This window comes from Labrenzia sp. R5_0, assembly GCF_017743835.1.
Lineage (GTDB): Bacteria > Pseudomonadota > Alphaproteobacteria > Rhizobiales > Stappiaceae > Roseibium > Roseibium algicola.
Genome location: NZ_JAGHRK010000002.1, coordinates 568367 through 683709 on the forward strand (window position 1 = coordinate 568367; position 115343 = coordinate 683709).

General features: G+C 59.5%; 104 protein-coding genes and 2 other RNA genes (2 of these 106 running past the window's edge). 43 read left to right on the plus strand and 63 right to left on the minus strand.

Going from position 1 to position 115343, the window contains the following annotated elements; genetic code table 11:
• The 5 genes from gatA to mdoH all read left to right on the plus strand — a co-directional run.
• On the plus strand, positions 1–921 hold the 3' portion of the coding sequence (gene gatA / locus J7447_RS11495) for an Asp-tRNA(Asn)/Glu-tRNA(Gln) amidotransferase subunit GatA (RefSeq protein WP_209169649.1). The gene continues 564 nt to the left of window position 1, outside the view; the window shows 921 of its 1485 coding nt (coding positions 565–1485); the start codon falls outside the window, past its left edge; its stop codon occupies positions 919–921.
• A 445-nt stretch (positions 922–1366) separates the two neighbouring features.
• Complete coding sequence (locus J7447_RS11500; protein WP_209169650.1) at positions 1367–2476, plus strand: NAD(P)/FAD-dependent oxidoreductase; 1110 nt, start codon at positions 1367–1369, stop codon at positions 2474–2476.
• A gap of 199 nt (positions 2477–2675) precedes the next feature.
• Complete coding sequence (locus J7447_RS11505) at positions 2676–4268, plus strand: glucan biosynthesis protein (RefSeq protein ID WP_229004439.1); 1593 nt, start codon at positions 2676–2678, stop codon at positions 4266–4268.
• On the plus strand, positions 4265–4633 hold the full coding sequence (locus J7447_RS11510) for a hypothetical protein (protein WP_023000565.1): 369 nt from the start codon (positions 4265–4267) through the stop codon (positions 4631–4633). The genes J7447_RS11505 and J7447_RS11510 overlap by 4 nt, the downstream gene beginning before the upstream one ends.
• Position 4634: 1 nt before the next feature.
• Complete coding sequence (mdoH, locus tag J7447_RS11515; protein WP_023000564.1) at positions 4635–6389, plus strand: glucans biosynthesis glucosyltransferase MdoH; 1755 nt, start codon at positions 4635–4637, stop codon at positions 6387–6389.
• 109 nt (positions 6390–6498) lie between these two features.
• Here the strand turns inward: mdoH and J7447_RS11520 are convergent, their stop codons facing one another.
• The 4 genes from J7447_RS11520 to J7447_RS11535 all read right to left on the minus strand — a co-directional run bounded on the left by J7447_RS11520 (position 6499) and on the right by J7447_RS11535 (position 10003).
• The gene (locus tag J7447_RS11520; protein ID WP_023000563.1) at positions 6499–6849 is read right to left on the minus strand and encodes a ribbon-helix-helix domain-containing protein; all 351 of its coding nucleotides are present in this window, start codon (positions 6847–6849) and stop codon (positions 6499–6501) included.
• A gap of 237 nt (positions 6850–7086) precedes the next feature.
• A complete protein-coding gene (locus J7447_RS11525) occupies positions 7087–7680 on the minus strand; it encodes a DJ-1/PfpI family protein (protein ID WP_209169651.1) in 594 nt (197 codons plus the stop codon).
• A 425-nt stretch (positions 7681–8105) separates the two neighbouring features.
• Positions 8106–8876 (minus strand): class II aldolase/adducin family protein, encoded by a 771-nt coding sequence (locus tag J7447_RS11530; RefSeq protein WP_209169652.1) that lies wholly within the window; start codon positions 8874–8876, stop codon positions 8106–8108.
• Positions 8873–10003: a TauD/TfdA family dioxygenase gene (locus J7447_RS11535; RefSeq protein ID WP_209169653.1), complete on the minus strand. Its 1131-nt coding sequence runs from the start codon at positions 10001–10003 to the stop codon at positions 8873–8875. Before J7447_RS11535 ends, J7447_RS11530 begins: the two co-directional genes overlap by 4 nt.
• A 167-nt stretch (positions 10004–10170) precedes the next feature.
• Here J7447_RS11535 and J7447_RS11540 point away from each other — a divergent pair, with 167 nt between their 5' ends.
• Positions 10171–11070: a LysR substrate-binding domain-containing protein gene (locus J7447_RS11540; RefSeq protein ID WP_209169654.1), complete on the plus strand. Its 900-nt coding sequence runs from the start codon at positions 10171–10173 to the stop codon at positions 11068–11070.
• Positions 11071–11080: 10 nt separating this feature from the next.
• Here the strand turns inward: J7447_RS11540 and J7447_RS11545 are convergent, their stop codons facing one another.
• Both J7447_RS11545 and J7447_RS11550 read right to left on the minus strand, forming a co-directional pair.
• Complete coding sequence (locus J7447_RS11545; protein WP_209169655.1) at positions 11081–12208, minus strand: transporter substrate-binding domain-containing protein; 1128 nt, start codon at positions 12206–12208, stop codon at positions 11081–11083.
• 142 nt (positions 12209–12350) lie between these two features.
• A complete protein-coding gene (locus tag J7447_RS11550; RefSeq protein ID WP_209169656.1) occupies positions 12351–12791 on the minus strand; it encodes a L,D-transpeptidase in 441 nt (146 codons plus the stop codon).
• Positions 12792–13061: 270 nt separating this feature from the next.
• On the opposite strand from J7447_RS11550, the gene J7447_RS11555 reads away from it, so the two are divergent.
• The 3 genes from J7447_RS11555 to J7447_RS11565 all read left to right on the plus strand — a co-directional run bounded on the left by J7447_RS11555 (position 13062) and on the right by J7447_RS11565 (position 16337).
• On the plus strand, positions 13062–13712 hold the full coding sequence (locus J7447_RS11555) for a TetR/AcrR family transcriptional regulator (protein WP_023000556.1): 651 nt from the start codon (positions 13062–13064) through the stop codon (positions 13710–13712).
• 98 nt (positions 13713–13810) lie between these two features.
• Positions 13811–14830, plus strand: a complete 1020-nt coding sequence (gene ilvC, locus J7447_RS11560; protein ID WP_006935853.1) for a ketol-acid reductoisomerase — start codon at positions 13811–13813, stop codon at positions 14828–14830.
• 319 nt (positions 14831–15149) lie between these two features.
• Positions 15150–16337, plus strand: coding sequence for a GGDEF domain-containing protein (locus J7447_RS11565; protein ID WP_209169657.1), 1188 nt, complete (start codon positions 15150–15152; stop codon positions 16335–16337).
• On the opposite strand, the gene J7447_RS11570 is transcribed toward J7447_RS11565, so the two are convergent.
• Genes J7447_RS11570 through J7447_RS11585 form a run of 4 tightly spaced genes read right to left on the minus strand, consistent with a single transcriptional unit; the run spans position 16328 to position 19432 of the window.
• On the minus strand, positions 16328–17215 hold the full coding sequence (locus J7447_RS11570; RefSeq protein ID WP_055655402.1) for a D-alanyl-D-alanine carboxypeptidase family protein: 888 nt from the start codon (positions 17213–17215) through the stop codon (positions 16328–16330). The two genes, J7447_RS11565 and J7447_RS11570, sit on opposite strands and share 10 nt — an antisense overlap.
• Positions 17216–17251: 36 nt before the next feature.
• A complete protein-coding gene (locus tag J7447_RS11575) occupies positions 17252–18013 on the minus strand; it encodes an ABC transporter permease (RefSeq protein ID WP_023000553.1) in 762 nt (253 codons plus the stop codon).
• Complete coding sequence (locus tag J7447_RS11580; RefSeq protein ID WP_209169658.1) at positions 18010–18501, minus strand: GNAT family N-acetyltransferase; 492 nt, start codon at positions 18499–18501, stop codon at positions 18010–18012. Before J7447_RS11580 ends, J7447_RS11575 begins: the two co-directional genes overlap by 4 nt.
• Positions 18502–18508: 7 nt before the next feature.
• On the minus strand, positions 18509–19432 hold the full coding sequence (locus J7447_RS11585; protein WP_023000551.1) for an ABC transporter ATP-binding protein: 924 nt from the start codon (positions 19430–19432) through the stop codon (positions 18509–18511).
• A 244-nt stretch (positions 19433–19676) separates the two neighbouring features.
• Between J7447_RS11585 and J7447_RS11590 the strand changes: the two genes are divergently transcribed.
• The 3 genes from J7447_RS11590 (at position 19677) to J7447_RS11600 (ending at position 22950) form a co-directional block, all read left to right on the plus strand.
• Positions 19677–20579, plus strand: coding sequence for a pirin family protein (locus J7447_RS11590; RefSeq protein ID WP_209169659.1), 903 nt, complete (start codon positions 19677–19679; stop codon positions 20577–20579).
• Between the two features lie 80 nt (positions 20580–20659).
• Positions 20660–21811: a GNAT family N-acetyltransferase gene (locus tag J7447_RS11595; RefSeq protein WP_209169660.1), complete on the plus strand. Its 1152-nt coding sequence runs from the start codon at positions 20660–20662 to the stop codon at positions 21809–21811.
• A 227-nt stretch (positions 21812–22038) separates the two neighbouring features.
• Positions 22039–22950, plus strand: a complete 912-nt coding sequence (locus tag J7447_RS11600) for a PhzF family phenazine biosynthesis protein (protein ID WP_023000548.1) — start codon at positions 22039–22041, stop codon at positions 22948–22950.
• Positions 22951–22974: 24 nt separating this feature from the next.
• Here J7447_RS11600 and J7447_RS11605 read toward each other — a convergent pair whose 3' ends face one another.
• Positions 22975–23871 carry an AraC family transcriptional regulator gene (locus J7447_RS11605; RefSeq protein WP_209169661.1) on the minus strand — a complete coding sequence of 299 codons (897 nt, stop codon included), beginning with the start codon at positions 23869–23871 and terminating at the stop codon, positions 22975–22977.
• A gap of 175 nt (positions 23872–24046) precedes the next feature.
• Here J7447_RS11605 and J7447_RS11610 point away from each other — a divergent pair, with 175 nt between their 5' ends.
• The gene (locus J7447_RS11610; RefSeq protein WP_209169662.1) at positions 24047–24811 is read left to right on the plus strand and encodes an SDR family oxidoreductase; all 765 of its coding nucleotides are present in this window, start codon (positions 24047–24049) and stop codon (positions 24809–24811) included.
• A 57-nt stretch (positions 24812–24868) separates the two neighbouring features.
• Here the strand turns inward: J7447_RS11610 and J7447_RS11615 are convergent, their stop codons facing one another.
• The gene (locus tag J7447_RS11615; RefSeq protein WP_209169663.1) at positions 24869–25519 is read right to left on the minus strand and encodes a glutathione S-transferase family protein; all 651 of its coding nucleotides are present in this window, start codon (positions 25517–25519) and stop codon (positions 24869–24871) included.
• Between the two features lie 167 nt (positions 25520–25686).
• Between J7447_RS11615 and J7447_RS11620 the strand changes: the two genes are divergently transcribed.
• From J7447_RS11620 to J7447_RS11650, 7 genes are all read left to right on the plus strand, one after another.
• Positions 25687–26022, plus strand: coding sequence for a metalloregulator ArsR/SmtB family transcription factor (locus J7447_RS11620; protein WP_023000544.1), 336 nt, complete (start codon positions 25687–25689; stop codon positions 26020–26022).
• Entirely contained in the window at positions 26019–26519 is a 501-nt protein-coding gene (locus J7447_RS11625) for an SRPBCC domain-containing protein (RefSeq protein WP_209169664.1), read from the plus strand. Before J7447_RS11620 ends, J7447_RS11625 begins: the two co-directional genes overlap by 4 nt.
• A 490-nt stretch (positions 26520–27009) precedes the next feature.
• A complete protein-coding gene (locus tag J7447_RS11630) occupies positions 27010–27513 on the plus strand; it encodes a molybdopterin-dependent oxidoreductase (RefSeq protein WP_206907146.1) in 504 nt (167 codons plus the stop codon).
• A complete protein-coding gene (locus J7447_RS11635) occupies positions 27510–29831 on the plus strand; it encodes an ATP-binding protein (RefSeq protein WP_209169665.1) in 2322 nt (773 codons plus the stop codon). The genes J7447_RS11630 and J7447_RS11635 overlap by 4 nt, the downstream gene beginning before the upstream one ends.
• Positions 29828–30916: an HD domain-containing phosphohydrolase gene (locus J7447_RS11640; protein ID WP_209169666.1), complete on the plus strand. Its 1089-nt coding sequence runs from the start codon at positions 29828–29830 to the stop codon at positions 30914–30916. The genes J7447_RS11635 and J7447_RS11640 overlap by 4 nt, the downstream gene beginning before the upstream one ends.
• A 566-nt stretch (positions 30917–31482) precedes the next feature.
• Positions 31483–33039: a 2-isopropylmalate synthase gene (locus J7447_RS11645; protein WP_023000539.1), complete on the plus strand. Its 1557-nt coding sequence runs from the start codon at positions 31483–31485 to the stop codon at positions 33037–33039.
• A 136-nt stretch (positions 33040–33175) separates the two neighbouring features.
• Complete coding sequence (locus tag J7447_RS11650; RefSeq protein ID WP_209009290.1) at positions 33176–33721, plus strand: adenylate kinase; 546 nt, start codon at positions 33176–33178, stop codon at positions 33719–33721.
• Positions 33722–33806: 85 nt separating this feature from the next.
• Here J7447_RS11650 and J7447_RS11655 read toward each other — a convergent pair whose 3' ends face one another.
• Positions 33807–34223, minus strand: a complete 417-nt coding sequence (locus J7447_RS11655; RefSeq protein ID WP_209169667.1) for a 4-oxalocrotonate tautomerase — start codon at positions 34221–34223, stop codon at positions 33807–33809.
• Positions 34224–34342: 119 nt separating this feature from the next.
• Here J7447_RS11655 and J7447_RS11660 point away from each other — a divergent pair, with 119 nt between their 5' ends.
• Positions 34343–34921: a TetR/AcrR family transcriptional regulator gene (locus tag J7447_RS11660; RefSeq protein WP_209169668.1), complete on the plus strand. Its 579-nt coding sequence runs from the start codon at positions 34343–34345 to the stop codon at positions 34919–34921.
• A gap of 24 nt (positions 34922–34945) precedes the next feature.
• Here J7447_RS11660 and J7447_RS11665 read toward each other — a convergent pair whose 3' ends face one another.
• The 3 genes from J7447_RS11665 to miaA all read right to left on the minus strand — a co-directional run bounded on the left by J7447_RS11665 (position 34946) and on the right by miaA (position 37275).
• Entirely contained in the window at positions 34946–35491 is a 546-nt protein-coding gene (locus J7447_RS11665; protein WP_209169669.1) for a GNAT family N-acetyltransferase, read from the minus strand.
• Between the two features lie 80 nt (positions 35492–35571).
• Complete coding sequence (locus J7447_RS11670) at positions 35572–36111, minus strand: GNAT family N-acetyltransferase (protein ID WP_023000534.1); 540 nt, start codon at positions 36109–36111, stop codon at positions 35572–35574.
• Between the two features lie 210 nt (positions 36112–36321).
• Positions 36322–37275, minus strand: a complete 954-nt coding sequence (gene miaA / locus J7447_RS11675; protein WP_209170141.1) for a tRNA (adenosine(37)-N6)-dimethylallyltransferase MiaA — start codon at positions 37273–37275, stop codon at positions 36322–36324.
• Here miaA and serB point away from each other — a divergent pair.
• Positions 37274–38164 (plus strand): phosphoserine phosphatase SerB, encoded by an 891-nt coding sequence (serB, locus tag J7447_RS11680; RefSeq protein WP_209169670.1) that lies wholly within the window; start codon positions 37274–37276, stop codon positions 38162–38164. The genes miaA and serB overlap by 2 nt on opposite strands.
• 462 nt (positions 38165–38626) lie before the next feature.
• Here the strand turns inward: serB and J7447_RS11685 are convergent, their stop codons facing one another.
• The 6 genes from J7447_RS11685 to J7447_RS11710 form a co-directional block, all read right to left on the minus strand.
• Positions 38627–40114 (minus strand): DegQ family serine endoprotease, encoded by a 1488-nt coding sequence (locus J7447_RS11685; protein WP_031269138.1) that lies wholly within the window; start codon positions 40112–40114, stop codon positions 38627–38629.
• A 131-nt stretch (positions 40115–40245) separates the two neighbouring features.
• Positions 40246–40431, minus strand: a complete 186-nt coding sequence (locus tag J7447_RS11690; protein ID WP_023000530.1) for a DUF2065 domain-containing protein — start codon at positions 40429–40431, stop codon at positions 40246–40248.
• Positions 40428–41363: a protease modulator HflC gene (locus J7447_RS11695; RefSeq protein ID WP_023000529.1), complete on the minus strand. Its 936-nt coding sequence runs from the start codon at positions 41361–41363 to the stop codon at positions 40428–40430. The genes J7447_RS11690 and J7447_RS11695 overlap by 4 nt, the downstream gene beginning before the upstream one ends.
• Positions 41364–41365: 2 nt before the next feature.
• Positions 41366–42559 carry an FtsH protease activity modulator HflK gene (gene hflK / locus J7447_RS11700; protein WP_023000528.1) on the minus strand — a complete coding sequence of 398 codons (1194 nt, stop codon included), beginning with the start codon at positions 42557–42559 and terminating at the stop codon, positions 41366–41368.
• Positions 42560–42791: 232 nt separating this feature from the next.
• Positions 42792–43265 carry a GNAT family N-acetyltransferase gene (locus tag J7447_RS11705; RefSeq protein ID WP_023000527.1) on the minus strand — a complete coding sequence of 158 codons (474 nt, stop codon included), beginning with the start codon at positions 43263–43265 and terminating at the stop codon, positions 42792–42794.
• Between the two features lie 21 nt (positions 43266–43286).
• Positions 43287–43805 (minus strand): dihydrofolate reductase, encoded by a 519-nt coding sequence (locus tag J7447_RS11710; RefSeq protein ID WP_209169671.1) that lies wholly within the window; start codon positions 43803–43805, stop codon positions 43287–43289.
• 150 nt (positions 43806–43955) lie between these two features.
• On the opposite strand from J7447_RS11710, the gene J7447_RS11715 reads away from it, so the two are divergent.
• From J7447_RS11715 to J7447_RS11725, 3 genes are all read left to right on the plus strand, one after another.
• Positions 43956–44330, plus strand: a complete 375-nt coding sequence (locus J7447_RS11715) for a TfoX/Sxy family protein (protein WP_209169672.1) — start codon at positions 43956–43958, stop codon at positions 44328–44330.
• On the plus strand, positions 44327–45010 hold the full coding sequence (locus J7447_RS11720) for a DUF2461 domain-containing protein (protein ID WP_209169673.1): 684 nt from the start codon (positions 44327–44329) through the stop codon (positions 45008–45010). Before J7447_RS11715 ends, J7447_RS11720 begins: the two co-directional genes overlap by 4 nt.
• A 107-nt stretch (positions 45011–45117) precedes the next feature.
• Positions 45118–46476 carry a GH1 family beta-glucosidase gene (locus J7447_RS11725; protein WP_209169674.1) on the plus strand — a complete coding sequence of 453 codons (1359 nt, stop codon included), beginning with the start codon at positions 45118–45120 and terminating at the stop codon, positions 46474–46476.
• A gap of 221 nt (positions 46477–46697) precedes the next feature.
• Here J7447_RS11725 and J7447_RS11730 read toward each other — a convergent pair whose 3' ends face one another.
• Complete coding sequence (locus tag J7447_RS11730) at positions 46698–47768, minus strand: serine hydrolase (protein ID WP_209169675.1); 1071 nt, start codon at positions 47766–47768, stop codon at positions 46698–46700.
• Between the two features lie 213 nt (positions 47769–47981).
• Here J7447_RS11730 and J7447_RS11735 point away from each other — a divergent pair, with 213 nt between their 5' ends.
• Positions 47982–49316, plus strand: coding sequence for a multicopper oxidase family protein (locus J7447_RS11735; RefSeq protein WP_209169676.1), 1335 nt, complete (start codon positions 47982–47984; stop codon positions 49314–49316).
• A 12-nt stretch (positions 49317–49328) separates the two neighbouring features.
• On the opposite strand, the gene J7447_RS11740 is transcribed toward J7447_RS11735, so the two are convergent.
• Complete coding sequence (locus tag J7447_RS11740; RefSeq protein ID WP_023000520.1) at positions 49329–50123, minus strand: thymidylate synthase; 795 nt, start codon at positions 50121–50123, stop codon at positions 49329–49331.
• Between the two features lie 156 nt (positions 50124–50279).
• Here J7447_RS11740 and ssrA point away from each other — a divergent pair.
• The 4 genes from ssrA to J7447_RS11760 all read left to right on the plus strand — a co-directional run bounded on the left by ssrA (position 50280) and on the right by J7447_RS11760 (position 51935).
• Positions 50280–50649: a transfer-messenger RNA gene (gene ssrA / locus J7447_RS11745) on the plus strand.
• A gap of 174 nt (positions 50650–50823) precedes the next feature.
• Positions 50824–51399: an SspB family protein gene (locus J7447_RS11750; RefSeq protein WP_023000519.1), complete on the plus strand. Its 576-nt coding sequence runs from the start codon at positions 50824–50826 to the stop codon at positions 51397–51399.
• A gap of 17 nt (positions 51400–51416) precedes the next feature.
• Positions 51417–51695 (plus strand): DUF4169 family protein, encoded by a 279-nt coding sequence (locus J7447_RS11755; RefSeq protein ID WP_209169677.1) that lies wholly within the window; start codon positions 51417–51419, stop codon positions 51693–51695.
• A gap of 6 nt (positions 51696–51701) precedes the next feature.
• Positions 51702–51935, plus strand: a complete 234-nt coding sequence (locus tag J7447_RS11760; RefSeq protein WP_023000517.1) for a ribbon-helix-helix domain-containing protein — start codon at positions 51702–51704, stop codon at positions 51933–51935.
• Positions 51936–52277: 342 nt separating this feature from the next.
• On the opposite strand, the gene J7447_RS11765 is transcribed toward J7447_RS11760, so the two are convergent.
• On the minus strand, positions 52278–56126 hold the full coding sequence (locus tag J7447_RS11765; protein ID WP_209169678.1) for an AsmA-like C-terminal region-containing protein: 3849 nt from the start codon (positions 56124–56126) through the stop codon (positions 52278–52280).
• A gap of 181 nt (positions 56127–56307) precedes the next feature.
• On the minus strand, positions 56308–57732 hold the full coding sequence (locus J7447_RS11770) for an FAD-linked oxidase C-terminal domain-containing protein (RefSeq protein ID WP_075284640.1): 1425 nt from the start codon (positions 57730–57732) through the stop codon (positions 56308–56310).
• A gap of 169 nt (positions 57733–57901) precedes the next feature.
• Here J7447_RS11770 and J7447_RS11775 point away from each other — a divergent pair, with 169 nt between their 5' ends.
• A complete protein-coding gene (locus J7447_RS11775) occupies positions 57902–58354 on the plus strand; it encodes a thioesterase family protein (protein WP_139314309.1) in 453 nt (150 codons plus the stop codon).
• Between the two features lie 75 nt (positions 58355–58429).
• Here the strand turns inward: J7447_RS11775 and J7447_RS11780 are convergent, their stop codons facing one another.
• On the minus strand, positions 58430–60244 hold the full coding sequence (locus tag J7447_RS11780; RefSeq protein WP_209169679.1) for a chloride channel protein: 1815 nt from the start codon (positions 60242–60244) through the stop codon (positions 58430–58432).
• Positions 60245–60494: 250 nt separating this feature from the next.
• Here J7447_RS11780 and J7447_RS11785 point away from each other — a divergent pair, with 250 nt between their 5' ends.
• Entirely contained in the window at positions 60495–62159 is a 1665-nt protein-coding gene (locus tag J7447_RS11785) for a chloride channel protein (protein WP_209169680.1), read from the plus strand.
• Positions 62160–62201: 42 nt separating this feature from the next.
• Here J7447_RS11785 and J7447_RS11790 read toward each other — a convergent pair whose 3' ends face one another.
• Positions 62202–63236, minus strand: a complete 1035-nt coding sequence (locus tag J7447_RS11790) for a phytanoyl-CoA dioxygenase family protein (RefSeq protein ID WP_023000511.1) — start codon at positions 63234–63236, stop codon at positions 62202–62204.
• 70 nt (positions 63237–63306) lie between these two features.
• Positions 63307–65121 (minus strand): aminopeptidase P family protein, encoded by a 1815-nt coding sequence (locus J7447_RS11795; protein WP_209169681.1) that lies wholly within the window; start codon positions 65119–65121, stop codon positions 63307–63309.
• 248 nt (positions 65122–65369) lie between these two features.
• Here J7447_RS11795 and J7447_RS11800 point away from each other — a divergent pair, with 248 nt between their 5' ends.
• The gene (locus J7447_RS11800; RefSeq protein ID WP_051990144.1) at positions 65370–65573 is read left to right on the plus strand and encodes a hypothetical protein; all 204 of its coding nucleotides are present in this window, start codon (positions 65370–65372) and stop codon (positions 65571–65573) included.
• Positions 65574–65787: 214 nt separating this feature from the next.
• Here the strand turns inward: J7447_RS11800 and J7447_RS11805 are convergent, their stop codons facing one another.
• A complete protein-coding gene (locus J7447_RS11805; RefSeq protein ID WP_023000508.1) occupies positions 65788–66678 on the minus strand; it encodes a 50S ribosomal protein L11 methyltransferase in 891 nt (296 codons plus the stop codon).
• A 139-nt stretch (positions 66679–66817) separates the two neighbouring features.
• On the opposite strand from J7447_RS11805, the gene J7447_RS11810 reads away from it, so the two are divergent.
• On the plus strand, positions 66818–67384 hold the full coding sequence (locus J7447_RS11810) for a tetratricopeptide repeat protein (protein WP_209169682.1): 567 nt from the start codon (positions 66818–66820) through the stop codon (positions 67382–67384).
• Positions 67385–67519: 135 nt separating this feature from the next.
• Here J7447_RS11810 and J7447_RS11815 read toward each other — a convergent pair whose 3' ends face one another.
• The 3 genes from J7447_RS11815 to ligA form a co-directional block, all read right to left on the minus strand.
• The gene (locus tag J7447_RS11815) at positions 67520–69958 is read right to left on the minus strand and encodes a UvrD-helicase domain-containing protein (RefSeq protein WP_209169683.1); all 2439 of its coding nucleotides are present in this window, start codon (positions 69956–69958) and stop codon (positions 67520–67522) included.
• 390 nt (positions 69959–70348) lie between these two features.
• The gene (locus tag J7447_RS11820) at positions 70349–70645 is read right to left on the minus strand and encodes a GIY-YIG nuclease family protein (RefSeq protein WP_209169684.1); all 297 of its coding nucleotides are present in this window, start codon (positions 70643–70645) and stop codon (positions 70349–70351) included.
• Between the two features lie 323 nt (positions 70646–70968).
• Positions 70969–73122 (minus strand): NAD-dependent DNA ligase LigA, encoded by a 2154-nt coding sequence (ligA, locus tag J7447_RS11825; protein WP_209169685.1) that lies wholly within the window; start codon positions 73120–73122, stop codon positions 70969–70971.
• A 148-nt stretch (positions 73123–73270) separates the two neighbouring features.
• Between ligA and J7447_RS11830 the strand changes: the two genes are divergently transcribed.
• Positions 73271–73504, plus strand: coding sequence for a hypothetical protein (locus J7447_RS11830; protein WP_023000503.1), 234 nt, complete (start codon positions 73271–73273; stop codon positions 73502–73504).
• Between the two features lie 87 nt (positions 73505–73591).
• Here J7447_RS11830 and recN read toward each other — a convergent pair whose 3' ends face one another.
• From recN to J7447_RS11930, 20 genes are all read right to left on the minus strand, one after another.
• On the minus strand, positions 73592–75259 hold the full coding sequence (gene recN, locus J7447_RS11835; RefSeq protein WP_209169686.1) for a DNA repair protein RecN: 1668 nt from the start codon (positions 75257–75259) through the stop codon (positions 73592–73594).
• A gap of 122 nt (positions 75260–75381) precedes the next feature.
• Positions 75382–76230 (minus strand): outer membrane protein assembly factor BamD, encoded by an 849-nt coding sequence (locus tag J7447_RS11840; RefSeq protein ID WP_051990129.1) that lies wholly within the window; start codon positions 76228–76230, stop codon positions 75382–75384.
• Positions 76231–76458: 228 nt separating this feature from the next.
• A complete protein-coding gene (gene lpxC, locus J7447_RS11845; RefSeq protein ID WP_023000500.1) occupies positions 76459–77403 on the minus strand; it encodes a UDP-3-O-acyl-N-acetylglucosamine deacetylase in 945 nt (314 codons plus the stop codon).
• Between the two features lie 257 nt (positions 77404–77660).
• Entirely contained in the window at positions 77661–79439 is a 1779-nt protein-coding gene (ftsZ, locus tag J7447_RS11850; protein WP_062491483.1) for a cell division protein FtsZ, read from the minus strand.
• Positions 79440–79554: 115 nt separating this feature from the next.
• Complete coding sequence (gene ftsA, locus J7447_RS11855; RefSeq protein WP_023000498.1) at positions 79555–80877, minus strand: cell division protein FtsA; 1323 nt, start codon at positions 80875–80877, stop codon at positions 79555–79557.
• A complete protein-coding gene (locus tag J7447_RS11860; RefSeq protein WP_023000497.1) occupies positions 80874–81752 on the minus strand; it encodes a cell division protein FtsQ/DivIB in 879 nt (292 codons plus the stop codon). The genes ftsA and J7447_RS11860 overlap by 4 nt, the downstream gene beginning before the upstream one ends.
• A gap of 23 nt (positions 81753–81775) precedes the next feature.
• Positions 81776–82702: a D-alanine--D-alanine ligase gene (locus J7447_RS11865; RefSeq protein ID WP_209169687.1), complete on the minus strand. Its 927-nt coding sequence runs from the start codon at positions 82700–82702 to the stop codon at positions 81776–81778.
• Positions 82702–83673 carry a UDP-N-acetylmuramate dehydrogenase gene (murB, locus tag J7447_RS11870; RefSeq protein WP_209169688.1) on the minus strand — a complete coding sequence of 324 codons (972 nt, stop codon included), beginning with the start codon at positions 83671–83673 and terminating at the stop codon, positions 82702–82704. Before murB ends, J7447_RS11865 begins: the two co-directional genes overlap by 1 nt.
• A 12-nt stretch (positions 83674–83685) precedes the next feature.
• Positions 83686–85086, minus strand: a complete 1401-nt coding sequence (gene murC, locus J7447_RS11875) for a UDP-N-acetylmuramate--L-alanine ligase (RefSeq protein ID WP_023000494.1) — start codon at positions 85084–85086, stop codon at positions 83686–83688.
• Positions 85083–86189 (minus strand): undecaprenyldiphospho-muramoylpentapeptide beta-N-acetylglucosaminyltransferase, encoded by a 1107-nt coding sequence (gene murG, locus J7447_RS11880; RefSeq protein ID WP_209169689.1) that lies wholly within the window; start codon positions 86187–86189, stop codon positions 85083–85085. The genes murC and murG overlap by 4 nt, the downstream gene beginning before the upstream one ends.
• 17 nt (positions 86190–86206) lie before the next feature.
• A complete protein-coding gene (gene ftsW, locus J7447_RS11885; protein WP_023000492.1) occupies positions 86207–87364 on the minus strand; it encodes a putative lipid II flippase FtsW in 1158 nt (385 codons plus the stop codon).
• A 1-nt stretch (position 87365) separates the two neighbouring features.
• Positions 87366–88766 (minus strand): UDP-N-acetylmuramoyl-L-alanine--D-glutamate ligase, encoded by a 1401-nt coding sequence (gene murD / locus J7447_RS11890; RefSeq protein WP_209169690.1) that lies wholly within the window; start codon positions 88764–88766, stop codon positions 87366–87368.
• Between the two features lie 4 nt (positions 88767–88770).
• On the minus strand, positions 88771–89856 hold the full coding sequence (mraY, locus tag J7447_RS11895) for a phospho-N-acetylmuramoyl-pentapeptide-transferase (protein WP_023000490.1): 1086 nt from the start codon (positions 89854–89856) through the stop codon (positions 88771–88773).
• A 10-nt stretch (positions 89857–89866) separates the two neighbouring features.
• Positions 89867–91297, minus strand: coding sequence for a UDP-N-acetylmuramoylalanyl-D-glutamyl-2,6-diaminopimelate--D-alanyl-D-alanine ligase (locus J7447_RS11900; RefSeq protein WP_209169691.1), 1431 nt, complete (start codon positions 91295–91297; stop codon positions 89867–89869).
• Entirely contained in the window at positions 91294–92763 is a 1470-nt protein-coding gene (locus tag J7447_RS11905; RefSeq protein ID WP_023000488.1) for a UDP-N-acetylmuramoyl-L-alanyl-D-glutamate--2,6-diaminopimelate ligase, read from the minus strand. Before J7447_RS11905 ends, J7447_RS11900 begins: the two co-directional genes overlap by 4 nt.
• Positions 92764–92864: 101 nt before the next feature.
• Entirely contained in the window at positions 92865–94577 is a 1713-nt protein-coding gene (locus J7447_RS11910) for a penicillin-binding protein 2 (protein WP_023014553.1), read from the minus strand.
• 10 nt (positions 94578–94587) lie between these two features.
• Positions 94588–94941 carry a hypothetical protein gene (locus tag J7447_RS11915; protein ID WP_023000486.1) on the minus strand — a complete coding sequence of 118 codons (354 nt, stop codon included), beginning with the start codon at positions 94939–94941 and terminating at the stop codon, positions 94588–94590.
• Between the two features lies 1 nt (position 94942).
• Positions 94943–95983: a 16S rRNA (cytosine(1402)-N(4))-methyltransferase RsmH gene (rsmH, locus tag J7447_RS11920; protein ID WP_023000485.1), complete on the minus strand. Its 1041-nt coding sequence runs from the start codon at positions 95981–95983 to the stop codon at positions 94943–94945.
• Entirely contained in the window at positions 95980–96447 is a 468-nt protein-coding gene (locus J7447_RS11925) for a cell division protein MraZ (protein WP_023000484.1), read from the minus strand. Before J7447_RS11925 ends, rsmH begins: the two co-directional genes overlap by 4 nt.
• A gap of 414 nt (positions 96448–96861) precedes the next feature.
• The gene (locus J7447_RS11930) at positions 96862–97914 is read right to left on the minus strand and encodes an AraC family transcriptional regulator (RefSeq protein WP_209169692.1); all 1053 of its coding nucleotides are present in this window, start codon (positions 97912–97914) and stop codon (positions 96862–96864) included.
• A gap of 125 nt (positions 97915–98039) precedes the next feature.
• Between J7447_RS11930 and J7447_RS11935 the strand changes: the two genes are divergently transcribed.
• Positions 98040–98486: a cupin domain-containing protein gene (locus J7447_RS11935; RefSeq protein ID WP_031269111.1), complete on the plus strand. Its 447-nt coding sequence runs from the start codon at positions 98040–98042 to the stop codon at positions 98484–98486.
• 94 nt (positions 98487–98580) lie between these two features.
• Positions 98581–100068, plus strand: coding sequence for an NAD(P)/FAD-dependent oxidoreductase (locus J7447_RS11940; protein ID WP_209169693.1), 1488 nt, complete (start codon positions 98581–98583; stop codon positions 100066–100068).
• Positions 100069–100080: 12 nt separating this feature from the next.
• Here the strand turns inward: J7447_RS11940 and rnpB are convergent.
• An RNA gene (rnpB, locus tag J7447_RS11945) (RNase P RNA component class A) lies at positions 100081–100503 on the minus strand.
• A 428-nt stretch (positions 100504–100931) separates the two neighbouring features.
• Between rnpB and J7447_RS11950 the strand changes: the two genes are divergently transcribed.
• The 4 genes from J7447_RS11950 (at position 100932) to J7447_RS11965 (ending at position 104666) form a co-directional block, all read left to right on the plus strand.
• Positions 100932–101534: a hypothetical protein gene (locus tag J7447_RS11950; protein ID WP_035908842.1), complete on the plus strand. Its 603-nt coding sequence runs from the start codon at positions 100932–100934 to the stop codon at positions 101532–101534.
• A 12-nt stretch (positions 101535–101546) separates the two neighbouring features.
• Positions 101547–103232, plus strand: a complete 1686-nt coding sequence (locus tag J7447_RS11955) for a methyl-accepting chemotaxis protein (RefSeq protein WP_209169694.1) — start codon at positions 101547–101549, stop codon at positions 103230–103232.
• Between the two features lie 130 nt (positions 103233–103362).
• A complete protein-coding gene (locus tag J7447_RS11960) occupies positions 103363–104016 on the plus strand; it encodes a 3-oxoacid CoA-transferase subunit A (RefSeq protein ID WP_062488116.1) in 654 nt (217 codons plus the stop codon).
• Positions 104016–104666 (plus strand): 3-oxoacid CoA-transferase subunit B, encoded by a 651-nt coding sequence (locus J7447_RS11965; protein ID WP_023000476.1) that lies wholly within the window; start codon positions 104016–104018, stop codon positions 104664–104666. The genes J7447_RS11960 and J7447_RS11965 overlap by 1 nt, the downstream gene beginning before the upstream one ends.
• 11 nt (positions 104667–104677) lie before the next feature.
• On the opposite strand, the gene J7447_RS11970 is transcribed toward J7447_RS11965, so the two are convergent.
• A complete protein-coding gene (locus tag J7447_RS11970; RefSeq protein ID WP_209169695.1) occupies positions 104678–106150 on the minus strand; it encodes a PLP-dependent aminotransferase family protein in 1473 nt (490 codons plus the stop codon).
• 84 nt (positions 106151–106234) lie between these two features.
• Between J7447_RS11970 and J7447_RS11975 the strand changes: the two genes are divergently transcribed.
• Positions 106235–106909 (plus strand): pyridoxamine 5'-phosphate oxidase family protein, encoded by a 675-nt coding sequence (locus tag J7447_RS11975; protein WP_209169696.1) that lies wholly within the window; start codon positions 106235–106237, stop codon positions 106907–106909.
• 89 nt (positions 106910–106998) lie between these two features.
• On the opposite strand, the gene J7447_RS11980 is transcribed toward J7447_RS11975, so the two are convergent.
• The 3 genes from J7447_RS11980 to J7447_RS11990 form a co-directional block, all read right to left on the minus strand.
• Positions 106999–107598: a lytic transglycosylase domain-containing protein gene (locus tag J7447_RS11980; RefSeq protein WP_023000473.1), complete on the minus strand. Its 600-nt coding sequence runs from the start codon at positions 107596–107598 to the stop codon at positions 106999–107001.
• A gap of 413 nt (positions 107599–108011) precedes the next feature.
• Positions 108012–108776, minus strand: coding sequence for an N-acetylmuramoyl-L-alanine amidase (locus tag J7447_RS11985; protein ID WP_209169697.1), 765 nt, complete (start codon positions 108774–108776; stop codon positions 108012–108014).
• Positions 108773–109465 carry a DnaJ family molecular chaperone gene (locus tag J7447_RS11990; protein ID WP_023000471.1) on the minus strand — a complete coding sequence of 231 codons (693 nt, stop codon included), beginning with the start codon at positions 109463–109465 and terminating at the stop codon, positions 108773–108775. Before J7447_RS11990 ends, J7447_RS11985 begins: the two co-directional genes overlap by 4 nt.
• A 365-nt stretch (positions 109466–109830) precedes the next feature.
• Between J7447_RS11990 and J7447_RS11995 the strand changes: the two genes are divergently transcribed.
• Complete coding sequence (locus J7447_RS11995; RefSeq protein ID WP_209169698.1) at positions 109831–112035, plus strand: bifunctional diguanylate cyclase/phosphodiesterase; 2205 nt, start codon at positions 109831–109833, stop codon at positions 112033–112035.
• Positions 112036–112053: 18 nt separating this feature from the next.
• Here the strand turns inward: J7447_RS11995 and arsH are convergent, their stop codons facing one another.
• The 5 genes from arsH to J7447_RS12020 form a co-directional block, all read right to left on the minus strand.
• Positions 112054–112794: an arsenical resistance protein ArsH gene (gene arsH, locus J7447_RS12000; RefSeq protein WP_187306537.1), complete on the minus strand. Its 741-nt coding sequence runs from the start codon at positions 112792–112794 to the stop codon at positions 112054–112056.
• Positions 112787–113200, minus strand: a complete 414-nt coding sequence (arsC, locus tag J7447_RS12005; RefSeq protein WP_055655490.1) for an arsenate reductase (glutaredoxin) — start codon at positions 113198–113200, stop codon at positions 112787–112789. The genes arsH and arsC overlap by 8 nt, the downstream gene beginning before the upstream one ends.
• 16 nt (positions 113201–113216) lie before the next feature.
• Complete coding sequence (locus J7447_RS12010; RefSeq protein WP_023000467.1) at positions 113217–113555, minus strand: metalloregulator ArsR/SmtB family transcription factor; 339 nt, start codon at positions 113553–113555, stop codon at positions 113217–113219.
• A 67-nt stretch (positions 113556–113622) separates the two neighbouring features.
• A complete protein-coding gene (locus J7447_RS12015) occupies positions 113623–114177 on the minus strand; it encodes a winged helix DNA-binding protein (RefSeq protein ID WP_209169699.1) in 555 nt (184 codons plus the stop codon).
• 106 nt (positions 114178–114283) lie between these two features.
• Positions 114284–115343, minus strand: partial view of a TRAP transporter large permease subunit gene (locus tag J7447_RS12020; RefSeq protein ID WP_209169700.1) — the 3' portion only. Its footprint extends 245 nt past the window's final position; 1060 of the gene's 1305 nt are visible here — the last part of the coding sequence; its start codon lies off the right edge, out of view — the gene reads right to left on this strand; it ends in the stop codon at positions 114284–114286.

The following is a 115343-nucleotide window of genomic DNA, read 5'->3' on the forward strand; positions in this document are numbered from 1 at the left end:
GCGTTCACTGGCACTGTCGGCATCAAGCCGACCTATGGCCGTTGTTCCCGCTGGGGCGTTGTTGCCTTTGCTTCCTCGCTCGACCAGGCCGGCCCGATTGCTCACACCGTTCGTGACAGCGCGATCATGCTGAAATCCATGGCCTCCGTCGACGCCAAGGACACCACCTCGGTCGATCTGCCTGTGCCGGACTATGAAGCGGCCATCGGCAAATCCGTGAAGGGCCTCAAGATCGGCATTCCGGCAGAATATCGTCTGGACGGCATGCCTGCCGACATCGAAGCGCTCTGGCAGAAGGGTATCGACTGGCTGAAGGACGCCGGTGCGGAAATCGTCGACATTGCGATGCCGCACACCAAATACGCCCTGCCGGCCTACTACATCGTGGCACCGGCGGAAGCTTCCTCGAACCTCGCCCGTTACGACGGTGTGCGCTACGGCCTTCGCGTTCCGGGCAAGGACATCGTCGAGATGTACGAGAACACCCGTGCAGCGGGCTTCGGGGAAGAGGTCAAGCGCCGTATCCTGATCGGCACCTATGTGCTGTCCGCCGGTTACTACGATGCCTACTATCTGAAGGCCCAGAAGGTTCGCACCCTCATCAAGCGCGACTTCGACCTGGCCTGGGAAAACGGCGTCGACGCGATCCTGACCCCGGCAACTCCGTCCGCCGCCTTCGGCGTTGCCGACCAGGATCTTCATTCCGACCCGGTGAAAATGTACCTCAACGACATCTTCACCGTGACCGTCAACATGGCCGGTCTTCCAGGCATTTCCGTCCCGGCTGGCCTCGACAACAATGGCCTGCCGCTCGGTCTTCAGCTGATCGGCAAACCCTTTGAGGAAAGCACCCTGTTCCAGGTCGGTCAGGTCATCGAAGATGCCGCCGGCTCGTTCTCACCGGAAGCCTGGTGGAACTGATCCCGTTTGTTGATATGCGCCCCGGACCTTTCATCGGCCCGGGGCTGCACACCCGATTTTCTCCGGTCCGTCACAGCCTGACCATAACATTGCCGTCGCTTTGAGCCGGCAGTCCGCGCCAGAGCATGTTCCTGGCGTGAACTGGGTTGGAGCAAACGTCGCTCCATCGTCACGACATGGCTCAAACGTGGCATTGAAGCCGCGCCCTTTCATCGTTATTCGCTGATGCTTGCGGCTCCTCATACGAACCGGATGGATTGCCGGGTCGAGCCCGGCAACAACGGAGCGTGGATTATGGGTTTCAATCCAAGGCAGAGCGAAGTTCGTTGATTTGACTTCCAGGCCTTTGTTGCCATCCGCAATTCCAGCATCGACGTCTGGAGCAAGCCGTGGCATGACGGGCTGACAAGGAAAAGAACGCGCGACCAGGATTGCCGGCAACACCATGCATGACATTGAAACCCTCGTTATCGGTGCCGGTGCCGTTGGACTTGCGATTGCACGTGAGCTGGCGCTGACCGGCCGCGAGGTCATGGTGCTGGAACAGCATGGCCTGATCGGATCGGAAACCAGCGCCCGCAATTCGGAAGTCATCCACGCGGGCATCTACTATCCCACGGGCAGCCTGAAGGCTCGGTTTTGTGTGGAGGGCAAAGAACGGCTTTACCGGTTTTGTGCCGAGAATGGCGTCGGTTTCGAGCAGATTGGCAAACTGATCGTTGCGTCCAATAACGATCAGTTGGAGCAACTGCAGTCAATCCGTCGCAAAGCGGCGGAAAACGGCGTTTCAGATCTCGTATTCCTGGACCAGGACAGCCTGAACGAAGCCGAACCGGAGCTTGCCTGCACCGGCGCACTGCATTCCCCCTCCACAGGCATCGTCGACAGTCACGGTTTCATGCTGGCTCTCCAGGGAGAGCTCGAGGCTAACGGCGGTCAGGTTGTGCTGAACACGAGAGTTGCGCGCCTCGAGCGCCTGGCTGATGGCGGTTACCGGGTGCATGCGGAAACGGAGGGAACGGAAACCTATGCCCTCACCTGCAAGGAGTTGATCCTGTCCGCAGGCCACGGCGCACCTGCCCTGGCTGCCGGGCTTGAGGGTGCCAATCCACCGGCCGCCTACCTCGCAAAAGGCAGTTATTTCAAGCTTCAGGGCAAGGCCCCTTTTTCCAAGCTCATCTACCCCGTGCCGGAACCCGGCGGGCTCGGTGTTCACCTGACACTCGACCTGCAGCACCAGGCACGCTTCGGTCCGGATGTCGAATGGGTGGAGGTTGCCGACTACAAGGTGGATCCCGCCCGGGGCGACAGGTTCTATGCCGCCATCCGCAGCTACTGGCCCGGCCTGCCGGACGATGCACTCCTGCCCGACTACTCCGGCATCCGGCCCAAGATCGCCGGTCCGGGTGAACCCGCGGCCGATTTCCGAATTGACGGGCCGTCAGATCATGGCCTTGCGGGCCTGGTCACGCTCTACGGAATCGAATCCCCCGGCCTCACATCGGCCATGGCAATCGGAAGTTACGTCACCCAGCTGGTTACAATCGGCCTCTGAGCGGAACTTTTTTCAAAAAAATATGAAACCAACCTGCTGTTTGGACGTTTGAAAGTCGAACGAACAAGCGTACGATGTTGCATTGCACAGGAATGCCATTTTTTGGACCGGTTTTCTCCATAAAATTGCTGCAGTGCGCGTGCTCATTCAAAAGTGAACCAAAAAGAACACTTTAATTTCAACAAGGTGGCCAATCGTCGTGATCAATCGGCGCACGTTTTTATCGGCAACGGCCCTGGCGGCCGGTGCTCTGGCAGGCGCGGACATCCGCACTGCACTCGCAGCAGAGAATACCGCACCTGCACAAACAGGCGGAGCCTTTGCGGCAGGCGAAGAGTTTAACTTTTCCGCGCTCGTCGAGCGCATGAAGGAAAAGGCCGGGAACGCATTTGCGCCCGATGTACCGGCTCTTCCCGAAATCCTCGCCAATCTCGATTATGACCAGCATCGTGCAATCCGGTTCAATCCCGAAAAGTCCGTCTGGAAGGACACCGGCAGCAACTATCAGCTTCAGGCGTTCCACCCGGGCTGGCTCTACAAGGAGCCGGTGGAACTTTATGAGATCGTCGACGGCAATATCAGCGAACTGCACTTCACCGGCGCGGATTTTGAATATCGCGAGCCGCTGGATCCGGAAAAATTCAAGGATGTGGATCTGCCGGGCATCGCCGGCTTCCGCCTGCACCATCCGCTGAACACTCCGGAATATTTCGACGAGTTGGTGGTGTTCCTGGGGGCAAGCTATTTCCGCGCGCTCGGCAAGGGCAACGTCTACGGCCTGTCCGCACGCGGACTTGCGATCGATACGGCCATCGCCGGACCGGAAGAGTTTCCGCGTTTTACGAAGTTCTATCTGGAGCGGCCGACGGACGGCGCTGCCGAAATGCGGCTCTATGCCGAACTGGAGAGCGAGCGCGTTGCCGGTGCCTACCAGTTCACGATCAAGCCGGGCATCAACACGGTTGTGGAAGTGGATGCGCACATTTTCCTGCGCGACGATGTCGAGCGCCTCGGAATTGCGCCACTGACTTCGATGTATCTGTTCGGCGAGAACGACCGCACCAACTTCGACGACTATCGCCCGGAAGTTCATGACAATGACGGTCTCTTGATCCTGCGCCAGAATGGCCAGCGTCTGTGGCGGCCGGCCCGCAATCCGGAAAAGCTTGCCCTGTCCTTCTTCAACGAGGAGAACCCGGCAGGCTTTGGCCTGTTGCAGCGGGACCGGAATTTCGATCATTACCAGGACACGGAAGCCAAGTATCAGCGCCGCCCGTCTCTATGGATCGAGCCGATCAACGACTGGGGCAACGGCCAGGTCATGCTGGCGGAAATCCCGGCTGAAAAAGAGATCTACGACAACCTCGTTGCTTGCTGGGTGCCGGAAAACGGCACCAAGGCAGGCTCCGAACATCGCTTTGCCTATCGGATGATCTGGGGCCGGGAACCGGAACCGGGAACCGAGCTGGCACAGGTAATCGCGACCAGCACAGGGCATGGTGGCGCGGCTGCCTCGGATCCGGACCCGAAACTGCGCAAGTTCGTCGTGGAATTTGCCGGCGGAAATCTGGGTGACATGGGTGCGGAAGCTCCTCTGACACCGAGACTGACCCTGCAGAACGGCAAGGTGGAGCATCAGTTCGTCCAGCGGCTGGAAAGCGGCAGCTGGCGTGCCGTGCTCGATATCGCACGGGACGACGAGGAAATACCGGTCGAGTTCATTCTCGCCCTGCAACTCGACGGCACCGATGTAACGGAAACCTGGATGTATCAGTGGAGTGGGAACAGATGACATCGCATGTGAGTATCGATCAGACGACCAGTCCGACCCTTTTTGCCGACAGTAAGCTGCTTGAAGAAATCAGGACTGTCCTGAAGCGGCCCGACCTTGGCGACGACGTCCTCTTGTCCGTTCTGTCCGGTTCCGCCGCCACGCGCCGTGGTATCGACCATTTTAGCGGCACGCCGCAAGACCGGGCTGCCTTCATCAGGACATTGCCCGTGCCTGCACCCCGTCACGGGCTGGAAATGCCCCATCACGACCTCAACCCGCCACTGGCCGTGCGCTTTGCCCCGCTGGTCGCCCTGTGGCAACGGGCTGTGCAGCCGCTTGCTCCGCAGTTGAAGCGCGTTCCGGTTCCAGCCAAGGACCGCTGACATGAAGAAGGCCAGCTCCGAAGCCTGGTCGACGGCCTTCCGGCGGCTGGCCATGGCAGTGATCGCCCTGTGCCTGACCACGGGCGCTTCGTACATGTTTGCCATTGTTGTCCAGTCGGACGGATTCGACTGGCTGGACATCGTCCGCATCGCGCTGATGGCGGTAGCAAGCTTCTGGCTGGCCTGGGGCGGATGTATCGCTCTCTTCGGCATCCTGTTTCCGCCTGAGGAAAGGGCAACGGCAGAAGCTCTGCCCGAAGGTCGCACCGCCGTTCTGCTGCCGATCTACAACGAAGCAACTGGTCCGGTGTTCGCCCGCCTGGAAGCCATCATGAAATCGGTTGCCGCCCTGCCCGCGGCGGACCGGTTCGATTTCTTCGTCCTGTCCGACACCACCAAGGCGGATGTCGGCGAAGAAGAACAGCGTGCCTATGAGCGACTGCTTGTTCGCCAGAACGCCGGTGGCCGCCTGTTCTATCGGCGGCGCGAACAGAACATTGGCCGCAAGGCAGGCAACATTGCCGACTTCCTGACCACATCTGGCGGTGCCTACGACTACATGCTGGTGCTTGATGCCGACAGCCTGATGGATGGCAAGACCATCCTGGAAATGGTCCGGCGCATGGAAGCTGATCCGCGCCTGGGGCTGCTGCAGTCGCTGCCGCAGATCATCGGGCTTTCCACCCTGTTCGGACGCCTCCTGCAGTTCGCGACCGGTCTCTACGGGCCTTACTTCGCGCGCGGCCTAGCCGCCGTTCAGGGCGAGGAAGGCACCTTCTGGGGACACAATGCGCTGATCCGCACCCGCGCATTTGCAGCTGCCTGCGGCATGGCTCCGCTTACCGGCAAACCGCCCTTTGGTGGCCATATCCTCAGCCATGATACCGTTGAAGCTGCGCTCCTGGCGCGCGACGGCTGGAAGGTCCGTCTCGACCCGGACCTGACGGGCTCCTACGAGGAAGCCCCCGCCAACATGGTCGACTACGCCAAGCGTGACCGGCGCTGGTGTCAGGGCAACCTGCAGCACAGCCGCATTCTGGCGGCCCCACGCTTCCGCTTCTGGAGCCGGATTTCGATCCTGCAAGGTGTCTTTGCCTACCTGGCCTCGCCGATCTGGTGCATCTTCCTGCTGGCAAGCCTTGCGGCTCCGCTGGTCGCTCCGCCCCCGGTCTACTTCGACGGTCATTCGCCATTCCCGGTCTTTCCGCATCCGGAAACGACCACGGCGCTCGCCCTGCTGTTCGGTCTGGTGGCTTTGTTGATCCTGCCCAAGCTGCTGCTTGTTGCCCGGGCGCTCTTTGGCGGCAACTCGGCGGACTTCGGCGGCCCGGTGCGGCTTCTGATCAGCTTTCTTCTTGAAATCCTGCTGACCTCGATCCTTGCGCCGATCCACATGATGTTTCACTGCCGCTCGGTGTTTCAGGTGCTGACGGGTGCTGACAGCGGCTGGCCGACAGCCGATCGAGACGACGGTTCGCTGCCGATCACCGCGGCGTTTTCCGCCACCTGGTGGATGAGCATTGCAGGCGCCGGCGCAATCGCCTTCTCGCACACCTATGCGCCGGAGATGTTCTACTGGCTGCTGCCTGTTGCCCTGCCACTGGTTGTCGCTCCGCTCCTGGTCTGGATGACGGCATCTGTGCTGCTGGGCAAGGTCACGAAGAAACTGGGGCTCTTCCAGGTCCCGACCGAGGCAGGCCCGGTTGCGGTCGCCGAAGACATGCGTCTGGCGCTTTCGCAAGAAGCGGCTGCCTGACAAGGCGCTGTGTCACCAACACATGAAAAGCCATCCCTGGTCATCCCGGCAGCGTGGTGCTCGGCCGGGATGACCAACGAAAGCTCCTGAACTCATTTCAGCGCATGTCTCAGTGAATACGGCCGGTTTCGGCTTCCAGAATACCGTCCGCATCCAGGCCCGCGATAGGCAGGCGCTTGTCGGTCGGCACATCGCCAGACAGCTGCAAGGCCAGGTACCGGCCGCAGCAAACGCGCAGGAAGCTTGTGAAATTTCCGAGATCATGACCCGCGTCGATGCTCTCGTGGTGAAGCTTGGTGATCAGTTGCACCACATTCATGCCGTCCCGTCCGGCGATCTCGTCCAGAACCTTCCAGAAGAAGGTTTCCAGCCGCACCGATGTCACCATGCCGTCAATGCGCAGCGACTTTGTCGTGCTTTCCCAAAGCGTGGAATCTGCCTCGATGAAGAGCTTGCACATGATGTTTCCTTCGTGACGGACTGGCGAGCTGAAATCGCGGAGCTGTCTCGGTATATCAACGCCCGTTATTTGTACTCAGCCTAGTCCGCTTCCCGCGTGCGGGAAAGAGGTCAGGTAGCGTGTAAGTGGCCGGCCCGGGACTTGTCGCGCCCCCTTCGGGGCACCACTCTTGCGTTTTCTCGGACAAGGCAAACGGAGTTGATGGTGCGGGCAATTTGTTGGCCCGCACCGTTTGCCTCAGGCAGCCAGGGAACCCTCGGCCGCACCACTCAGAACCCCATGGAACTGCGACAGCCATGCCGGATGCGCCGGCCATGCAGGAGCGGTAACAAGGTTGCCGTCGGTCACGGCGCCGTCGATTGCGATCTCGGCATAGGTGGCGCCTGCAAGCTCCACTTCCGGACGGCAGGCCGGATAAGCCGAAACGGTGCGGCCCTCGATCACCTTGGCAGCAGCCAGGATCTGCGCGCCGTGACAGATTGCGGCAACGGGCTTGGCCGCGTCCATGAAATGCTTCACGGCATCGATGACAGCCGCATCAAGACGCAGATATTCCGGAGCCCGTCCACCCGGGATTACCAGGGCATCGTAACCGGCAACGTCGACATCGGCGAAGGTCGCGTTCAGCGTGAAGTTATGGCCGCGCTTTTCCGAATAGGTCTGGTCGCCTTCGAAATCGTGGATACAGGTGGCGACCGTTTCGCCGGCCTTCTTGCCGGGGCATACCGCATCGACCGTGTAACCCATGGCAAGCAACGTCTGAAACGGCACCATGGTCTCATAATCTTCGGTGAAATCACCCGTGATCATCAGGATCTTCTTCGCGCTCATGCTCTGTCCTCCAGCTTGGCAAATTGCGATGGAGAAAGGCTAGCAGTCCGCGGGTTTGAACGGGTATTAGGTCGCTACTACAGGTGAGATTTCTGCAGTTTTGACGGTTTATTGCGGGAACATTTGCCCGCCTTTCATTCCAGACAGGTGAGGCGGAAGCCGAACGCTGATCCGAACGCAGACATGTTTTTCGGCAAAGCCGCTCCTGCTCAAAATTGAAAGATGATCAATGATCAGAAGCTCGCTGAAGCTCGCACTGACATCTGATTTCCAGCTCACGCGATGCCGCTATGTGCGTTGCGAAAAGGCCCCGGATCTGCGCTGCGTTTGTCCGGGGCGACACCAAGAAGGATTGCCATGCTTTGCCCAAATGCATTTCGCCTCACCGCATTGGAGAGGCGAAAGCAAGTCGGCATCGACGGATCTCAGTCGCGGTAATCCGGCTCGCTCCGGTCAAGATCACGCTTCCAATAGTCGAAATGGGCATAGCCCATACCGACATAGGGCTCCCATTCGGCAGCCGTCTTGGCGGCCAGGTTATCCGACATGATGGCCAGCGGCTGACCGGTGCCATAGGCTTTCAATAGCGTTTCGGCGGCCCGTTCGAAGAAATAGAGATGCTCGAAGGCTTCAGCGACAGTGACGGCGGAAATCGACACCCCGTGATTGCCCATTACAAGAACCGGTTTGTCGCCGAGTGTTTCGGCAATCCGCCTGCCCTCCTCCGCCTCGTCAGCCATGCCGCCGAAGCCGAGATCAACCGCAACCTTGCCGAAGAAACGGGCGGTGTTCAGGTCGATCGGTTTCATCGACGGATCCTGCAGCGTCGCCAGCGCGGTCGCATTGGGCGGGTGACAGTGGAACAGCACCCGCGCCTTGGGGTTTTCCCGGTGAACCGTGCCGTGAATGCACCAGGCGGATGGGTCCGGGGCATTTTCGCCCGCCATCACCGTTTCATCATTGGCATCGAGCAGCAACAGGTCGCTGGCCCTGATTTCCCCGAAATGTCGCCATTTGGGGTTCATCAGGAATTTCGAACCATCTTCGGAAACCGCGGCGCTGAAATGATTGCCGACGGATTCGCTCCAGCCGAATTTTACCGCCAGACGAAAGGCAGCTGCGAGGTCTTCCCGCAGGGCCTGTTCGCTTTGCCGGTCCGGGTCAGCCCCGAAGCGTACATCCGTAACGACACTCATTTGAAACGTCCTTCCCCGGACAGGATCCGGTAGGTGGAGCGCAGCTCGCCCCTGTCGGTATAGCAGCCACGCAGGTGCCGATTGCCGCTGGTTGCCGAATAGGCAGCCCGACCGTGCACGATGCGGTGATTGTCGAAGACAATACATTCGCCCGCATTCAGACGGAACCGCATCAGGTATTTGTCGTCCCGCATCATCCGTCCGAAGCGGCAGAAGGCCGGGTAGTAACGGTCGAGTTCATGCTGCGGCATATCGAAGATATCGGCATGGTGCTGGCTGATCGTGACACCCGAAATATTGCCGTGCTCATCCAGCTCGATCACCCGCTGGCGAGACCGCATGTCGAACGTGTCATGCTCGCAGAAATAAGGCACATCCACGGTGATCAGAAGTTCGAAGTCTTCCGGATAGGCCTTGCGGAAGTCTTCGGCGACAGCCAGTCCGTCCACAAAGACGCTGTTGCCGCCCTCGACCGAATTGGCCCGGCAATGCAGGAACTGCACGCCCGGCGCAAGATCTTCGTCCGGCAAATCCGTGTGAAGCGGCAGGGCCTTGGCAGTGAAGGCAAGGTTGGTCGGCTTGATGTGGGTTTTTACTTCAAACGTCAGGCCGAAGTAGCTCGGACGCACATAGCCGATCAGGCCGGCCGTGTCGGTGAGCGCTTCATCCGTATCCGGCAAGCCGGTCAAAAGCGCGACACCATCCGTCAGCATCGCCTTGGCCCAGTCGCGCCGACGCGCGGTGTCGTTGGTAACCTCGTCATAGGAAAAACGGGCCATCTTCGGATAGTGGTCAGCGTACCAGGGCACTCTTTGAACGTTGGCGATATCGGGGCGCTTTTCGCCATTGGAATAGGCATTGAGCAGGGACAGCGGCAGTCGGGAGACGTCGTTTGTGCCGGCCCAGGCGATTTCCAGATCGCCCCCCACGATGGCGGCGGAGGCTGCTTTTGGCGCTTCGTCCAGGGCAAAGATGTCGTTGACGCGTTCGCGGGTTTCCGGGTCGAAGGAACTCGGGCAATTGTCGCGCAGCCAGTAGTAATTGAAATAGGCGGTTTGCCCGTTGCTCAGCGGCACATCGAGGCCATTTTCCTGCAGCAACACACCTGCATCACCAGTTCCAAGCATCAGATCCGTCCTTAAGTTTAGCTCATCAGCCTTGCAGACACTTCGCACAAGTCACTGCAAAGCTCTGCGTTCCAGTTACTTTCTGTGAAGTTGCTCTTGCACTGGCGATTTGGAAAGGCGATAAAATCGAAACTTAACTTAAGCATTCACTTAACTTGGACAGACAAATGCTCCGCTTCCCCCCGCTCAGGCTGCTCACCGTCTTCGAGACGGTTCAACGCGCGGGAGGCACCAAGGCGGCGGCGGGCGAATTGAATGTATCCATGTCGGCGATCAGCCAGTCCCTGCGACAGTTGGAAGAGCACGTCGGCACCGCCCTGATTGATCGCAGCACAAGGCCGGCCGGCCTCACCGCCGCTGGCGAGATCCTGCTGAAAGCGGTGATCGAAAACCGCGAACGGCTGAGCGAAGCCCTGAACGACATCCAGACACTTGCCGATCCCGCCAGCGCCTCTGTCACTGTTGCCTGCACCGTCGGCTTCGCCACCTACTGGCTCATGCCCCGGCTTGAGGCGTTTTATCTGGACCATCCGGAAATCCCGGTGAACGTTCACACCACGCAGCAGGAGGTCCCCCGGCTTGGCCAGGGGACCGATATCGCCATGCGCTATGGCGACGGCCGCTGGGACGACGGCACGGTCGAACAAATGTTCCGCGAGCTGGTTGAGCCCGTGTGCGCCCCTTCCCTTGCCGAGCGTATCCGCGCCGATGGCGGCAGCCTGGCTTCGGCCTTCCTGATCCATGTGGACACCAGCGATCGCCGCTGGATTTCCTGGCAGGAGTATCTTGCCCGCACGGGGCAGAAGGCTGCTGGTTCGGCCAAGGGCCTCCGGTTTTCCAACTATGTCCAGGCCACCCAGGCGGCCTTGTCGGGCCACGGGGTCATGCTCGGCTGGCGCTCGATCACCGGTGACCACGTGCAAAACGGCCTGCTGGTCCCTGCCGGCCTGCCGCCGCTGCAGCCAAACAACGCCTATCATGCCGTGCTGTCGCACCGCAGCCGGAACCGGGAAACGGCCGCCATTGTCGTTGACTGGTTGAGGGCTGCCGCGCGGCCACAGCTCTAGGGAAACACTACTAGCGCTCGTCGCCGAAGTAGCGCACGCGCAGTTGCTCGATCATGTCCGTCTCATGCGCCGTCAGCAATTCCAGCGTCAACGGCCGTGTCCACGGACTGCCGTGCGCAAGGGCAAAGCCGTATTTGTCCGGTTCGAAGATCGGGCCGATCACCTCGACATTCGCCCGCGGGTGACTGTGAGCGTAATACTCAAGGACAGGCGCATCGCCCACAACGGCATCAATCTCATCATTGCGCAGAGCAGCGACTGCACCTTCGATGTCGTCAAAAGACCGGTGTGACCAACCGGATGCTTCTGCGAACTCCTCGGCCACACTGCCGGCAAAGACGCCGATACTCTTGCCCGGCAGATCGGCAACACTGTTGATCTGGTTGGTGAGTGAAAGGGTTGTCATGACGCTGGTCACCGACGAGGTCACATAGGCCATCACCGCAATGCCGCAGACCAGCCAGAGCGCCTGCCAGATGCGGCCTGGCCAACCAAACAGGTTCTTGCGCGAAGGCGCCTTGCCGGATGTCACCACGGACATGACCGCATAAAAACTCTCCGACACGCCTTCCGGCCAGCCCCGGGGAAAGTTCTTGTCGAAACGCCGGTCGAACAGCGTCATCAGAGCCGTTGCAAACACGATCACAAGCGCCAGCCAGCCATAGGCTCTCAGGTAACCGGATTCCTGCAGGCCCGTTATCACCTCGCTGAAACTCGCTCCCTGACTGTCAGGCACGAGAATGCGCAGGCCCGCATCGAACCAGGGCTGGGTAAAGTCGATCCTGTCGGCGCGCTTGCGGGTGATCGTCAGGTTGGTGACGGCAATACCGATGGATTTGTCCGCCGCTGCATCCACCAGCTCCCGGATGGTCGGGAAGAGCCGATATTCGTAGAGAATTCCGTTTTTCTGCGCCAGTGCTTCCCAAAGGTCCACCGCCATGCCGGAATAGACACCCGGCTCTTCCTCCATGACAAAAGGGGGGCTGATGTAGAGGCCGACGCTGACCGGCGAGCCCGGCAGCGGTGGATTGTCGTCCCCCTCCGCCGTCTGCCCCAATGCCGGCAGCGCGAGAAAAATCGACAGGCAGAGCACAAGGGCAGCTGACAGGCATCGACAGAAATTCGAGCAGGCGGTCACGACGGCCTCCGCTTGGCAGAAGGGGAATCACCCAGAAGGTTCCTGAAGGGTAAGCCGCCACGCCAAAACCATGCAACCTGTGCCCCCACAGGCTGCTCATGAATACGGCCGGTGGTAGCAACGGATGAATTGCTCCCTCAACTCACCGCGTGATCACGATTCTCGTGTCGGCGCGGCCGACCTTTCGCACTAGATTGAAAAGCTGAGCGGCATTCTTGGGATGGAGCCGGATGCATCCGTGCGAGGCAGGACGGCCCAGCCGCTTGAGGTCGTTGGTGCCGTGTATGGCGTATCCGCCGAGAAAGAAGACCGAATAGGGCATGGGTGCCCAGTTGTACTTGCGCGAGTGCCAGTCGCGTTCCAGCCGGGTCGGGCGCCAGCTTCCCGTTGGTGTGCGATATCCCTTGCGCGCCGTTGAAACCGGCCATTTGTTTCGCAAACGCCCGTCGACGTACAAATAAAGCCGCTGTTCGGAAAGATCGATCTTTGCGGTTACCCGAGGTGCAGCGCTTGCACTGGTGGCAACCAAGACAAGAAAGGCCAGCAACAACGGCCCGGAAATGAGTTTTTTGATGGTCAACATCTCAAAGACACCCAAGAAAAAACAAGACAACAAAATTGAATACCAAAATCTAATCCGCACTTTCTTCGAGACGCAAGCCAAACTTGAAGTAAGCGTAAACGTCTACTCCGATCACGCTTTGAAGCGCACGTTCCAGAGTGCTTGCCCAGATGCGCACGTTCGCCAAATAGGTGCAAAATTACCCTTGACCTGCCCAGCCGCCGGTGCCATAACCACACCCGAACCGTACCGTACGGTTCCCTACTGACAATCAACGATCCGACCTGAGACATGACAGCGACCGCTTACGATATTGCCACCTCCCGCCCGGATGCAGCGCCCGAATTTTCGCCGCGCCAGCAGGTGGTGTTGCAACATGCGCTGACGCTGCTGGTCGAAGGTGGAGAGAAGGCGCTGACGACGGCAGGCTTAGCCCGCACGGCAAGCTGCTCGAAGGAAAGCCTCTACAAGTGGTTCGGCGACCGTGACGGCCTGCTGGCTGCGGTTGTCGCCTTCCAGGCCAGCCAGGTTCAGTTTCCTTCCGAGGCTGGCGCCACTGCCGATGCGGCGACGTTCCGGGCACATGTGACGGCCTTTGTCGAAGCCCTGCTGGGTGTCCTGTTTTCAGAAACCTCGCTGGCGTTGAACCGGCTGTCGATCGGCCAGTCCAACACCAATTCGAACCGCCTCGGCCAGCTTCTGCTGGTGCGCGGCAAACACATGATTTCCGCCCGCGCGCGCGCCATGCTGGACAGCGGCCGCCGCCACGGGCTTCTGAAATTCGACGAATCCGAAGACGCCTACCAGGTGCTTTACGGCCTTGCCATTCGGGACGTCCATATCCGCCTCCTTCTGGGTGAGACCGCTGGTCCTGCCGAGAAGGATCTGAAATCGCAGGCCGAAGCGGCCGTCGATCGCTTTTACCGTCTGTTCGGGGCCTGATCGCCGCGAACCTTCGGAACCACTGGGAAACACCAGAACCAATCAAGACCGGAAAACCGGCCTTCAAACGACAGAATGCAGACGGGAGAAAGGAACCCATGCGCGTTTATTACGATCGTGATGCTGATCTTAACCTGATCAAGTCCAAAAAAGTCGCCATCATCGGCTACGGCTCGCAGGGCCGCGCCCATGCCATGAACCTCAAGGACAGCGGCTGCACGGAAATCGCCGTTGCCCTGCGCGAGGGCTCCACGACCGCTCTGAAGGCAGAAGCTGACGGCTTCAAGGTCATGAACGTGGCTGACGCCGCTGCCTGGGCCGACCTGATGATGATGGCAACCCCGGACGAACTGCAGGCCGACATCTACAAGGACCACATCGCAGCCAACATCCGTGACGGCGCTGCAATCGCCTTCGCACATGGCCTCAACGTTCACTTCGGCCTGATCGAAGCAAAGTCGACCGTTGACGTTCTGATGGTTGCTCCGAAGGGCCCGGGCCACACCGTGCGCGGCGAATACATGAAGGGTGGCGGCGTGCCGTGCCTGATCGCTGTTCACCAGGACGCTTCCGGCAATGCCCATGATCTCGGCCTGTCCTACGCCTGTGGCGTTGGCGGCGGCCGTTCGGGCATCATCGAAACCACCTTCAAGGAAGAGTGCGAAACCGACCTCTTCGGCGAACAGGCTGTTCTGTGCGGCGGTCTCGTCGAACTGATCCGCGCCGGTTTCGAAACCCTGGTTGAAGCCGGTTACGCTCCGGAAATGGCCTACTTCGAGTGCCTGCACGAAGTGAAGCTGATCGTCGACCTGATCTACGAAGGCGGCATCGCCAACATGAACTACTCCATCTCCAACACTGCAGAGTGGGGTGAGTACGTGACTGGTCCGCGCATCGTGACGCCGGAAACCAAGGCGGAAATGAAGCGCGTCCTGACAGACATCCAGACCGGCAAGTTCACGTCCGATTGGATGCAGGAATACCGTGCAGGCGCTGCCAAGTTCAAGGCAACCCGCCGCCTGAACGACGCACACCAGATCGAGGAAGTTGGCGAAAAGCTCCGCGGCATGATGCCGTGGATCAAGTCCAACGCGCTCGTCGACAAGACCAAGAACTAACAAGGTTCGCCCCATTGACCCGAAACGAGACCCCGCTGGCAACAGCGGGGTTTCTTTTTACCGGTTCCTGCTGGTCGTCAAATAGATATCCGGGCGCAGGCGTTATAAATAAGCGGCCCTCGACCACCCACGCCCTGCCGCCCCAAAGATGCCGCATTGCCTCCGCAAATTTCACAGGTATCGTAAACGGGACCAAAGCGTTGAATTCCCTATTTGATAAAAGTTTTTTTATCGCGGCTAACCGGATTGCAAGACCCTATCCCGTAACGTAATCACTATCCTTTGTGAGATTGAGGGACCGGTTCCGGAGACTGCCTTGATGGATCTATCGACACTCTTTTCGGCAAATGTGCTTCTGCTGTCGATTTTTGCCATCTGCTTCCTGGCCATTTCCCTGCAGACCAGTCCGCGTGCTCACTGGTTGAGCTGGGCCGCTGCAAATACCCTGTTGGCGTCGTCTCTGGTCTGCTTTGCGCTCAGCAGCATGCTGCCGACCCTGGTCGCCTATCTGCTCCCCAACACCCTGTTGCTGCTCGGTTTTGGCTGTCACTGGCACGCGGCACGCCTTCTGGCGGATATGCCGAGCAAGCTCAGCAATGTTGTCGCGCCCGCCTTTGCCTACGGCATCGTCGCAGGCTGCGCGTATCTGCTTTCCAACTACGCCCTTGCGTACATGGCCTCCAACGTGGTGTTCACGCTGCTGTCCGTGGCAACCATAACCGTCTACGCTTCAAGGCCCTTCCGGGGTCTGATTTCCAATATCGGCCTCATCCTGGCGTTCTTCTTTCTGGCTGCCGAAGGTGTGCTGCGCACAGTGCACGGACTTGTTTCCGGCGGCCCGCAAGGGCCCGGCATGATCGACGACCTGATTGTCGATATTCACCTGATGTGCGCGCTCGTCTTCGTCAGTCTGACCGGCGCTTTCTCCCTTGCGCTGTCGTTCGAGCTCGTGGCGAACCGGAACCGGGAAGCGGCACGGCGCGATCCCCTGACCGGCGCCTTCAACCGCAGGGAGTTTCAGACACGTCTGGAAAGCCTCCTGCAGGAAACGCAGAAGGACGACTTCGGCCTGGTCCACTTCGACCTCGATCACTTCAAGCAGGTGAACGACAGGTTCGGACACGTTGCAGGCGACGAAGCGCTTGTGAAGGTCTGTTCGGAAGTGAAGGCGCATCTGCGCCAGAACGACTGCTTTGCCCGCCTCGGCGGCGAGGAATTCGCGGTGCTTCTGCCGTCCATCTCGCGCGAGAACGCCTTCCGGGTTGCCGATCGCCTGCGCGAGCGCATTTCCGACCTGCGGTTCGAATTCGCACCGCAGGACTTCAACCTGACGGCGTCGGCAGGTGTCTATCACGGCGACGGCAGCCAGCTGCCGTCAGCCGAATTGCTCAAGACAGTCGATGAGAGCCTCTACCTGTCCAAACGGACCGGACGCAATCGGGTGTCAGTTGTCGAGAAGGTTTCCGGTGCAATACCAGCCGAACCTTTGCGGGCCGCTCAGGAATAGGCTTCGATCAGCCGCGTCACTTCCTTGTCCCGCGCTGCCTCGCTCGCCCCACCCATGACGACGACGATCAGTCGCTTGCCGCCCCGGTTGGCGGTCGCGACCAGATTGTAGCCGGACATGCGGATATAGCCCGTCTTCAGGCCATCCACACCGGCAACCTTGCCGACCAGGTTGTTGGTGGCCCGGAAGGTGCGGCCGTTGTAGTCGAACGACTTGGCCCGGTAATAGCTGCCGTATTGCGGGAACCGCCGCTTCAGGGCGAGACCAAGCACTGCCATGTCACGCGCCGACGAAACCTGCGCGGGATCGGGCAGGCCCGTGGCATTGACGAAACGGGTACGCGACAGGCCAAGAGCCCGCGCCTGGGACGTCATCTGCCGGGCGAAGGCCGCTTCGCTTCCGGCCAGATTTTCGGCAACGGCGATGGCGACGTCATTGGCCGACTTGACCGCAAGCGCCCTTGCCGCCTGCTCGACCGTGATGGTCGACCCTGCCTTGATGCCGATCTTTGCCGGCGGCTGCGATGCTGCCTTGGCCGAAACACTCAAGGGGGTGGAAAGCGTGTAACGCCCTTGCGAAACCGCATCAAAGAGCAGGTAGAGCGTCATCATCTTGCTCAGCGAAGCGGGATACCGCGCTGCATCCGCATCGACCGCATAAAGCTCTTCGCCGGTCGACGCATTCAGCACCAGCGCGGAGAACCCGCGCTCGACCGCCGTTTCCGGCGCATAGGCAACGGCAGGAAGAGGCGCCGTCTGAACGGCAGGCGCTGCACTTGTAACGGGCGTCGGGGCTGGCCCCTGCCCCGTCTGACAGGCGGCCAGAAACCCGGCCAGAACGAAGATCGAAGCCTTCTTCAAAAGGACAGACGCACGCATTCCCGCTCTCTTAAACTCGCGTTTCGGCCGGATACCTCAAGCCTTCAGGCGGTATCCGGTCTTGAAAATCCAATGTATGACGGCCAGTGAACCGCCGAGGAAGATCATCGTTGCCAGCAGCGACAGCCAAAGGCTGACGTCCGCCTGACCATAGAAGCTCCAGCGGAACCCGGAAATCAGGTAGACCACCGGGTTGATCAGCGTGATCTTCTGCCAGATATCCGGCAACATGTTGATGGAATAGAAGCTGCCGCCCAGAAAAGCCAGAGGCGTGACAATCAACAGCGGTACAAACTGCAGTTTTTCGAAATTGTCGGCCCAGATGCCTATGATGAAGCCGAGCAGGGCGAATGTAACGGCCGTCAAGAGGAAGAACGCGGCCATCCAGACCGGGTGCTGGATTTCCAGCGGAACGAAGAAACTCGCCGTGATCAGGATGATCAATCCGACCAGGATCGACTTCGTAGCCGCCGCCCCGACATAGGCAACGGTGATTTCCAGGAACGACACGGGCGCCGACAGCACCTCGAAGATCGTGCCCGTAAACCGCGGGAAATAGATGCCAAAAGAGGCGTTGGAGAGGCTCTGTGTCATCAGGGACAGCATGATCAGCCCGGGCACGATGAAGGCGCCGTAGCTGACACCGTCCACCTCGGAGATCCGAGAGCCGATGGCTGCCCCGAAGACAACGAAATAAAGCACCGTGGAAATCACCGGCGAGATGATGCTCTGCATGATCGTGCGGCGGGTGCGGGCCATTTCGGCCAGGTAGATGACTTTGATCGCTTCGAAATTCATGTGCCCTGCTGCCCCGAAATCAGAATGAGTTCCATTCGGGGCAACGTGCGCCCCGGGATCGAGCCGGATGGAGACCGGCCAATGGTCTTGAAGCCCATGCGGGCATAGAAAGGTTCTGCAAAAGGATCCGCGTCGAGACCGATCCTCACCAGACCAAGGCTCCGCGCTCTTTCATAAAGCGCATCGAACAGCGCCCGGCCGACGCGGCGTCCCTGCCAGGCAGGGTCGACAAAACAGCTCTCCAGTTCCCCTGTTTCGCCGTCGTCTTCCATGGACAGCCGGATACAGCCGACCGGCTCACCGCCTGCGTCCTGCGCCAGCCAGAAATCGTGCTCCTCGATCCAGCTTTCGCGAACCTTGAGTTCTTCGGCGCACATGGCCATGAAAGCATCGTCATAGCCGTTCGACTGCTTGGAGCGCATGCACAGGTCCGTCAGTGCCGTGCAGTCGTCCAGTGTCGCCTTGCGAATGGTGAAACCGGTGTCCATCGCCGCCTCATCCCTGACTGACCAGACCGACGAAGATATCCTCGAGCGACGACTGATCCGTCTGCAGATCGTGAAAACGCACGCCGGCCTGGGAGAGATCGGTCAGAAGCGATGTGATGCCAGTCCGGTCAGCCTGGGTATCGTAGGTATAGACCAGGCTGCGGCCGTCATCCTCGAGCTTCAGATCGTAGCGGGCAAGACTGCCGGGGATCTCGACGAGCGGCTCCGTCAAGCTGAGCGACAGCAACTTGCGCCCGAGCTTGCGCATGAGCTCTGCCTTCTCTTCCACGAGAATGATCTCACCCTTGTTGATCACCCCGACACGATCGGCCATTTCCTCGGCCTCCTCGATATAGTGGGTGGTCAGGATGATGGTGACGCCCTTCTGCTTCAGCTCCCCAACGATGCGCCACATGTCGTGCCTGAGTTCCACATCCACGCCGGCTGTCGGCTCGTCCAGGAACAGGATCTTCGGTTCATGCGCCAGCGCCTTGGCGACCAGCAGGCGGCGCTTCATGCCCCCGGACAGGGCCATGATGGGGTTGTTGCGCTTTTCCCAGAGCGTCAGGTCCTTGAGAATGCTCTCGATCCGTGCCGGATCGGGTTTCATGCCGAACAGGCCGCGGCTGAAGGCGACCGTATCACCGACCATTTCGAAGGGAGCCGTGGGCATCTCCTGAGGCACCAGACCGATCATCTGCCGGGCAGCGCGGTACTCGCTCAAGGCGTCATGGCCGCACACGTGAATACTGCCGGAGGTCGGCCGCACCAGGCCGCAAATCGTGCTGATCAATGTCGTCTTGCCGGCGCCATTCGGCCCGAGCAACGCAAACACCTCTCCTTGCTGGATATCCAGAGACACGGATTTGAGAGCCTGGAAGCCACCGTCATAGGTTTTTTCCAGGTCGCGTACGGAAAGTATCGGGGCCATCGTTTCAACCGGTTCGGAATTGGGGATTTGACCAGACGGCCAAACTGGCGTGCACACTTGCATGTGGGCGGACCGTCCGCAAGATGCAACCCTTTGGCCGTAAGCCACCGTCCGGTCGGAGCCTATCCGATGGCGGGATCACTGTTTCGTCTTTCGAAACACTGCGTCTGCAGAGCCAAGACTAGGTTTTGCCCTGCGAGCCGCTATCTTTCCCTCAAAGTCAATCCGCATCAGGAACCAAGTCATGTCCATCCGCCCCGTAACCCACATCGGCAGCACACAATCAACCATGGAAGGCGCCGGCGTCCGGCTGGAGCGAGCTTTCGGATTTCAGGACCCGGAAATGCTGGATCCGTTCCTGCTGCTGGACGATTTCCGCAACGAACGTCCCGAGGACTATCTGAAGGGCTTTCCCTGGCATCCCCATCGCGGCATCGAAACCATTACCTACGTGCTGGCCGGCACCGTTGAACACGGCGACAGCCTGGGCAACAGCGGCAACCTGGGTGCGGGCGACGTCCAGTGGATGACAGCCGGGCGCGGGATCATGCATCAGGAGATGCCAAAGGGCGACGCCAATGGCCGCATGCACGGTTTCCAGCTCTGGGCCAACCTGCCGTCCTCGCTGAAGATGACCGCTCCGCGCTACCAGGATGTCGCCTCAAAAGAGATCCCGGTTGTGACCGATGACGACGGCACTTCCGCACGGATCATCTGTGGCGAGTTCTGGGGCAAGCGCGGCCCGGTCGACGGCATCGCCGCCGATCCGCAGTATCTCGACATCCATGTGCCGGCTGGTCACAAGAAACGCTTCAAGGTCGACACCTACAAGCAGACCTTTGCCTACATTTTCGATGGCTCCGGCACGTTCGAAGGAGCATCCGACCCGTTCGGGGTTCTGACGGAAAAGGAATTCGGTGGCGAGGAACTGAAGATCCGTGACGAGACCGGCAACCGTTCTCTGGTGATCTTCGGCTCCGGCGACGAGATCGTCGTTCACGCAGGCGAGGAAGGCATCCGTTTCCTTCTGGTTTCCGGCGCACCGATCAAGGAACCCGTGGCCTGGCACGGCCCCATCGTGATGAACACCCGTCAGGAGCTGATCCAGGCGGTAACCGAACTGCAGAACGGCACATTTATCCGGTAGGGCTGAAAAGAACCTGCTGCCTTGTAACTTTCACAAAGTCTGGCTAGGGCTGTCCGGGATACAATCGATCTGGACAGCCCATGCCATTGAAACTCCGCCCGGCCACAAAGGCCGACGCCCCAGCCCTCACCGATATCCTCCATCGCGCCAAGGCCTCCTGGGGCTATCCGGAGGAAAAAATGGCAGAGTTTCGCGACTACTGGCGAATTTCCGAGGCCACCATCCAGTCCCTGACGCTCACCGTTGCAGAGCGGGACGGTCAGCCCATAGCCTTTTCCGGGCTCTCTCCCCAAAGCGAAGATACCCTGCTTGTCGATTTTCTGTTCGTTGCCCCTGAAGCCCAGCGTCAGGGCATTGGCGACCTTCTGCTGAAGCGCGCGGAGGATCATGCTCACCGGCAGGGATTGAGCCGGCTTTATCTGGAAAGCGACGCCAACGCGGGCCCCTTTTACGAAAAACGCGGGTTTCGGACGATGGCGACGCGACCAAGCGAGATGTCGCCCGGCAAGGAAATCCCCCTGATGGAAAAACCGCTGGCACCTGCGGTCTACCGGGTGGAAGCGCTGAACATCGAGGTTTCGGACGAACCCTGGGCTTTTGAAACGAAGCATGCAGACGCGATCGATGCGTATTTCGAGGAAGCCAGGAAGCGCATTCCCATGCTTTGGAATGGCCGAACCATGAAGTTGACCGGGTTCGAGTTCAAGGATGGCACCTTTAACGGCACCTGCGCGGAATGTTCCTTTGCCGCTTTCCTGGCGTGGCGCGACTGGGGTGCGCCCGATGCAAGCTCGTTCAATCTCTTCGGCTCCGCCATCCTGAGGTCCGCCGAGGGCGCATTGCTTTATGGTGTCATGTCCCGAAAGACCGCAACAGCGGGCATGATCTACCCTCCCGGTGGCAATCTCGACCCGACCGACCTGACCGAAGATGGCAAGGTCGACGTTGTCGGGGCGATCTACCGGGAACTTGAAGAGGAAACAGGCCTCAAACGAGACGACGTCAAGCCTGCCGGGCTGCTGGTGACATTCGACGGCTGGCGAATTTCCATCGGCCAGCTGATGGATGTCCCCCGCCCCGCGGAAGAGTTGCGCACGGAGATCCTGCGTTTTTCAGAGGCGTCAGAAGAACAGGAGCTTGCCGATATGCGCATTATTCGCACGCGCGCGGACCTTGAGGACAGCGCCATCGTGCCTTACGCCCGTTCGCTCGGCAAATATCTGCTGCCATGAAGAGCACTCGGCGAGACGGCCGGGAACGGCAATATTTTGTTCACCAAGAATGCGCACTAAGCACTGGCAGGACTTGCCTGAAAATGCAAAAGTCCGCTCACCTTTGAAGCCGGCACCGTGGTTTGCACGGGCCGTCCGATGCGGACAGGTTGGTTGTTTTACAACGTTTGAGCCCCTCGCCTGACTTCGTTTGAAGGTCGGCAGGCGGCGACAGGGAGAAGAGAAGTATGAGCCGCCGCTACGCGATCCTGGATGTCTTCACGAACACGAGCCTTGCCGGGAACCCCCTGGCGGTGGTTCTGGACTCCGAGGGGCTGAGCGACGAGCAGATGCAGAAGATCGCCGGTGAGTTCAATCTTTCCGAAACGGTCTTCGTCTTCCCGCCGGAAAAGCCCGGGCATTCCGCCACCATGCGGATCTTCACACCCAAGATGGAATTGCCGTTCGCCGGGCACCCGACCGTCGGTACGGCCATCCTTCTGGCAACGGAACGCTTCGGCGATATTTCGGGCGAGCAGGATGCCGTTGTTGTTCTGAAGCAGCAGATCGGCACCGTGCGCTGCGCGGTTATCCTGCGCGAGCACGCAGCCGCCTTTGCCGAGTTCGACGTTCCCAGCCTGCCCGAGCCCGCCGGACCGACCCACAACGTCGAGCTGATCGCAGCCGCGCTCAACCTGGAGCCGAGTGACATCGGGTTCGAGAACCACGGCCCCTCCCGCTTCCGCGTAGGCCCTCCCTTCACCTTCGTGCCGGTGCGCGATCTGGATGCCTTGGCGCGCGCCAAACCGGTGCCGGCCATGTGGAACGCGGGCTTCGGCAAGAACGGCAATACGGACGCTTATGTCTATTGCCGCGAAACCCGCTCCCACGACAGCGCTTTCCACGCCCGCCTGTTTGCGCCCGACATGGGTATTCCAGAAGATCCCGCGACAGGTTCTGCCGCGGCGGCATTCGCAGGTGTGGTCGACTATTACGACGACCTTCCCAACGGCACCCACCATATCCGCATCGAACAGGGTTTCGAGATGGGACGCCCGTCCCTGATCGACCTGGAAATCGACATCGAGGGCGGCAAGATGCATGCGGTCAGGATCGGCGGTCAGGCGACGCTTGTCGCTCGGGGCGAACTGTTCCTCTAATCAAATCAGACGCTGCCCGGACGGTCAGAAGGCCGCCTGGGCAGGTTCGTTCGCCTTGTCGGCGCGCGGCGGCAGACCGAAATGCCGGGCGTACTCTCGGCTGAACTGGGTCGCGCTTTCGTAACCCACCTGGAACGCCGCGCGCGAGACGGACAGTTTTTCCGCCTGCAGCAGCCGGCGCGCCTCCATCAGCCGCAACTGCTTTTGAAACTGCAGCGGACTGGTGCCGGTAATATCCTTGAAGTGCGCATGGAAGGCTGACACGCTCATGCCTGCCTCGCCGGCAAGATCGTCCACCCGCAAGGACGCCGCAATGTCCCGGCGTATGCCGGCAATGACCTTGGCGATGCGGGCCGCGTGACTGTCCTGCTCTGAAATCTGACGCAGGATAGCGCCATGTTCGGCGGTCAGCAGCCAGTAGTGGATCTCTCGCAAGATCAACGGCAGCAACACCTTGCCGGCCTCCGGCATCTCCGCAAGCTCGAACAGGCGCCGTATCGCATCGACGATCGCCGCATCTGCCCTGCCGCTTGCAACGGCGCGTGCAGCCATAGATGTTTTACCCGGCCGATCCAGCTCCGGAGCAAGTTCGCGGATCAGTGCCATGTCCAGTGGAATGGCGAGCGCGACATAGGGCTCGGCCTGGCTCGCACGCACGACCCGTGCCTGCGCGGGCAGATCCAGCCCGACAATCAGTGACTGCATGGCACCGAACCGGACGGTGTTCGATCCGAGATATGTCTGCTTCTCCCCTTGGAGAACCAGGCAAAAAATCGGTTGGTAGACGATCGGATAGATCAGGGTTGGCCGGCGTTGACGCACCAGCGTCATGCCACCAGCACCAACAGGAAAAGGATCGCCACCTGCGCCATGATCATCAGCAAATGCAACAACTTTCCGGATAAGCTCGTCTGCCTGCATGGTTCCCTCCGTCAAGAACCCAGCGATACGCCCGCCGGTTGGTGATGGCAAGCATGCAGGTTGCCTGATTTGTAGGATCAGGCAAGTCTTCTGGAGAAACCGGCACACAATACGTCTCGCTACGGACTATCTCATGGTCATCGACATCACGCCCCACAACACTGGAGCCAATAACATGACCACCTCCCCCAAGATCGCCCTTATCACCGGCGGCAGTCGCGGCCTTGGCCGCAACACTGTTCTTCATCTTGCCAAGAACGGTGTCGACACGGTCCTGACATACAGGACCAGCAAGGAAGAAGCCGCACAGGTCGTTGCCGAAGTGGAAGCGCTGGGTGCCAGGGCTGTTGCCCTGCAGCTTGATACTGCAGACACGTCCGGCTTCCCCGCATTCACGGACGCATTGAAAACCGTGCTACAGCAGACCTGGCAGCGTGACAGTTTCGATTTCCTGGTCAACAACGCCGGCACGGGCATTCACAAGCCCTTCGCCGAGACGACTGAGACCGATTTCGACCAGTTGATGAATGTTCACGTGAAGGGAGTCTTTTTCCTGACGCAGCAACTGCTGCCGCTGATCGCAGATGGCGGCCGCATTCTGAACGTATCGTCCGGCCTTGCCCGGTTCTCCCTGCCCGGCTACGCGGCATACGCGACCATGAAAGGCGCGATTGAAGTTCTGACCCGCTATCTGGCCAAGGAACTGGGATCTCGACACATCGCCGTCAACACGCTGGCGCCTGGTGCCATCGAAACGGATTTCGGTGGCGGTGCCGTGCGTGACAATCCGGAAATCAACAAGGTGGTCGCCTCCATGACAGCCATGGGCCGTGCCGGCCTTCCGGATGACATCGGCGGAGCCATCACCGCGCTTTTGAGCGGCAATACCGGCTGGATGACCGGCCAGCGCATTGAAGTCTCGGGCGGTCAGAACCTCTGACACCCCAAGTCAGCAGTGTGCCGCGGCGGCCGGATCCCGGCCGCCGCTTGCATTGGCCTATTCGGCAGCTTCCATCAGGCGTGCAGGTGCCGTCATGGCCCAGCTCGGCACTGCTTCCAGCCGCTGATACCAGGCAATGATGTTGGCATGGCCTTCCAGCGGCATACGCGACTGCGGGTTCAACGCCAACGCCGACAAGGCACCGACCGCAAAATCGGTTACGGTCACCGTGTCCCCAAGCATGTAGTCCCGCCCTTCCAGGTGGGCGTCGAGAACTGCAGCGAAGCGATGGAAGTTTTCGCTTGCCGCTTCAATCCTGGCTTCGTCCGGTTCACCCAGACCGAAAAGCGGCTTGACCATCGTTTCCCAGGCAATATCCCTTGCGGCCTGGTTGTAATGCTGCACCTCCCAGGACATCCAGCGCAGGATCTCAAAGCGCAATTTGGCGTCCGTCGGGCAAAACGCTTCGGCTCCTGCCCGGTCACTCAGGTAGATCATGGTCGGGTTGGCTTCCCACAGGTTCATGTCACCCACCACGAGCGTCGGAACCTTCAAGTTGGGATTGGCGGCCTTCAGGTCGTCCCGGTGATGCTCACCCGCCATCATGTTCAACCTGTGGACCTCGACTTCATCGAACAGTCCAAGATGATGCAGCACCGCCTCGACACGGCGGCAGTTGGGCGAAATATCTGCTGTGAACAGTTTCATGTCCGTCTCTCCACATTCGTAAGTCCGGTCATCAGCCCCAGGTTCGGCCGGAAACCTGTGCTGCACGACCATGGGAAAATTGAGCCGGTGTCGCGCGTCACTCATTTACTCAACCACTTAGTTGACTATAATGAAGTCAGATGATAGTCAACCAAAAGGTTCACTTTATGAATGCAGCTGAAATGCCTCAACTCGATGCCACCTTCGCCGCCCTCAGCGACGGCACGCGCCGTGCGATCGTAGCCAGGCTTGCCGACGGCGAGACATCGCTTTCGGACCTCGCCGAACCGTTCGACATGTCGTTGACAGCGGTTTCCAAACACCTGCGGGTGCTCTCGGATGCCGGGCTGGTGGATATCGAAAAACGCGGGCGTACCCGCCATTGCCGGCTGCGCGGTGCACCAATCAAGGAAGCCGTGGACTGGCTGAGCAAATATGAAGCGTTCTGGATCGACCGTTTCGATGCTCTTGCCCGTCACCTCGCCAAGGACAGCGAAAAATGACCGTACAACAGCAACCCCAAGCGTTCCTGAAATCCAATCCCGGCCAGGAGCCGGTGCTCGTGGAAGGCCTGTTCCGGGCCGACCCGAGGCGGGTCTTCCGCGCCTTTACCGAACCCGATGAGGTTCGATGCTGGTTCGTACCCAAGTCCGGTGCGCTGGTTTCGGCGGAGATCGATCTTCAGGTTGGTGGGCGCTGGTGTTTCGTCATTGAGAAAACCGCGGAAAAGCAGATCCACTTTGAAGGCGAATATCTGGCCATCGAAGCGCCGAACCGTCTTGAGTTTTCCTGGCGCCATGTTCAGGAATATGCCGACGGCACACGGGAAGCGACAGACACTTCAAGAGTATCCGTTACCTTTACCGAAGTCGGCAAGGCGACGGAGGTCAAGTTACGTCACGAGGCCATCAAGACCGAAGATGCACGCCGCGGTGTCGGCGGCGGCTGGAACGGCTGCTTTGGCCGACTGGCTGATCTCGTCGCCCCCAGGAACGGATAAGAGGCAGGACACCAACGCTAGCCCCGGCGCCGGCCGTTGCCGGTTGCCGGCTGCCTGCTTCTCCGAAGCACATGGACTGCTGTTTGGCCAACGGCAGCGTTTCGGCGCAATCCTGCTGAAGCGCCGCGCAGATCGTCGCTTCTGGAGCGCCATTTCCTCGCTTCCGAATGAGGATCAAACGCTTAAACGCGCATTGCCATTGAATAGTAATAAATCACAATACTCTACCTGCTTGCAGCGAGCCATCACTGTGTCATTTACTCGTGCTCGAATTAAATAGATTCATCACATCGCAACCTTTTAAAATATTGATTTAAAACACATAAATGACAAAAATATTTACTTTACTTGATGAAGTTAACCAGATGTTTGCCCATTTAATTTGCATTTGATTAAAGGCTCTTGGCGTATCCAAGTTCCGCAGAGGAACTAATGAAAACAAGTTTACTGTCAAAAATTACAGTAACGCGCAAGTAAACAGGGAAACGCCATGAAAACCTTACTGAGCCTCCTGGCTGGGGCACTGATGATCAGCTCTGCCGTTCAGGCTGCCAACCTTCCGGCACCAACAGGTGATGTCGTCCTCGTTGTGACCGGAAACATCAAGAACACCAACAAAGGTGACAGCGCTGAATTTGACATGGAGATGCTGGAAGGCCTTACAGAAATCTCCAAGACGCTCGAGACACCCTGGACTGAAGGCACCACTGCCTTTTCCGGCCCTCAGCTGCGCGCAGTGCTGGAGGAAGTTGGCGCACGCGGTTCCAAACTGATCGTCAAGGCTCTCAACGACTACAGTGCAGAAGTGCCGGTAGAAGATGCCGAGGACTTCGACACGATGCTGGCGACCAAAATGAACGGCGACTACATGTCCGTTCGCGACAAGGGCCCCCTGTTCCTGGTCTACCCTTTCGACACGAACCCGGAACTCTTCAACGAGAAATACTTTTCCCGTTCGGTCTGGCAAATCCGTGAAGTTGAAGTGGTAGAGTGAAAAATCAGCTCGAAATAGGCGGCAAGGCCGTTGAACAGGCTGCAAGGGCGACGAAATCCGTTCTCGTCGTCCAGATCTTTCTTGTCTGTACGGTCCTTGCCATCTTTTCAATGCTGGTCAAACGCGAAGGCCAGTTGCATGACGCTATCCGTGAAGACGCAATCTGGGCTGTCTATCAGCTCGACCGCGAAACACGTGCCGTCTACGAGCTGATACAACACGTCAAATATCGTATCGGCGAGGCAGGTGTCGAAGCGGCGCAGGAAGCCGTAGCACCGCGAGATCTCGTAACGCGTTACGACATCCTCTATTCGCGTCTCTCGGTCCTCGCCAACTCCAAATACAACGTCTTCTTCGAGCAAAGTCCGAACTTCAGATCCAGGATCACGACCATTCAGACCAAGATCCTGGCCATCGAACCTGTCTTCAACGAAATCGCAGCGAAAAAGAATTACGTCGACATCGACTTTGCGCCTGTCGAAGAAACGCTCGAAAAAATTCGTAGCGCCACGAACGAATTTCTTGTCCGCACGAACGCGACGATTTCAGAAGCACGCGCCGAAGCCCGCAACGACGTCTTCCATGTACAGATGCTGGCCTTCCTCTTCATGTTCGCGATTGTCGTCGCCGCACTCTTTCTCGCCCTGCATATGCTTCTGCAGGTCCGCATCGTGAAACAGACGCGAGAAGGGATGACCAGGGCCGCAGCCGAATTCGAAAAGGCCTATGAAGCAGCAGAAGCCGGCAACAAGGCCAAGTCGGAGTTTCTGGCCACGATCGGACACGAAATCCGCACCCCGCTGAACGGCATTCTCGGCATGGCCGAACTTCTGGCACAAAAGCAGCTTCCGGAAGAAGAAACCGGTTACGTCCGCACCATCACGAGTTCCGGCAATACGCTGCTGGAGATGATCAACGAGATCCTCGATTTTGCGAAGATCGAATACGGATCCCTTGAGACCGAACAGATTGTCTTCCGGCTCGACGAACTGGTGCAAGAGGCGGCAGCTGTCGTGGAAGGCAAGGCGCTCGAGCAGAATGACGAGCTCAAGCTAAACATCGACCCGACACTTGAAAAAGCTTTCATCAAGAGCGACCCCACCCGGCTGAAGCGCGTCCTGCTCAACCTGCTGTCCAATGCCGTGAAATTCACCGAAAACGGCTCAATCCACGTCGATGTGGTTGCCGGAAAAGTTGTCGCCGAGACCCTGGAACTGAAGATCAGCGTCAAGGATTCCGGTATCGGCATTGCCGAAGAGGCACAAAAGCAGCTCTTTACCGCATTCCACCAGGTCGATTCCTCGATCAGCCGGCGCTTTGGCGGCACGGGCCTCGGCCTTGCCATCTGCAAACAGATCGTCGAGGCGATGGGTGGATCGATAGGTGTGTTCAGTATTCCTGGCGAAGGCGCGACCTTCAGCTTCACCTTGCCGGTTCAACTGGCACATGCCCCTGCTGCGAATCTCACCGGTTTGGATAGCGGTTCGACCCCAACTGCATTGATCCCCCGTCTGCGTATCCTGCTCGTGGAAGACAACGTCATAAACCAGCGTGTCGCAACGAAGTTGCTGGAGAGACTGGGTCAGGAAGTTATCGTTGCCAGCGACGGCAGAGAGGCGATCAAACATGTGCAGGACGCCACTTTCGATCTCGTACTGATGGACGTGCAGATGCCTGATCTCGACGGGATCGCGGCAACACGGCTGATACGGAACATCGGCGCTCCATTCGACAAGCTGCCCATCGTTGCAATGACGGCAAATGCTTCCGACCGGCACCGCCAGGACTGCCTGGACGCGGGCATGAATGCCTTCGAGTCCAAGCCCGTCACCTTCCAGAGGCTTGCGACCATCCTGCGTGAATATGGTCCTTCGGACACTTCAGCAGAAGGCACCACCGACCTGCCGACATCCCCAGGTTCTCCGGAACCGACGGAACCAGTGCATGCGGCTCAATCCGACGCAGCGACACCAAACGCCAACGTGGTTCGCCTTGCCGGAGAAGAGAAAGGGGATGCCAGACGAGCTGAACTGCGGGAGGAACTTGGCGAGGAGGTCTTCCATTCTCTGGTGAATGCCTTCTTTGAAAATGCCGACACTCTCGTTGTGCAAGTCACCGAGGCAGCAAGCTCGGGTGATGGGGAAAGCTACGACCGGCTGCTGCACACACTGAAAGGTGCGGCGGACAATCTCGGATTTACGACCCTCTCAAAAACTGCGGACGCACTTCGCACCAGCATCGAAACCTCCAACCAGGTGACACTCCTGACGGTGGAGCTGGAAAAAGCAAAAAACAAATACCGGAAGATTGCGATATGACCGACACACCGCTTGCCGACACCGATTTCCGCATCCTGCTGGTCGAAGACGATCCCACCAACCGCATGATCATGGAACGGCTTGTGGAGCGCATCCCCGGATGCCACGCAGTCAGCTTTTCCCATCCCATCGACCTGATCGCGGCGCTCGACATGGTCGAATTCGATGTGGCGATCGTCGACTATCAATTGCCGGGCCTCAACGGCATCGAGCTCATCAAGGAAATTCATCAGCACCCCGCCCATACTGACAAGCCGATGGTGATCGTCACGGCAGACAAGGACCGGGACACGCGCATCGAGGCCCTGACCTCCGGTGCTGTCGATTTTCTGAACAAGCCGCTCGAGGTGGTGGAATTCAAGGCCCGTGTCCGGAACCTGACCAAGCTGGCCGAAGCGCAGCGCAAACTCGCCACCCGGGCGGAATGGCTGAAAGAGGAAGTCGACAGGGCAACGACCGAACTCAGGAAGCGCGGCGAGGAAATCGTTCACCGGCTGATCCTTGCTTCCGAATACAAGGACCTCGACACGGCCATGCATACCCTTCGCATGGCGAACTTCTGCGAGTTGATTGCCGAAGAACTCGGCATGAGCATGGAGTTCCGGCGAGACCTCAAGATGGCCGCACCGATGCACGACATCGGCAAGGTTGGCATTCCGGACCGTATCATGCTGAAACGCGGCCCCCTCACCCCGGAAGAACGCGAAGAAATCAACCGGCACACGGAAATCGGCGCCGGCATCCTCAAGGGTTCCAGCTGCCGGCTGCTGCAGGTCGCGACCCAGATTGCCGCGACACACCACGAACGCTGGGACGGCAGCGGTTACCCCAATGGTCTGCGTGGAGAAGAAATACCTCTTGTCGGCCGGATAGCGGCCGTTGCCGACGTCTTCGACGCGCTGACGACGGAACGCCCCTACAAGTCCGCGTGGACCAACGAACGGGCCTTCAGCTTTCTGGAAGAAAAATCAGGCAGCGACTTCGACCCGGAGTGCATTGCCGCCTTCCTGAGCAAGAAGAAGGAAGTGGAGGAGATCCAGGCCAGATTTGCCGACGAGCCCATTCCCCTGGCCAAAAACGGCTAAGGCGGTCAGTCCGCAAGACGTCTACCACAGACGCCGGCAATCGCCCTGGCTTCCGTGCGATAAACGCGGCGTAACAGGGCCGGCTTTGGGCACAATGCCTTTGCCTCCTCCCTTTGCAGCGGCTCAGATCTTGTTTGCGCAAGCTATCGCCGATCCCTGAAACGCCAGGCCAAGGGGGCTCCAAATGTACAAGCTTCGGAAAAGCTGGTTGCATCATGGTTCATCCTGACTTATGAACAGTCCCCATTAACCGTCAGGTCACGCTTTTGCGCCACGCTTGGCGGACCAGTTGAAAAGACGACCAAAGGCCAAGACAGACCCATGATCGCGGTTCGCGACATTTCTGGATCTTCTCGCAACGCGCTGGCTCAGCGCGGCGGCCTCATTCTACTTGGCGATCTCCTCCTTCTTAGATGCCCCTGAGCGTCGGCTGCTTCGCTTGTCTTTAGGCGGAACGGGCACTTAGGGGAGAGTTTTCAAAAAACCGCATCACGACCATCGGATCGCGCCACGCCTTTCCTTACCCGAGCGACCTAAGGCCCGATCCAAGCCAGGGACGAAACGACATGACTGCCACTTCCGAGAAGGACCAGGTCCGGATCTTCGACACCACATTGCGCGACGGCGAACAATCGCCCGGCGCCTCCATGACGTTGGAAGAAAAGCTGCAGATCGCGGAAATTCTCGATGACATGGGTGTCGACATCATCGAAGCCGGTTTCCCGATTGCCTCGAACGGCGATTTTGAAGCCGTCAGCGAAATTGCCAAGCGCTCGAAAAACTCGGTCATTGCCGGTCTGGCCCGCGCCATCCACGCTGATATCGACCGCTGCGGCGAAGCCGTGAAACACGCCGGCAAGGGCCGCATCCACACCTTCGTTTCCACTTCGCCGATCCATCTGAAATTCCAGATGAACAAGACCGAAGAACAGGTGCTGGAAATCATCACCGACACGGTGACACGGTCGCGCAACCTGATCGACGATGTCGAATGGTCCGCAATGGACGCAACGCGCACGCCGATCGAATACCTGTGCCGCTGCGTGGAAGCCGCAATCAAGTGCGGTGCCACCACCATCAACCTGCCGGATACGGTCGGCTACGCCACCCCGGACGAATACAAGTCCATGTTCGAGCAGATCCGTGAGCGCGTGCCGAATGCCGACCAGGCGATCTTCTCGGTCCACTGCCACAACGACCTGGGCCTGGCCGTTGCCAACTCGCTGGCCGGTGTCGCCGGCGGTGCCCGCCAGATCGAATGCACCATCAACGGCCTGGGCGAACGCGCCGGCAATGCTGCCCTGGAAGAGATCGTCATGGCGATCCGCACCCGCAGCGACGTCCTGCCCTACATGACCCAGATCGACCCGAAATTCATGGTTCGCGCTTCCAAGATGGTGGCGGGCGCCTCCGGGTTCGCGGTTCAGTACAACAAGGCCATCGTCGGCAAGAACGCCTTTGCCCACGAGAGCGGCATCCACCAGGACGGCATGCTGAAAAACGCCGAAACCTATGAAATCATGCGCCCGGAAGACGTTGGCGTGAAAGCCACCTCGCTGGTCATGGGCAAGCATTCCGGCCGCCACGCCTTCCGCGACAAGCTGAAAGAACTGGGCTTCGAATTGGGCGACAATGCCCTGCAGGATGCTTTCCGCCGTTTCAAGGACCTCGCCGACCGCAAGAAACACGTCTACGACGAGGACATCGAAGCCCTGGTCGAGGACGAAATCAGCATCCTGGGCGAAAGCACCAAGGTGATTGCGCTGACGGTAATTGCCGGTACGGGTGGCCCGCAGAAGGCGATCCTGACCATGGACGTCAACGGCCAGCACGTCACCAAGGAAGCCACGGGCGACGGTCCTGTCGACGCCACGTTCAACGCCATCAAGGCAATCGTGCCGCATGAAGCCAAACTGTCCCTGTACCAGGTGCATGCGGTGACCGAAGGCACCGATGCACAGGCCGAAGTGTCCGTACGCCTGGAAGCCGGCGGCCGCATTGCCACGGGCAAGGGAGCGGACACCGACACACTGGTTGCTTCCGCCCGCGCCTATGTTTCGGCCATGAACAAGCTGGCCCTGCGCCAGCAGACCGGCAACCCGGGCGCGCTTGCTGCCGTCTAACGCCGGAACCACCAAAAGCTCCGGATCAAGGTGACTGTTGTGTCGCCCGATTTCGGACCTGACACGAAAAGCCTCCTGCACCACCGATTTTCCGGTAAGGTTCAGGAGGCTTTGTTTTGTCGGGGAGGACAAACGGGTGGAAAGCCTTGGCACAGACGGAGAGATGAAGCGCGTGGTGATCGCCGGATGCCCGGGGGCCGGCAAGTCCCGTGCGGCCCGAACCTTGAGCGACCTGACCGGCCTGCCCGTCATTCATCTGGACAGTCATTACTGGCAACCGGGTTGGCAGCGCCCTTCCCCCGAAGTCTGGCGCGCCACCATGAAAGAGCTGATCGCTCGCCCGCGCTGGATCATGGACGGCAACTACGGCAGCACCCTGGACCTTCGCCTGAAAGCAGCTGATACGCTCATCTATCTCGATTTTAAGACGTTTCTCTGTGCGACGAGAGTGCTGAAGCGCTCCATTCTCGGCCGCGGTGGCACCCGCAGCGGCGAATTGCCGGATGGCTGCCTGGAGCGCTTCGACTGGCCGTTTTTCAAGTTCGTTCTGAACTACAGGCGGACGCGGCGGGAACGTGATCTGGAAAGCATCAGGGTGTTCTCCGGAGTGAGCCATGTCTTCATCCGTCCACGCCAGTTGAAGCGATTTCTCGGCTCACTCGAGAGCGGACCGGTTTCCTGAATTCTCCCGTTACCTGCCGGCAAAAAGCCCCTGGAGCCGCCAAAAGGGCCGCAGAAGCGGCCCCTTTTCAATCCGTGTTGTGACGTCAACCCTGCGAAATCCGTTCGGAAAGCTGGCTGTTGGTCATGGCTTCGCCGTCCAGGTTCCAGGTCCCATCCACAGTGTGCACCACGTTTGAATAGATGCGGTCCCGTGGCAAACGACCTTCTGCCGCCGCGGCGATGATGTCTGTTGCTTCCTTGAAGAACCCGACCTGAACGTCCCGCGCAGCCAGGGCAAAACTTGGCGTCTTGCATTCCAGCCAGGCCCCTTCCACCGGCTCGCCGCCGGACAGCGCCCCGTTCTTCGGCAGTGCCTGTATCTGCATGGTCACGTTGGGGGTCATGACCTTGTTGCCGCCAAGCCCGTGCCATTTCAGGAAGGCTTCGGTGATTTTCCTGCCTGCTTTCAAACCGGCATCTTCGCTCATCACGCCCTGGGTGTAACTGAGTGCAAGTGGCATTTCCGTTCCTCTCAATTAAATATAACGTTCGTTATATTTTCTGACGCACTCTATTTATGTAACGATCGTTATGAAGTCAACAAAATATATAACGATCGTTCTTTAATCGAGAGAACCGCATGGCAAAACAACAACTTCGCAAGGCAGAAACCCAAAAAGCCTTGCTCAGCGCATCAAGCAGGGCCTTCCGAAGCGAAGGATATTCCGGGGTTGGTGTCGACGCGATCGCAAAGGCGGCGGGTGCTACTTCGGGTGCATTCTACGCGCACCTGGGATCAAAGGACGGGGCCTTTCACGCCGCGCTGGAACAGGGACTGGACGAAGTAACCACCACCATTCCTGACTACCGGGAACGTTTCGGCGACAAATGGGTCGAGGCATTTGCACGGTATTATCTCGGCACGGCGCATCGGCAGGACCGCGCCTGCGGCTGTGCGATGACCGCACTGTCGCCCGATGTCGCACGGGCCAAGCCTGAGACGCGCAAACTCTATGATGACAAGATGCAGGAAATAGCGTCACTCGTTGCCGAGGGGCTCAAGAAAGGCACCCCGTCTGAACGGCGGAACCGCGCCTGGGTTTTTCTCAGTCTCCTGATAGGAGGACTGACCACGGCACGGGCCATGTCGGATGAGACCCTTGCCGAAACCGTGACAGCGGCCGCCCTGCCCGCCGCCTTGCAGGCTGCCGGCGTTTGATGGCGACCAATCGCACTCAAGCGATCAGCCGCCCGTGCCAGGCTCCAGAGACTGAAGATATTGCCGGCGCGTGATCCGGTAGAACCGGCAATGCAATCCGTGCTTTCGTATTTCCCGCCAGAAACGCAGTCCTGCCTTCTGCATCACCCGCTGCGAAGCCTTATGCTCCGCAACTGCATAGGCAAGCATGTGATCGTTCTGTGTCGTGTCGAAGAACCAGCCGACAAGAGCCCGCGCGATCTCGCTCGCATAGCCCTTCCCCCAGGCTGACCGTTTCAGGCTGTAGCCAAGTTCATAACCTTCCGGGTTCCTTTCGAACGAGAACCCCGCCCGGCCGATAAAGGCTCCCTCAGCCGTCTCCAGTTTCCATTTGGACATCCCGGTGCCCCGGTGATCGCCGACGTAATTCGCGAGCCGCCGGCGCACTTCCTCCGGATCCATGATCGCCGGTCCCGGAGACAGATAGCGATTGACCTCCGGATCTGAATGAAGGTCCTGCAACAATGGGAAGTCATCTTCGGAAAAAGGCAACAGGCGCAGCCTGCCTGTTGTCAGAATGGGTGTGTTCAAATGGGTCACTCTCAAAAAAAGGGACCGTGGCAGACACGGTCCCGACGCATTTCTCGAGGTCCCGTAAGCCCCGAAAATGCCTAAGCACTCATGAGATAGGATTGCATGGACGGGCTCAGGAGCTGAAACACGTCCGCCTGCATGCCTTCAATCACTTTGCTCTCGCGGTGATAGAAACCGTTGCCCTTGACCACTTCTCGCATGGTCCGGTTGTCGGTGCGCACGACAGCGACCAGATGGGAAAAATAGGTGTTTTCGAAGAACCAGTCTGACAAGGCGGCACAAAGGCGCTTGGGCAGATCCGGGTCCTGATCCAGCACGTCGAGACGCAGGCAATAGTTCAGACTGATCTCGGAAGTTTCGCTGACAGGCGTAAACCCGGCCCAGCCGAGAAATGCCCCGTCGGAAGACACCGCCTTCCACTTGGCAAACCCGAGGTCGTCCTGGTTCTGCTGAGCAGACCGCACCAGTTCTTCCGCATCAACGACGGTGCAATTGGTGGAATATTCTGTACATCGGTTGCCGTAAGGATCGGAGTGAAGATCTTTGACGAGATGAATATCGGTTGGCTTGAAAGGGACGAGCCGCACTGAACCGCATTCGAGTATGATCGTCTGCACCGTGACCTCCCAGTCTAGGATTTCTTCAGGCCTTACAAGCGGCGGCGAATCCCGCCACCGAACGCATGTTAGCCATGTAACCCTGAATTGTGCCATTGCCATGGCAGACAAAAGTATAAGATCAATTTTGACAAAAATATATTCGCAATACCAAAGAGTTACGCTCAAACCACTGCTGCACCGCACACATCAGAAGTTGACGCTGAGCCGTCAAACCGTTCGGAGAAAGGCCTCCATCTCAATTAGGTTTGAAGGATCAACCCGTTGCCAATCCGACATCTGGTTGCGAAACCAGGTTTCCTGACGCTTTGCGTATTGACGCGTTGCAACAGTCAGCCTGTGGATGGTTTCTGCATAATCGGCTTTTCCGGCAAGATAGGCGCCAAGTTCCGGCACGCCGATTGCCCTCATCGCTGGCAACTTATCCGATAGGCCTTGTTCAAGCAGGGCCCGCACTTCATTGAAGCCCTCTTCGCAAACCATCAACCTGGCCCGTTGCTCGATACGTTCATGCAGCCAGGGCCGCGGCGGTGCCAGAACGATCCGGTGACACGCCTGCGGCTTGAGAAGAGGCGATGACTGGGCGTGCTGTTGCCACGCCTTCAGGGGGCGGCCGGTTGCCAGCAAAACCTCCAGTGCACGGGCAAGACGTTGCGGATCAACCAGCGCCTCGGCAGACTCAGGATCCCCCTCGGCAATCAGGTGCTGCCTCAAGCCTTCCACACCTTGCGTGTCGGCAATGGATCTCGCCCTGGCACGGATCTCTTCCGGAATGCCAGGCATTTCCGCAAAGCCTTCCGTCAGCCCCTTGAAGTAGAGGCCGGTGCCACCGACGAGGATAGGCATCTGGCCGTTTCCCCAGGCATCTTGCAGTTCCCGTTCCGCCAGGCGCAGCCAGTCGCCGGTCGAAAAGGCAGTCGATGCAGGCAACACGCCGTATAGCCTGTGAGGTGCTTCAGCTTCCTCCGCCACGCTGGGGCGTGCGCTCACCAGTCGCAAGTCTTCGTAAAGCTGCATGGAATCTGCATTCACGATGACACCATTCAGCCTTTTGGCCAGTGTCAACGCCAAAGCGGACTTGCCGCTGGCTGTCGGCCCGGCTATCAGGATGGCGCGCCTGGCAGTTGCGGGCGTGCCGTCATCGTCGTCCAGGGAACCGTCCATGTCTTTTGTTGCCACTTTGGTGTCCACTCCTGCTGCGCCTGCAGTCGACGAGGATCTGGTTCGGCAGGCATCCGACGCACTCGGCGTTACCGGAACCTCGACACGTCTTTCTGCAGGTGTCGCAGCGGATATCCGCTTTGAGGGTCTGGATGCAAGTGCCGCGGACGGTATCTTGCGCGAAGTGATTGGTCGTGCCCCCGTCGACGTCTTTGTGCAGAAGGAAGCCGGCCGCCGCAAGCAACTGCTGATCGCCGACATGGATTCCACCATGATCCGCCAGGAATGCATCGACGAACTGGCGGCTGAACTTGGCCTCAAGGATCGCATATCGGAAATTACCGAGCGGGCGATGCGCGGCGAGATCGATTTTGAACCGGCCCTGCGCGAACGTGTTGGCCTTCTCGCCGGATTGCCGGTGTCGGCCATCGAAACGGTGCTCAGCAAGCGGATCCAGCTGATGCCGGGCGGCCGTACGCTGGTCCAGACGATGAAGGCGAACGGCGCCTACTGCGCCCTTGTTTCCGGTGGCTTCACCCATTTCACATCTGCAGTCGCGACGCTGATCGGTTTTGACGAGAACCAGGCCAACACCCTGCTGGAAGTGGACGGAAAACTGTCAGGCAAGGTCGGAGAACCGATTCTCGGACGCGAAGCCAAGCGCACCCGCCTGGAATATCTCGTCGCGGAGCGAGGCCTGGAATTCGCAGATACGCTTGCGGTCGGAGATGGCGCAAACGACCTTGCCATGATCGAACGCGCAGGAGCCGGTGTCGCTTACAGGGCCAAACCGGCAGTCGCCGCCGCCGCCGACTTCCGCATCGACCACGGCGACCTCACAGCCCTGCTCTACCTGCAAGGCTACGCGGAAAGCGATTTCGTTCTGAGTTAAGGCGCGGGCCTGCGGCAATCCTGATTTGAGCGGTTTCGAATCCTCGCATCGCGCGGGCGGTCCTTCTTGTGTTTCAAGGAATGAACCTTTCGACGGAGTATGCAGCACATCCTTCGAGACAGGCCTCCGGCCTTCCTCAGGATGAGGGAGAGTGTGTGGGGATGCCGAACACAAAACTCTTCGAAGTGGTTAGGCCACACACTGTCAATTCGCCCCACGGCACATCCAACTCGCCAAGGCCATCAACATCCTCCAAGCCCCCAACTCCGCCCCACCACCAACCTCATCCTGAGGAAGCGCGGAGTGCTGTCTCCAAGGATCGGCCCCTTGCTCCAAAGCATCCCCCTTCCCGTTCCAGACAGACCGTCAGCCGTCTTCAGGAAGAGCGTGCAGGAGACTGAAAGCAGAAAAAAGGGCGCCATTCGGCGCCCTTCTGCATTCAGCTTCCGAAGTCCGGAAAGATTACTCGTCTTCGATCCGCACCGGAACGAAGCGGACATCACCCGTCGGATTGGCCAGCAGAAGCAGGGCCGAGCGGCGGTTGTCCTTTTTCAGCTTGTCGATCTCGGCCATGACGTCTTCCGGTGTCTCGACCGTTTCCTGAGCGACTTCCTTGATAACATCGCCGGCCATCACGCGCTTTTCCTCGGCAGATGTGCCTGGCTTCACTTCCGTGACCACAACACCGCTGACGTCTTCATCGATGGAAAACTGCTTGCGCAAGGCGTCGTCCAGAACGGCAAGCGACATGCCGAGCACTTCGCTCTTTTCGACCGGCTTTTCCGCAGGCTCTTCTTCCTCGGTTGCGCTGGCTTCGGTCACCTCGGTTTCAACGAGCTGCTCGAGGATCACGCTGATGGCGACTTCCTCGCCCTTGCGCAGAACCGTGACTTCGACTTCCTTGCCGATTTCGGTTTCCGCCACCATGCGCGGAAGTTCGCGCATCGTGTCGACATCCTTGCCGTCGAACTTGATGATCACGTCACCCGGTTCGATTTTCGCCTTGGCCGCCGGACCATCGTCGGTCACACCGGCAACCAGCGCGCCCATGGCCTTGTCCATTGCCAGGCTGTCGGCAATCTCGTCCGTGACTTCCTGAATGCGAACACCCAGCCAGCCGCGGCGGGTTTCGCCGAACTTGCGCAGCTGATCGATCACGTTCATGGCGGTGTTGGCCGGGATCGCAAAGCCGATGCCGATGGAGCCGCCGGACGGCGAGATGATGGCCGTGTTGATGCCGATCACGTTGCCTTCCATGTCGAACAGCGGTCCGCCCGAGTTACCCCGGTTGATGGAGGCATCCGTCTGGATGAAGTTGTCGTAGGGACCGGAGTTGATGTCGCGGTTTCGTGCCGACACGATACCGACGGTCACCGTGCCGCCCAGACCAAACGGGTTGCCGATCGCCATCACCCAGTCGCCGACGCGAATGGCGTCGCTATCGCCGAAACTGACGGCCTTCAGCGGCGTGGTCGGCTCCACCTGCAGCACTGCGAGATCGGTTTTCTCGTCGGTGCCAAGGAGCGTCGCCTTCAGCTTGGTGCCGTCGTTGAAGTTGGCGGTGATTTCGTCCGCCCCTTCGATAACGTGATTGTTGGTGATAATGATGCCGGCTTCCCCGTCAATGACGAAGCCCGAACCCAGCGACTGAACCCGCCGCGGCTGGTCGTCGTCCCGGTTCTGCCGGTTGAAGAATTCTTCAAAAAACTCCTGGAAGGGCGAACCTTCCGGAACCTGCGGCATCGGCACCGAACGGCGGCCCTGCACGGTTTGAGCGGTGGAAATATTCACCACTGCATCCGCGAGACCTTCCGCCAGATCCGCGACGGACACAGGTCCTTGTGCGTATGCTGCCTGGATAGGCTGAAAAGCTGCCATTCCACCGATTACGATGCCCGCCGCGACTGCGGCGATCCTGGTCATCCGACGGCGAATACTTAGTGGAGCCATAGGGCTTTCTCCTCATCCCAGCCGGTTGGACTGCAGTCAGAATGCTGACAGTCGATGGGTTTGTTCCGGTCCTTGGTTCAGAATATAGAACGGGCGGGAAGATTTTGCGCCTCCCGCCCGAAAACTTTTCGTTATCCGCGAATGATCCACACAAGAAATACGCCGATAACCGCCACGATCAGGCCAGTTGCCCGCAAGGTCTGGTCCGGTGTCTCCAGCGCGCTGCGCATGATGGACTTCATGCCACCGGGCACAAGCGCGTAGAGAACACCTTCAAGCACCAGGACCAGGCCGAGCGCCGTTACCAGTTCGCTCATTGTGCAGCGAGCGACGGATTCCGGTCGGATACGCCCTGGCTACCGTTTCCATCGGCACCCGGAGCCGGCAAGATACCGGTCGGGTCCTTGAAGAAGCGGAAGAAGCTTGAATCAGGCGACAGCACCAGGCTGGTATCGCCGGACCGCAATCCCGCCTCATAGGCCTGCATGGACCGGTAGAAGGCGAAGAATTCCGGATCGGCACCGAATGCCTCGGCAAAGATCCTGTTTCTTTCAGCGTCACCAGTACCACGCATGATTTCCGAGTCACGGCGTGCTTCAGCAACAAGAACGGTCGCGTCGCGATCCGCACGGGACCGGATCCTGCGAGCTGCTTCTTCACCCTGTGCACGGATTTCCGTGGCTTCCTGCTGACGCTCGGTCTGCATACGGGCATAGATTGCCTGCGAGTTGGCGTCCGGCAGATCCGCACGGCGGATCTTCACGTCGATCACCTCGATGCCGAGCTGTTCGGCATTGGCATCGATATCGCGGCGAATGTTTTCCATCACGCCGGTACGGTCGTCGCGAACAAGAGCCACGAAGCTGGTACGGCCAACTTCCGAACGCAGCGAGGACTGCAGGAACGTCGACAGGCGCCGGTTGGCGGTCTGGATATTCTGGACACGCTGATAGAACAGCACCGGATTGGAGATCTGGTACCGCGCGAAGGCATCCACGATCAGACGCTTCTTGTCCGAGGTGATCGGCTCAAGCGGCGGCATGTTCAGGTTCAGGATGCGCTTGTCGAAGTAGACGACGTTCTGAACGAACGGGATCTTGAAGTAGAGACCCGGTTCCTTCTTCGGCTGTTCGACGATCTTACCGAACTGCAGGACAAGTGCCTGCTGGGTCGGATTGACGATGAAGACCGAGAGATAGGCGACGACCGCTGCGATCAGCAGGACGATTGCAAGAATACCACTACGCATGATCAGTTGCCTCCCGCGCGCTGTGCAGGGGCGGTCTGACGCCCGTTCAGGTCATTCAGCGGCAGGTACGGCAACACGCCGGAGCCTGTCGAGTCGCTGTCGATGATGATCTTGTTGTTCGAGCCCAAAACTTTTTCCAGGGTTTCGAGATACAGACGCTCACGGGTCACGTCCGGTGCTTTCCTGTATTCTTCGTAGATCTTGGTGAAACGCTGGGACTGACCGGTTGCCTCGGCAATGGTCTGGTCCTTGTAGGCGTTTGCCGCTTCCAGAACGCGTGCTGCTTCACCGCGCGCTTCCGGAACCACCCGGTTGGCGTAGGCCTTGGCCTCGTTGCTGATGCGCTCTTCGTCGGCGCGTGCGGCCTGCACGTCGCGGAAGGCGTCGATAACCTGCGCAGGCGGGTCAACGCGCTGCATCTGGACTTCGCCGATCTCGATACCCGACTGATAGCTGTCGAGTGTCTTCTGCATCAGGCTGGCAACGTCGTTCTGGATGGAAACACGATTTTCCGTCAGGATGGAGTCGATCTTCGATCCGCCGACAACCTCACGCATTGCGCTTTCGGCCACGGCTTTCACGGTCGCTTCCGGATCCTGGATATTGAACAGGAAGTCGGCAATACCCTCGTTGGTATTCCGGATACGCCACAGGACCTTGAAACCGACGTCGACGATGTTTTCGTCACCGGTCAGCATCAGGCTTTCTTCCTGAACGTCGCGTGCGCGCACAACGCCGGAGCTGCTGACGTTTTCTTCGGTGCCAACAGTGGTTTCGCGCTGCAGTTCGACTTTCGGGGTGTAAACTTCACCGATCGGATAAGGCCAGTTGTAGTTGAGGCCAGGAGGGGTCTGATCCTCGACCTTGCCGAGTACCAACTCGACACCGACCTCGCCTTCATCGACAACATAGAAGCCGAAAGCCAGCCAGACGATAAGCGCCACGCCGACCACGATCCCGCCGCCGATGAAACCCAGGCCGCCGCCGCCACCGCCCGGAAGGACGTTGCGCATGCGGTCTTGGGTACGTTTCAGGAGCTCTTCAAGATCGGGTGGGTTTCCGCCTCCACGGTTGGAGCCTCCACCCCACGGGCCGTTGCCGTTACCGCCGCCGCCACCGCCGCTGCCCCAAGGGCCGCCGTTGTTTCCGCCACCTTTCCAGGGGCCACCGCCACCTGACTGATTGCTCCAAGGCATCAAAACTTCCTTCTTTGTCGTCCGGCACGTTATCCCGGACAGGGATTTTCACCCGTTCTGACTCACCGTTGGTTATAGGGAGGTTACCGTATGCTTTCAACGGAAAGCCCCACGTAAAAACCTCCCAAAACCCGCGTGTTCCCGTGCCGCAGGTGGTGGTAAACGGAGAGACTGTCAAGACCGACGGAACATTTGGCCGCACCCCGCCGGAATTTGCCCCGAAAAGACGGGCTCAGTTCACGTTGGCGGAACGGATCATGTCGACATGCAGAATACCGTCCTCGATGTATTCTTCAGACACCGTCGCAAAGCCCAGGGAGCCGTAGAAAGCCTCCAGGTAAGCCTGTGCGGAAACGTGGATCTCGCACCCCGGAACCAGGGCCTCCGCCTTGTCGATGCCGGCCTGCATCATGAGACGCCCGAGCCCGCTCCCCCTGCCTGCCTTGGCAATAACCACCCTGCCGATGCGGGCACGGCCCTGCTGTGGTTCTGTGAACAGGCGGATTGCGCCCAGAAGCGCTCCGGCCTCCTCGTCTTTGATGAGGTAATGCAGCGCCGTCTGGTCCTTGCCGTCGATGTCGGCGTAAAAAGATGCCTGCTCCAGAATGAATATATCCTGGCGCAGTTTGAGCACTCCATAGAGGTCGTTGAGGCTTAGCTCATCGAAAGTGGCCCATCTGGCCGTCAGATTGGCGGGTAAACTCATGACAACGGATCCGATAGGTATTCAAGCCTTGCGGCGGTAGGAGACGAAGGTGAAATCTGCGCTGTCGCGTTCGGTGCGCTGGCCCGGCGCGCGACCGACTTCCTGCCACACCGCCGGATCGATGTCCGGAAAGCGGGTGTCTCCCGCCGGCTGCGCGTCCACTTCAGTGATCTCGAGACGGTCGGCTTTGCCGATCGCCTGGGCGTAAAGCTGCCCCCCGCCGATGCACATGACCTGGTCGACGCCAAGATCCGCTGCCAGTTCCGCTCCCCGTCGCAGCGCCTCTTCAAGGGACGTCGCAGCTTCCGCACCTTCCGGTACATATTGCGGATCCCTGGAAACAATCACATGCGGACGTCCCGGCAAGGGCTTGCCGCCGAACGACAGAAACGTCTTGCGCCCCATGATCACCGGCTTTCCAAGCGTCAGCCGCTTGAAATACTTCAGATCCGACGGCAACCGCCAGGGCATGTCGTTATCGGACCCGATAATCCCGTTTCGTGCCACCGCGGCAATCAAGACAAGTTCCGGCAAAGCCATCTCCGAATCCGGTTTTCAATTCCTCAAACGCCTCCTAGCATGGAAACGCGAGCCAGGAAAAATCGCAGACATTTTTCTTGCCAGGCTGTCGGATAAGCGCCCCTTGGCACGTCCTTGAAACTGGACCGCAACGACCAGGAGACTTTCGGAATGTCCGACCTGATGGAAACCGTCTTGATCGAACGCACCCGCGCGTTGATCCCGGATGAAAATGTCGAGCAAAAGCGCATGTTCGGCTCCACCTGCTTCATGGTCGACGGCAACATGCTGGTCTGCGCTTCCAAACACGGGCTGATGGCACGTGTGGGAACCGAACAGCAGGAAAAGGCGATGGCAAGGCCCTTCGCCTCGGTCTGCAAGATGGGGGGCCGGCCCACGCCCGGCTTTATCCGGGTCGAGCCGGAAGGGATCGAAAGCGACGAAGACCTGAAGAGCTGGATCGATATGGCCAGATCCTATGTCGGCGCACTGCCGCCCAAGACTGCCAGGCCCAAGAAGCCGAAAAACGGAAAGACGGCAAAATGAACGGCTCGGGTTTTCAGCCAGAAACCTTCCGTTTTCTGGAAGAGCTTGCCGCCAACAACACCAGGGATTGGTTTGAAGCGCACAAGGCCGATTACCAGCGCTTCGTCAGGGATCCGGCCGACGAGCTTCGCGGCAGGCTTGCCGAAACGCTCTCGCGGCTTTGCGGACACGACCTCACCTCGAAGCAATTTCGCATCAACAGGGACCTGCGCTTTTCCAGGGACAAGACACCCTACAACACCCACATCCGCATGGCCTTCTGGCCGCAGGACACCGCTTTCCAGGGCAAGGACGCGCAACCGCCCAGCTTCTTCCTGTCCGTGGAAGCCGATCATGTGCGCACCGGCGCAGGGTGCATGCGGTTTTCAAAACCGGTGCTCGGATCGTTTCTCCAGACACTCGAGACGGACAACGGCGAGGACATTGGAGATCTGATCGCCCATATGACGGCTGCCGGGTTTGAAATGTCCGCCCCAGATCTTGCCAAGGTTCCTCGCGGCTTTCCCGCGGACCACCCGCGCAGTGGTCTCGCCCAGCACAAGGGCCTCGCCGTTTGGCGAGACGTCAGCGACATCGGGTCGCTTCAGGGGGCAAACGGCCACGAAGCGATTGCAAGGGTTATTGAACCTGCACTCCCCTTCTGGCGCTGGCTGATGACGCTTCACGCGCACCGGACCTGACACATTGGCTGCGGAGAATACCCAGAACGCAAGACGAAATCACTTGATCCAAAGCGCTTTGGAAACTATGACCATCGCATTCGCGTTTCCACTCCAGATGAGTTCCCATGGCACTTCCCAAAGACCTTGCGCTCCGTTTTCCCGGCGATTTTCTGTTCGGTGTTGCAACCGCGGCCTATCAGATCGAGGGCGCAACCAGCGAAGATGGCCGCAAACCCAGCATCTGGGATGCCTTTTCGAAGATGCCCGGTCGCGTTTACCAGAGGCATTCCGGAGATATGGCTTGCGACCACTATCATCTTTGGGAAAGCGATCTGGATCTGATCAAGTCACTCGGCGTCGACGCCTACCGATTTTCCATCGCCTGGCCGCGCATTCTTCCCGATGGCCGAGGCCCGGTGAACGAGAAGGGTCTCGACTTCTACGACCGGCTGATCGATGGCATGGTTGCCCGCGGTCTGAAGGTCAATCCGACGCTGTACCACTGGGATCTGCCGCTGACCCTGGCGGGCGATGGCGGCTGGACCGCCCGCAGCACGGCAGAAGCGTTTGCGGACTATGCGGAGATTGTCGTCAAAAGGCTCGGCGACCGGATGGACGCACTGGCGACCATCAACGAGCCCTGGTGCATCTGTCATCTCAGCCATCTCTACGGCATCCATGCTCCAGGAGAAAAAAGCATCGAGGCGTTCGCAGCCAGTGTGCACACGCTGAACCTGGCACATGGCCTGGGCGTTCAGGCTGCCCGGGCCGTAAAGCCAGACTTGCCGATGGGCATCGTCATCAACGCCCATTCCGTCTATCCGGTCATCGACACGCCACAGGACAGGCAAGCGGCAGACCGGGCCTTCCAGTTCAACAACGGCATTTTCTTCGAACCGATGTTCGAGGGCAGTTATCCGGCGGATGTGCTCAGCGCCTTTGGCGACCACATGGACATTCGCGACGGTGACCTTGAAACCATTCACCAGCCTCTCGACTGGTGGGGGCTGAACTACTACACGCCGCTACGCGTGAAAGCAGACATCAATGCCAGCGCGGTCTATCCGATGGCCGAGACGGTTCCCCCAACTCCGGGGCCGGAGCTGACCGATATCGGCTGGGAAGTCTATGAAAAGGGCCTGTCGGATCTCCTGAAGGATCTCGACACCCGTTACCCGCTTCCGGACTGCTACATCACTGAAAACGGTGCCTGTTACAATGACGAGCCGCAGGACGGTGTCGTCAACGACCAGCGCCGGATCGACTATCTGGAAAAACATTTCGGTGCCATTGCCGATGCACGCGAGTCAGGTGTTCCGGTGAAGGGCTATTTCCTCTGGAGCCTGATGGACAATTTCGAGTGGGCCGAAGGCTACAAGATGCGCTTCGGCATTGTTCACGTGGATTATGGCACCCAGGTCCGTACGCTGAAGAACAGTGCCCTGTGGTACCGGGACTTCTTGGAAGCGCATCGGCAGCGGTGAAAACGCTTCGAGCTTTCGCCCTGCATTGCGGATCAGTGGAACCAGCACGCACGCTTAACTTAACCTAGCCTCCTCTCCCCTCCTCCTGAGGAGCGAGCCTGCTCGCGTCTCGAAGGATGGGCGGCATATACAGCGTGTGGGGCCCATCCTTCGAGACAGCGCTGCGCGCTTCCTCAGGATGAGGATGTATTGGTGTCAGGATCAGGCGTTCAAAGGCGAGGCTACGCTTCCCGTAAATTCGCCAGAATGATCTCGCTCCAGACCCGGGTCGGAGGGATCCAGGCGGACCAGTCGTTGTAATTGCCGGAATAGATGACGGCCGCAACATCGGCCTTGGGGCACAGCCAGAGCCGCTGGCCACCATTGCCAAAGCCGGCAAACCAGGGTGTCGGGCCGCCAAGAGCCGGAACAGGAACCTGGCCGCAAAACCAGAAATAGCCGTATCCCGGTCCTTCGCTGGTTTCAATGATTGGCTGCAGTGAAGCCCGGATCCAGGCTTCGGGAACAATCTCCCGGCCCTGCCAGATACCGTTGTCAAGAACGAGACGTCCGATCTTGAGCAGGTCCGGCGCAGCCAACCTCAGCCCGGATGCCGGCGAATAGGCCCCATCCCGGCCGATTGACCAATCGAACTGATTTATGCCAAGTGGCGAAAACAGGCGTTCCCTTGCATAATCGGCCAGCTTCTGCCCCGTTCCCCGTTGCAGGATTTCGCCCACCAGCGCGGTGGCTCCGCCGCTGTAGATCCATCGGGTGCCGGGGTCTCCAACCAGCGGCCGCTCCAGAATGTAACGGTACCTGTCCGGGGCCATTTCCATGGCGATTTCGCTGTTTTCCGGATCGGTATAGGGGCGGGTCTCGTCCCACTCCATGCCGAGCGACATGGTCAAGGCGTGCTCCACGGTCCGTTCCATGCGTTTCGGATCCACAGCAAGGTCGGCATGTTCGGGAAAAAGCTCCAGGACCGGCGTATCGAGCGTCGGCACCTCGCCCCGCTCCAGTGCGATGCCATAGAGCAAGCTGACGATGGATTTGGTGATAGAACGCAGGTCGTGCAGGGTATCGGGGCCGAAGGTTACCTCACCGATCGGACGGCCCCAGTTTTCGTCCTCTCCCTTGCCATAACTTTCCAGAACCGTCTCACCGCCGCGTTCTGCAATCACGACATGAAGATGCGGCAACAGACCTGCCTCGGCACCGGCGCAGAGCTTGCGGCCAAGGGACGTATCGAACCCGCGACGCTCGGCAGCAGCCGCGTGAGGTGAGAGCGAAAGACCGTCGGTTAACTTCATGGAGAGCTCCCTTGCGTGAAACCTGAAGGAAGTGTCGGCAGTTTCATCGCCAAATGCGAGCGTTATTTGAAAGGTTTATTGCCGTGCGAGGAGCTTGACCTTCCACCAACTGGAACCACCATAGTGATAGGGAGAAGCAACTTGCGTCAGGAAGGTGGGAGAGTGGATCGGCGTTCGTTCTTGAAAGTATCGGTGGCAGGAGGTCTTGCTGCCTTGTCACCAGCCTTTGCTCTGGCAAAAACCGAAGAAGGTTTCTTCGACCTTGCGGCGGTCAAGGGACAGGCCCGACTTTATGGCAAGGATGGCGGCCTCTCGGATCTCTGGCTCTACAACGACCGGCTGCCCGGTCCGCAGATACGGGTCAAGCGCGGCGAACGCGTCAGAGTGCGCTTCACCAACAACCTCGACGAACCCACCTCGGTCCATTGGCACGGCATCCGCATCGACAATGCCATGGATGGTGTTGCCGGCCTCACTCAGCCCCCCGTCGCCCCCGGTGAAAGCTTCGACTACGACTTTGTCGTGCCGGACGCAGGCACCTTCTGGTACCACGCCCACAACATGAGCTGGAACCAGGTGCCGCGCGGCCTCGCGGGCGCACTGATAGTCGAGGACGACGAGCAGTCCTTCGACCCCGATTGCGACATCACGCTGATCCTCAACGATTGGCGTCTGGACGAAAACGGTATCCTGGAAACCGCAAGCTTCGGTGCCATGCACGACTTTGCCCATGCCGGACGTCTGGGCAACTGGCTCACCATCAACGGTGCTTCGATGCCCGACATTGCGTTGAAGAAGGACCGCTGGCACCGGCTGCGCCTTATCAACGCCTCCACGGCGCGTATCCTTGATCTGGCTCCGGCGCGGTTTAGTGCGAAGATAGTCGGGCTTGATGGGCAGGCCTTTGACACCGCGCGGGAGGTCGAGGGCACTGTGCAACTGGCGCCGGCGCAGCGCATGGATCTGGTGCTGCGACCTCAGGAAACCGGCAAGCTGCCATTCGAGATGATGACCGGCAAGCCGTTCACCTTCGCCAACTTCGTCGTCTCGGAAACCGAAAGCGAAGACCTGCCACTCGTGCTGCCACCGCCGAACCGGTTGCCTGAACCCGATCTGAGCTCTCCCTGGGAACTGCCATTAGTGATGGCGGGTGGAGCCATGGGCGGCATGCAGTCGATGATGAGACACGGCGTCGAGATGGACATGCGCCAGATGATGTCCGAGGGGCTCTTCTGGGCTTTCAACGGTGTGGCTGGTATGGAAGATGATCCGATGTTTTCCGCCAAACGCGGCGACACGATCCTTCTGGAAAGCCGGAACGACACGGCTTTCCCGCATGCGATCCACCTGCATGGCCATCATTTCCGCGTCATCGAGCGCGATGGCACGAAACTGGAGAACCCCGACTGGCGCGACACCTTCACAAGCCAGCCGCGCGAGACGGTCAAGATCGCCTTTGTTGCGGACAATCCCGGGAAATGGCTGATCCATTGCCACATGCTCGGTCATGCGGCATCGGGCATGATGACCTGGTTCGAAGTGAGCTGAAACAGCCGGTGGCTAGACCGCGATCGGTGCGGCAATGTGCGGGAGCGGGTCGTAGCCGGTCAGTTCGAAGTCTTCGAACTTGAACGCAAAGAGATCCGTGACATCCGGATTGATTTTCATTTCCGGCAAGGGCCGCGGCGAACGTGTGAGCTGCTCACGGGCCTGGTCGAAGTGGTTGGCATAAAGATGCGCATCACCGAACGTGTGCACAAAGTCGCCGGGCTTCAGGCCGGTTACCTGGGCCACCATCATGGTCAGCAGCGCATAGGAGGCGATGTTGAAGGGCACGCCCAGGAAGACATCCGCCGACCGCTGGTAAAGCTGGCAGGAAAGCTTGCCGTCAGCCACGTAGAACTGGAACAGCGAATGGCACGGCGGCAGCGCCATCTCGTCGACCAGAGCCGGGTTCCACGCCGAGACGATCAGCCGCCGGCTTTCCGGGTTGGTCCGGATCATCTTCAGCAGATTGGCGATCTGGTCGATGGATCTGCCGTCCGGTGCAGGCCATGACCGCCACTGGTAGCCATAGACCGGCCCGAGATTGCCGTTCTCGTCCGCCCAGTCGTCCCAGATCTTCACCCCGTTTTCTTTCAGATACCGAATGTTGGTATCGCCAGCAAGGAACCACAGCAGCTCGTGAATGATCGACTTCAGGTGCAGCTTCTTTGTCGTGACACAGGGAAAGCCTTGCGAGAGATCGAAGCGCATCTGGTGGCCGAAGATCGAGCGCGTGCCCGTTCCGGTCCTGTCGCCCCGATCAACGCCTTCGTCCAGGATTTTCGACAAGAGATCGAGATATTGCTGCACGGCGGAAGCCTTCGCGGTCAGGAGATCTGGAGTTTGTGGTTAACTTGGCAGATTTTTCCGAAAAGACAGCCCCTCCCCCGCACTTTCCCCAACTTGGCACATGCTGTGGAAGAATGGCCGTGAGCCAAGCCGGCAAACGACATGCTTTGCCAGAAGCCTCTTTCATTTCAGGGCCGAAGACCTTATATCAGGTCTGCTGGTTCGCCAGCTATGGCAATAAATGGTCAGTGCAATAAACCTATCGGACCCGGGGGCGGTACCCGGCGCCTCCACCCAAGCCCATGGGGCTAAGCTACGGAAACTCCATGGGTTTCGGCGGGGGCGAAATAGGATCGACGAGGGCGTAAAGACTGTGCTTTTGCTCGGCATTGTACCACCGTTATCGGGCTTTCTTAATAGTTGCAAATGACAACTATGCTATGGACAACGCTGTCGCAGCGTAACGCTGCGCCGGTAGTCCACTAAGTCCTTTGAGGTAGCACTCACGGGCGGGGTTCGGAGGCACCTGGCAACAGAAGCCTCCACTTGATCTTCCCATGTATTTGCAGCGTCCTACATAGGTTGCATGACCAATGAGCGATGATTGCCGGGTTGCACACATTAATCTGGGTTCACTTGGAAAAGAGCCTTTTCTTTTTGATCTCGGCCCGTCAATGTGCTCCTGATAGTGGACTTTTCCAGCGAGATTCGACGAAAACCGATGTCTGAAGACCTTCTGCGATACGATATTCTGATCCAGGACGCGCTGCGTGGAGCGGTGAAGAAAATACTTGCCGAAGTCGGTCGTACCGGGCTGCCCGGAGACCATCACTTCTACATCGCGTTCGACACCAATGCCCCTGGCGTGCGCATTTCCCAGCGGCTCAAGGAGCGCTATCCGCAGGAAATGACCATCGTGCTGCAGCACCAGTTCTGGGATCTTGCCATCGGCGAACATGCGTTCGAGGTTGGCCTGTCCTTTGGCGGCGTGCCGGAAAAGCTGCTGGTGCCTTTTTCTGCCATCAAGGGTTTCTTCGATCCGTCCGTACAGTTCGCGCTGGAGTTCGATCCCGGCAAGACGGCGGAAGAACTGCCGGAAGAGCTGCTGGAAGCCGTGGAAGAACTTGCCAGGGCCGAGCAAGAACATGCCGATAACGAAGCCAGACAGGACGACGGCGCAGGCGACAAGGAAGCTGCAACTGCAGACACCAAGGCGAAACCTGCCGTGCAAGCTGCCGAAAGCAGTGACGGTGGCGGCGAAGTCGTTTCCCTGGATGCATTCCGCAAGAAGACCTGAGATCGGGAGCCTTTCCCATGAGCGCGGAGATCATCAATCTGCGCATGGTGCGCAAGCAGAAGAACCGTCAGGACAAGGAAAAGACGGCCGAGGACAACCGGCGCAAGTATGGCCGGTCCAAAGCCGAACGTGAGGCGGCCCGCCAACGCCGGGAAACGCTGGAAACCCACGTCGACGGGCATCTTCTGGAAAAACCTGACGACCCGGATGCCGAACAATCCGATAAAGCAACAACAGACGCGAACACAATCGAAGCCGAACCTTCTGACCCGGGCTCTTCCGGCGATCGCGGCTGACCGCCAATGGCTCTTTTAAAGCGCTCTCTTTCCCTTCATGGCCACCGCACCAGCCTCGCGCTGGAACCGGAATTCTGGGACGTCGTCGACGCCTACGCCGACGCCGCGAACAAGTCCCTCGCCGGACTGATTGCCGAAATCGACGACAACCGCGACCCGGAAGACCCGCTGTCTTCGGCAGTCAGGGTCTGGGCCTTGAAACGGGTCCAAATGGAAGCTGGTCTGATTTCGGAGGGATGAACGGCTGACAATCTGATTTCCGGTCCCCTGCTTTTCGCCTGCCCACAGCGCTGCTAGAGGTGCCCGGACTGCCTCTGAGCTTCAGAGCCCTCTTGCCGCCTCTGCAACATACATCTCCCTCATCCTGAGGAGCGCGCTTGCGCGCGTCTCGAAGGATGGGCCACTTGCTCAAGAGTGTGCCGCCCATCCTTCGAGACAGCGCTGCGCGCTTCCTCAGGATGAGAAGAGATTGCTGAAACTTTGAGTGAAAAGGACTGGCGGCTTCTTTTCCGATCGCCGTTCAATGGGCTTCAGGCAACACCTGCCCAATATCGACGAGCGAAGGCCCGTCGCACCAACCTGTCACTGTGCGCCGGGAAGGACCAGCGGCGAGCCGACGTCGCGTGTCAGAAGGTCTTCAATGGAGACCGGCGGGTCCAGGGGTGGCAGGCTGTTCGAAGGATTGGTGACCGGGGCAGTATCTGGCGCTGCGGTCAGGTCTTCCAGATCCGGCGTCTCCAACACGGCCCGAATGCGCTCTGCAAAGGGAGCCGCGGCAACAGCCGGGGCCGGTGCCGGGGCTGGCGCAGGCACTGGCGGCGGCGCGGCGCGGGTTTCCCTGCGCGGCGCATCGTTGGTCTTTTGCGGAAGGGCTGAATTTTCCTGCTTGTCCGGATCCGGCTGAGGCTGAATGTCTTCGCCGGACTGCTCTTGCTCAAGACGAAGCTGCTCCTCTTCGGCCGCCCGGGCTGCCTGACGTTCCCGGCGGGCTTCGCCTTCCCGCTGGTTTTTCAGTTCCCGCACAAGCCGGTCACGTTCCAGAATTTCCGCCTGAAGCTTCTCGACGCGTTCAACCTCCCGCTCAAAGGCACGCAGGGTGAGATAGGCGGTAAACGGCGCGATGTCGACGCGGCGTTCCGGAGCCTCGACCGCCCCTTCGAACAACAGTCCGACCTGTGGTTCAGCACCGGTGACCGCGTCCTCGCCCGGATCGACTTTCAACGAGAAATCCGCATCGAGATCGTAACTGGCGAGATTGACTTCTGCACTGCCGAAGATCTCCGCCTTTTCGGCATCGACAACAACGTTACGAGCGCTCAGTCGTCCGCCCACCATTGTCAGCGTGCCGTCAACGCGCTTGAACGGAAGACTTCCCGCCGCCATGTGGCTGACGAAAACGTCACGGATCTTGTTCTCCTGAAGGTCCAGTCCCGCATCCACCGCGCGTGTCACCAGCGGGAAGGCCTGCGGGTTGAGACCGCGGAAGTCGCCGTTTTCCATCGAGAACGTGCCGCCGCCGTTGAGGCCTGACACGATTGCCGAGATCGAGCGTCCCGCCCCTTCGAATTCCAGATAAAGATCGAGCGTGCCGGAAGCGACCGCCCTGTTGTCCGGCCGCCAGGACACCTGCCTCAGATCGGCATTGTCCAGTTTCACCCGGCCGGAAGCCGCGGCCTCCGCCTCGGTCCGGCGTATCGAGAGGCTGCCGTCAAGCTGACCACCGGCGAAGGCTCCCTGCAGTCCATCGAGGCGGAACAGGCTGGGAGACAGACGAATTTCGGCACTCGGACCGGTAATGGCGGTGTCCTCGTCCAGCAGCATTCTGTCTGCCTTGAACTGCATGGTCAGGTCGAGGCCATCCAGAAGCGGCGATCCGAACGGGGTTGTCGGCCAGATGCTTGAACCGTCCCCCGCCGAGAACCACTGATCGGGACCAAGGACCAGTTCCGTCATTGTGCGCAGATCGGCCTCGGACACCGTTATCTCACCGGAAAAACGTCTGTTACGTTCGCCCGGTGCCGGTTCAAGGTCGCCTTCCAGACGACCTTCGAACGTCGTCGTTCCGAGCGAGCCTTCAGCCCTGCTGACAGCCATCGAGCTGCCAATTCCTTCGACATCGACCGAAAGCGCTGCAGGGATCGTGCCGCTCATGACCGGCAGGACCCGACCGGCCATCAACGCCAGCGGGCCAAGGTCCGCAGTCTCTGCGGTCACCGAAACAAGGTATTCCGGCGCCTCATCCTTTTTCAGGGTCAAGGTTCCGTTGGCTTCAACGCTGGATCCGCCGATCTCCGTGGAAAGGTCGGTGGCCAGCCCCTTTGCCGGGATGCCGGAAACATTCAGCGCCAGATGGCCTGTTCCGGCAGCTTCCAGAGGAATGACATCAAACCCGAGCTGCTGCAGAAGCCGGCCGCCATCCGGGCCCTTCAGTTCCACACCGACGGCAACTTCGGCATCGTGCCACTGGTCGACACGGCCCTTGAGCTCTGCATTGATCGCAGCATCGGCGCCGCCCGCGCTCCCATCCAGGCGCAGTGTCATGTCCGTTGCTTCGCCAACCGCAGCCGCCTTCAACTCGGCATCGAACTTGGCAGGCACCAGACTTGCGGCTGCGCGCTCAAGCCGTTCAACAAAGATGGTTTCGGGAAACAACCCGCCTGCCAGCGCAACAAGACCGGACAGGTCCCGGGCGTCGAGCGTTCCGGACACAGCTCCCTCAGGTGCTGAAAAGAGATTGCGGATATCGCCGGAGACATCGAGCCGGGCGCCTGCAAGGTCATTTGCAAACAGCCTGTCGATCCTGACGCCGCCGTCCGAATACTCTGCCTCCAGCGCCAGACCTTCGCCCTCCACACCGCGTGCCACCACCTGTTTGGCACGAAGGCGCAAGGAAACATCGAGGCCTTTGGGATCTGCCGGTTCTCCCGCTTCGACAGCCTGAGGGTGAAGCAGGGCAGCCAGGTTTTCGATCTGATCCAGATCGAGCCGGTCAGCTTCCAGAGAGAGCGAGAATTCCGAATTGCCGCTGCGCGGAATGCGGTAAGCCAGGCCGCCGCGGGCTTCGGAACCGGCAATGGTCAGACGCAGATTGTCCAGCGCCGCTCCTTCGGGCACCAGGTTCAAGCGTCCTTCCAGGGAAACTGGTTCGATAGTACCGACGCCGGCTTCCTTCTGCCGCCACCAGCTGAGAAGCGACCCCGGCTGGTCCGAGCTGATAGACACCGCACCACGATAGGTCAAAGACGGCTCGAGGCCGAGGTCGCCCTGGGTGGCAACCGTCGTGCGGCCCGGCAGGCGTCCGGCAAGGCGCGCGACGCGCCAGCCGCCCAGCATGGTTTCAAGATCCAGGCGAACATTCTGGATGATGCCGCCACCGGCCACCAGCGCCGGAACATCCATGGATACGGCACCGTCGATGGACGGCAGCGGCACGACGCGCAGGGCAGCAATCAGCCGTGTTGCCGCCTCGTTAATGTCGACGGGGGATTGCGGTCCGCCGCCCAGCAACCTGTCCAGATCGACCTGCTTCGACTTCGCACGGATTTCAAAACGCTTTTCGCCGGCATAGATCAGATCCGCATTGCCGGTCATGCTCAGGCGCCGGTCTTCGGGACCATAGCGGAACTCGAATTCAGGAACCGCCACCTCGGCGATATCGGCAGTGAACTGCCCTTCCGCCTGCCAGATGTTCGGATCGTTTTCTTCCAGCGCAACAGAGGCGATGGTGAAGCGGCCGTCGAATTCAGGCGCGGCGTCGGCCACCTGAAGCTGACCGTCGAAAGCAAAGTTCACCGGCCTGCTGGTGGGCGTGACTTCGCCTTTGACACGCAGTCCGGCGTTTTCCTGTGCGCGGCCAGTTGCAAGGCTGACCGTATAGGGCGCACCATTCAGCGTGAGGCTGCCGGCGCCCCGGAACGGGCCTTCCAGCGAGCGTGCGGACACGACCAGATTTCCGTCATCAATCCGGTTGGTTTCGCCAGACCGCGCATCAACGATCGTCAATGCGCCGTCACGGATCGTCACCTTTTCGAAGGACAGGTCATCCGGTGCCAGTTTGGCTATGGCGCCGCTCGACGTCATGGCCGTCAGCCAGTCCAGTCGACCAGCCTCATCAAGTGAAAGTGACAGGTGCGGACGGTCGAGCTCCATGTCGAGAACCCGAATCTCGCCCTTCAGCAGCGACGGAAGCTCGATGCGCATGTCGAAGCGCGAGACCACCAGCAACGGATCTTCAGCACCACCGACACGCACGTCGGAAAAACTGATGGAGGGCGCAGGCAGAAGCCGCAGGTCCGCCTCCCCCAGCACAGTCACCCTGTGCCCGAGCGCGCGCTCCGCATAGCTTTCGAAAGTCGACCGATAGACGGTCCAGTCGATAAAGAACGGCCCGACCAGCGCTGCCACCAGCACCAGAATGACTGTTACACCCAACGTGATGTAGACGGAGTTCAGGCCTTGTCTCCTTGTTCTCCAAAGTCACCGGATATCGTACCGGATAGATGTAGCCGATCCGTGCTGCAGTGCAAACACAGGATTTCCGGCGCCGGCCGGATCGCCGCCTCGCGGCGTCCGGCGGAGCAAAACGAGCTTATTGAACTGATTCGATACAATATCATGACTGCGGCAGGATCTTGCCGGGATTCATCAAATTGTGAGGATCGAGCGCCTGTTTGACAGCGCGCATCACGTCAAGCGCCTCGCCATGTTCCTTGGCCATGTATTTCTGCTTGCCCTGGCCGACACCGTGTTCGCCGGTGCAGGTGCCCCCCATGGCGATCGCCCTGAGCGCAAGCCGTCCGACAAAGTCTTCCGTCCGCTGCTTTTCTTCCGGATCGTCCAGGTTGACCAGGATCTGAACGTGGAAATTACCGTCACCCACGTGCCCGACGATCGGCGCCAGGAAACCTTCGTTGCGGATATCCTCGGCCGTGGCGGCAACGCAGTCCGCAAGCCGCGAGATCGGCACGCACACGTCCGTCACCATGATGCTGGCTTCAGGCTTCAGCGACTTGCCTGCCCAATAGGCGTCATGCCGGGCTGCCCAAAGTTTCGTCCGGTCTTCGGCCGCTGTCGCCCATTTGAATGGCCCGCCGCCAAACTCCTCGGCAATCGCCGAAAAAGTTTCCGACTGCTCTTGCACCCCGGCTTCAGATCCGTGGAACTCAAGGAAAAGCGTCGGAGTTTCAGGCAGGTCCAGCTTGGAATAGATGTTGCAGCCGCGCACCTGAACTTCATCCAGAAGCTCGATACGCGCTACAGGCAGCCCCATCTGGATGGTGGTAATGACAGCATTACAGGCGGATGCAACATCCGGGAACGGGCAGACGCCACCGGAAATGGCTTCCGGCTGACCGTTCAGGCGCAAGGTCAACTCGGTGATGATGCCGAGTGTGCCTTCCGAGCCGACAAAAAGCCGGGTCAGATCATAACCCGCCGAGGACTTCTTCGCCCGGCCACCCGTCTTGATGATCCGTCCGTCCGCGGTCACCACGGTGAGGCCGAGGACTGCGTCTTTCATCGTGCCGTATCGAACAGCGTTGGTGCCCGATGCACGGGTGGCCGCCATGCCGCCGATGCTGGCATCCGCACCCGGGTCGATCGGAAAGAACAGGCCGGTGTCGCGAATAAAGCTGTTGAGCTGCTTGCGCGTTACCCCGGCCTCGACCCGGCAATCCAGATCCTGCGCATTGACCTCCAGAATGTTGTTCATGCGGGACAGGTCTATGGAAACGCCGCCGAACGGTGCATTCACATGCCCTTCAAGCGAGGACCCCGTGCCGAACGCGATCACGGGTACCTTGTGAGCTGCGCAAATCTTGACGGCTTCGGCAACTTCCTCGGTCGTCTCCGCAAAGACAACTGCATCGGGCGGCTGATTCTTCAACCAGGTGGTGGTGTGGCCATGCTGTTCCCGCAGAGCCATGGACGTGGAGCAACGGTCCTTGAACAGGCCCGTCAGCTTTTCGATGGCAGCGCTGATCGCGCCATTCTTTTCAAGGACTTGCGCTCCGTCGGACGCGGTTGCCAATTCCGGCATTCTCTTTCCTCCTGGGGCCGCGACTTTGTCTGCGCGGTAAAAAACCGAATATGTTAGCCCCGGCCCGAAAGGTCAAAGCCTAATGGGCATTTCCCGCAAGGTTGGACACAATGGCGCAAGGAGGATTGTGAAGGTGACTTGGGACGCAAAGCCGGTGGAAAGCGAAATCATGACGGTCAAGGACGACTGGATCGATTACAACGGCCATCTGAACATGGCCTATTACAACGTCCTGTTCGATACGGCTGTCGATGAGGTCTTTCACCGTCTCGGCATGGGTCCCGACTATGTGAAGACCCGTGGTGGCTCGTTCTTCACCGCGGAGGTACATGTGTGTTACCTGCGCGAACTCAGCGCCGGCATGAAGGTGATCGCGACGCTTCAGCTTGTCGATTTCGATGCCAAGCGCGCGCATTTCTATCAGGAACTGCGCCACGCAGAGGAAGGCTGGCTGTCGGCGACATCAGAACAACTGAGTCTTCATGTCGACATGAACGCCCGCAAGGTCGCTCCCTGGCCGGAGGACATTGCGGCCAACCTGACAGCCCTGTCGCAAGCTCATGCCAGTCTGCCGCGCCCGGAACGGGCGGGACGCCATATCGAGATCCGCAAGAAGCCCTGAGCAACTGATCGACGCGAAAACAAAAGCCCGTGGAGCGGCAAACCACTCCACGGGCTGACATCCGAACCGATCGCCTCAGCCGTAGTGGTTGGAGACGACGACGCCGGCGATTTCCTTGGAATCGACCACCCCGACCACATCATCCGGACGCGGAATACGGCCGTCGCCCGACACGATGATCGCGCAACTGCGGTTGCGGTTGTTCATGCGGGTGATCACCGAATTCATGATGTTGGTTGCCGGTGCAATCACGAAATCGCTTGAGAGGATCGCGCGCAGCGTTTGCCCGGCGAAGCGGTCGGCCTGGTAAGGAATGGTGCCGAGGCGCACAAAGCCGGCAATCCGGGGCCCGTCGGACGCGATGATGTGGGATCCGCCATCGGCACTCACGGCGGAAATCGCTTCCTGGACAGGCGTATCAAGCGGCAGGATCACGAAGTTCTTTGCCATCACTTCCTTGATCGGCTGTACCAGATACATGTTGGTGTGCCGGTTGAGCGGGATCGGTTTGCCGCGATGGCGTAGCTTGACCGTGTAGATGTTGTCCTTGATCAGCCAGCGCCGGACACCGACCGCAATCGCGACCGCCAGAACCAGCGGCACGATGACGTTATAGTCCCGGGTCATCTCGAAGATCATCACGATGGCAGTCATCGATGCGCCGGTTGCGCCGCCTACGAGCGCTCCCATGCCAACAAGGGCGAATTCCACCGCCGTAAATCCGCTGTCCGGGAACAGATAGGAACACAGGACACCGACCATTCCGCCAAGCGTCGCACCGATAAACAGCGACGGCGAGAAGACACCGCCGGATGCCCCCGCACCAAGGCTGATCGATGTCGCGATGATTTTCGCAATAAAGAGAACAGCCAGCAGTATGAACGTATAAGAGGTCGAGTTCAGGATATCCTGGATCGTGGCATAGCCGACGCCTGCGGTGTGGTAATGCCCCGTGGTGAGCATCAGGACATAGCTGAGCGTGCCGATGATCAGCATACCGATGATGTTCTGGGTGTAGTCATTGCCCGGGAGCTTGGGGAACAGGTCCTCGCACCAGGCGAGCGTGCGAATGAAAGCCCAGGAGGCAATGCCGGCCAGGACGCCGAGCAGTGCATAGGCGCCCAGCTGGATCGGTGCGATGGCTTCAATAGCCTCTTCCGCGGAGATCGGCACGATAAAGGCCGGGTCGAGACCAAAGGCAATCCGGCCGACGTATGTGGCTGTCGCCGTGGCAACGACCACGGGCAGGAATGTCCGGTTGCTGACCTCGGGCAACAGCATCTCGACAGCAAAGAGCACCCCGCCAAGCGGCGTGTTGAAGGTAGCGGCAATCCCCGCCCCTGCCCCAGCAGAAAGCAGCGTGATCTTTTGCCAGCGCGGCAAATGCAGCGCCCGGGCGATCGTCGAACCGAAGGAAGCTCCGATCTGGATGATCGGCCCCTCGCGGCCGACGGATGCACCGGTTCCGATGGAGATCGCCGAGGCAAAGGATTTCACCAGCGCCACCACGCCGCGAACGTCGCCTTTCTTGTGGTAGACCGCGAACATCACCTCCGGCACACCGTGCCCCTTGGCCTCCGGAGCGAAGGTCTTCACTAGAAACACCACGATCAAACCGCCGACGACAGGGACAAGAATGACCAGAGCGCCAAGAGGGCTGGCATCGGCAAACTGGTTGGCGTCGTAAACGGTCGAAAATTTTCCGTAGTAGAAAAGATTATGAACGACCGAGATCAGATATCGGAAGAAAACCGCACCAATGGCTGCGACGATCCCGATAAAGAACGCCACAAGACACAACATGGGCACAGAAAATACGCGTTCTTCGCGCGCGTCTGGGGGGCCGTCACCGGACAGTGACGGTGTATCGGACGGTTCAACAACGGACATGGCAGGCCAACACTTCTTGGCTGAGAGGGCTACTTCTGGCGATTTGCCGGAGCCCAAAACAGCCGGTCTAGGCGACCGGGATGGCGACATGGCCTGAAGGCTTCGACACCCCCTCCTTAAACCTGAACACATGAAAATCAAGGGACAAGCCGGATTTTTTCAATTTTGACGGTGAAGTGACGCGGTTCCTCCGTAAAATGGGGCCGTAATTCAGATTGGCTTTTAATCTCAGTTGAGTCACGCCGACCAAATGCCAGACCGATTGAACTTTCTTTACAGGCTCGCCCCTTCCATTCGTTCCGGCATCGCCGGGCTTCTCGCTGGCATCGGGTTCAACTTCAGGGAATTTCTGCGCCAGAAAAGCCATATCGTCTGGCTGCTTGCCCTTCTGATCGGATCTTTCGTCTCCTGGGCGGCCATTATCTTCCGTGAGATCATCAGCCTGGTGCAGCTGCCCTGGCTTGGCACGGCGACGGAACGTGTCGTCAGCGCCGCCGCGACACTGCCGTGGTACATGATCGTTGCCGGGCCCACCATTGGCGGATTGTTGGTTGGCCTGCTGCTTCAGTACATGCAACCGATGCAGAGAACGTTCAGCGTGGCGGACGTGATCGAGGCTCGTGTCAAAGGCGGACGCGGGCTGCCGTTCTGGCCGGGCATATCATCAGCCCTTATCACGGCGTTATCGCTCGGCTCCGGTGCCAGTGCCGGGCGTGAAGGCCCCGTCGTGCACCTGGGAGCAACCATCGGTGCATCCGTCGGGCGCCTGTTTCACCTGCCGGATTCCGCGCACCGCATTCTGCTGGCCTGCGGCGTTGCCAGTGCGGTATCCGCCTCTTTCAACGCGCCTATCGCAGGCGTTCTGTTCGCACACGAGGTCATTCTCGGGCACTATGCGATGTCGGCCATTTCGCCCATCGCGATTGCCGCCGTTACGGGAACCGTATTCTCCCGGCTCTGGTTCGGCGACGTTGCCGCCTTCGTGATCCCGGGACACCAGATCACCTCCTATTGGGAATTTCCCGCCTTTGCGCTTCTGGGCCTGGTTTCCGCCCTCGTGGCAATCCTGTTCCAGTTTGCATTGATTGGAACGGATTGGGTTGCCCGGAACATTTCGATGCCGGTCTGGCTGCGGCCTGTTATCGGCGGTTTCGCGGTCGGGCTCATTGCTCTGGTCTTTCCCGACGTGCTTGGCGTCGGCTACGAGACCACGGACGCTGCCCTCAAGGACCAGTTGCCCCTTGCGATGCTGTTCGCTCTGCTGTTTGCGAAAACAGCCGCGACCGCGATCACGCTGGCGTCCCGCTTTGGTGGCGGCATCTTCTCTCCATCGCTCTATCTGGGGGCAATGACCGGAGGCGCCTTCGGGCTGATTGCTGCTTCAGTCTTTCCCGAACTGGCTTCAAGCGAGGGGCTCTACGCGATCCTGGGAATGGGGGCCGTTGCAGCAGCAGTTCTCGGCGCGCCTTTTTCAACAACCATGATCGTTTTCGAATTGACCGGCGGCTACACGCTCTCGATCGCCCTGCTGCTGACCGTGTCGATTGCAACGGGCCTGACGCAGGCCGTTCATGGCAAATCCTATTTCCACTGGCTGCTTGGCTTGCGCGGCTATTTCGTGAATGACGGCATCCACCGCTTTCTGGGAGAAACGGTCAAGGTGAAGGATTTCATGGACCCTCCCCCGGCCAATGAGGAGGATTGCATTTTCCGACCCGGTCAGGACGGCAGCTACCTTCATGATACAGACTCGCTTGAAAGCGCACTGAAAAGCTTCGATTCCTGCGGAGAAGCCTCGCTTCCCGTCGTCAGCACCAAAGATTCAACCAGGATCGTCGGACAGGCGCGCCACGTAAAGGCGCTCAATCACTTCAACTCGGAGCTGATCAAGGCCAACGAGGAAGAGCACCACTAACGGACACCTGCAGGAATTCCGTCTGCAGGATAGTCCGCAAGGTCAGAATTTCGAAGGTTCCGTTACCAGGATCTTGCCCGCATAGCGATGCGATGCCTTGCCTTTCAGGCGGAATTGCAGATCCTTCTGGGCCATGTAGAACCGGGCTTGGCGCCCCCTGATGCCTGGCAGATCGAACGGGTCAAGCCCCGCCCACGGCAAGAATGGATTTCGACGCAGCGAGCCATAAATGCCCACGCGTACCGACGGTCGCTTGCTGGCGGCACGGGCATGAAAGCCGTGGGTATCGGCAACGACCAGCGTGTTGCCGGGAACTGCAAACCTCACCGGCTCGGGATATTTCAGCCGACCCAGTTCTTCCGGAGCAAGGCGGAAGGAACCGCGAGCATGCAGCGTATTCTTGTCGCCACAGGCCGACAGGCTCTGTTCACGTTCCCATTCCAGCCGTTCCGGCGTCAGCCGGTGCGATCCGGGAATATACGTGAAAGGTCCCTCGGCATCATCGATGTCATAGAGGAAGAACCACGATTTCGCGGTCTGGTGGAAGGTGTCGGAATGGAACGCCGTTTGCGGGTCGGCCTTCCGCTTGGTGTCCGGATTGGTCATGACGATATGCAGGTAGACCAGTGGATCACCATTGGTCGAACCGACATAACGCAGACCGTTCTGGAACGGCTTGCTCCAGACAAAGGCCTTCAGATGAGGCAAATCTGCAAGCACACTGGGCGGCAGGGGAACGAACCGCGTGACGGCATTGCCCTGGCGCATGTCCCAGGCATCGAAGCGCGTTGTTTCGACTTCCTTGCGCAGCGCCGCCAGTTCATCTTCCGGCAGAAGATTGCGGGTGGCGATAAATCCGTCTCTTGCATAAGCAGCACGATCAGCTTCCGGAAGCAGGTGCTCCAACCTGCGGCGGCGCGAATCCGCCATGGATTCCGCCAGCTTGATGCGCTTGGCGTGCAACCCGGCCTCGTTCAGCCGGCGGCTGCCAATCAGCGGATTGTCCCGAAACGACTTGGCTCCGGTTGCCAGCTCGGCAGCGTAGAGCGGCATCTTGAGAACATCCGCTGCGCGCATTGAAAAACCTCAGCTCGATAAACAAGAATTCAAAATAGGAAGGCCGGTCGAAACCGGCCTTCAGGATCTTTTAGATCGCTTTTGTCGCCTGTTCCAGCCAGATCCGCTCTTTCGCGCCCACAAGGGGGCCGATCTCGGCACGGACCCTCTCGTGATACCGGTTCAACCAGTCGCGCTCGGCCACCGTCAGCAGAGCAGGCTCAATCAACCGAAGATCCATGGGCACAAGGGTAATCGTTTCGAAGCCGAGCATCGGGCGTTCCCCACCCGGCAAATCACGCGCAGGCGTGACGACTTCCAGGTTTTCGATCCGGATGCCGTATTCGCCCGCCGGATAGTAGCCCGGCTCATTCGACAGGATCATGCCCGGTTTCAGCGGCACCGTGCCGGTTTTGGCAATGCGCTGTGGTCCTTCGTGAACGCTGAGGTAGGCACCGACGCCATGACCGGTGCCATGGTCGAAATCAAGACCGGCCTTCCACAGATCGATTCGGGCAAGCGTATCGAGCTGCGCACCCGTGGTGCCTTCCGGGAACTTTGCCGTCGAGATCGCAATATGTCCCTTCAGCACCAGCGTGTAGTGCTTCTTCATCTCCGTGCCGACTTCCCCGACCGCAAGTGTGCGGGTGATGTCGGTGGTACCGTCTTCGTACTGGGCACCCGAATCGATCAGGAACGGTTTGCCGACCGGGATCTTGAGATTGCTGGACCGGCTGACCCTGTAATGGCAAATCGCCCCGTTCGGGCCCGCACCGGAAATCGTGTCGAAGGAAATATCCTTCAGAACGCCGGTTTCCTGGCGGAACTGTTCAAGCTTTTCCGCAGCGGCGATCTCATCGAGATCGCCCTTTGGGGCAACTTCGTCAAACCAGCACAGAAAATTGACGAAAGCAGCTGCATCGCGGACATGCGCGGTGCGCGCGCCTTTCAGTTCCGTCTCGTTCTTGATCGCCTTCGGCAGCAGGATCGGGTCTTGCGCTTCCAGCAAGGTTCCACCTGCCTTGGTGATGGCGTCGGCGATGCCGATCCCCGCCAGGCCTGGATCAATCATCACCCTGGCACCAGCCTTGCCGAGACCCTCCAGTCCCGGCTTGAAATCAGCCGGTTCACTGAGGTCCGTCAGATCGGCGAGTGCATCGCGAACGGAATTGGACAACTTGCGGCCATCAATGAACAGGGACGGCTTGCCTTCTGCCGGAACCGTGGCGAAGGAGAGCGGCAACGGCGTATGGGTGACGTCAGACCCACGGATGTTGAACAGCCAGGCAATCGAGTCGGGCTGCGTCAGCACGCAGGCATCCGCCTTCTTGTTTGCGAGGGCCGACTGGATTTCGGCAATCTTGTCCTTCGCACCGCGTCCGGCAAGCTCAACCGGATAGAGAAAAACCTGACCAAGCGGCGGCTCCGGACGGCCCTTCCAGACACTGTCAACCGGGTTGTCGTTCAGCTTGACCAAAGTGGCGCCGGCCGACTCACAAATCTCCTCGAGACGGCGAACCTCTCGCACCGTGTGCAGCATGGCATCGATGCCCAGCTTCTGCCCCGGCTGCAGTCGTTCGGCCAGCCAGTCAGTCACGGGCTCATTGACAAGATGGCGCGCCGGAAAGACCGCCATGTCGACCTGGTCACGCACCTGAATGGTGTATCGGCCGTCAACGAAAATCGCGGCTTCTTCCCCCAGAACCCCCGCCATGCCGGCAGATCCCGTAAAGCCTGTCAGCCACTGGAGGCGGCAATCATGCGGCGGAACATATTCGCCCTGATGCGCATCGGCGCGCGGCACGAGAAAGCCGTCGAGACCACGGCGGGAGAGTTCGGCTCTGAGAAGCGCCGCATGCGGCGCACCACAGGAAGGATCACTGAGATCGTCAAAGGTCTGGAACATGGCCGCAAGATAATTTCGCGGCCCCATCCGATCAAGCTGGATAATTATTCCGCTTGAATTGGTTCAGCAGCATTATCTTCCTCATATTTTGCATTGCAGCAAAATCTTTCGCATATGCGAAGAGCGCAAGGCTGGCATGCGTTTCGAGGCCTACCTGAGGTCCCGGCAAAAGCGCATATAGGGTTCAGACAAGAAAAAAGACGTTTCTCCCTAGGGAAGCTCTTAAACTTCAAATGGGAATGACCACGATGACCATGAAAACAACCACCTCGACCCGCGCCGGCGGCAGCTTCATGCGCCGCGCTTTCGACCGCATGATTGAAGCCCGCTCCATCCAGGCACGCCGCTATGTCAACGGCTACCTGCTGTCACTGGACGACGCGACCCTTGCCTCCCACGGCTACGACCGCGCCCAGCTCGAGCGCGAAGGCACCTCTACCAGCGCGTTCTAAGGGGCTCAGGACGGTTTAAGTAAAAACCACTGTGCACAAGAAAAGACCCGCCGAAAATTTCGGCGGGTCTTTTTGTATCTGCAGTCAAGATTTCCGGGCACCAGAATAAAAGAAACGGCTCTCCCCTTCCCTCACCCTGCCGAGCCTGGCGACGACAAGCGCCTTGCAGGCGAGGACATGATCATCGCTGTTTTCTGGCAGATGGCGGACGCAGTCAGGCCTGTTTACGTCCCCGCACAAGTGTAAGCGTCAACCAGCCGTCCTTTTCGCCGCGCCTGTCCAGAATGAACCCCTGACAGCCGTAGGCGAACAGAATCCGGGGACCGTCTTCCACCCTGAGGCCGGACAGCACGAGGGTTGCGGTCGGCGTCATGCGTTCACCGATGGACTTCGCCATCTTCATCAGCGGCCGCGCCAGGATGTTGGCGATCACCAGATCGAACGGACCAAAGAGACGGAAGCGGCGGTCTTCAATTCCGTTGGCGGTAAACCCACGAACAAGATGCCCCGCACCGTTGAGCCGGGCGTTTTCCAGCGCTGTTTTCGTCGCAACAGGGTCGATATCGGTTGCAAGAACCAACTGGCGGGATTGAAGCGCAGCGGCGATTGCCAGCACGCCTGTTCCCGTTCCAAGATCGAGAATGCTGTCATACGCGCGCATGGACAAAAGCCTGTCGATTTCCTCCAGGCAACCCGCGGTCGTGCCATGGTGACCGGTTCCGAAGGCAAGCGCGGCTTCGATCTCGATGCCGATGGCCCCACCTGGAACCTTGTCCCTATCGTGGCTGCCGTGAACAACGAAACGACCGGCCTTTACCGGCTTCAGCCCTTCAAGGCTCTTCTCGACCCAATTGATATCCGGCAGTTCTTCTGCTTCCAGCGGCGCGGCAAATGCATCGGCACCGACACGGTCGCGCACCGTCGCAGCCGCCTCTTCCGGCTCCATGTCGAACAGAAGAATTTCAGCCGCCCACAGGCGTCCGTCCGGCGTTGCTTCGTAGATGGTCACCGGATTGCCGTCGTCCTCAAACGCCCGTTCAAGGATCTCGGAGATCCGCTTGGCTTCCAGTTCTTCAGCCGTGATCCGCACCCGGATGGTTTTCATCGCCGCTCGCGCCTGTGGTTATTGGGGTCAAGGCGTGCGGTATAGCGGGAAGCGGCCAGCGATGCCAGCTTGAAACGGTCCCGGCACTGGGCAAACCGGGTCTCTGCCCCATTTCATTGGGAAATGCGAGGAAACACCCATGACTTGCCCCCGTTCGCACCTAAACTGGCTGCAAGTGACCGGATGTCTGGTTGCTGCCCTTCTTTGCCTCCAGCTTCTCATCTTCCCCGCCTGGGCAACGTCCGAGCAGGATCAACTGTTTGAAGCCTTGAAGAACGCTCCAAATGAAGAGGCGGCCAGCAAGATCGAAGATAGCATCTGGCACACCTGGCTGGATGCGGCCCCCACGCCGGAGATCCGGCAGAAGGTGGATGAAGCCATGCGTAAACGAGGATCCTATGACTTTCAGGGTGCGAAGGATCTGCTCGACACGGTCGTGGAAGAAGCACCGGATTACTCGGAAGGCTGGAACCAGCGTGCCTTCATCCTCTTCCTGCAGGGTAATTACGAAGCCAGCCTCGAAGATATCGAACGCGCCCTTGCTCTGGAACCACGGCACTTTGGCGCCTTGTCCGGCAAGGCAATCATCTTCATGACGCTCGGCAGGGTGCAATTGGGCCAGGAAGTGCTGCGTGAGGCCGTCGGTATACATCCCTACCTGAAGGAACGCGACATGCTGATCAAACCGCAAGGTGTCGATCTCTAGAACGGCCCCAGGCGCAAAGTGTCTCGGGCTTTGGGGTCAACCCAAGGATACATCAAGTGCGAGACCACATTCCCGGTTCCATTGGAGCGTAGCCGTCAGAAGCAGTTCACCGGACTGGTTTTTGCAACCAGCCGGTCAGTGCCGTTCGACGAAACTGTCGATGACCTTCTTCACCCCTGCCTTTTCAAAGTCGATGGTCAGCTTGTTTCCCTCGATCGACTTGATGGCGCCATAGCCGAACTTGATGTGGAACACGCGCTCGCCCAGAGAGAATTGCGATGGCGTGTCACTGACGGATTTCGCCACCAGCTCTCCTTCGATGGTCAACGGCCCCTGACGCTTTTGCCGCGCGGACTGATACCCACGGCCACCGCCATCGGAAAATCCGCTGGAGGACTGCTTGGCACGCTGCGCACGTTGCCAGCCCGGCGTGGAGTAGCTGCCCTTGTCGAAGGGATCATGACTGTCGAACCGGGACGGTCCGTAACCGCCACCGCCATAGCCGCCATAGCTGGACGAAGCTTCGGCAATCTCGACATGGTCCGGCGGCAGCTCGTCCAGAAACCGTGAGGGAACGGTGGACTGCCAGAGGCCGTGAATGCGCCGGTTGGACGCAAAATAGAGCTTTGCGCGTTTCTTCGCCCGGGTGATGCCGACATAGGCCAGCCGGCGCTCTTCCTCCAGACCGGCGCGACCGGATTCATCCAGCGCGCGCTGGTGGGGAAACAACCCCTCTTCCCAGCCGGGCAAGAAAACCGTGTCGAATTCCAGCCCCTTGGCCGAGTGCAGCGTCATGATGGATACGGCGTCGGTCGCATCCGCGCTGTCCCGGTCCATGACGAGGGAAATGTGCTCCAGGAAACCGGCCATGGATTCAAATTCGTCCATCGACCGGATCAGTTCCTTCAGGTTGTCGAGCCGTCCGGGCGCTTCCGCCGAGCGGTCCTGCCGCCACATCTCGGTGTAGCCGCTCTCATCGAGGATGATTTCCGCCAGTTCGGTGTGTTTCAGCTGGTCGAGCTGGCGCCGCCAGCGCTCGAAGTTGTCGAGCACGGACTTCAGCGCGTTGCGTGGCTTTGGCTTGAGTTCTTCGGTATCGATAAGCTGGCTTGCCGCCTGCATCAGTGGAATACGCTCTGCCCGGGCAACGCCATGGACCAGTTTCAGCGTCGCATCGCCAAGACCGCGCTTCGGCGTGTTGACAATACGCTCAAACGCCAGATCGTCCGCGGGCTGCGCGACACAGCGGAAATACGCCATGGCATCGCGGATTTCCATGCGCTCATAAAAGCGCGGACCGCCGATGACCCTGTAATTAAGTCCCAGCGTGACAAACCGGTCTTCGAACTCGCGCATCTGGAACGATGCCCGCACCAGAACCGCCATTTCATTGAGCGAATGACCTCGCGACTGAAGCGTCTCGATCTCGTCGCCGATGGTGCGCGCTTCTTCTTCGCTGTCCCAGACGGAGGCCACCGACACCAGGTCGTGGTCGGGTTCCTCGAAATCCGTGAACAGCGTCTTGCCGAGACGGCCTTCGTTAAAGGCAATCAGGTGGGATGCGGCAGCCAGGATATGGCTGGTTGAGCGGTAATTGCGCTCCAGGCGAATGACGGTGGCGCCCTTGAAGTCATGTTCGAAGCGCAGGATGTTATCGACTTCCGCGCCGCGCCAGCCGTAGATCGACTGGTCATCATCACCGACACAGCAGACATTCGGGTTGCCCTGGGCCAGCAGCCGCAGCCACAGGTACTGCGCGATGTTGGTGTCCTGATATTCGTCCACCAGCATATAGCGGAAGCGGCGCTGATATTCCTTGAGGACATCCGGCTGGGTCTTGAACAGCGTGATGACATGCAAAAGCAGGTCACCGAAATCGGCCGCGTTCAGGATCGACAGGCGCTCCTGATATTCCTCGTAAAGCTTTCGGCCCTTGCCGTTGGCAAACGCCCGCGCCTCGCCTTCCGGGATATCCTTTGGCCCAAGAGCCCGGTTTTTCCAACCATCCAGCATCCCGGCAAAGGCCTTGGCCGTCCAGCGCTTGTCGTCCAGCCCTTCGGCCTGGATGATCTGCTTGATAAGGCGGATCTGGTCGTCGGTATCGAGGATCGAGAAGGACGATTTCAAGCCGACAAGTTCGGCATGCTTGCGCAGGATCTTCACACAGATGGAGTGGAACGTGCCGAGCCACGCCATGCCTTCCACATTGCCGCCGACAAAACCGGCAATGCGTTCCTTCATCTCGCGCGATGCCTTGTTGGTGAACGTGACAGCCAGAATTTCGGACGGCCGCGCCAAGCCGGTTGCCAGAATATGGGCGATGCGTGTTGTCAGCACGCGGGTCTTGCCCGTACCGGCACCAGCCAGCACCAGAACCGGCCCTTCGGTCGTTTCCACCGCCAGCCGCTGCTCCGGGTTCAGCCCCGTCAGATAGTCCGGTGCCCGCCGTGCCGCCATCGCCCTGGCCGCGATCCCACCTTGCGGCCGCGCGGGAGCAGGCGCGGACTCCGCCCGCGTGCCGATAGGCTGGAATGGATCGTCAAAGGAATCGTCGTACCCGTCCGGGTCGGTCATGGTTTACTGGTCCGGTTTCAAGCGCTTGTTTTGAGAACAATATAGCAACATACCGGCGCTGGCGAGGCAGGAATGACCGATTTGGTGGGGACAAGAAGCGGGCTTTTCTTATTTGAACCGGCAACTGCGTGAGGCCGCCTCCTTTGACAAAGCCGCGACAGATTTCAGGAACCCCAGAGGTTTGCGGTTCCAGCGAGCACAGGGGTTACTGGATCCCGGTCTTGCCGCTGCGCGTCAAACCGGGATGACAAGAAGCAAAGCCATGCCCTGAAGCCTCCCTCTTGTCATCCCCGCGCAGGCGGGGATCCAGTAAACTAGGGAGCCTGTTGCTTGACCAAGCGGCGGGAGAACTGGCAATGCCCAGAAAACGATCGAAGCGACGCAAAAGTGTCAAACCAGTTTAGCAAACAGGTCGTCCCAGTTTGGATTCCGTTCGTCGATCAAATGGATCTTCCAGGCACGCTTCCAGCGTTTGAGCTGTTTTTCCCGCTTGATCGCCCACTCGATTTCCTCGTGAACTTCGTAATACACCAAGCGATGCACGCCATATTTCGCGGTAAACTGGCTTCCGAGGCCTTCACGGTGCTGCGAAACCCTGCCCAACAGGTCATTCGTCACCCCGGCATAGAGCGTGCCGCCCAGTCCGCTTGCAAGAATGTAGACATAATATTGCTGATCGAGGTGCAACGTGGAGCCTTCGTTGAAATTCTTCCCGGATAAACGTTAGTCCTGCTGATATGACGCAGCCGATACCGGTTTCGGGAAACCCGGAGGTTTGCGGTTACAGCGAGCACAGGAGTTACTGGATCCCGGTCTTGCCGCTGCGCGTCAAACCGGGATGACAATGGATGGCGGGGTAATGTGAAATGAAAACAGAGCCCACCTCCCCATTTTGTCATCCCCGCGCAGGCGGGGATCCAGTAAACGCAGGCACCGGTGGAACAAAATGCCTCTGCCTCGGGCCTTTCGTCAAAAAAACCCGGATGACAAAACACGAAGGGAATATCCGCTCAGGCCCCCACCAGATCGAACCAGTCATCCTCGGAGATGACTTCGATCTCCAGTTCCTGCGCCTTTTTCAGCTTTGAACCAGCTCCAGGTCCGGCCACCACCAGGTCGGTCTTTTTCGACACGGAACCGGCTGTCTTGGCACCAAAGCGTTCGGCCATGGCCTTGGCTTCGTCGCGGGTCATACGTTCCAGCGAGCCGGTGAAAACCACTGTCTTGCCTGCGACAGGTGAGCCAGAGGCGTTGATCTTTTCAGCGTCCTTGGGTGACACCTCGACCAGAAGCGCGTCGAGCTGGTCGAGATTGTGTTGCTCGGCAAAGAACTCCGCCAGCGCCTCGGCAACGATATGGCCGATGCCGTCGATGTCATTGAGCTCTGTCCAGGCTTCACCCGACGTGTCATGCGCCGCCTTCATGGCAACGTAGAACGCCGCCCAGGAGCCATAGGCACGTGCCAGAAGCTTGGCGTTGCCCTCGCCCACGTGACGGATTCCAAGGGCGAAGATGAAACGATGAAGGTCAATCTCCCGCCGCGCGTTGATTGCCTCGAAAAGGTTCTTCGCCGAAACGGCCCCCCAGCCTTCCCGGTTGCGCAACTTGGTGAGAGAGCGCTTGTCCCGCTCCTCCAGCGTGAAGATGTCCGCCGGCGCCATCACAAGGCCTTCCTTGTAGAAGGCGTCGACCTGCTTGTCGCCGAAGCCTTCGATGTCGAAGGCATTGCGCGAGACGAAATGCTTGAGCTTTTCCGTTGCCTGGGCCGGGCAAATCAGACCGCCGGTGCAGCGGCGCACCGCATCGCGGCGCCCGGTTTTTTCCTTTTCCTCGCGCACCGCGTGGCTACCGCAGGCGGGACAGACAGTCGGAAACTCGAAGGCTTCCGCCCCATCGGGGCGTTTGTCCAGGTCGATATCGACAATCTGCGGAATGACGTCGCCGGCACGCTGGATCTTCACCGTGTCACCGATACGAAGATCCTTGCCGCCGCGGATCGACTCTCCGTCCTGGCCAATGCCCTTGATATAGTCTTCGTTGTGGAGGGTCGCGTTTGAAACGACGACACCGCCCACCGTAATCGGCTCCAGCTTGGCAACCGGCGTCAGGGCACCTGTTCGGCCAACCTGGATCTCGATGTCGTTGAGAATGGTGTAGGCCTGTTCGGCCGGGAACTTGTGAGCAATCGCCCACCGGGGTGACCGCGAGACAAAGCCGAGGCGTTCCTGCAGGTCCAGCCGGTCGACCTTGTAGACCACACCATCGATATCATAATCGAGCTGGGCACGGCTTTCCTCGATGCCGTGATAGACCCCGAGAAGCTCTTCCACGGTTTCACAGCGTTTCATCAGCGGGTTGACCTGAAAGCCCCAGGCTTCCAGCTGCTTGACCATGCCGAACTGGGTGTCTTCCGGCAGCTCGCTCATCTCGCCCCAGGCATAAGCGAAGAACCGCAGTGGGCGGGAGGCCGTGATTTCGGATTTCAGCTGGCGCAACGAGCCCGCCGCCGCGTTGCGCGGGTTAGCGAAAACCTTGCCGCCATTGGCTGCCATGCGCTCGTTCAGCGCCTGAAAATCCTTGTGCGCCATATAGACTTCGCCGCGCACTTCAACGACACCCGGCACCGTGCCGAACAGCTTCTCCGGAATATCCTTGATCGTCTTCGCGTTCTCGGTGACGTTTTCACCTGTGGTGCCGTCACCTCGCGTTGCGGCGTAAACCAGAGTGCCGTTTTCATATCGAAGAGACAGCGACAGACCGTCGATCTTCGGCTCCGCGGTAACCGCCAGAGCCCCCATCAACGGATCGAACTTCAGAAACCGGCGCACGCGGCCGACGAAGTCCCGGACGTCGTCATCGTTGAACGCATTGTCCAGCGACAGCATCGGCACCCGGTGAGTAATCTTGCCGAAACCGGACGCAGGGGCCGCCCCCACCTGCGCAGAGGGACCGTCTTCAAGAATGAGATTGGGAAACCGGGCCTCGATGGACGCGTTCCGCCGGCGCAGCGCGTCATAGTCCGCATCCGAGATCACCGGGGCATCTTCCTGGTGATAGCGGCGGTCGTGCTCGGCGATTTCCGCCGCCAGCCGTTTCAGCTCGACCTGTGCTTCCTCCTGCGTCAGGGCGTCGATGTCGGTTTGGGCGAAGGAAGTGTCAGTCATGATGTCTTCACGAAATGTGTCAGCGGGAGAGACCGGGTTGATGACCGGATTAAATCGGATACCGGAACCAAATGGCGGGCTCAAGCGTTGATAGCACATCGAACCGGCAAAACTCGATGCTGGTCAATGTTGGAATGAGGAGACACGAATGGCTTATCAGGACCGTGAAACGCATTATGTCGAGAAGACGAACGGCAACAGCGCTGGCTGGTTCATGGCCGGAGCGCTTGTCGTCGCGCTGATCGCAGGCGGCCTGCTCTATGCCAATGGCTTTTTCACGAACGACGAAGAGCTTAGCATCGAGCTGAATGTCCCCAATCTGGGAGAAGGTGAACTGAAGCTGCCTGACATGAAGGAAGCACCGCTCGTCAAGGAGCCGTAAGACCATTTCTCATTTGAAAACTGCACCACAGGGCGGGAGCTTCGGCTAACCCGCCCTCTTTTTGTCCACCGCTCCGGATCCTATTTCCTATTCCGCAGCCGTCAGCAGCCGGCGCGCTGCGGCGCGGGCTTCTTCCGTGATAACGCTGCCGGCAAGCATCCGGGCGATTTCCTCGCTGCGGTGGTCTTCATCAATAAGCTGAACGCGCGTTGCCACCCGGTCCTTCCTGGTCGCTTCCTTGGCGATCAGGAAATGCCCTGCAGCGCGAGCTGCCACCTGCGGGGCGTGGGTAACCGTCAGAACCTGAACGCTGCCGGCAAGCCGTGCCAGACGCAGGCCGATGGCCTCGGCCACGGCACCGCCCACCCCTGTGTCGATCTCGTCAAAAACCAGCGTCGGGGCCGAGCCCTTGTCGGCGAGGGACACCTTCAGTGCCAAGAGGAAACGGGAAAGCTCGCCACCGGACGCGACCTTCATCATCGGTCCCGGCTTCGTGCCTGGGTTCGTCTGGACATGGAACTCCAGCTGATCGATGCCCGAACGGCTGCGGTTTTCCGGATTGCTTTCCACTTCGACGATGAATTTCGCCCGCTCCAGCTTGAGGTCGGGCAACTCCATTTCAACAGCCTTTTCCAGTGCCTTGGCTGTCTTTCGCCGCTTGTCCGAGAGGCTGGCTGCCTTCTTGTCGTATTCGGCGCGGGCCTTTCCAGCAGCACTCACCAGCGCCGCCAACTTGTCTTCACCGGCATCGAGATCGGCCAGATCGCCGCTCATGCGGGCACACAGGGCGGACAGCTCGTCAACCGGCACCGAGAACTTGCGGGAGGCAGCACGAAGCGCAAACAGCCGCTCTTCGACAGCTTCCAGTTCGCGTGGATCATATTCGGTCTCACGCAGCGCGCTTTCCAGTCCGCCGCGCGTTTCTTCCAGAAGATCCATCGCCTCTGCAAGCGTGCGGACGGGCTGGCCAAGAAGATTGGGCACCTGGTCGGCCTTGCGTTCCAGACGCCGCAGCAAGCTGGCCAGTTCCGGGATTGGCGACGCAGTGCCGTTCAAGGTTTCAAAGGCTTCGTTCAGATCACCGGCAATCTTCTCGACCGCCATCATGTCCGTCCGCCGGGCCGCCAGTTGCTCCTCTTCGCCGGTTTCCGGCTTGAGGGCTGACAGTTCATCGACGGCAGCTCGCAGGAAATCAGCCTCGTTGCGCGCGGCTTCTATGCGTTTCTCGTGATCGGTCACCGCCTTGTCGGCAGCGCGATAGGTGGCAAAGGCCTGTGCTACGGCCTCGGCTTCGGCCGTCTGCCCTCCGAAAACATCAATGAGGGCCCGGTGGCTTTCCGGGTCAACCAGCGCGCGGTCATCGTGCTGTCCGTGGATTTCCACCAGGAGCGCGCCCGCCTGACGCAGCAATCCTGCACTGACGGGCTGATCGTTGACGAAGGCCCGGGTGCGGCCGTCGGAGGTCTGGATACGGCGCAGGATGATGTCGCCATCGTCATCGACATCGTTCTCGCGCAGGAACATGCGAACGGGATGACCCGCCGCCACATCAAAGACAGCCGTCACCTGTCCTTGTGCCTCGCCATGACGCACGAGATCGGCATCACCACGCGCGCCGAGTGCCAGCGACAAGGAGTCGAGAAGGATGGATTTGCCCGCGCCGGTTTCGCCGGTGAGAACCGACATGCCGGCGGCAAATTCGAGGTCAAGACGGTCGATCAGAACGATGTCACGGATAGACAGCGCGACCAGCATGAAGGGATGCTCCTTAAAGTTCGGCCCACCATATAGGAGGACCGAAGCGTCTTGAAAGAGCCTGTTTGGGCCTTTTCAACCTCATTTGCGAGGCTGAAGCCATTTCGGGATTAAACCAGGCGTCAGATGCTCTTGAAGGCGCGGCTGATCCAGCTGCCGCTGTCTTCGGAAGGCTCGTACCCACCCTTGTTGAGCAGCGAATAGGCATCCTTGTACCACTGGCTGTCCGGGTAGTTGTGCCCGAGCACGGCTGCGGCCGTCTGCGCTTCGTTGACGACACCGAGCGCGTAGTAGGCTTCGGTCAGGCGGAACAGGGCTTCTTCCACGTGCCGCGTGGTCTGGTAATCGACGACAACCGTCTTGAAGCGATTGATCCCTGCGATGTAGTTGCGCTTCTTCAGGTAGAAGCGACCAACCTGCATTTCCTTGCCGCCAAGCTGGTCATGCACGATGCGCAGCTTGCTTTCGGCATCCGGCACATATTCCGATTCCGGGAAGCGCTGGATCAGCTCGTTGAACGCACCGGCTGCCTTCCGGGTCACGGCCTGATCGCGGGTAATGTCCGGCATCTGGCGGAAATAGGCCTGACCGGCGAGATACAGCATGTAGGCTGAATCCTCGTCCCCCGGATAGAGCGTCACGAACCGCTTCGCCGCAGTTACGGTTTCCGTGTACTTGCCGCGCGAGTAGTTCAGGAACGCCAGGTTCACCAGCGATTTCTTGGAGTATTCAGAATAGGGATAGAGCTTGTCGAGCTCTTCGAATTTCTGGGTCGAATCGCGCAGTTTGCCTTGCGCGCGCAGGGACAGGCCTTCGTTGAACAGAACTTCCGGCGGCGTATCGTTGAGTGCCAGCTCATCGAGATCGTCCTTGCCACCGCATGCGGCAAGCGCAAGCGGTACAGCCAGAACGGCCAATCTCAGGAAGGTTTTCATGTGTTTGGCTCTGTTCACTTCAGAACCAGTATCCATTCCGTTCACGCCTATACTCCCGGACCTTTCCGGCCCCTAAGGCCCATGTCATGCGGCCTTGCAAATTTATCGACAGGAGTGTTTAGCGGAAATCACCGGTCCCCGTCACGTCCTCATCGGCCATCTGACGGTTTTTTTGAGCAATTTTATGGCAACCGGTCCAAATAGGTTCCGAATTCCGCCGAAAAGAAAACGGCCGCTTCATCAAAGCGGCCGATCAAAATTATATCAGGAGACGTCAGGTCCGAAAGCAGCAGCGGCTGCGATACCGCCCTTGTCGACCTGGCCGACCTTGCGGAATGCAGGCGACTCGACGATTTCGAACGCGCTCGGATCTTCAAACAGCTTAACCAGGATCGCGTGGTTCATCTTGTGCCCGCCCTTGTAGGAGCGGTAGAGACCCAGGATCGGCAGACCGGCAAGAGCCAGGTCGCCAACCGCGTCGAGCGCCTTGTGACGTGCAAACTCGTCCGGCCAGCGGGTGCCTTCCGGATTGAGAACCTTGTCCTCGGCAATCGCCACGGAATTTTCCAGCGACGATCCCAGGGCAAAGCCCATCTTCCAAAGCTGCTCGACATCCTTCACGTAGCCGAAGGTGCGCGCACGGGAAAGCTCGTCACGGAACACGTCCGGAGTGATGTCGGAAGAGAACTGCTGGCGACCGATCAGCGGCGTGTCGAAGTCGATGGTGATATCGAACTTGGTGCCGTTGTAGGGGTGCAGCTCGCACCATGCCGTACCGTTGTCGACGCGAACGGTCTTCTTCACCTTCAGGTACCGGCGTCCCCGGTCCAGGCGTTTCAGGCCGATCTGCTCGATTGCTTCGACAAACGCAACGCTGCTGCCGTCCATGACCGGCATTTCCGGACCGTCGATTTCCACGATCAGGTTGTCGACACCCATGCCGAAAAGAGCTGCCATGAGATGCTCAACGGTCGCGACGCCTTCACTGGAAGGATCGCCGAGAACGGTGCAAAGTGCTGTTGCGGATACCTTGTTCCAGAGGGCCGGAACTTCGGTGGAGTTTTCCTGGTCGGTGCGGGTGAACACAATCCCCACACCAGCTTCGGCCGGTACGAGAGTGATCGACGCGGGTTTGCCCGAATGAACGCCAATCCCGGTCAGGGTCACCTGATCGGCTAGCGTCGTCTGTCGGTCAACATATGCGGTCATAAAACCCTGCCCTTCCGGTTTGCGGCGGAAACAAGCCCTCTATTTGCCCTTAAAGGGTTACGGACTTTTAACGATCCCGCGTTGGCTGGGAACATAGTCCCGAACCCCAATTGGGCGAAATAAAGCTTTATTACGATTTGTAACGATTCACAGGCTTTCAAATCACTGAATTAAAACGGGAATTTGTTCCGTTACGGAAACAGCCCGGAGCGTGAACTCCGGGCTGTAACGATCAGGGAAGATGATCGGGTCTCGAATCAGTTGGCCTGGCGGCGAAGAAACGCCGGAATTTCCAACTGTTCGTCTTCTGTTGCAGTTACCGGCTTCGGCGTTGCCCGCCCGGTGTTGTCCAGCTGGCCTGCAGCGCCATGAGCTGCGGGACGTTGCTGGGGCGCACGCGGGGCGGCCTGCTGGGCCGGCTGCATCTGCGGAGCAGGACGGGCAACCGGTGCGGCAGCCATGTCATGTTCCTGATCTTCTTCGTGATGACGGCCAAGGCCGCTTGCAAGGCGACGCAGCAGCCCCATCGGGCGGCGGTCGTCTTCGACGTGCTCTTCATAGCTCGGTGCCGGAGCAGGCTGCTGAGGACGCTGCTGGGCAACGGCCTGCTGAGGCTGGGCTACATTTGCAGTCTGCTGCTTTGCCTGAATTTCACGCTGAGCGATCGGCGGGAAATCCTCCACCCGCGGCATGCGCGGTGCAGGGTTATGCTCGGCGGCAACCGGCGGAATGTAAGGCTGGCTGACCGGCATGTCTTCTGCGACAGGTGCCCGGGCTTCGTCTTCGATGTCGAGCATCTGCGGCTTGGCTGCAAGCGAACCTGCTGCCGGCTGCACCTTCTTGATCTCGACAGCCGGATCGCTTGCGACGGCGACCGGCTGCGGATCCGGAATGGCAAGTTCCCGTTCCAGATTGGCAACGGCCTTGGCAGCGGCATTTTCGGCGTGAGCCTTTTCAGCCAGAGCGGCCGGGCGCTGAGTGTTGATTTCCGGTGTCCGGCTTACCGCCGGAGCTTCCGCCTTTACAGGCTGAGATGCTGTTCCGGGAAACGTGTTGGCCGCAAGGCCTTCCTCCCTGTCAATGCCGGTTGCAACGACGGACACGCGGATGAGACCATCCAGCGTCTCGTCGAAGGTCGCGCCCAGAATGATGTTGGCGTCGGCGTCAACTTCCTCGCGGATGCGGGTAGCCGCTTCATCCACTTCGAACAGCGTCAGGTCGTTGCCGCCCGTAATGGAGATGAGCAGGCCTCTTGCGCCCTTCATCGAGGATTCGTCGAGCAGCGGGTTGGCAATGGCCGCTTCCGCCGCCTGCTGTGCACGCTTTTCGCCACTAGCTTCGCCGGTGCCCATCATGGCCTTGCCCATGCCGCGCATCACGGAGCGAACGTCGGCGAAGTCGAGGTTGATGAGACCTTCCTTCACCATCAGGTCGGTGATGCAGGCAACACCAGAGTAGAGCACCTGGTCGGCCATCGCGAATGCGTCGGCGAAGGTGGTCTGGGCATTGGCAATCCGGAACAGGTTCTGGTTCGGAATGACGATCAGTGTGTCGACACTCCGCTGCAGTTCCTCGATACCGGAATCGGCGATCCGCATACGGCGAGCGCCTTCGAACTGGAACGGTTTGGTCACCACACCTACCGTCAGTATACCCTGCTCGCGTGCCGCCCGTGCGATAACGGGTGCGGCACCGGTGCCGGTTCCACCGCCCATGCCGGCGGTGATGAACACCATGTGCGATCCGGACAGGTGATCGTTGATTTCGTCGATCACTTCCTCGGCAGCCGCGCAGCCGACTTCCGGCTGGGAGCCTGCGCCAAGACCTTCAGTCACGGCCACGCCCATCTGGACGAGCCTGTCTGAATGGTTCATGGCCAGTGCCTGGGCATCCGTGTTGGCAACGACGAAGTCGCAGCCCTGGAGACCTGCAGTGATCATGTTATTGACGGCGTTTCCGCCCGCGCCGCCGACGCCGAAGACCGTAATGCGTGGCTTCAGCTCCTGAATGTCGGGCATCTTCAGGTTGATGGTCATATTATCCTCGCGACCCACTGGCGCCCCCGGTACGGGAGTAGCCTCTTCTTCCCTAATCTCCTCTGCCATTTCTGGCAGCTCAACTTCCTGGATGTCGTCTTCTTGGCTCATGTCGTCAGAAGCTTTCCCTGATCCATTGGCCCACGCGGGCCAGGTAACCAGATTGCCCGCCCCACCCTGATCTCCGGTTCTTGTGTTCGAACTGTTCGATCTGAGCGACCTGCGGATAAATCAAGAGACCGACAGCGGCGGCAAAAGCCGGACCTTTGGCAGCCTCGGGAAGACCGGCGACGCCTAGAGGCCGGCCAAGACGGACGTTGCGCCCCAGGATGTGACGCGCAACTTCTCCAAGACCCGTGAGCTGACTTGCGCCCCCGGTCAGAACGATCTGCTTACCGACACGCCCGGCAAAGCCGGACGCCGTAAGCCGATCCCTCACGAGTTCAAGGATTTCTTCCACGCGCGGCCGGATAACCCGGGTCAACGCCGAGCGTGGGATCTGGTTCGGCAGGTCGCTGTCGCTTTCCAGCGGCGGTACCGTGAGCATGTCACGATCGTCCGAGCTGGACGCCAGCGGCGAGCCGTAAAGGGTTTTCAAACGCTCCGCATCCTGCAGACGGGTTGCGAAAGCGCGGGCGATATCGGTGGTGACGTGATTGCCGCCAACGGCAATCGCATCCAGGTGCACCATGTGGCCATCGACGAAGACCGACAGTGTCGTCGTGCCGCCGCCCATGTCGATGCAGGCAACACCAAGCTCGGCTTCATCATCGACGATAGTGGACAGGCCACTGGCAAACGGCGTCGCCACCATGGTTTCCACATGAAGGTGACCGCGGTTGATGCACAGTTCCAGATTGCGCACAGGCGGAACTTCCGCCGTCACCACCTGCATGTCGACGCCCAGCTTGTGGCCCATCATGCCACGCGGATCGCGGATGCCGCGGCTGCCGTCCAGCGAATAGGAGATCGGCAAGGCGTGTGTGACGGCCCGGCCGTCAGTCACCGAGTGGCTGGAACCGGCGGAAAGCACCCGCTGGATATCGGCTTCAGACACGCTGTCGCCTGCCAGCGGAACGTTGGCGCTGTAGATCTCGCTCTGCAGGCGTCCGCAGCTGATGTTGGCGATCAGCGACTCGACCGTCACGCCGGCCATGCGCTCGGCACTGTCGACTGCCAGACGGATGGCCTGTTCGGCAGCATCCATGTCGACAACGACGCCGGACTTGATCCCGCGCGAGCGCTGATAACCGTATCCCAGCACTTCCACCTTGTGGGAGCGGCTGGAGAGAATTGCCTTTTCTTCCTGCGGCACCAGTTTGGCGATCAGGCAGCAGACCTTCGTGGAGCCCACATCCAGAACCGACATGATGACAGCACGACGGCTCGGCAGCGGCCGCATCTTCGGCAGGTAGAGGTTGTTGTCGGAGCGGCTCATGTGTCACGCTCCTTTTTGCCTGAGCGGCCCTTGCCGCCCGTCATGACCTTGCGCTGTTCGGCAGCCTCGTCGGAGAGGCGCACGGTCACGCGGTCTGCCAGACGCATGTCGATGGCAACGATATCCCGGGACAAAAGCCCGCTTTCTTCATCCATTTTCACCAGATCTGCCAAGGCGGCGTCGATGTTGTCTTGGGGCAAGCGGATAGAAATCCCATTCTCAAGCTGCAGGTCCCAGCGGCGATCGCTGATCAGGAACGCCGCGCGCACGCGCGGACGCAGGCCCGGGACCTTCTCCAGCGCGGTATTGATCTCGGATGCCCTGCGCTGAGCACCGTGGTTCACGACAAGCAGCAGATTGGCATAACGCCCATCCACCTCGTCGGTGATCACGTCACCTGATTCGTTTACGATCGAGACCATGTCGCCGCGCTGCCACAGCGCATAGGGCACGCGTTCCTCGATGTTGATCTGCAGCGTGCTCGGATAGAGCTTCATCACCGACGCGCTCTTCACCCAGGCCATCTCGTTAAGACGCTCGCGAGCGCTATTGGCGTCAAACAGGGCGAGCGAGGAACCCTCGTGAATTTCCAGCGCTTCCAGGATCTGGAACTCGTTGATTTCACGCTGGCCGGACAGCTTGACGGCCTCGATGCCGAAACCAGCAGCGGACAGGAGGCTGTCGGCAACAAGCCGGCCGTGCCCCCCTATGACTATTCCATAACCAATTGTTAAGGTTAAGAAAGTCAGCGCAGCAGCAGATCCGGACCAGCGTGGCAGATCTGCCAGGCGCCCGGCCGAACGCCACACCGGCTGGCGGTGCAAACGCGGCACACCGCGCCCGCGCGGAGCCAGCTCGGCCTCCAGCGGGGTCATCGCGTCCCGGTAATGTTTGCGCCTTATCGACAGCAACTCGCGTCCTCAACCATCCAGCTGACCAGGTCCTTGAAACTCATCCCCTTGTGGGCCGCCATTTCGGGCACAAGAGAAGTCGGCGTCATGCCTGGCTGCGTGTTCACTTCTAGGCAAATCAGCTCTCCGGATCCGTCTTCCTTTTCATCGAATCGGAAGTCGGCGCGGGAAACACCGCGGCAACCCAGAGCCTGATGCGCCTTAACTGCTAGTGTCTCTATGGTTTGGTAAACAATCGGTGAAATTTTTGCAGGAAGAATGTGTTTTGAACCGCCTTGTGCATATTTTGCGTCGTAATCGTAGAAGCCATGACCTAACGGCACTACGTCGATGACGCCCAGGGCCGTATCATCCATGACGGCACAGGTCAGCTCCCGCCCGCTGATGAACTTTTCGCACATCAGAACGTCAGGGTAAGGCCAGTCCTCCCGCCCCAGCTCCTGTGGCGGAAACTCTTGATCTTCCTTGACAATCAGCACCCCAAAGCTCGATCCCTCGTTGATGGGTTTCAGCACATATGGCGGCTTCATCGGATGCTCGCGGGTGATCTCCCGGCGGTTGACAACAAGGTGTTCCGTGACCGGAATTCCGGCTGCATTCATCACCGCTTTTGCCTTCACCTTGTTCATTGCAAGGCTTGAGGCGAGCACACCGGAATGTGTGTACGGGATGTTAAGAACTTCTAATATTCCCTGAACGCAGCCATCCTCGCCGAAGGGACCGTGAAGAGCGTTAAAGACCACATCGGGCTTCAAATCTTTGAGAACAGCGGAAATATTGCGGTCAACATCGACCCTGGTGACCCGGTAGCCGGCTTCTTCCAGCGCATCGGCGCAGCCCTTGCCGCTGGCGAGGCTTACAGGACGCTCGTTAACCCACCCCCCCATCAGGACAGCGACATGTTTGCTTGCCATCAGGCAGCCTCCCCTTCCTTGCCCAGAAATGGCTCGATAGCCCCCTGTGCACCGAATTCACCCAGGCGCTTGATCTCCCACTCCAGGCGGATGCCGCTGTGCGCCAGCACGCGCGCGCGCACGGTTTCCCCTAGCAGTTCGAGATCATGTCCGGTGGCCGTTCCGGTATTGATCATGAAGTTGCAATGCATTTCGGACATTTGCGCTCCACCGACGGTCAGGCCACGGCATCCTGCCGCGTCGACCTCTTTCCATGCCGACGTACCGTGCGGGTTCTTGAAGGTGGATCCGCCGGTCTTTTCACGGATCGGCTGCGCCCGTTCACGGTGGGCGACAACGTCGGCCATTTCCTGCCGGATCGAGGCTTCGTCCTGCGGCACGCCTTCAAAGACGGCGGAGGTAAAGATCAGGTCTTTCGAAGCCTCCGAGTGGCGATAGGCATAGCCCATGTCCTCATTCGTCAGAACGTGGCGGTTACCGTCCCGGTCGACAGCGGTCAGCTCCACCATGCGCTCGCGGGTTTCCGTGCCGTGAGCGCCCGCATTCATGCGCAGCGCACCGCCCAGACCGCCAGGAATACCTGTGTAAAACGCAAAACCGCCGAGACCGGCCTTGGCCGCAGCCTCCGCCAGACGCTTGTCCGGCACGGCCGCCCCTGCCCTTAACCTGTTTCCGCCGACTTCCTCGATGGAACCGAAGCCCTTTGCACTCAGGCGAATGACAACGCCCTTCAGGCCGCCGTCACGGATCAGCAGGTTGGAACCCAGCCCTACCGGCAGCACCGGAACATCTTTCGGAAGTTTTTTCAGGAAGGCAGCAAGGTCGTCTTCATCCGCCGGCTGGAACATCAACTGCGCGGGACCACCAGTGCGGAACCACGTGACCGCAGACAGTGGCTGGTTGGCCGTCAGCTTGCCACCGATACCTTCGGCAAGCTCCGGATACTGCTCCAGCAGATCGGGAAACGCCATGTGACGTCCTCCTTAAAGCTCTTCCAGCTGTTTCGGCAGCGCGTATGCCCACTGAGTGATGTTGCCGGCCCCGAGGCAAACCACGAAGTCGCCCGGCTCGGCCAGTTCCTTGACAAGCGCCGGCAGTTCTTCCGGGCCCTCGATCGCCCGAACGTTCCTGTGACCGCGGGTCTTCATGCCCGAGACGAGATCGGTATGTGCCGCTCCCTCGATCGGCTGCTCCCCCGCGGCGTAGACAGGAGCGATAATCACCGCGTCCGCATCGTTGAAGCAGTTCGAGAAATCATCGAACAGGCTGTGCAGGCGCGAATAGCGATGTGGCTGCATCACCGCGATTACCTTGCCTTTTGTCGACTCGCGCGCCGCATGGAGCACGGCCTTGATTTCAACAGGGTGGTGGCCGTAATCGTCGAATATCTGAACGCCGCCCACCGTGCCGGTGTGCGTGAAGCGCCGCTTGACGCCGCCGAAGGCCGCAATGCCTTTTCTGAGATCGTCCGCCTCGACACCCAGCTGCGAGGCAACCGCGATTGCCGCGGTGGCATTCGAAACGTTGTGAAGGCCCGGCATCGGCAGCGTCAGGTCGTTCAGTTCGATCACCTGCCCGCTGCGGCGGTCACGAAGGGTCACGGAGAAGATCGACTTGCCACCATCCATCGACACATCGGTGTAGCGAACGTCGGCCTGCGGATTGGCGCCATAGGTGACGACACGCCGGTCTTCGATGGTCCCGATCATCGTCTGGACTTCCGGATGGTCGAGACACATGACGGCAAAGCCGTAGAAGGGCACATTTTCAACGAACTGCCGGAAGGCAGCGCGTACGCCGGCGAAGTCGCCGTAGTGATCCAGATGCTCCGGATCGATATTTGTGACGATGGCGACATCAGCCGGCAACTTGACGAAGGTGCCGTCGCTCTCGTCTGCCTCGACAACCATCCAGTCACCCTCGCCCATGCGGGCATTGGTGCCATAGGCATTGATGATACCGCCGTTGATCACCGTCGGATCCAGACCGCCGGCATCGAGAAGTGCGGCAACCATCGATGTGGTCGTGGTCTTGCCGTGTGTGCCGCCAACGGCGATCGCCTGCTTGAAGCGCATCAGCTCGGCCAGCATTTCCGCCCGTCGCACCACAGGGATCAGCTTTTCACGGGCCGCGACCAGTTCCGGGTTGTCCTTCTTGATGGCGGAAGACACGACCAGCACCTCGGCATCGCCCAGGTTTTCTGCGGCATGGCCAATGGAAACCTTGATGCCGTTGTCACGCAGGCGCTGAACATTGGCGTTTTCCGCCATGTCCGAGCCTTGTACCGTGTAGCCGAGGGTCTTCAGCACTTCGGCAATCCCGCTCATGCCGATACCGCCGATGCCGACAAAATGAACCGGTCCGATGTCCTGCGGCATCTTCATGGCCGTTCTCCTTGTTTTGCTGCGACCTTCTCGACGAGGTCGGCAAGTCTTTTCACCGCGTCAGGCCTGGCGACGCTGCGCGCCTTTTGCGCTGCTTCGCCCAGCATTTCGGGTGCATTCATGAATCGGGTGATTTCCTGGGCCAACCGCTCCGGATAAAGGTCGACCTGACGGATCGGCCAGGCCCCACCTGCTTTTTCAAGCACCTTGGCATTGGCAGCCTGGTCCTGATCAATGGCTCCGGGCAACGGTACCAGGATGGAGGGACGGCCAAGAACGCTGAGCTCGCTGACCGACGACGCACCGGACCGGCAGATCACCAGATGCGCCTGGGCAATCCGCTGTGGCATGTCCTGGAAGAACGGCGCGCATTCGGCCTGAACGCCCAGACTGTCGTAAACAGCCTGTACCCGCTCCATGTCCTCCGGACGGCACTGCTGCACGATCCGCAAACGGGTGCGGATATCGGCAGACAGTTTTTCAAGCGCCGGCGGCAACAGATCGGAAAAGAAGCGTGCGCCCTGGGATCCGCCGAAGACCAGCAGGTTGAACGTTCCACCAGTGAGCGGTGCCGAGTAGGGCAACTCCGCAGCCGCGAGGACGGCGTCCCGAACAGGGTTGCCCGTTTCAGTCAGCTTGGCCTTGAAATCCGCCGGCAGATCTTCGATCGGCACGCTTGTGGCAATGGCGGTCACGCCCTTCGCCAACAGGCGGTTCGCCCGCCCCATGACGCCGTTTGCTTCGTGCAGGATGGAGGGCGTGCCCGTGAGCCGGGCAGCATACATCGGCGGAAACGTCGGATAACCACCAAACCCGGCCACGACATCCGGCTTCAAGGCCTTGATCACCTTGCGTGCCTGCAGCGTTCCAAGAAACAGTTTCACTGCAGTCTTCGCCAGCAGGAAGGGATTGCGCCCCCGAATGGTCTCCGAGGCGATGATGTGAACCTTGCGAGCGGGAAAGGCACTGCCGTATTTGTCGGCCCGTTCGTCGGTTGCAAGTTCCACGGTCCAGCCGCGCCGGATCAACTCGCTGGCCAGCGCCTGTGCGGGGAAGAGGTGGCCGCCCGTTCCGCCGGCCGTCAGTAAAACAGTTTTGCTCATGAGTGCGGCTTGGGGCCTTACATCAGGGAAGAGGGTGAAAGCCGGCTCACCGTGACGACATCACCGCGCGACGGCTGCGGCCGCCTGCGCGTGAGCGCCAGAATGGCACCAGCGGTCATGGCGGACGACAAGAGCGACGACCCGCCGTAGGAAACGAACGGCAGGGTCATGCCCTTGGACGGAATGAGGTGAAGGTTCACCGCGAGATTGATCGTGGCCTGCAGGCCGAACAGCACGGTCAGTCCTGCTGTGGCAAGACGACTGAAAGCATCCTGATCACGGCTGGCGTGACGCAGGCCTCTCAAGACAATGAATGCAAAGACGGAGACAAGCAGCAGACAGGCGATTACGCCGAACTCCTCACCGACAACGGCGAAGATAAAGTCTGTGTGGCTGTCAGGCAGTATCCGCTTGACGGTGCCCTCCCCCGGACCACGGCCCAGCCACCCACCTGCGAGAAAGGAATCCTTGGCCGTATCGATCTGGAAGGTATCGCCGGAGCTCGGGTCGAGGAACCGGTCCACGCGGTTGGTCACGTGCGGCAGGAAGGCATAGGCGGCAAACAGGCCGACGATCCCGATGACGCCAAGCGCCATGATGATGAGCCACGAAATCCCGTTCAGAAAGAACAGCCCTGCCCAGACCAGGCCGAGCAGCATGGTCTGACCAAAGTCCGGCTGGGCGATCAGGAGAGCCGCGCAAACCGCAAAGAGTACAAAGGCGAAGAGTACCCCAGGCACCTCGCGCCGGCGGCCACTTTCCGACAGAAGGAAGGCGATCAGGATCACGAAGGCAGGCTTCAGGAATTCGGACGGCTGTATCGACAACCCGGCGATATAGATCCAGCGCCGCGCACCCTTGGCCTCAAACCCCAGGAACAGGGTGGCAACCATCATCAGCAGCGACACGATGAACAGGATGAGTGCCGCCCTCCGGACCATGCGCGGCGTCATAAGCGAGCCGGCAAGCATGATCGTCAGGGCCGGTATCAGGAACATGGCCTGTCGCTTGACGAAATAGAAGGTTTCAACGCCGATGCGTTCGGCAACCGGCGGACTGGCTGCAAACGAAAGCACCACACCGCCAACCATCAGCAGGCTGAAGGCGGCAAGCAGATAGTGGTCCACTGTCCAGAGCCATTCCGCAAAGCGGCTGCGATCGGCGCGCGAAACCATATCAGGCGACCTCCTGGGTATTGCCGGAATTGGGCAAGGCACGCACCGCATCTACAAAAGCAGCGCCCCGCAGTTCAAAATTCGGGAATTGGTCGAAGCTCGCACAGGCGGGCGACAAAAGTATGGCGATTTCAGCCGCACCGTCCTCCGCCGCCTCGGCAGCGGCGTCCTGCACGGCCTGGGTCAGCGTTCCGCTGATCTTGAAGGGCACGCGGCCATCCAGCGTCTTGGCGAAATCCTGAGCCGCCTCTCCGATCAGGAAGGTCTTGGCGATCTTCGGGAAATATTCGTCCAGCGAGGAGATACCGCCCGCCTTGGCCCGGCCGCCCGCGATCCAGTAGATCCGGTCGAAACTTGCCAATGCTCTGGCCGCAGCGTCAGCGTTGGTGGCCTTGGAATCGTTGATATAGAGAACCCGGCCCTTCTTCTCCACCACTTCCATGCGGTGATGAAGTCCCGGGAAGGTCTTGAGGGCTTCTGCGATCTGCGCTGCCGGAATTTCCAGCGCACGCAGAGCCGCGAAGGCAGCCGCCGCATTCTGGCCGTTGTGGTCACCGCGGAGGCTGTCGATCCCGCCAAGCAGGGCTACTTCGATCTGGCTACCGTCATGCGCCTCGATCAGTCGCCCGTGGCGAGCGTAGATACCGTTGGTGAGTTCCTTTTCACCAGCGATCCGGCACACGGGCTTGCGCGCAAGTTCAAGCCTGTCGGCAATTACTGAGGACAACCGGTCGTCAACTCCCACCACCGCGACCTTGGCACCGGCAACAAGCCGCTCCTTGATAGCGGCGTAGTTTTCCATGGACCCATGACGATCGAGATGATCCGGCGACAGGTTCATGTGAATGCCGACAGTTGCATCCAGGGTCGGCGCCAGATCGATCTGGTAGGAAGAGCACTCCACCACATAGTGCCGACCGGGTTGCGGAGGATCGAGCTCCAGAACCGGCGTCCCGATGTTACCGCCGAGTTGCACGTCCCGGCCCAGGGCCTTCAGGAGATGCGCGATCAGGGCGGTGGTCGTCGACTTGCCATTGGTACCGGTAATCGCAATCAGCGGCGCGGACGGGCATTGTTTGCGCCGCTCACGGCAGAAAAGCTCGACATCGCCGACAATCTCGACGCCGGCATCACGCGCCAGCTCCACCGACCAGTGCGGCACCGGATGGGTCAGCGGTACCCCCGGAGCAAGAACCAGTGCGGCAACGTCCGACCAGTCAAGGTCCCGAAGGTCTTGCGTTGCAAGCCCCTCGCCGGCAGCTTGTGCGACCCGAGCTTCGTTATCGTCGTAACAGACCACATCCGCACCGCCAGCCCTCAGCGCACGCGCCGTTGCAAGCCCGGACCCGCCGAGCCCGAACAGGGCAACCTTTCTGCCGTCGAATGTGGTGACCGGGATCATGCGCCTACCTCAGCTTCAAGGTTGCGAGGCCGAGCAGGGCAAGCACGACGGAAATGATCCAGAAGCGGATCACCACCTGGCTTTCGGTCCAGCCCATGATCTCGAAATGATGGTGGATCGGCGCCATGCGGAAGACCCGCTTGCCGGTCAGCTTGAAGGAGAACACCTGCACGATGACCGACACGGCTTCGAGTACGAAGAGGCCTCCAATGATGGCCAGAACAATCTCGTGCTTGGTAGCAACCGCGATTGCGCCGATCATGCCGCCGAGAGCAAGTGATCCGGTGTCACCCATGAAGATGGCGGCCGGAGGGGCGTTGAACCACAGGAAGCCGAGACCCGCGCCAATCACGGCACCGCAGATGACGGCAAGTTCACCGGTGCCGGCAACGTGGTGGATCTGGAGATAGCTGGCAAAAACCGCGTTACCGGAAAGATAGGCAATCAGGCCGAAGGAAGCGCAGGCGATCATCACCGGTACGATTGCCAGACCATCGAGACCGTCGGTCAGGTTGACCGCGTTCCCCGCGCCAACCATCACGAAGGCCGCGAAGGGAATGAAGAAAAGACCGAGATTGAGCGTCAGATCCTTAATGAAGGGAAAAGTGATCGCTTCCGAGTATTCGGACACATCCAGAAGGGTAACCGCGAAGGCCGCGCCGCCCGCGATCAAGAACTCCAGGCCCAACCGGGCCTTGCCGCCAAATCCCTTGTGCGAGGACTTGGTGACCTTCAGGTAGTCATCATAAAAGCCAATGCCGCCGAACCCGAGGGTGACGCCGATGACCACCCAGACGTAAGGGTTGGAAAGATCCGACCAAAGCAATGCCGCGACCAGGGCCCCTGACAGGATCATCAACCCGCCCATGGTGGGCGTGCCTTTCTTGGTCAGCAGATGACTTTCAGGTCCGTCGGCGCGGATCGGCTGCCCATGCCCTTGCCGGATCCGAAGACTGGCGATGATTTTCGGTCCGAACAGGAAAACGAAAAACAGCGCGGTCATGATCGCGCCACCGGTTCGGAAAGTGATGTAACGGAACACGTTCAGCGCTGAAATCTGATCCGCGAATTGCCCCAAGAAATAAAACATCCAATGCCCCTTACGCCGCTGCGGTGTCGTCCGCAGGCGGATATTCTTTTTTCAAGGCCTCGACAAGCGGGCCCATCCGGGTTCCGAGCGATCCCTTGATCATAACAACATCACCGGAACGGACGTCGCCCAAAAGCACGTCTTCCAGATCTTTTGCTTCTTCGCAGTAGTGTCCGCGCAGGTCATGCGGCAGCAGCTTCCAGAGCGCATGCATGTGCGGGCCCGCGCAATAGACCGCGTCGATATCGGCGTCGGTAATCGGTTGGAGCAACTCCGCGTGCAAACGGTCGGCATCGGCCCCCAGTTCGCGCATGTCTCCAATGACGGCAATACGGCGACCCGGCCTTGTGACAGGCGCCTCGCCCAGCACGGCAAGTGCTGCCTTCATAGAGGCGGGATTGGCGTTGTAGCTCTCGTCGATCAGGTTGAACTCGCCCTTCTGCATGGGCAGACGGGTCACCTCGCCGCGACCCTTGGGTGCGCGCATGGAATCGAGTGCCAGTCCTGCTTTTGCAAGATCCGCCCCCAGATCCACGACCGCGGTCAAGACTGCCAGGCTATTCTTGACGTGGTGTTTGCCCGACGCCCCGATCTTGTACGTGATTTCCTGGCCCAGAATGCTGGCGTCGACACTCGATCCGGCCGGATAGGAAACGGCCTTCTGGAGATGGCTGTCTGCCGAAGGGTCTTCGCCAAATGTTTGGATTTTGGAAACACCGGCAGCAGCAGCCAGAAACTTCAGCAGGTCGAATTGCAGGTTGTCCTTGTTCAGGATCGCAATTCCACCAGGCTCCAGTCCGTCGAAAATTTCGGCCTTTGCCTTGGCTATCTGCTCGACGCTGTCGAAGAATTCCAGGTGTACCGGCTGAACGGTGGTGATGATCACCACGTGCGGGCGCACCATCTTTACCAGCGGCGAGATTTCGCCCGCATGGTTCATGCCGATCTCGAAGACTCCGAAATCCGTGTCGGCGGGCATGCGTGCCAATGTCAGCGGTACGCCCCAATGGTTGTTGAAAGAGGCAACCGAGGCATGAACCTTGCCGGATTCTGTCAGTGTCAGGCGCAACGCTTCCTTCGTGCCGGTCTTGCCGACAGAACCGGTAACCGCGACAATGCGGGCATTACTGCGGGCCCGCGCTGCGACACCGAGCTTGCGCATGGCTTCAAGCGGGTCGTCCACCACCACGTAGCGGCCATCTTCGGGCAGATTGGACAAACGATCCTCGCCGACCAGCGCCACAGATGCACCGGCTTCCAGTGCGGCGGCAACATAATCATGCCCGTCCAGACGGTCGCCGGTGATCGCGACGAATGCATCACCCGGCTCCAGCGTCCGGCTGTCTATGGATATACCGGTAATTTCAGCGCCAGCATCACCCTGAAGGCGGCCACCGGCGGCTTCAACAAAGGCATCGAGGGTCCAAAGCGGGTCGCTCATGTGTTTCCTTCAAGACTGATGGCGCGCTTTACGGCTTCGTGATCGGAAAAGGGAATCACTGTGTCGCCAACAATCTGGCCCGTTTCGTGACCTTTTCCGGCCACACACAGGATATCGCCATCCTTTAGGCGGCGAACTCCCTCTGCGATCGCTTCATACCGGTCGCCAATCTCCATTGCATCGGGTGCGCCACCCAACACTGCCTTGCGAATGGTCGCCGGGTCTTCCGAGCGCGGGTTGTCGTCCGTGACGATAACCAAATCGGCCCTGCGAGCCGCGACTTCCCCCATCAGCTCGCGTTTTCCGGGGTCCCTGTCGCCACCGGCGCCGATAATCACGGACAGCTTGCCACGGGCAAACGGCTTCAAAGCCGCAAGGGCATTATCAAGCGCGTCCGGCTTGTGGGCGTAATCGACAAAAACCAACCCGCCTGCCGGCGTCTTGCCGGCAAGTTCAAGACGGCCAGGAGCCCCCTTCAGGTTTTCAAGGGCCCGCAAGGCAGTTCCCGTGTCGATGCCAGCGGCAATCGCGAGACCGGCAGCAATGAGTGCGTTGGAAACCTGGAAGCGACCGATCAGTGGCAGCGTCACCTTGTATTCGCCGCGCGCACTCTGGATCGTCAGTTCCTGCCCTGCCCCCATCGGTTTCAGGCCGGTCAGGGTGAGGTTCCGGCCGGTTTCTCCGACCGTGAAGAGCGGCAATCCTCGCTCCTGCGCGACCGCCATGACCCTGTCAGCATATTTCTCACCCGGATCGCAGACCACTGTGCCGCCTGACGGAAGCAACTCTTTGAACAGGCGAAGTTTTGCATTCAGGTAATGCTCGATCGTCGGATGATAGTCCATGTGATCGCGGCCAAGATTGGTGAAGGCGGCTGCCGTCAGCCGAACACCGTCCAGCCGGTACTGATCGAGACCGTGCGAAGAGGCTTCAAGCGCTGCATGATTGACGCCTTCTTCTTCCAGCTCTGCCAACTGCTTGTGCAAGGCAACCGGGTCCGGCGTTGTCAGGCCGCCGTAACTTTCTCCATCCGGCTTGATAACGCCCAGTGTACCAAGACTTGCCGCTGGGTGACCGGCGGCCTGGAAGATCTGGCGGGCAAAATGAGCAACGGATGTCTTGCCCGCGGTTCCGGTGACGGCAACGATTGTGTCGGGTTGAGCGCCGTAGAAACGGGCCGCCATTCTTGCAAAAACCTGACGAGGCTCTGCGGCACTGACAACGGCAACCGTCTTCGGCACCTGTGCACGCACTGCATCTGCGGCCTCTTCAGCACACAGAATGGCAATTGCCCCGGCCGCTGCTGCGTCCGGGGCGAATTTTGTCCCGTCGACGGAAGCCCCCTTGAAGGCAGCAAACAAGAAGCCCGGCTGAACTTTGCGGCTATCAGCCGTCAGCCCCGTAATTTTCCGAGCCTCTGCCGCTTCGGGCAAGGTCAGCCCGGCAGCTAAATACTCAAGATCCATTTCACCCGATCATCCGGTTTGTGCGTCGTCATTAATGAGCTTTTTCGGAAAACCGGATTTCGGCTGCGACCCCGCCGGTTTTCAAAGCTCAACTCGTCTCCTTAATAGGAAATCTCGATTGGTTCATCCCCTTTGCTGAACCGCGGCATCACACCTAGCATGGGAGCCGAGCGGCGAACGATTGCGCCAACCATCGGCGCAGCGTTCAGACCAGCCGTCGCGCCAATGCCGTCGCGTTCCGGTTTCGGCTCGTCGATAACGACCAGAACCACGTAGCGCGGGTCGTCCATCGGGAAGGCCGACAGGAACGAGTTGCGGCGCTTGTTGTTGACATATCGACCGTTCTCGATCTTCTCCGCAGTGCCCGTCTTGCCACCGACCGTGTAGCCCGGGACATCGGCCCGGCGGCCCGAACCGGAGAGCACGTTCAGCCTGAAGAGATAACGCATCATGCGGCTCGTTTCCGGAGAAACGACTTGTTTGCCAAGCTTTTGCACGTCTTCGGGGCTTCTCGGCAGGAAGGTTGGCGGAAGCAGGACACCACCATTCACCAGCGCCGCGGCGGCAACGGCGGTCTGCATCGGCGTTACCGAGATACCGTGCCCGAACGAGATGGTCATCGCCGCCAGTTCGTTCCATTTCGGCGGCAGCAGCGGCGCTGCATTTTCCGGCAACTCGGTCTGCAGACGATCAGTCAGGTGCAGGCGCTTCAGGAAGTCCTGCTGGCGCGCAATACCGGTCGCCAGCATCATTTTTGCGGTGCCGATGTTGGATGAATAGATGAAGATTTCAGGCACCGACAGGATGCGGTGTTTCCCGTGGAAATCCGAAATCGTGCGGCCGCCTGCCCTGATCGGACGGGTCGCATCGAAGCTGTCATTGATCGAAACAGCCCCCGAATCCAGCGCCATCGCGGTGGTGAAGGTCTTGAAGACCGATCCCATTTCAAAGACACCACCGGTTGCCCGGTTCAGGCGGTCCTTTTCCAGGGCCTGGGCCCGGTCGTTCGGGTCATAGTCCGGCAGAGAGGACATGGCGACCACTTCGCCGGTCTTCACATCCAGAACGATACCGGCCGCGGCGATCGCCTTGTAGCGTTCCATCGCCTTCACGAGCTCATCGCGCACGACATGCTGGACGCGCAGGTCAACGGACAGCTTCACCGGCTCCATCGTACGGTCGGACGTAAAGCCAAGCGACTGAAGGTCCCTCAACCAGGAGTCATCGATGTATTTTTCGATCCCGGCGAGGCCCTGATTGTCGACGTTGACGGAACCAACGATATGGCCTGCGGTCGGCCCACCCGGATAGAAACGCTGGTTTTCCGAAAGGAAGCCGATACCCGGCAGGCCGAGATTGTGAACTCTTTCGGCCTGCTGCGGGGTCATTTCACGCTTCAACCAGACGAAGCCGGCGCCGCTTTCCAGACGACGACGCACGAGACCCTCGTTCAGATCCGGCACGATACGGATCAACCCTTCGACCGCCTCATCCACATCCATGATGCGGCGTGGTTCAGCGTAAAGCGAAGCCGTCTTGATGTCGGTAGCAAGGATCTCGCCGTTCCTGTCGATCAGGTCCGGACGGGAGGCAGCAACGGAATCCTGCGCCGAAATCCAGGCATGGGACGGCGCCTCTTCCATTTGCGCCAGCATGACCAGCCGGCCCGCGATCGCAACATAGACGCAGGCAAAGGCAAGCATGGCCACATAGACACGGGATTTGACCGCGCTGGCGGAGACGGAGTCCCTTGTCGCCCGCGGATGAGCCCGTCTTACCTGAAGGAAGCTGGCCGGTTCACTAACCATCGTCATGACCGCGCCCTCACTGGATCACAGCAGACGAGCCGGCATAGCCGCCCATCTGACTGCCACCGATTGGCTCCAGCATCACAGGACGCGCCGGGAGATCTTCCGTTGTCACGATCTGCTTCACATCTAGCGGTTCAAGAAGAAGATAATCGTTATAGCGTTCGACAAGGGACTGCAGCCGGTCCGGCTTGTTGAGAAGGCTCCACTCCGCCTTCAGATGACGAATGGAGTCGCGCTCCTCATCGATCTGCCGCTTCAGATCGGCAACCTTCTCCGCAGACTTCGTCGCCGCGAGCTTCATGTCATAGACCGTCGCCGCGCCGATCACGACCGCCAGTATGAACACGATGTTCAGCGTTCGAACCATATTAGCCCCCTAGCCCATGGAAGGCTGCGAGACGTGGGACACCCGCCTGATGGATGTCCAGCTCTCGCGCCTCAGCTTCGGTCCGCCGCCCGGCCCGAAGCTTCGCGGATCTTGCCCGCGGATTGATGTCCGTTTCAGCGTCGGCAGCTTCCACCGCTTTGCGCGTCAACAATTCGAATGTCGCCGGAGGCACGTCTTCCTCCGGCATATGTCGTGATCCGCCACCGCGGGTCCGGGTCCGATCCTGGAAGAACCGCTTGACGATACGGTCTTCGAGGGAATGGAAACTCACCAGCACAAGGCGTCCGCCCGGCTTCAGAATCCGCTCGGCCGCGCCCAGCGCTTCAGCCGCCTGATGCAACTCGCCGTTCACATAGATCCGCAGCGCCTGGAAGGTTCGCGTTGCCGGATGGATCTGTGCCTTCTTGGGTGACCGGCCAAGCACCTTTTCGATGAGGTTCGCCAGCTCCAGGGTCCGAGTGAATGGCTTTTCCTTGCGGGCCCTGTCGATGGCGTGCGCAACTGTCGTCGCCCGCTTTTCCTCGCCCAACAGACCGATGACGCGGATCAGATCCTTCACTGGCAACTCATTGACGACATCCGCAGCCGATGGCCCGGCCTGCTCCATACGCATGTCCAACGGCCCATCGCGCAGGAAGGAAAAGCCGCGATCAGCCTCATCAAGCTGCATGGAAGAAACGCCGAGATCGAGAACCACACCGTCGACACCATCAAAACCGCAACCGCGGGCATGCGTTTCAAGACCCGCAAATTGACCCGGCACGAGCATCAGCCGGCCTTCGGAAGCTTTCACAAGCTCCTGCCCGCCGGCGATCGCGTCCGGATCCCGGTCGATACCGATCACATGGGCACCACGTTCCAGAATTGCGCGGGAATAACCTCCGGCACCGAAAGTACCGTCGACAATCACCTCGCCGGGCTGCGGTGCAAGCCACTCCAGAACCTCTTTCAGGAGAACCGGCACATGGCGCTCGGGTCCGCCAGCGTCAGGAGCAACGTCTCTGTCGCCGAGTGCCATCATACCGGCTCTCCCTGAGAGGATGCGGAGCTTTGCCCCGACAGCATCGCGAGCGCACGCCGTTGGGCCTCTGCGCGGTACTCGCGAAACTTTTCAGGTTCCCAGATCTGGAACTTGTAATTCATGCCGACGAAGGTGACCTGGTCGGTAATTCCGGTGTGTTCGCGGATCATGTCGGAAATGGTCATGCGGCCATCCCCATCGATCCTCGGGTTTTCACTGGCACCGAACAGGGCGATCGCCAGTGCATCATGATCGGGAGAGAGCTTTGCAAAGGCTTCCGAGCGCTTGTTGATTTCAGCAAGCAGATCGTTCCCGCCCGCGTCGACAGCCGCGCAGTGTGAAGAAGCAATGCAATATAGGCCTTCAAATCCATCTCTCGCCAATACCGTACGGAAGGGCGCCGGGATCGACACGCGACCCTTGGCATCCAGCCGGTTGGTAAAGTGAGAAACAAAGCCGGCCATTCATCCCCTCGAAACGGGTCCCCACCCGTTCAAATCCCAAGTTCACCCGTAAATGAGAGGAAGGCCGGCAACTTGCCCGGACACGCAATTTGCAAAAACGGCACTTTCAGAACCGTTAAATCGATGTCCATGACCCTACTGAGATGGGCCCGCGCTCCCCATTCTGGGTATTTATGGGATACCATGGGAAATCATGGGCGGTCAATGGAATCTCATGGATTCCGGCTCGATTTGATCGCACACGACCCCGTCGAGAGACCTTAAGGCAAACATGCTTAATGAAGCCTTGACACAATTGGAGAATCGGATTCGCAGGAATACGGAGGTTTTCCGCATCGAAGCCCGGAAAACCGGCAATTTCTGCCTATCTGGAAAGACTTGTGGAGAAAGAAAACCGCCTTCGTGGCGAGTGTCTCAACCGAACCTGAGCGCCCGACCCGTGGCCCCTGGTGTCTCGCCGAACCGCTCCCGGTAGGCAACCGAGAACCGGCCCAGGTGCCGGTGGCCGGACCGGTAGGCCACCTCTGCCACGGGCAGACTGTGCCCCTCCGACAACAACAGGTGCCGTGCGTAACTCAGCCGGACGCCCTGAAGGTACTGAAGCGGAGTACAGCCGTATTCCTGCCGGAACTGCAATTGAAGGTTCCGGGGCGAGGTTCCTGCGTGGGTACTGATATCCAGAAGACTGATGTCGTCGGCAAAACGCTCGCCGATCAGGCTGACCGCACGCTTCAGGATGGCCGGTGACCTGCCGGTCTCCCGCCGTTCCAGCAGCGGCGATACGGTGTTCGGCTGAAATTCCAGCAGCGCTCCGACAAGGGCTTCTTCCAGATGGCGTTGTTCCGGGCTCCCTTCCCCCTGAAAAACCCGCCCTTCCTCGACTGCGCCCAGAACACCGCGCAAGCGACGGCGCCAGGCAGCACCAGCCCGAGACAGAAGATCGAATTCGGGTTCGAAGCGAACCTGACCAACACTCACACCGGCCATTCTGCTTGCAACTTCCTGCAGGAAACCGGTCTCGATCTGAAGAAGGATCTGCTGGCAGCCGGCATGCCAGCGCATGGCTGTGTGCCGGTCCGGATTGAGAATGGAGGCAACCCTCGGCGTGGACACCATGGAACGACAACCATTGCGGACCTCAGCCGTGCCGGTAATCGGAAGCTGGATCAGGTAGAACTCGGCAAGTTCGCCTGGCTCGATCGCCACATCAGCGCCATACCGCAGGTAGTTGAGAGAAAGATGCTGTCCACGCGCCCGGTTCTGGCAGGCATCAAACCTGTCGGATGCCGAAAAACGTCCCAGGCGATGATTGCAGAAGTGACGGGCAACGATTTCCCTGGCTTCGTCCACATCCGTGGTTTCGAAGCATTTGAAGCGATCGAGCGGCGTTTTGCTTTCTGCCTGAGACAACATTGTGGAAGCATGCCGCTGCTGCGAGGCCCTTTCAAGCGCCACCTTGTGTGCCATGCGTCATTTTACTGCATCCGGCCAAGTAATTTCGCTTTCTGGATAAAGAAATCCATCGAGCCGCGCTTAGCCTTTCTCCTGTCGAAAGACCAAAGCGCACCAAATGAGCGATGAGGGGAACAATCATGCAAGATGGCGCAGGCATTACCGCAGCTAACGCGGGACTGGACAATATCAGCTGGAATGTGGTCGGGCACACCTATACGCCGAAACTCCTGAGCGGCAATGCCTTCATCTGGCATGCGCTCATTCCGGCGGAGACCTTTGTCCCGCCTCACATACATCCGACCCAGGACGAATGGATCGTGATGCTGGAAGGGGAGCTGGAAGTCGAAATGGGTGGTCAGACCCACAAGGCAAAGGCGGGCGACACGATCCGCATGCCGATGGGTGAAGCCCACGGCATCTTCAACAGGTCCGGCAAGACGGCCACCTGTGTCTTCGGTGTTGCGCCGTCCCGTAAACTCTTCGAACTCTTCGGCGCGCTCGACGGCGTGACAGATCCGGCTGAACTGGTCCGGCTTTCCGCCTTGCACGAGGTCGACTTTCTGCCGCCTCCCGATCAGGCCTGAGCCAACATGGCCAGATCCAGCTTTTGAAGTGACGGGGTGGATTGCCGGCAGATACCACGCCGCCGGCGCCCCCTGAGGCGAGAGGACATCGAGAATGACGAAACGCAAGACTGTCGCCGTAATCGGCGGCGGCGTGAGCGGGCTTGCGGCTGCAAAAGCCTTTGACGAACGCGGGCACAGGGTGATGGGCTTCGAGCGAAGCCACGATTTCGGTGGTGTCTGGGAACTGTCGCGGTCCTATCCGGACGTGCAGACCCAGTCGCCCAAGGACCTTTACCGCTTCACCGACCTGCCCATGCCGGACGACTATCCTGAATGGCCGAAAGGGCCTCAGGTACATGCCTATTTGCATGCCTATGCAACAAAACACAAACTCGGCCGCCTGTTCCGGCTGAACACCAACGTCCTGTCCATGGATCGCCGCAAGGATGGCAATCCGGGTTGGACGCTGACACTTGAGGCGGCCGGCAGAACCTGGTGCGAAGATTTCGACTTCGTCGCCATCTGCACCGGCCAGTTTTCGGACAAGAACGTCATTTCCCACCCTGGGCAAGAAGCCTTCGAGGCCGCCGGCGGCCAGGTGCTGCACAGCTCGGACTATACCGACAGCAGCATGGCGCAGGGCAAACATGTGATCGTCCTCGGCGGCTCCAAATCCGCGACCGACCTGGTGGTCAACGCCGCCAGAAACGGTGCGAAATCGGTCACGCTGGTTTACAGGGAACCGGTCTGGCGGGTGCCCTATTTTGTCGGCGGCATCAATTTCAAGCGCCTGCTCTACATGCGCGCCCAGGAACAGCAGTTCAACGGCTGGGGCCGGACCGGCCTTGCAAAAGCGGTCTCTGCTGCCTTCAAGCCATTGATATGGGCAAATTTCAGAGGGCTGGAAACCCTGCTCAAGTTTCAGCTCAAGTTGAAGAAATGGGACATGGTTCCGGATATCCCGATCGAAAAGGACGCCTCCTGTTCGTTGCCGATCGTGACACCGGGACTTTTCGAAGGTTTTGAAGCGGGCAGCATCCGCCCGGTTCGGGGAACCTTCGCGCGCTATGAGAATGGCCAGGTCATCCTGTCCACGGGAGAAGCACTGCCCTGTGATCTGGCTGTGCTGGCCGTCGGCTGGAAACTCGGCATTCCCTATCTGGCGAAGGAATACCGGGACAAACTGATTGAGCCCGACGGGCAATACAGGGTCTACCGTTTGTCCGTGAACCCGGACCTGCCCGACATGGGGTTTGTCGGCTTCAACTCCAGTTTTTGCACCGTGCTGTCGGCCGAAATGATTGCCAACTGGCTGGTTCGCTTTGCCGACGGGCAACTGGCTCATCAGCCGACGGATAGGGAAATGCGCACCAACATCGACCAGATGCTCCACTGGCGGCGGCGGGAACGGCCGGCTGCCCAGGTCTATGGCGGTCTTTGCTCTGCCCCCTTCCACTTCCGGCATTTCGATGAACTGCTGGCGGATATGGGGGCTGCCAAGCGAAAACGCGCAAACCCGTTGGCGGAGCAGTTCTCCTACCCGAAAGCAGAAGCTTACGGGACATTTCTTGGCAGCACGCCGCAATATGCAGCGGGCTGAACAGGGAAAGTAAGAGCCAGCCGGCCTGTAAGCCGGGTTCTGTATGGCCCGGCCAGATACGAGACCTGACGCGGACGTGACAGCCATTCATCTGTGACGTCTGTTGCCAGACGCCTATCGCAACCAACCCGGACAACTGGCCTGGAAACCGGCCTGAACCGGATCGCTCCGGTTCGCGCTGTCCCTATTCGGTTTTGCTCCCGGTGGGGTTTACCATGCCGCCGCTGTTGCCAGTTGCGCGGTGGGCTCTTACCCCACCCTTTCACCCTTACCCCGGGAAAATCTCTCGATCTGTCCGGGGCGGTTTGCTTTCTGTGGCACTTTCCCTAAGGTCGCCCTCGCCGGGCGTTACCCGGCACCGTGTTTCCATGGAGCCCGGACTTTCCTCCCCCGCGGCCTTTCGGCACTTGCGGCAGCGGCTGTCCGACCGACTGGCGCATGGGACTTAGGAGGCTTTGCGGACAAGGTCAAGCGACAGTCGATGCCGCGCAGCGCGAATTCCCGGGATAGCGTCCCCGTCCTGTGTCATTCCGCCGACCTGCCGTCAACTGGCGGCTGCGACTTCGCGCCCCGCCTCACCCGTTCGCACGCTTCACAATCCTCACGCAAGCTAGCTCTTGCAGGGCTATAGGCTGGCAAAACTGTCAAGGTGCCATCGGGCCAGACACCCAAGAGCCTGCGGCAAAACCCGCCAACCCCGGAACGGCGAAAAGAGGAAAGTAATTCTAATTATTGCAAAAATTACCAATATAAATTTTTACTAGATCTTCGAAAGATAAAAACTTTTTCCCGCCATTGCCCAAATATTAAGCAATAAGAAACCCATGTGACGGAAGGTAATGGGAACAAACATGGAGCTAAAAATGCGTCAACTGTGCGTCTTCCTGCCTGCGATCATGCTGGCAACTGCAGCCCAGGCTGCGGAAACACCGCCCGATGCGAAAGCGTTGATCCAGCCGGAGATCGTGGAAGCCGTTGCCGAATGGCTTTCCAACCCGATTGTGGCCTTGTCGATCAACGCACAAAACAATTTGCGCGGATCTCTTTCCCAGGCAGACATCGACGCACTGGACGCCCAATGGCGACAGGAACGCGAAGCAGCGGACAAACCCCTGATTTCCGCGACCTTGTCCGCCCCCTTGTCGATCTATCTCCTGCGCGTTCAGGCAGGGTCCCTCGGCCTCTATCCAGAAATCTTCGTCATGGACGCGAACGGTCTGAACGTCGGGCAAAGTGCGATTACCAGCGACTACTGGCAGGGAGACGAGGCCAAGTTCCAGAAGACCTTCCCGAACGGCCCTGAAACCGTTTTCATCGACGAACCGGAATGGGACGACGGCAGCAAGATCTGGCGTGCCCAGCTCAACATGACGATCACTGACCCCGAAACCAAGAAAGCCATCGGGGCTGCAACAGTCGAATTCAACCTGACCGAACTGATGCGTCGTCAGGGTACGGGATCTTAAGCGGGAAATACCATGTTCAAAAATCTATCCGTCAGCAAAAAGATCGCCGCAGGGTTCCTGACGCTCGCATTGGTCGGCGCAGTGGCCGGGGGCATGAGTGCCTATCAGACGCATTCGGCTCTGGATGAAGTCAAGACAGCAAACAACCTGTCGGATCTCAACGTGGAAACGGCTGAACTCACGGAAAAGATCGCAGCGCAGGCTTTGTCGGTGAAATCCTTCCTGCTAACCGGCAACCGAGATCTTCTCACCCGGTCCCAGGATCTGAACGATGAAATTCTGACAGGGTTTTCGGAAGTCGGCTCACTTGTCGACGCGAGCCTGCCTGAGTTTCAAAGCCATCTCTCCGAACTGAAATCAAGCTGGGAAACCTGGTACAGCCAGATTGCCGCACGCCAGATCGAACTGATGCGCACACCGGAGACGGTCGACATGGCGCGTGCGATTGACCTGACACCGGAAAGCTCGGGTCTTTTGACAGCTGTACAGCAGCAAAGCCGACAGCTTGCCGACGCAGTTGATGCTGAACGGCAGAAATCGGTTATCGCCCAGAACAGGTCACTGAACACGGTCCAGATCGTCTCGCTCTCCAGCACACTGATCCTCACCGTGCTTGCGATGATCCTCGGCTTCCTTAATCACATCGCGATTTCAGCGCCGCTATCGAGACTGTCCGTCATAACCGACAAGCTGTCGGCCGGAGACACGTCTCAGACGGTTGATATCAGCGACCGTAAGGACGAAATCGGTCTTCTCGGCCGCGCGCTCGGCGTCTTCCGCGAAAACCTGATCCGCACACGCGAACTTGAGCAACAGGCTGAAGCGGAACGCATCAACGCCGAACGCATCAAGCGCGAGGAAATGGAGAAGGTTGCCAGCGACTTCGAAGCAACTGTCCTCAACATCTGCGACGGGATGATTACACGACTGGATGCGCTGACCAGTTCCGCCGGATCACTGTCAACGATTGCCAACAACACCACGGACCAGGCCCTGGCCGTTTCGGCAGCCGCCGAACAGGCAACCACCAACGTGAATACCGTGGCCAGCGCGACAGAGGAACTTTCAGCTTCCATCCGTGCAATCACGGAACAGGTGCGATCATCCTCGGAAATCGCCCAGGAAGCGGAACATGAAGTTGGGCGATCCAACGAAGCCGTAGCGACGGTGCAGCAGGTGGTTTCGCGCATCGGTGACGTTACGAAGCTGATCACCGATATTGCCGAACAGACCAACCTGCTCGCCCTCAACGCGACCATTGAAGCTGCCCGTGCCGGCGAGGCCGGAAAGGGCTTTGCCGTTGTTGCATCCGAGGTCAAGGCACTCGCGGAACAGACATCCAAGGCGACGGAGGAAATCGACCGGCAGATCACGGAAATGCGCCAGGCCGCGGATGCTTCGACAGAAGCAACCGAGTCTGTTGCCGGTCTCGTCCAGAAGATTTCGGAAAACACGCACGCCATGTCCGGTGCAGCGGAAGAACAGAACCTGGCAACGACCGAAATCGCCAGCAGCGTCTCCGAAGCCGCACAGGGTACCGAAAGCGTTTCGAGATCCATTTCCGAGGTCAGTGGCGCTGCCAGCGAAACGGCAAACCTGAGCTCAGACATGAATGCGGCTGTCGGCGAATTGCATGAACAGTCCAATACACTGCGCCACGCCATGCAGGACTTCCTGGGCAAGGTGCGGGCAGCGTAACCAGCCTTGATCGAGCCCTGTAATGGGTTTCACGGTCTCGGTAAAAATACTGCGTCGCACAAACTTCATTTCTCTTGTGCGACGCCAGCGGCTAACGTCCCCTTAGGATTTCATTCCGGGGGACGTTTTCGTGAAACACGCGATCAAGACGCAGGAAGCTGCGGACCTCATTCCAGACGGAGCCACCCTGCTGGTGGGAGGTTTCATGGGGGTGGGTTCGCCCCACCGGTTGATTGACGCCATAGTGGCGAAAGGCACCAGAAACCTGACGATTGTGGCCAATGACACGGCCATGCCGGGTCGCGGCATCGGCAAGCTCGTCAGCGCAGGTTCGGTTTCAAGGGTGATCGCTTCTCACATCGGCCTCAACCCGGAAACCCAGCAGAAGATGATATCCGGCGAGATTGATGTCGAACTGGTTCCGCAGGGGACGCTGGTCGAACGCATCCGGGCGGCCGGCGTCGGTCTGGGTGGCATCCTGACCCCGACCGGCATTGGCACGCTCGTCGAGGAAGGCAAGCAGAAGATCACCGTAGACGGCAAGGACTATCTTCTGGAAACTCCCATCCATGGCGATTTTGCCCTTCTGGCCGCCTACCGGGCGGACTACGTCGGCAATCTGGAGTATTCCCTCACCGCCCACAATTTCAACCCGATCATGGCTCTGGCGGGCAAGACCGTTATCGCGGAACCGCACACGATCGTACCCGTGGGTGTGATTTCGCCAGACAGCGTGAAAACACCCGGCATTCTCGTCGATCATCTTCTGGAAAGGGCCGCCTGATGGACGACAAGGAAATCATCGCCCGGCGCGTGGCACAGGAAATCAAGGCCGGTACGCTGGTCAATCTCGGCATCGGCCTGCCGTCACTGGTGGCCAACTACCTGCCGAAGGAAGTGCATGTCTTCTTTCAGGCCGAAAACGGTGTGATCGGCCTGGGCGCCCGCCCGCCGGAAGGGATGGAAGACCCCGACCTCACCGATGCCGGCGGCGGTTTCGTGACCGCCGTTCCGGGAGCTGCCTCCATCGACAGCGCCATGAGCTTCGGCCTGATCCGCGGCGGCCATCTGGACATGACCGTTCTCGGCGGCTTGCAGGTGGACGAACGTGGCTATCTCGCGAACTGGATGATCCCGGGCAAGATGGTTCCGGGCATGGGCGGTGCAATGGATCTTGTGGCCGGCGCCAAACAGGTGATCGTCGCAATGGTTCACACGGCCAAGGGCCACCCCAAGATCCTGAAGGAATGCACACTTCCCCTGACAGCTCGCCGTCGTGTCAGCCTGATCGTGACGGAAATGGCCGTGATCGAACCGACGGACGACGGCCTCGTCCTGCGAGAAACGGGCCCCGGCCTGAGTGTCGATGATGTCATCTCCGCAACAGAAGCCTCGCTGATCGTTCACGGGGACGTCCCGACCATGCGGCTTTGAAGGAAGACTGGTCAATGCGCGTGTCCAGTACCAAGCAAACCGGCAAGGGCGTCCACGCCCTCCTCGATCTGCCGTGCATTTGCACCGGCAAAGCCGACAATAAGCCCCGGCCGCCCTCCTGCGGCTAGATAACAATTGCTGAGCGGTGAAACGGCAAAGCCGTGGTCCTGCATGGCGACTGCAAGGGCAATATCGTTGACGGGCTCCCGGAACATGACCGTCAACTGCACATTGCCTGTAAGAGGCGCAACTTCCACACGATTGCCCAGCCTCTGCCGTAACGCGCCGGCGAGCATCGTCCCCCGCTCGAGATAGACCGGACGGATCTGTTTCAGGTGCTTCTGATAGGCCCCGCAATCCATGAAGTGGGCGAGTGCAGCCTGGGCCTGAACATTGGCAGAACAGCCGATATTGCGCATGGTTTGGGTGAGCGGGGCCACAAGAACCTCTGGTACGACGCAATAGGCAACCCGGAGCCCGGGGAGCAGGCTCTTCGCGAACGTTCCCATGTAGACAACCTGTCCCTCATCCGCCAATCCGTGCAGCGCAGCCACAGGCCGGCCCTCGAACAGGAACTCGCTGTCATAGTCGTCTTCCAGGATCACCGCGCCGCAGGTACGGGCAACATCAAGAAGCATCAGACGCCTCGCCAAGGGCATGCGTGCTCCAAGGGGATAGTGATGGGACGGTGTGACGTAGATCAGCTTCGGTGGCTGATCCAGATGAGCCATCTTCGACGCGTCTGCGCCCTCGCCGTCGGTTGGCAGCGGCCGGATCGTCAGACCTCCCCCGGAAAAGGCCGTCCGCGCACCGAGGTAGCCGGGTTCTTCCAGCCAGACGTCGTCACCCGGATCAGTGAGCACCTGGCTGAGCATCGTCAGGCTGGCCTGTGTTGAACTGGTGACAAGAATCCGATGAGGGTCAGCCCGAACCCCGCGTTCGGCCGCAAGGTGCCGAGCGATCTGCCGCTTGAGCACCTCAAGACCGGCAAAATTCTGATAGTGGAGATCCGCGCTGCGCTCGAGCCGGGCGGCCCTGCGCAGTGATCTTGCCCATTCCTCGTAGGGAAACAGATCAAGCGCCGGTGCACCCGGTTGCAAGCCTCCCTGGCGATAGGCCCACCCCTCGCCGCGCAAGTTGGCACTCAATGTCCTGCCTCGTTGCGACAGCTTCAGCCCGAATGCTTCCGCCTTGCGCTGCGCCTGCACACCTTCCAGCACCAGCCCTTCGGTAATGCGGGGAGCAGCGCCGGTGCGCACGGTGATCACACCTTCGGCTTGCAGAAGGTCATAAGCCGTGTTGACGGTGTTGCGTCCAACGTTGAGCGACGCCGCCAACCGCCGCGTGGATGGCAACTTTGTTCCCGACCGCAGCAAGCCTGTGCGCACGGCGTCACGAAAGCCGCGATAGATCTGTTCCGCCAATGGCACGTCAGCCGACCGCTCAAGAGACAGGATGCCTTCAGGAAAAACTGGTTCTGTCATTTTCCAAAAACCGGACCTTCTTTGGAGCCAATTTATCGGACAAACAGCACAACACAAGACAAACAGTCAATTGGAGACGAGACCATGTCCACTCTGGAGAAACGCCAGGCAGCGGATCTGCCCCGTTATGCCAAGATCCGCCAGATGAACCGCGGCGGATACGACAGGACCGTTGCCTACGACATCCTGGATGCGGGCCTTGTCGCCCATTGCGGCTTCATTCACGAAGACCGACCGATGGTGATCCCGATGGCATATGCCCGGATCGACGACCGCATCTATATTCATGGAGCGAGCACCACCCGCATCATCAAGTCAAACGCGGAAGGCGTACCGGCGAGCCTTACCGTGACACTAGTAGATGGTCTGGTGGTCGCGCGTTCCGCTTTCCATCATTCCATGAACTATCGCTGCGCGATCGTGCATGGCACGGCGAGGCTTGTCGAAAGCGAACAGGAACAGATCGAGGCCCTGGCCGCTATCACCGACCATCTTCTGCCTGGCCGCTGGGATGAATGCCGCGAAATGATGCCGAAGGAACACAAGGCAACCGGTGTGCTTGGCATGGATATCGACCATGTCAGCACGAAGGTCCGCACAGGCGGACCGGTGGACGACAAGGAAGATCTCGGGACCGATATATGGGCTGGTGTGGTGCCTGTGGTGACCGCACTCGGCCAGCCTCTATCGGCACCTGATGTGCCTGCCGAAACGCCGGTTCCCGCCTCGGTTCCAGCCGCCCGTAGGAAGTTCGCATAAGCTGACAGCCTTCAGCACACAAACAGAAAACCCTGCCGGAAATCCCGGCGGGGTTTTCAGTTTGCCCACGGCTGACCGCCCTGCTGCTTTTAGCTGGAGGCCAGGATCTGCTTGACCTTGGAACAGTAGCGCTTGCTGACCGGGTTCATCCGCTTAGCGAAATGGCCGGCATTGTAGCGCAAGATGGTGCCACAAACGTCGCCGCCCGCCTTCTTGTGCGCGCCGGCAAGGTACTTCATGCCCCATTCCAGATTGGTTTCGGGGTCATAGAGCGCCTTGGTCGACCCGCGGTAGCCGATGCCACGTGCGGTTGCCGGCTTGATCTGCATCAGACCGACTTCACCGGCGCTGCCGCGTGCACGCGGATTGAAGTTGCTCTCCACCTGGACCACTGCCTTGGCGATCTTGACCGGCACACCATGTTTGGCGGCGGCCTTACGGATGAGCTTGGCGTATTTGTCGTTGCTGACAACAGCCGTCCGCTTCGGGGACACCTTGCGCGTCAGGCTTGCAGTTCTTGTCTTCTTGGCAGGTTTTTCCTGCGTTTCCTGCTTGCTCGATTCAATGATGTGCAGGATCGGTTTGGAACCAGAGCCGACCGACGGCTTGGCTTCGGCAGGTTCGCTCTTCTTGTCCGGGTCGATGATATGGAGGATCGGCTCCGACCCGGAACCCGTACCTTTAGCCATTGCAGCCGGTGCTGCAAGAGTGGTTGCATAGGCGAAAAGGCACAGCGCCCCAGTAAGTGTCTTGAATGACCGTAACATTCAGTCCAGCCCTTTTGGTTTTCGTTGCGTTGAAATCAGGCGGGAGAAATGCCGGAGCTATTGGACGAAAATGGGCGCTAATACATCACGAATTATTTCAAATTATTACATAAAATTACAGGAATTTAATGCTGTTCTTAGTCATTTTCTGTAGTTTGTGGCCAAAATTAGCAAGCAATTCGGCAATGGATGGGCCATCAGAAGAAATTCTGTGACCACTTGTGGCGCAGAGGCGCCTAAAAATGCTGCGTTGCGGGAACTAATTTTGTTGACTGCGCGTTTAATTCGTTGGTCCGAACTCGTAACCGCACAAGAAAACCAAACCGACCGTTCGATCAGGCTGACAGGGAAGGCAGCTTGCGCAGCAGCGCATGCAACGTTTCGATGGTCGATTGATCGACGACACCGTCAACCTTCTCTGGTCGGAAATGGCGTTGAAACGCGGCAACCACCTGGCGTGTCTTCAAGTCGAAGTCCCCGGTGATGTCCAGCTCGTAGCCATAGAGTGCGAGCATCGACTGCACCGCTTCAACAGGCTGGCCGCTATCGCCCTCCTGCATCAACAGACCCGCCCCGAGTGGAAACGGTTTTACATATAAACCGATGCCGGCTTCTGACAGGCGATCCCATGGGAACAGTTCACCCGGGTCTTCCTTCCGGGCAGGAGCAATATCCGAATGCGCCAGGACCATCCACGGATGGATCCCGTGACGGGCACAGATATCGCCAACGAGCGCGACAACGGCTTCGATCTGTGGCTCCGGAAACGGTTGATAGCCGTGCTCATGCCCCGGATTGACGATCTCGACGCCGATCGATCGGGAATTGATGTCGGTCTCGCCTTTCCAGAAGCTGCGCCCCGCATGCCAGGCCCTGCGGGATTCAGGCACGCATTGCAGGATGCTGCCATCCTCGTTGACGACATAGTGGGCGGAGACTTCCGAACGAGGATCACATAGGCGCTGCAAGGCGTCTTCGCCGGTCGGCATGCCGGTATAATGGAGCACGACCATATCCACAGGGGCTCCCTGCGCCCGCTGTCCGTGGTTGGGAGACGGATGGACCCTGGCCTTCACACCGGTATCAGTCGCAACGCTCATATGCCTCTTTCCGCGCAGATCTTCGCCCAGGCTTCGTTCAGCGCCGCAAGACGATCATTCGCAATCCTGACGAACTCCTCCGGAACGCCTCTTGCGATCAGCCGGTCGGGATGCGTTTCCTGGACCTCGCGGCGGTAATGGGACTTGAGTTCCCCGTCACTTGCTTCCGGTCCCAAACCCAGCACCTCGTAGGGGTTGCCATCATTGCGCACATGTCTGGCGAGTATCCTGGAAAACTCCCGGTCATCGATCCCGAAGACCTCCGCCACTCTGGAAAGGTAGCCTATTTCGCTTTCGTGGACGACGCCGTCAGCTTTCGCAATGTGAAAAAGCCCATCCAGAATGTCGAGCAACGTCTTGCGGTCGTAAGGGAACAGATCCGCCAGTTTCTTGGCATAGACCTCGAAGCCGGCAATGTCTTCCTGCGCCAGATTGAACAGGCGGGCGACATTGCGTTCTTCGTTGGGCGGTACATCGAAAAGTTCGCGGAAAGCGATAATTTCATCGGTGGTCACCACACCATCGGCCTTGGCCATCTTGGCCGACAGCGCAATCATCGCAACGGTGAAGCCGACACTGTTGGTCCCCTCCGGCCGCGCAAGCACGAGCTGGACCAGGCGGTCGACGATCTGCGCCCCTCCTGTTCCGATCGAACTTACAATAGCGCCGAGGCTACTCCAGACACTCACACTTCAGCTCCCGCTGGGCCGGTGGGAAAAGGCAGGCAGGAAAGCTTGCCGTGAACCGCATGAATCGATGCGTTGCAGACTCTTATCGGCATGGGCCGGATTTGACCAGATCAACGCTCGCCTGTCCCCATTGGTGCTTCAGCTGGTCGCGCCCCTGGACAAGCGAAACCGAGTTCCCGAGCGCGAATGTTTTGGACCTTCGAATGGACCACTGCAACGCAGCTCCGCAGATTGCGGACAGCCAGGCCTACCCCTCCATTTTCCGCGGGTTTCCCTTGGGTTTGAGCAACCTTGTGATTCATGATGGTTAAAGGAATTACGCTTAGCCTTTCGCGACTCGTGTTCGCAAGATGGTTCCTCGCCGGATGGCAATCCCCCTGGGAAGAAGCAACATTGTCATTTTTTTCATTTCCATGTCGCTGGTGCTGACGCTGGCGCTGGGTGTCTACGCGAGCAATCGTCTTCTAACGCACTGGTTGGTCGTCCGGGGTCTTGAGCAAGCTTTCCTGCCGCAGGAAAAGACTTTCAACTCGATCCTGCAGGCATTGGCGAGCCGGATCGAAACCGAACCGGCAGCCGACATGTCCGCATTGCGGCTGACTGAAGAGGCTTCTGCCGACAGCCGCAGGTCGAACGACCTGGTTGGCGAATTGCAACGCAATGCCGGCCAGGCTCCTGACACATCCAAGGTACTGGACGCGGTCGCGATCTTCCCTGCGCCAACCGGATCCAGCCTCCAGCGCCCCTCACCGGTGCAAATTCACTGGCATAGTGAAGGGCGGCTTCGTACCAGCAATACGATCTCGCAGGCCAAGGCCGCTCTGAACGGCAACAGCCCGCTCGTTGCCATCCCGGACATGTCGTGGCACGGAACGTTTGGGGCGAATGCACTGATTGCCTACCGTCCCGAAGGAGCCTCCCCGGACTTTCCGGGGCTCTTGCTGTTGGTGACCCAGTCGGAAATCCTGAACGGCCTCACGCCGCTGATCTGGTTGATCAGTGCCGCGATTGGCGGTCTTTGCCTGGCCTCCTTCATGTTTGCTGGTATTCTCCTCTGGCTGCGCTTCTATGACCAGCTCCAGACCAGCAGAGACATTCAGTATCTGGCGCATCACGACACGCTGACAGGTTTGCCGAACCGAGCCGTCTTCAACGCGCGCCTGACCGAGGCGCTGCGCCTTGCACAGGCCAAGGCTTCCAATATCGGCGTCATGCTGATCGACGTCGACAAGTTCAAGGAAATCAACGACACCTATGGTCATGGCATCGGCGACGTTTTTCTTCAGATCGTGGGGGAGCGCCTGAAGGCGGTTTTCGGAAACCACCTGGTCGCCCGCCTTTCAGGCGATGAATTTGCTGTCATGCTGACATCCTTGTCCGACCCCGCCCGCATGACCCGACTTGCAACGGACATGATTGCCGCAACCGAAGCTCCCTGCACGATCGACGGCAAGGACATCAGGATTTCGCTGTCCATTGGTCTTGCAAGGGCAACCGACGGCTCCTGGCGCTCCTCTCGTTTGCTTCATTGCGCGGACCTTGCTCTATATCGGGCCAAACACAGCGGGCGTTCCACCTTCTCGTGGTACACACAAAGCCTTGATGCAGAGGCGCAGAAACGCAAGGAAGTGGAAGAAGGACTCGCCAAAGCGCTCAAGTTCAACCAGTTCAAGTTGCTCTATCAGCCGCAATATGCGCTGAAGGACGGAACACTGAAAGGCTATGAGGCTCTGATCCGCTGGGACCATCCCACCAAGGGTATCATCCGGCCGGACGATTTCATCCCGATTGCAGAAGACACGGGCCTTATCGAGGAAATCGGAACATGGGTCCTCAACCACGCCTGCCGCGAAGCAGCGTTATGGCAGGACCGCTCGCGCAAGGTCGCAGTCAATGTTTCTCCCGCTCAGTTCATTGCCGGCGAAACCCAGAAACGCGTTGCCCAGGCGCTTCAGAATTCCCGTCTAGACCCCAAGCGGCTTGAAATTGAAATCACCGAGAGCCTGCTGATTTCGAACACGGACGCAGTCATCGAGACACTTCAGCAGATCCGCGACATGGGTGTTTCTATCGCCATGGACGATTTCGGAACCGGCTATTCATCTCTGAGCTACCTGAGCCTGTTTCCCTTCGACAAGATCAAGATCGACAAGGCCTTCATCCAGAACCTCGGCAAGGATGCCAGTACCGACGCCATCGTGACGTCGATCGTGGGCCTCGGCCGCTCGCTGGATGTTACGATTACCGCGGAAGGTGTCGAAACCGAGGAACAGGCCATTTTGCTGAGCGCAGCCGGATGCGATCTCGTCCAGGGTTTCCTGTTCGGCAAGCCTGATACGGTTGCAAAACACGAGGCCGCGTATCCGGTGTTTCCACTCAGCCCAGCCGGTAGACGCTGGTTCCCCCGAATGCAGCAACAAGCGACATCGGCCCAGGTGCCACCGCGCATTCGCCTTGCCCCCAAACTTGCCAAGAGCGTGAGGCCCGCAGCCCCGCAACCGGCTATTGGAGGGGAAAGCGAAGACCCGACGCCGCAGATTGAGCAGGTTCCCTTGCAGACTGCAGGCTGAAACCGCGATTGCAGGTTTTCAGAGGCTGACCCCGGCTGCGGCATCCTGAGCGGCCGACTGCCGTTCGCGGTCTGCCTTTCGTTCGGAGTAACGATCGACGAGATAGTCCGATCGGCCACGAACCAGCAGCGTGAACTTGACGAGCTCTTCCATGACATCGACCACCCGGTCGTAAAGGGCCGATGGTTTCATCCGGCCATCGTCGTCAAATTCCTGGTAGGCCTTGGGCACCGACGACTGATTGGGGATGGTAACCATCCGCATCCAGCGGCCGAGGACACGCATCTGGTTGACCGCATTGAAAGACTGCGAACCTCCCGAAACCTGCATCAAGGCCAGTGTCTTGCCCTGTGTCGGCCGAATGGCGCCAAAACTCAGCGGGATCCAGTCAATCTGCGACTTGAGTACACCGGTCATTGCGCCATGGCGTTCGGGAGAGCACCAGACTTGTCCTTCGGACCAGGCACATAGATTTCTCAGTTCGGTGACTTTGGGATGATCGGCACCGCTGTCATCGGGAAGCGGCAGACCTGATGGATCGTAGATCCGGGTCTCCGCACCATAAGCCTGCAGCAGCCTTTGTGCTTCGTGTACGAGGAAGCGGCTGTAGGACCGCTCGCGCAGGGAACCGTAGAGCAGCAATATCCGCGGTGGATGCGACGGCCCCGTTGGAACCTGCAACTTCTCCCGATCGATTTCCTGAAAGTCTGCCGCCGTCACGTTCTTCAAGTCTGCATGCGAACTTTTCGGCTCAGGCATCTGGCGCTCCGGACGAAACCACTTCGCCGTCTTCCTTGGTGAAAGACCCGATATCCTTTGGCAACAGGTCCAGCACCTTCTCGGAGGGACGGCACAGGCGGACGCCTTTTTCCGACACCACGATCGGCCTGTTGATCAGGATCGGATGTTCCATCATGAAATCGATCAGTTGGTCGTCCGTCCACCTGTCTTCACCGAGACCCAATTCATCATAGGGCGTTCCCTTCTGGCGAAGGATGTCCCGCACCGGAAGACCGGTGCGCTTGATGAGGTCAACGAGTTCTTCGCGGCTCGGCGGTGTTTTCAGATATTCGATAACCTGCGGCTCAACGCCGGATTTACGGATCATTTCCAGCGTGTTGCGGGACGTGCCGCATTTCGGGTTGTGATAAATCGTCATGCTCATGTGAGGTATCGTCCTGTCAAAGTCCCGAAGGTTTCTTAAAATCTGCGGCCGGAAAACAGCAGACAGCGGGATCGTTGCCGCAGCAGTCTTCCATCAGAAAACCCAGAAGGTTCCGCATGCGGTCATAGTCGACCGCATAAAGGATATGCCTGCCCTCCCGGCGGGTCGTCAGCAGCCCGGCCCGTTCCAACGTGGTCAGATGAAACGACATCCTGGTTGGCTGTATGTCCAGTCGCTCGGCAACCGAGCCGGACGGCAAGCCATCTGGCCCGACCGTCATCAGCAACCGGAACGCCGCCAGCCGGTCTTCCTGTGCCAAGGCGCCCAACGCAGAGACTGCTTCCTGATCTTCCATAATTCGATACTACAAGAAATTTTGGAATATTCAACAAATGAAAGCGAACGTCCCCCTGTGCGCGATATCACATGGCTGCAGCGGCGCGAGCGGCCTGATCGTAATTGCCGGACACCAGTCGCAATGTAGCGGCAAGTTTGGAGAGTTCGTTTTCGTCGAGGCCCAGCGCTTTCATTGGCTTGACCAGGAGAGCCTCGCGCAGACGCCGGTACTCAAGACAGGCTGTTTCGCCTGAATTCGTGATTTCGGCGGTCTTTTCCTTGCCCCGACGGCCAGATGAAATGAGGCCAGCCTTTTCAAGCTTCTTCAGCGCATAGGTAACCGTGTGAGTGTCTTCGATGTTCAGCACAAGACAGATGTCTGACAGTGTCTTGGCTCGGCCACGGTGATTGACCGAATGAAGCACAAGCACATCCAGAGGTCCAAGCCCCTGCGACCCGCTGGCCGCCATACAGCGTACCATCCATCGGTGATAGGCATTGACCATCATGGTCACCGCGAATTCGATCTCCGAAAGCGCAGGCATTGCACCGGAGGCAAGATGCGCTGCAGAGACAACAGGCCCGATGGGGGCATCGCTTCTGGAGTCGGGATTATCCGTCACATCTGATCTCCGGCACATTTTGGTTTTTCAGCTGGCCCCCAACCGGAACCGGTCGAAGGCCCTTTTCTGATCGTTTCAAAGGTGTGCGTACATCCGCCCCTGTTCGTTCACGGGAAGGAATGCACTAGTTGCTCAACATCGTCTGCGGCAACCAAAGAGCCAAGCCCGGAAAGGCCACAATCAAGACGATTGCCAGGATCATCAACAGGAAGAACGGCAAGGCCATGCGGGCAACCCTGAAGATGTTGTACCCGGTCATGCCTTGCAGCACGAACAGATTGAACCCGACAGGTGGCGTGATCTGGCTCATTTCGACAACCAGCACCAGGTAAATACCGAACCAGATGAGATCGAGGCCTGCCTGCTCCACCATAGGAAGGATCACGGAGGTCGTCAGAACCACCACCGAAATGCCATCCAGAAAACACCCGAGCACCACGAAGAACAGCGTCAGGGCAATCAGGAGCGCGTAGGGTGACAGGTTCAGCGAGCCGATCCAGGCAGCCAACTCACGCGGGATGCCGGTGTACCCCATGGCAACGGTCAGGAATGCTGCGCCGGCCAGAATGAACGCGATCATGCAGGATGTCCGCGTGGCGCCCATCAACGCTTCAGCGAAGCTCTTGCGGTTCAACGTTCCGCTTACCCAGGACAGAAGCAAGGCCAGCATGACGCCGATGGCCGCCGCCTCTGTGGGCGACGCAAGACCCGCATAGATCGAGCCGATCACACCCACGATCAGACCGATCACCGGAAACAGCCTGCGCGTTGCAAGAAGTCGCTCGATGAAGGGAATGACTTCCTCCTTCGCAGGCATCTTGTCCTTGTTCAGCAGTGCCCAGATCGCGACATAGCCCATGAACAGGAGGCAAAGCATTGCCCCTGGCAGAACGCCTGCCATGAACAACCGGGCAATCGACTGCTCGGTCGCAGCGCCATAAACAATCAGGATGATCGATGGCGGAATGAGCAGGCCCAGTGTGCCCGACCCTGCCAGTGTGCCGATCGCCATGCGTTCGTCATACCCGCGCTGCTTCAGTTCGGGTAGAGACATACGACCGATGGTGGCGGTGGTAGCAGCTGAAGAACCCGACACGGCGGCAAAGATACCGCACCCGAGAATGTTCACATGCAGCAGCCGGCCCGGCAGATTGCGCATCCAGGGAGAAAGACCGGCGAACATG

What these genes read in the sequence shown, in the direction of transcription:
- J7447_RS11500 (WP_209169650.1), top strand. Translation starts at nt 1,367, where the DNA reads ATGCATGACATTGAAACCCTCGTTATCGGTGCCGGTGCCGTTGGACTT.
- J7447_RS11510 (WP_023000565.1), top strand. Translation starts at nt 4,265, where the DNA reads ATGACATCGCATGTGAGTATCGATCAGACGACCAGTCCGACCCTTTTT.
- mdoH (WP_023000564.1), top strand. Translation starts at nt 4,635, where the DNA reads ATGAAGAAGGCCAGCTCCGAAGCCTGGTCGACGGCCTTCCGGCGGCTG.
- J7447_RS11520 (WP_023000563.1), bottom strand. Translation starts at nt 6,849, where the DNA reads ATGTGCAAGCTCTTCATCGAGGCAGATTCCACGCTTTGGGAAAGCACG.
- J7447_RS11525 (WP_209169651.1), bottom strand. Translation starts at nt 7,680, where the DNA reads ATGAGCGCGAAGAAGATCCTGATGATCACGGGTGATTTCACCGAAGAT.
- J7447_RS11530 (WP_209169652.1), bottom strand. Translation starts at nt 8,876, where the DNA reads ATGAGTGTCGTTACGGATGTACGCTTCGGGGCTGACCCGGACCGGCAA.
- J7447_RS11535 (WP_209169653.1), bottom strand. Translation starts at nt 10,003, where the DNA reads ATGCTTGGAACTGGTGATGCAGGTGTGTTGCTGCAGGAAAATGGCCTC.
- J7447_RS11540 (WP_209169654.1), top strand. Translation starts at nt 10,171, where the DNA reads ATGCTCCGCTTCCCCCCGCTCAGGCTGCTCACCGTCTTCGAGACGGTT.
- J7447_RS11550 (WP_209169656.1), bottom strand. Translation starts at nt 12,791, where the DNA reads ATGTTGACCATCAAAAAACTCATTTCCGGGCCGTTGTTGCTGGCCTTT.
- J7447_RS11555 (WP_023000556.1), top strand. Translation starts at nt 13,062, where the DNA reads ATGACAGCGACCGCTTACGATATTGCCACCTCCCGCCCGGATGCAGCG.
- ilvC (WP_006935853.1), top strand. Translation starts at nt 13,811, where the DNA reads ATGCGCGTTTATTACGATCGTGATGCTGATCTTAACCTGATCAAGTCC.
- J7447_RS11565 (WP_209169657.1), top strand. Translation starts at nt 15,150, where the DNA reads ATGGATCTATCGACACTCTTTTCGGCAAATGTGCTTCTGCTGTCGATT.
- J7447_RS11570 (WP_055655402.1), bottom strand. Translation starts at nt 17,215, where the DNA reads ATGCGTGCGTCTGTCCTTTTGAAGAAGGCTTCGATCTTCGTTCTGGCC.
- J7447_RS11575 (WP_023000553.1), bottom strand. Translation starts at nt 18,013, where the DNA reads ATGAATTTCGAAGCGATCAAAGTCATCTACCTGGCCGAAATGGCCCGC.
- J7447_RS11580 (WP_209169658.1), bottom strand. Translation starts at nt 18,501, where the DNA reads ATGGACACCGGTTTCACCATTCGCAAGGCGACACTGGACGACTGCACG.
- J7447_RS11585 (WP_023000551.1), bottom strand. Translation starts at nt 19,432, where the DNA reads ATGGCCCCGATACTTTCCGTACGCGACCTGGAAAAAACCTATGACGGT.
- J7447_RS11590 (WP_209169659.1), top strand. Translation starts at nt 19,677, where the DNA reads ATGTCCATCCGCCCCGTAACCCACATCGGCAGCACACAATCAACCATG.
- J7447_RS11595 (WP_209169660.1), top strand. Translation starts at nt 20,660, where the DNA reads ATGCCATTGAAACTCCGCCCGGCCACAAAGGCCGACGCCCCAGCCCTC.
- J7447_RS11600 (WP_023000548.1), top strand. Translation starts at nt 22,039, where the DNA reads ATGAGCCGCCGCTACGCGATCCTGGATGTCTTCACGAACACGAGCCTT.
- J7447_RS11605 (WP_209169661.1), bottom strand. Translation starts at nt 23,871, where the DNA reads ATGCAGGCAGACGAGCTTATCCGGAAAGTTGTTGCATTTGCTGATGAT.
- J7447_RS11610 (WP_209169662.1), top strand. Translation starts at nt 24,047, where the DNA reads ATGACCACCTCCCCCAAGATCGCCCTTATCACCGGCGGCAGTCGCGGC.
- J7447_RS11615 (WP_209169663.1), bottom strand. Translation starts at nt 25,519, where the DNA reads ATGAAACTGTTCACAGCAGATATTTCGCCCAACTGCCGCCGTGTCGAG.
- J7447_RS11620 (WP_023000544.1), top strand. Translation starts at nt 25,687, where the DNA reads ATGAATGCAGCTGAAATGCCTCAACTCGATGCCACCTTCGCCGCCCTC.
- J7447_RS11625 (WP_209169664.1), top strand. Translation starts at nt 26,019, where the DNA reads ATGACCGTACAACAGCAACCCCAAGCGTTCCTGAAATCCAATCCCGGC.
- J7447_RS11630 (WP_206907146.1), top strand. Translation starts at nt 27,010, where the DNA reads ATGAAAACCTTACTGAGCCTCCTGGCTGGGGCACTGATGATCAGCTCT.
- J7447_RS11640 (WP_209169666.1), top strand. Translation starts at nt 29,828, where the DNA reads ATGACCGACACACCGCTTGCCGACACCGATTTCCGCATCCTGCTGGTC.
- J7447_RS11645 (WP_023000539.1), top strand. Translation starts at nt 31,483, where the DNA reads ATGACTGCCACTTCCGAGAAGGACCAGGTCCGGATCTTCGACACCACA.
- J7447_RS11655 (WP_209169667.1), bottom strand. Translation starts at nt 34,223, where the DNA reads ATGCCACTTGCACTCAGTTACACCCAGGGCGTGATGAGCGAAGATGCC.
- J7447_RS11660 (WP_209169668.1), top strand. Translation starts at nt 34,343, where the DNA reads ATGGCAAAACAACAACTTCGCAAGGCAGAAACCCAAAAAGCCTTGCTC.
- serB (WP_209169670.1), top strand. Translation starts at nt 37,274, where the DNA reads ATGTCTTTTGTTGCCACTTTGGTGTCCACTCCTGCTGCGCCTGCAGTC.
- miaA (WP_209170141.1), bottom strand. Translation starts at nt 37,275, where the DNA reads ATGGACGGTTCCCTGGACGACGATGACGGCACGCCCGCAACTGCCAGG.
- J7447_RS11685 (WP_031269138.1), bottom strand. Translation starts at nt 40,114, where the DNA reads ATGGCTCCACTAAGTATTCGCCGTCGGATGACCAGGATCGCCGCAGTC.
- J7447_RS11690 (WP_023000530.1), bottom strand. Translation starts at nt 40,431, where the DNA reads ATGAGCGAACTGGTAACGGCGCTCGGCCTGGTCCTGGTGCTTGAAGGT.
- J7447_RS11695 (WP_023000529.1), bottom strand. Translation starts at nt 41,363, where the DNA reads ATGCGTAGTGGTATTCTTGCAATCGTCCTGCTGATCGCAGCGGTCGTC.
- hflK (WP_023000528.1), bottom strand. Translation starts at nt 42,559, where the DNA reads ATGCCTTGGAGCAATCAGTCAGGTGGCGGTGGCCCCTGGAAAGGTGGC.
- J7447_RS11705 (WP_023000527.1), bottom strand. Translation starts at nt 43,265, where the DNA reads ATGAGTTTACCCGCCAATCTGACGGCCAGATGGGCCACTTTCGATGAG.
- J7447_RS11710 (WP_209169671.1), bottom strand. Translation starts at nt 43,805, where the DNA reads ATGGCTTTGCCGGAACTTGTCTTGATTGCCGCGGTGGCACGAAACGGG.
- J7447_RS11715 (WP_209169672.1), top strand. Translation starts at nt 43,956, where the DNA reads ATGTCCGACCTGATGGAAACCGTCTTGATCGAACGCACCCGCGCGTTG.
- J7447_RS11720 (WP_209169673.1), top strand. Translation starts at nt 44,327, where the DNA reads ATGAACGGCTCGGGTTTTCAGCCAGAAACCTTCCGTTTTCTGGAAGAG.
- J7447_RS11725 (WP_209169674.1), top strand. Translation starts at nt 45,118, where the DNA reads ATGGCACTTCCCAAAGACCTTGCGCTCCGTTTTCCCGGCGATTTTCTG.
- J7447_RS11730 (WP_209169675.1), bottom strand. Translation starts at nt 47,768, where the DNA reads ATGAAGTTAACCGACGGTCTTTCGCTCTCACCTCACGCGGCTGCTGCC.
- J7447_RS11750 (WP_023000519.1), top strand. Translation starts at nt 50,824, where the DNA reads ATGTCTGAAGACCTTCTGCGATACGATATTCTGATCCAGGACGCGCTG.
- J7447_RS11755 (WP_209169677.1), top strand. Translation starts at nt 51,417, where the DNA reads ATGAGCGCGGAGATCATCAATCTGCGCATGGTGCGCAAGCAGAAGAAC.
- J7447_RS11760 (WP_023000517.1), top strand. Translation starts at nt 51,702, where the DNA reads ATGGCTCTTTTAAAGCGCTCTCTTTCCCTTCATGGCCACCGCACCAGC.
- J7447_RS11770 (WP_075284640.1), bottom strand. Translation starts at nt 57,732, where the DNA reads ATGCCGGAATTGGCAACCGCGTCCGACGGAGCGCAAGTCCTTGAAAAG.
- J7447_RS11775 (WP_139314309.1), top strand. Translation starts at nt 57,902, where the DNA reads ATGACGGTCAAGGACGACTGGATCGATTACAACGGCCATCTGAACATG.
- J7447_RS11780 (WP_209169679.1), bottom strand. Translation starts at nt 60,244, where the DNA reads ATGTCCGTTGTTGAACCGTCCGATACACCGTCACTGTCCGGTGACGGC.
- J7447_RS11785 (WP_209169680.1), top strand. Translation starts at nt 60,495, where the DNA reads ATGCCAGACCGATTGAACTTTCTTTACAGGCTCGCCCCTTCCATTCGT.
- J7447_RS11790 (WP_023000511.1), bottom strand. Translation starts at nt 63,236, where the DNA reads ATGCGCGCAGCGGATGTTCTCAAGATGCCGCTCTACGCTGCCGAGCTG.
- J7447_RS11795 (WP_209169681.1), bottom strand. Translation starts at nt 65,121, where the DNA reads ATGTTCCAGACCTTTGACGATCTCAGTGATCCTTCCTGTGGTGCGCCG.
- J7447_RS11800 (WP_051990144.1), top strand. Translation starts at nt 65,370, where the DNA reads ATGACCATGAAAACAACCACCTCGACCCGCGCCGGCGGCAGCTTCATG.
- J7447_RS11805 (WP_023000508.1), bottom strand. Translation starts at nt 66,678, where the DNA reads ATGAAAACCATCCGGGTGCGGATCACGGCTGAAGAACTGGAAGCCAAG.
- J7447_RS11810 (WP_209169682.1), top strand. Translation starts at nt 66,818, where the DNA reads ATGACTTGCCCCCGTTCGCACCTAAACTGGCTGCAAGTGACCGGATGT.
- J7447_RS11815 (WP_209169683.1), bottom strand. Translation starts at nt 69,958, where the DNA reads ATGACCGACCCGGACGGGTACGACGATTCCTTTGACGATCCATTCCAG.
- ligA (WP_209169685.1), bottom strand. Translation starts at nt 73,122, where the DNA reads ATGACTGACACTTCCTTCGCCCAAACCGACATCGACGCCCTGACGCAG.
- J7447_RS11830 (WP_023000503.1), top strand. Translation starts at nt 73,271, where the DNA reads ATGGCTTATCAGGACCGTGAAACGCATTATGTCGAGAAGACGAACGGC.
- recN (WP_209169686.1), bottom strand. Translation starts at nt 75,259, where the DNA reads ATGCTGGTCGCGCTGTCTATCCGTGACATCGTTCTGATCGACCGTCTT.
- J7447_RS11840 (WP_051990129.1), bottom strand. Translation starts at nt 76,230, where the DNA reads ATGGATACTGGTTCTGAAGTGAACAGAGCCAAACACATGAAAACCTTC.
- lpxC (WP_023000500.1), bottom strand. Translation starts at nt 77,403, where the DNA reads ATGACCGCATATGTTGACCGACAGACGACGCTAGCCGATCAGGTGACC.
- ftsZ (WP_062491483.1), bottom strand. Translation starts at nt 79,439, where the DNA reads ATGACCATCAACCTGAAGATGCCCGACATTCAGGAGCTGAAGCCACGC.
- ftsA (WP_023000498.1), bottom strand. Translation starts at nt 80,877, where the DNA reads ATGAGCCGCTCCGACAACAACCTCTACCTGCCGAAGATGCGGCCGCTG.
- J7447_RS11860 (WP_023000497.1), bottom strand. Translation starts at nt 81,752, where the DNA reads ATGACCCCGCTGGAGGCCGAGCTGGCTCCGCGCGGGCGCGGTGTGCCG.
- J7447_RS11865 (WP_209169687.1), bottom strand. Translation starts at nt 82,702, where the DNA reads ATGGCAAGCAAACATGTCGCTGTCCTGATGGGGGGGTGGGTTAACGAG.
- murB (WP_209169688.1), bottom strand. Translation starts at nt 83,673, where the DNA reads ATGGCGTTTCCCGATCTGCTGGAGCAGTATCCGGAGCTTGCCGAAGGT.
- murC (WP_023000494.1), bottom strand. Translation starts at nt 85,086, where the DNA reads ATGAAGATGCCGCAGGACATCGGACCGGTTCATTTTGTCGGCATCGGC.
- murG (WP_209169689.1), bottom strand. Translation starts at nt 86,189, where the DNA reads ATGAGCAAAACTGTTTTACTGACGGCCGGCGGAACGGGCGGCCACCTC.
- ftsW (WP_023000492.1), bottom strand. Translation starts at nt 87,364, where the DNA reads ATGGTTTCGCGCGCCGATCGCAGCCGCTTTGCGGAATGGCTCTGGACA.
- murD (WP_209169690.1), bottom strand. Translation starts at nt 88,766, where the DNA reads ATGATCCCGGTCACCACATTCGACGGCAGAAAGGTTGCCCTGTTCGGG.
- mraY (WP_023000490.1), bottom strand. Translation starts at nt 89,856, where the DNA reads ATGTTTTATTTCTTGGGGCAATTCGCGGATCAGATTTCAGCGCTGAAC.
- J7447_RS11900 (WP_209169691.1), bottom strand. Translation starts at nt 91,297, where the DNA reads ATGAGCGACCCGCTTTGGACCCTCGATGCCTTTGTTGAAGCCGCCGGT.
- J7447_RS11905 (WP_023000488.1), bottom strand. Translation starts at nt 92,763, where the DNA reads ATGGATCTTGAGTATTTAGCTGCCGGGCTGACCTTGCCCGAAGCGGCA.
- J7447_RS11910 (WP_023014553.1), bottom strand. Translation starts at nt 94,577, where the DNA reads ATGACGATGGTTAGTGAACCGGCCAGCTTCCTTCAGGTAAGACGGGCT.
- J7447_RS11915 (WP_023000486.1), bottom strand. Translation starts at nt 94,941, where the DNA reads ATGGTTCGAACGCTGAACATCGTGTTCATACTGGCGGTCGTGATCGGC.
- rsmH (WP_023000485.1), bottom strand. Translation starts at nt 95,983, where the DNA reads ATGATGGCACTCGGCGACAGAGACGTTGCTCCTGACGCTGGCGGACCC.
- J7447_RS11925 (WP_023000484.1), bottom strand. Translation starts at nt 96,447, where the DNA reads ATGGCCGGCTTTGTTTCTCACTTTACCAACCGGCTGGATGCCAAGGGT.
- J7447_RS11930 (WP_209169692.1), bottom strand. Translation starts at nt 97,914, where the DNA reads ATGGCACACAAGGTGGCGCTTGAAAGGGCCTCGCAGCAGCGGCATGCT.
- J7447_RS11935 (WP_031269111.1), top strand. Translation starts at nt 98,040, where the DNA reads ATGCAAGATGGCGCAGGCATTACCGCAGCTAACGCGGGACTGGACAAT.
- J7447_RS11940 (WP_209169693.1), top strand. Translation starts at nt 98,581, where the DNA reads ATGACGAAACGCAAGACTGTCGCCGTAATCGGCGGCGGCGTGAGCGGG.
- J7447_RS11950 (WP_035908842.1), top strand. Translation starts at nt 100,932, where the DNA reads ATGCGTCAACTGTGCGTCTTCCTGCCTGCGATCATGCTGGCAACTGCA.
- J7447_RS11955 (WP_209169694.1), top strand. Translation starts at nt 101,547, where the DNA reads ATGTTCAAAAATCTATCCGTCAGCAAAAAGATCGCCGCAGGGTTCCTG.
- J7447_RS11965 (WP_023000476.1), top strand. Translation starts at nt 104,016, where the DNA reads ATGGACGACAAGGAAATCATCGCCCGGCGCGTGGCACAGGAAATCAAG.
- J7447_RS11970 (WP_209169695.1), bottom strand. Translation starts at nt 106,150, where the DNA reads ATGACAGAACCAGTTTTTCCTGAAGGCATCCTGTCTCTTGAGCGGTCG.
- J7447_RS11975 (WP_209169696.1), top strand. Translation starts at nt 106,235, where the DNA reads ATGTCCACTCTGGAGAAACGCCAGGCAGCGGATCTGCCCCGTTATGCC.
- J7447_RS11980 (WP_023000473.1), bottom strand. Translation starts at nt 107,598, where the DNA reads ATGGCTAAAGGTACGGGTTCCGGGTCGGAGCCGATCCTCCATATCATC.
- J7447_RS11985 (WP_209169697.1), bottom strand. Translation starts at nt 108,776, where the DNA reads ATGAGCGTTGCGACTGATACCGGTGTGAAGGCCAGGGTCCATCCGTCT.
- J7447_RS11995 (WP_209169698.1), top strand. Translation starts at nt 109,831, where the DNA reads ATGGCAATCCCCCTGGGAAGAAGCAACATTGTCATTTTTTTCATTTCC.
- arsH (WP_187306537.1), bottom strand. Translation starts at nt 112,794, where the DNA reads ATGCCTGAGCCGAAAAGTTCGCATGCAGACTTGAAGAACGTGACGGCG.
- arsC (WP_055655490.1), bottom strand. Translation starts at nt 113,200, where the DNA reads ATGAGCATGACGATTTATCACAACCCGAAATGCGGCACGTCCCGCAAC.
- J7447_RS12010 (WP_023000467.1), bottom strand. Translation starts at nt 113,555, where the DNA reads ATGGAAGATCAGGAAGCAGTCTCTGCGTTGGGCGCCTTGGCACAGGAA.
- J7447_RS12015 (WP_209169699.1), bottom strand. Translation starts at nt 114,177, where the DNA reads ATGTGCCGGAGATCAGATGTGACGGATAATCCCGACTCCAGAAGCGAT.